130 protein-coding genes and 5 pseudogenes are annotated in these 112,096 nt (G+C 48.7%); 106 read left to right on the top strand and 29 right to left on the bottom strand.

Annotated features, from left to right (window positions below; translation table 11 throughout):
• Positions 1–476: 476 nt before the first annotated feature.
• The 4 genes from csf3 to csf5 are packed head-to-tail and all read right to left on the bottom strand — an operon-like array spanning position 477 to position 3,727.
• Entirely contained in the window at positions 477–1,175 is a 699-nt protein-coding gene (gene csf3 / locus L2744_RS03600) for a type IV CRISPR-associated protein Csf3 (RefSeq protein WP_161647192.1), read from the bottom strand.
• Positions 1,176–1,181: 6 nt separating this feature from the next.
• Positions 1,182–2,270 (bottom strand): type IV CRISPR-associated protein Csf2, encoded by a 1,089-nt coding sequence (gene csf2, locus L2744_RS03595; protein WP_248990694.1) that lies wholly within the window; start codon positions 2,268–2,270, stop codon positions 1,182–1,184.
• 18 nt (positions 2,271–2,288) lie between these two features.
• On the bottom strand, positions 2,289–3,035 hold the full coding sequence (csf1, locus tag L2744_RS03590) for a type IV CRISPR-associated protein Csf1 (protein WP_248990693.1): 747 nt from the start codon (positions 3,033–3,035) through the stop codon (positions 2,289–2,291).
• Positions 3,026–3,727 (bottom strand): type IV CRISPR-associated endonuclease Csf5, encoded by a 702-nt coding sequence (gene csf5, locus L2744_RS03585; RefSeq protein WP_193153293.1) that lies wholly within the window; start codon positions 3,725–3,727, stop codon positions 3,026–3,028. The genes csf1 and csf5 overlap by 10 nt, the downstream gene beginning before the upstream one ends.
• A gap of 78 nt (positions 3,728–3,805) precedes the next feature.
• On the opposite strand from csf5, the gene csf4 reads away from it, so the two are divergent.
• From csf4 to L2744_RS21695, 12 genes are all read left to right on the top strand, one after another.
• A complete protein-coding gene (gene csf4, locus L2744_RS03580; protein WP_248990692.1) occupies positions 3,806–6,286 on the top strand; it encodes a type IV CRISPR-associated DEAD/DEAH-box helicase Csf4 in 2,481 nt (826 codons plus the stop codon).
• A gap of 77 nt (positions 6,287–6,363) precedes the next feature.
• Positions 6,364–7,047, top strand: coding sequence for a nuclease-related domain-containing protein (locus L2744_RS03575; protein WP_248990691.1), 684 nt, complete (start codon positions 6,364–6,366; stop codon positions 7,045–7,047).
• Positions 7,048–7,198: 151 nt separating this feature from the next.
• The gene (locus L2744_RS03570) at positions 7,199–11,377 is read left to right on the top strand and encodes an RHS repeat-associated core domain-containing protein (RefSeq protein ID WP_376711931.1); all 4,179 of its coding nucleotides are present in this window, start codon (positions 7,199–7,201) and stop codon (positions 11,375–11,377) included.
• A 1-nt stretch (position 11,378) separates the two neighbouring features.
• Positions 11,379–11,729: a hypothetical protein gene (locus tag L2744_RS03565; protein WP_089140437.1), complete on the top strand. Its 351-nt coding sequence runs from the start codon at positions 11,379–11,381 to the stop codon at positions 11,727–11,729.
• A 112-nt stretch (positions 11,730–11,841) separates the two neighbouring features.
• On the top strand, positions 11,842–12,141 hold the full coding sequence (locus L2744_RS03560; RefSeq protein WP_248990690.1) for a hypothetical protein: 300 nt from the start codon (positions 11,842–11,844) through the stop codon (positions 12,139–12,141).
• Between the two features lie 60 nt (positions 12,142–12,201).
• Positions 12,202–12,585, top strand: coding sequence for a hypothetical protein (locus tag L2744_RS03555; protein ID WP_248990689.1), 384 nt, complete (start codon positions 12,202–12,204; stop codon positions 12,583–12,585).
• 63 nt (positions 12,586–12,648) lie between these two features.
• Positions 12,649–12,894 (top strand): hypothetical protein, encoded by a 246-nt coding sequence (locus L2744_RS03550; RefSeq protein WP_017086594.1) that lies wholly within the window; start codon positions 12,649–12,651, stop codon positions 12,892–12,894.
• Between the two features lie 65 nt (positions 12,895–12,959).
• On the top strand, positions 12,960–13,259 hold the full coding sequence (locus tag L2744_RS03545; protein ID WP_113847824.1) for a hypothetical protein: 300 nt from the start codon (positions 12,960–12,962) through the stop codon (positions 13,257–13,259).
• A 67-nt stretch (positions 13,260–13,326) separates the two neighbouring features.
• Complete coding sequence (locus L2744_RS03540) at positions 13,327–13,554, top strand: hypothetical protein (protein WP_114822847.1); 228 nt, start codon at positions 13,327–13,329, stop codon at positions 13,552–13,554.
• A gap of 351 nt (positions 13,555–13,905) precedes the next feature.
• On the top strand, positions 13,906–14,718 hold the full coding sequence (locus L2744_RS21760) for an RHS repeat-associated core domain-containing protein (protein ID WP_446539692.1): 813 nt from the start codon (positions 13,906–13,908) through the stop codon (positions 14,716–14,718).
• A gap of 1 nt (position 14,719) precedes the next feature.
• Positions 14,720–15,112 (top strand): hypothetical protein, encoded by a 393-nt coding sequence (locus L2744_RS03530; protein WP_164597220.1) that lies wholly within the window; start codon positions 14,720–14,722, stop codon positions 15,110–15,112.
• A 14-nt stretch (positions 15,113–15,126) separates the two neighbouring features.
• On the top strand, positions 15,127–16,011 hold the full coding sequence (locus L2744_RS21695) for an RHS repeat domain-containing protein (protein ID WP_376711930.1): 885 nt from the start codon (positions 15,127–15,129) through the stop codon (positions 16,009–16,011).
• Between the two features lie 766 nt (positions 16,012–16,777).
• Here L2744_RS21695 and L2744_RS03520 read toward each other — a convergent pair.
• From L2744_RS03520 to L2744_RS03495, 6 genes are read right to left on the bottom strand one after another with little or no spacing between them, the layout of a single operon-like run.
• The gene (locus L2744_RS03520; RefSeq protein ID WP_011787809.1) at positions 16,778–17,890 is read right to left on the bottom strand and encodes a 1-propanol dehydrogenase PduQ; all 1,113 of its coding nucleotides are present in this window, start codon (positions 17,888–17,890) and stop codon (positions 16,778–16,780) included.
• Positions 17,891–17,905: 15 nt separating this feature from the next.
• Positions 17,906–19,300, bottom strand: coding sequence for an aldehyde dehydrogenase family protein (locus tag L2744_RS03515; RefSeq protein ID WP_248990688.1), 1,395 nt, complete (start codon positions 19,298–19,300; stop codon positions 17,906–17,908).
• Positions 19,297–19,812, bottom strand: coding sequence for a heme-binding protein (locus L2744_RS03510; RefSeq protein WP_248990687.1), 516 nt, complete (start codon positions 19,810–19,812; stop codon positions 19,297–19,299). Before L2744_RS03510 ends, L2744_RS03515 begins: the two co-directional genes overlap by 4 nt.
• A gap of 32 nt (positions 19,813–19,844) precedes the next feature.
• Positions 19,845–20,123, bottom strand: coding sequence for a EutN/CcmL family microcompartment protein (locus L2744_RS03505; RefSeq protein ID WP_007372117.1), 279 nt, complete (start codon positions 20,121–20,123; stop codon positions 19,845–19,847).
• Between the two features lie 4 nt (positions 20,124–20,127).
• The gene (gene pduM / locus L2744_RS03500; RefSeq protein WP_248990686.1) at positions 20,128–20,607 is read right to left on the bottom strand and encodes a microcompartment protein PduM; all 480 of its coding nucleotides are present in this window, start codon (positions 20,605–20,607) and stop codon (positions 20,128–20,130) included.
• Positions 20,608–20,620: 13 nt separating this feature from the next.
• On the bottom strand, positions 20,621–21,256 hold the full coding sequence (locus tag L2744_RS03495) for a phosphate propanoyltransferase (RefSeq protein ID WP_011787814.1): 636 nt from the start codon (positions 21,254–21,256) through the stop codon (positions 20,621–20,623).
• Between the two features lie 719 nt (positions 21,257–21,975).
• Between L2744_RS03495 and L2744_RS03490 the strand changes: the two genes are divergently transcribed.
• Positions 21,976–22,428 (top strand): hypothetical protein, encoded by a 453-nt coding sequence (locus L2744_RS03490; RefSeq protein ID WP_248990685.1) that lies wholly within the window; start codon positions 21,976–21,978, stop codon positions 22,426–22,428.
• 15 nt (positions 22,429–22,443) lie between these two features.
• Here L2744_RS03490 and L2744_RS03485 read toward each other — a convergent pair whose 3' ends face one another.
• Positions 22,444–23,046: a hypothetical protein gene (locus L2744_RS03485; protein ID WP_021293852.1), complete on the bottom strand. Its 603-nt coding sequence runs from the start codon at positions 23,044–23,046 to the stop codon at positions 22,444–22,446.
• A gap of 258 nt (positions 23,047–23,304) precedes the next feature.
• On the opposite strand from L2744_RS03485, the gene L2744_RS03480 reads away from it, so the two are divergent.
• The 10 genes from L2744_RS03480 (at position 23,305) to L2744_RS03435 (ending at position 30,899) form a co-directional block, all read left to right on the top strand.
• Positions 23,305–23,586 (top strand): hypothetical protein, encoded by a 282-nt coding sequence (locus L2744_RS03480; protein ID WP_248990684.1) that lies wholly within the window; start codon positions 23,305–23,307, stop codon positions 23,584–23,586.
• Between the two features lie 18 nt (positions 23,587–23,604).
• Positions 23,605–23,886, top strand: a complete 282-nt coding sequence (locus L2744_RS03475) for a hypothetical protein (RefSeq protein ID WP_248990683.1) — start codon at positions 23,605–23,607, stop codon at positions 23,884–23,886.
• Between the two features lie 9 nt (positions 23,887–23,895).
• Entirely contained in the window at positions 23,896–24,426 is a 531-nt protein-coding gene (locus L2744_RS03470) for a protein-tyrosine phosphatase family protein (RefSeq protein ID WP_222134488.1), read from the top strand.
• 2 nt (positions 24,427–24,428) lie between these two features.
• On the top strand, positions 24,429–25,439 hold the full coding sequence (locus L2744_RS03465) for a tyrosine-type recombinase/integrase (protein ID WP_248990682.1): 1,011 nt from the start codon (positions 24,429–24,431) through the stop codon (positions 25,437–25,439).
• 4 nt (positions 25,440–25,443) lie between these two features.
• Positions 25,444–25,650 (top strand): hypothetical protein, encoded by a 207-nt coding sequence (locus tag L2744_RS03460; protein ID WP_376711929.1) that lies wholly within the window; start codon positions 25,444–25,446, stop codon positions 25,648–25,650.
• Positions 25,651–26,116: 466 nt separating this feature from the next.
• Positions 26,117–27,607, top strand: a complete 1,491-nt coding sequence (locus L2744_RS03455) for a SulP family inorganic anion transporter (RefSeq protein WP_248990681.1) — start codon at positions 26,117–26,119, stop codon at positions 27,605–27,607.
• Between the two features lie 34 nt (positions 27,608–27,641).
• Complete coding sequence (locus L2744_RS03450; RefSeq protein WP_248990680.1) at positions 27,642–28,496, top strand: universal stress protein; 855 nt, start codon at positions 27,642–27,644, stop codon at positions 28,494–28,496.
• A 90-nt stretch (positions 28,497–28,586) separates the two neighbouring features.
• Positions 28,587–28,919 (top strand): TraR/DksA family transcriptional regulator, encoded by a 333-nt coding sequence (locus L2744_RS03445; protein ID WP_011787803.1) that lies wholly within the window; start codon positions 28,587–28,589, stop codon positions 28,917–28,919.
• Between the two features lie 490 nt (positions 28,920–29,409).
• Complete coding sequence (locus tag L2744_RS03440; RefSeq protein ID WP_248990679.1) at positions 29,410–30,066, top strand: hypothetical protein; 657 nt, start codon at positions 29,410–29,412, stop codon at positions 30,064–30,066.
• Positions 30,067–30,068: 2 nt separating this feature from the next.
• Positions 30,069–30,899 carry a patatin-like phospholipase family protein gene (locus L2744_RS03435; RefSeq protein ID WP_248990678.1) on the top strand — a complete coding sequence of 277 codons (831 nt, stop codon included), beginning with the start codon at positions 30,069–30,071 and terminating at the stop codon, positions 30,897–30,899.
• Between the two features lie 110 nt (positions 30,900–31,009).
• On the opposite strand, the gene L2744_RS03430 is transcribed toward L2744_RS03435, so the two are convergent.
• Positions 31,010–31,588: a recombinase family protein gene (locus L2744_RS03430; RefSeq protein WP_248990677.1), complete on the bottom strand. Its 579-nt coding sequence runs from the start codon at positions 31,586–31,588 to the stop codon at positions 31,010–31,012.
• Between the two features lie 169 nt (positions 31,589–31,757).
• Between L2744_RS03430 and L2744_RS03425 the strand changes: the two genes are divergently transcribed.
• The 9 genes from L2744_RS03425 (at position 31,758) to L2744_RS03390 (ending at position 39,685) form a co-directional block, all read left to right on the top strand.
• Positions 31,758–32,018: a type II toxin-antitoxin system Phd/YefM family antitoxin gene (locus tag L2744_RS03425; RefSeq protein ID WP_011787805.1), complete on the top strand. Its 261-nt coding sequence runs from the start codon at positions 31,758–31,760 to the stop codon at positions 32,016–32,018.
• Positions 32,018–32,329, top strand: a complete 312-nt coding sequence (locus L2744_RS03420; RefSeq protein ID WP_011918375.1) for a type II toxin-antitoxin system RelE/ParE family toxin — start codon at positions 32,018–32,020, stop codon at positions 32,327–32,329. The genes L2744_RS03425 and L2744_RS03420 overlap by 1 nt, the downstream gene beginning before the upstream one ends.
• A gap of 23 nt (positions 32,330–32,352) precedes the next feature.
• Positions 32,353–35,433 carry a Tn3 family transposase gene (locus L2744_RS03415; protein ID WP_172690068.1) on the top strand — a complete coding sequence of 1,027 codons (3,081 nt, stop codon included), beginning with the start codon at positions 32,353–32,355 and terminating at the stop codon, positions 35,431–35,433.
• Positions 35,430–35,582, top strand: a complete 153-nt coding sequence (locus L2744_RS21690) for a hypothetical protein (protein ID WP_376711928.1) — start codon at positions 35,430–35,432, stop codon at positions 35,580–35,582. The genes L2744_RS03415 and L2744_RS21690 overlap by 4 nt, the downstream gene beginning before the upstream one ends.
• Positions 35,575–36,186: a 3'-5' exonuclease gene (locus L2744_RS03410; protein ID WP_376711927.1), complete on the top strand. Its 612-nt coding sequence runs from the start codon at positions 35,575–35,577 to the stop codon at positions 36,184–36,186. Before L2744_RS21690 ends, L2744_RS03410 begins: the two co-directional genes overlap by 8 nt.
• The gene (locus L2744_RS03405; protein WP_011872894.1) at positions 36,183–36,674 is read left to right on the top strand and encodes a hypothetical protein; all 492 of its coding nucleotides are present in this window, start codon (positions 36,183–36,185) and stop codon (positions 36,672–36,674) included. Before L2744_RS03410 ends, L2744_RS03405 begins: the two co-directional genes overlap by 4 nt.
• A 315-nt stretch (positions 36,675–36,989) precedes the next feature.
• Positions 36,990–37,865 carry a DNA replication terminus site-binding protein gene (locus tag L2744_RS03400; RefSeq protein ID WP_011872889.1) on the top strand — a complete coding sequence of 292 codons (876 nt, stop codon included), beginning with the start codon at positions 36,990–36,992 and terminating at the stop codon, positions 37,863–37,865.
• A 160-nt stretch (positions 37,866–38,025) separates the two neighbouring features.
• The gene (locus L2744_RS03395) at positions 38,026–39,066 is read left to right on the top strand and encodes a DNA-binding protein (RefSeq protein WP_011872842.1); all 1,041 of its coding nucleotides are present in this window, start codon (positions 38,026–38,028) and stop codon (positions 39,064–39,066) included.
• A 286-nt stretch (positions 39,067–39,352) separates the two neighbouring features.
• Positions 39,353–39,685: a DEAD/DEAH box helicase family protein gene (locus L2744_RS03390; RefSeq protein ID WP_376711926.1), complete on the top strand. Its 333-nt coding sequence runs from the start codon at positions 39,353–39,355 to the stop codon at positions 39,683–39,685.
• A gap of 14 nt (positions 39,686–39,699) precedes the next feature.
• Here L2744_RS03390 and L2744_RS03385 read toward each other — a convergent pair.
• The 3 genes and pseudogenes from L2744_RS03385 to L2744_RS03375 all read right to left on the bottom strand — a co-directional run.
• Positions 39,700–40,860 (bottom strand): annotated as a pseudogene (locus L2744_RS03385) (Tn3 family transposase); the annotation flags it as partial.
• Between the two features lie 21 nt (positions 40,861–40,881).
• Complete coding sequence (locus L2744_RS03380; RefSeq protein ID WP_010674210.1) at positions 40,882–42,495, bottom strand: IS1634-like element ISAs25 family transposase; 1,614 nt, start codon at positions 42,493–42,495, stop codon at positions 40,882–40,884.
• An 84-nt stretch (positions 42,496–42,579) separates the two neighbouring features.
• A pseudogene (locus tag L2744_RS03375) lies at positions 42,580–44,436 on the bottom strand (Tn3 family transposase); the annotation flags it as partial.
• 158 nt (positions 44,437–44,594) lie between these two features.
• On the opposite strand from L2744_RS03375, the gene L2744_RS03370 reads away from it, so the two are divergent.
• The 5 genes from L2744_RS03370 to L2744_RS03350 all read left to right on the top strand — a co-directional run bounded on the left by L2744_RS03370 (position 44,595) and on the right by L2744_RS03350 (position 48,903).
• A complete protein-coding gene (locus L2744_RS03370) occupies positions 44,595–45,176 on the top strand; it encodes a recombinase family protein (RefSeq protein WP_039187469.1) in 582 nt (193 codons plus the stop codon).
• A gap of 76 nt (positions 45,177–45,252) precedes the next feature.
• A complete protein-coding gene (locus L2744_RS03365; RefSeq protein WP_248990676.1) occupies positions 45,253–45,537 on the top strand; it encodes a hypothetical protein in 285 nt (94 codons plus the stop codon).
• Positions 45,538–45,596: 59 nt separating this feature from the next.
• Complete coding sequence (locus L2744_RS03360; RefSeq protein ID WP_248990675.1) at positions 45,597–46,544, top strand: IS5 family transposase; 948 nt, start codon at positions 45,597–45,599, stop codon at positions 46,542–46,544.
• A gap of 257 nt (positions 46,545–46,801) precedes the next feature.
• Entirely contained in the window at positions 46,802–47,956 is a 1,155-nt protein-coding gene (locus L2744_RS03355) for an iron-containing alcohol dehydrogenase (RefSeq protein WP_199524590.1), read from the top strand.
• A gap of 362 nt (positions 47,957–48,318) precedes the next feature.
• Complete coding sequence (locus L2744_RS03350) at positions 48,319–48,903, top strand: hypothetical protein (RefSeq protein ID WP_248990674.1); 585 nt, start codon at positions 48,319–48,321, stop codon at positions 48,901–48,903.
• On the opposite strand, the pseudogene L2744_RS03345 reads toward L2744_RS03350, so the two are convergent.
• From L2744_RS03345 to L2744_RS03335, 3 genes and pseudogenes are all read right to left on the bottom strand, one after another.
• Positions 48,838–49,173: pseudogene (locus L2744_RS03345) on the bottom strand (transposase); the annotation flags it as partial. The gene L2744_RS03350 and the pseudogene L2744_RS03345 overlap by 66 nt on opposite strands.
• A gap of 20 nt (positions 49,174–49,193) precedes the next feature.
• Positions 49,194–50,804, bottom strand: coding sequence for an IS1634 family transposase (locus L2744_RS03340; RefSeq protein ID WP_041154801.1), 1,611 nt, complete (start codon positions 50,802–50,804; stop codon positions 49,194–49,196).
• A 118-nt stretch (positions 50,805–50,922) separates the two neighbouring features.
• A pseudogene (locus L2744_RS03335) lies at positions 50,923–51,585 on the bottom strand (IS5-like element ISEc68 family transposase); the annotation flags it as partial.
• A 34-nt stretch (positions 51,586–51,619) separates the two neighbouring features.
• Here L2744_RS03335 and L2744_RS03330 point away from each other — a divergent pair.
• The 6 genes from L2744_RS03330 to L2744_RS03305 all read left to right on the top strand — a co-directional run bounded on the left by L2744_RS03330 (position 51,620) and on the right by L2744_RS03305 (position 61,994).
• The gene (locus L2744_RS03330; protein WP_248990673.1) at positions 51,620–52,300 is read left to right on the top strand and encodes an SIR2 family protein; all 681 of its coding nucleotides are present in this window, start codon (positions 51,620–51,622) and stop codon (positions 52,298–52,300) included.
• Entirely contained in the window at positions 52,297–54,360 is a 2,064-nt protein-coding gene (locus L2744_RS03325) for an ATP-binding protein (RefSeq protein ID WP_001084040.1), read from the top strand. The genes L2744_RS03330 and L2744_RS03325 overlap by 4 nt, the downstream gene beginning before the upstream one ends.
• 179 nt (positions 54,361–54,539) lie before the next feature.
• Positions 54,540–55,766: a UvrD-helicase domain-containing protein gene (locus L2744_RS03320; protein ID WP_376711925.1), complete on the top strand. Its 1,227-nt coding sequence runs from the start codon at positions 54,540–54,542 to the stop codon at positions 55,764–55,766.
• A gap of 134 nt (positions 55,767–55,900) precedes the next feature.
• Positions 55,901–56,917: a conjugal transfer protein TraF gene (gene traF, locus L2744_RS03315; RefSeq protein WP_369097539.1), complete on the top strand. Its 1,017-nt coding sequence runs from the start codon at positions 55,901–55,903 to the stop codon at positions 56,915–56,917.
• A gap of 1 nt (position 56,918) precedes the next feature.
• The gene (locus L2744_RS03310) at positions 56,919–58,352 is read left to right on the top strand and encodes a conjugal transfer protein TraH (protein ID WP_025887008.1); all 1,434 of its coding nucleotides are present in this window, start codon (positions 56,919–56,921) and stop codon (positions 58,350–58,352) included.
• Positions 58,353–58,364: 12 nt separating this feature from the next.
• Positions 58,365–61,994: a conjugal transfer protein TraG N-terminal domain-containing protein gene (locus L2744_RS03305; RefSeq protein WP_248990672.1), complete on the top strand. Its 3,630-nt coding sequence runs from the start codon at positions 58,365–58,367 to the stop codon at positions 61,992–61,994.
• 36 nt (positions 61,995–62,030) lie between these two features.
• Here L2744_RS03305 and L2744_RS03300 read toward each other — a convergent pair whose 3' ends face one another.
• On the bottom strand, positions 62,031–62,393 hold the full coding sequence (locus tag L2744_RS03300; RefSeq protein WP_248990671.1) for a permease: 363 nt from the start codon (positions 62,391–62,393) through the stop codon (positions 62,031–62,033).
• Positions 62,394–63,108: 715 nt separating this feature from the next.
• Here L2744_RS03300 and L2744_RS03295 point away from each other — a divergent pair.
• The 4 genes from L2744_RS03295 to L2744_RS03280 are packed head-to-tail and all read left to right on the top strand — an operon-like array spanning position 63,109 to position 65,080.
• Complete coding sequence (locus L2744_RS03295; protein ID WP_193142113.1) at positions 63,109–63,381, top strand: helix-turn-helix domain-containing protein; 273 nt, start codon at positions 63,109–63,111, stop codon at positions 63,379–63,381.
• Positions 63,381–63,914: a transglycosylase SLT domain-containing protein gene (locus L2744_RS03290; protein ID WP_000790610.1), complete on the top strand. Its 534-nt coding sequence runs from the start codon at positions 63,381–63,383 to the stop codon at positions 63,912–63,914. The genes L2744_RS03295 and L2744_RS03290 overlap by 1 nt, the downstream gene beginning before the upstream one ends.
• A gap of 9 nt (positions 63,915–63,923) precedes the next feature.
• The gene (locus L2744_RS03285) at positions 63,924–64,532 is read left to right on the top strand and encodes a flagellar transcriptional regulator FlhD (RefSeq protein WP_000891157.1); all 609 of its coding nucleotides are present in this window, start codon (positions 63,924–63,926) and stop codon (positions 64,530–64,532) included.
• Positions 64,529–65,080 carry a FlhC family transcriptional regulator gene (locus L2744_RS03280; RefSeq protein ID WP_001020646.1) on the top strand — a complete coding sequence of 184 codons (552 nt, stop codon included), beginning with the start codon at positions 64,529–64,531 and terminating at the stop codon, positions 65,078–65,080. Before L2744_RS03285 ends, L2744_RS03280 begins: the two co-directional genes overlap by 4 nt.
• A gap of 60 nt (positions 65,081–65,140) precedes the next feature.
• Here the strand turns inward: L2744_RS03280 and L2744_RS03275 are convergent, their stop codons facing one another.
• From L2744_RS03275 to L2744_RS03265, 3 genes are read right to left on the bottom strand one after another with little or no spacing between them, the layout of a single operon-like run.
• Positions 65,141–65,560, bottom strand: a complete 420-nt coding sequence (locus L2744_RS03275) for an H-NS family histone-like protein (protein ID WP_011872827.1) — start codon at positions 65,558–65,560, stop codon at positions 65,141–65,143.
• Between the two features lies 1 nt (position 65,561).
• Positions 65,562–65,855: a KPHS_p301480 family protein gene (locus L2744_RS03270; protein WP_011872872.1), complete on the bottom strand. Its 294-nt coding sequence runs from the start codon at positions 65,853–65,855 to the stop codon at positions 65,562–65,564.
• Between the two features lie 16 nt (positions 65,856–65,871).
• Entirely contained in the window at positions 65,872–66,855 is a 984-nt protein-coding gene (locus L2744_RS03265; protein ID WP_069370019.1) for a ParM/StbA family protein, read from the bottom strand.
• Between the two features lie 498 nt (positions 66,856–67,353).
• Here L2744_RS03265 and mobI point away from each other — a divergent pair, with 498 nt between their 5' ends.
• The 4 genes from mobI to L2744_RS03245 all read left to right on the top strand — a co-directional run bounded on the left by mobI (position 67,354) and on the right by L2744_RS03245 (position 70,221).
• Positions 67,354–67,893, top strand: coding sequence for a conjugative transfer protein MobI(A/C) (gene mobI / locus L2744_RS03260; protein ID WP_011872891.1), 540 nt, complete (start codon positions 67,354–67,356; stop codon positions 67,891–67,893).
• Between the two features lie 4 nt (positions 67,894–67,897).
• Positions 67,898–68,185, top strand: a complete 288-nt coding sequence (locus L2744_RS03255) for a hypothetical protein (RefSeq protein WP_069369945.1) — start codon at positions 67,898–67,900, stop codon at positions 68,183–68,185.
• 20 nt (positions 68,186–68,205) lie between these two features.
• Positions 68,206–69,270, top strand: coding sequence for a plasmid replication protein (locus L2744_RS03250; protein WP_376711924.1), 1,065 nt, complete (start codon positions 68,206–68,208; stop codon positions 69,268–69,270).
• A 786-nt stretch (positions 69,271–70,056) separates the two neighbouring features.
• On the top strand, positions 70,057–70,221 hold the full coding sequence (locus L2744_RS03245; protein ID WP_163768167.1) for a hypothetical protein: 165 nt from the start codon (positions 70,057–70,059) through the stop codon (positions 70,219–70,221).
• An 86-nt stretch (positions 70,222–70,307) separates the two neighbouring features.
• Here L2744_RS03245 and L2744_RS03240 read toward each other — a convergent pair whose 3' ends face one another.
• A complete protein-coding gene (locus L2744_RS03240) occupies positions 70,308–70,742 on the bottom strand; it encodes a hypothetical protein (RefSeq protein WP_248990669.1) in 435 nt (144 codons plus the stop codon).
• Between the two features lie 17 nt (positions 70,743–70,759).
• Complete coding sequence (locus tag L2744_RS03235) at positions 70,760–71,875, bottom strand: phosphoadenosine phosphosulfate reductase domain-containing protein (RefSeq protein WP_000946102.1); 1,116 nt, start codon at positions 71,873–71,875, stop codon at positions 70,760–70,762.
• A gap of 267 nt (positions 71,876–72,142) precedes the next feature.
• On the opposite strand from L2744_RS03235, the gene L2744_RS03230 reads away from it, so the two are divergent.
• From L2744_RS03230 to L2744_RS03145, 18 genes are all read left to right on the top strand, one after another.
• Positions 72,143–72,751 carry a hypothetical protein gene (locus L2744_RS03230; protein ID WP_000849071.1) on the top strand — a complete coding sequence of 203 codons (609 nt, stop codon included), beginning with the start codon at positions 72,143–72,145 and terminating at the stop codon, positions 72,749–72,751.
• A 4-nt stretch (positions 72,752–72,755) separates the two neighbouring features.
• Positions 72,756–73,271: a hypothetical protein gene (locus L2744_RS03225; protein WP_248990668.1), complete on the top strand. Its 516-nt coding sequence runs from the start codon at positions 72,756–72,758 to the stop codon at positions 73,269–73,271.
• 133 nt (positions 73,272–73,404) lie between these two features.
• Positions 73,405–73,692: a helix-turn-helix transcriptional regulator gene (locus L2744_RS03220; protein ID WP_151819877.1), complete on the top strand. Its 288-nt coding sequence runs from the start codon at positions 73,405–73,407 to the stop codon at positions 73,690–73,692.
• 8 nt (positions 73,693–73,700) lie between these two features.
• Positions 73,701–74,222, top strand: a complete 522-nt coding sequence (locus L2744_RS03215; protein ID WP_000805800.1) for a hypothetical protein — start codon at positions 73,701–73,703, stop codon at positions 74,220–74,222.
• A 96-nt stretch (positions 74,223–74,318) separates the two neighbouring features.
• Positions 74,319–74,792: a hypothetical protein gene (locus L2744_RS03210; protein WP_248990667.1), complete on the top strand. Its 474-nt coding sequence runs from the start codon at positions 74,319–74,321 to the stop codon at positions 74,790–74,792.
• A gap of 10 nt (positions 74,793–74,802) precedes the next feature.
• Positions 74,803–75,096 (top strand): hypothetical protein, encoded by a 294-nt coding sequence (locus L2744_RS03205; RefSeq protein WP_001370730.1) that lies wholly within the window; start codon positions 74,803–74,805, stop codon positions 75,094–75,096.
• A 4-nt stretch (positions 75,097–75,100) separates the two neighbouring features.
• Positions 75,101–75,955 (top strand): hypothetical protein, encoded by an 855-nt coding sequence (locus tag L2744_RS03200; protein WP_000539393.1) that lies wholly within the window; start codon positions 75,101–75,103, stop codon positions 75,953–75,955.
• Positions 75,955–76,914 carry a S49 family peptidase gene (locus L2744_RS03195; RefSeq protein ID WP_248990666.1) on the top strand — a complete coding sequence of 320 codons (960 nt, stop codon included), beginning with the start codon at positions 75,955–75,957 and terminating at the stop codon, positions 76,912–76,914. The genes L2744_RS03200 and L2744_RS03195 overlap by 1 nt, the downstream gene beginning before the upstream one ends.
• 15 nt (positions 76,915–76,929) lie before the next feature.
• Positions 76,930–77,790, top strand: coding sequence for a DsbA family protein (locus tag L2744_RS03190; protein WP_248990665.1), 861 nt, complete (start codon positions 76,930–76,932; stop codon positions 77,788–77,790).
• A gap of 33 nt (positions 77,791–77,823) precedes the next feature.
• On the top strand, positions 77,824–78,252 hold the full coding sequence (locus L2744_RS03185; RefSeq protein WP_248990664.1) for a hypothetical protein: 429 nt from the start codon (positions 77,824–77,826) through the stop codon (positions 78,250–78,252).
• Positions 78,253–78,308: 56 nt separating this feature from the next.
• On the top strand, positions 78,309–78,668 hold the full coding sequence (locus L2744_RS03180; protein WP_000422768.1) for a hypothetical protein: 360 nt from the start codon (positions 78,309–78,311) through the stop codon (positions 78,666–78,668).
• Positions 78,668–79,114 (top strand): Fe3+-siderophore ABC transporter permease, encoded by a 447-nt coding sequence (locus tag L2744_RS03175; protein ID WP_000919345.1) that lies wholly within the window; start codon positions 78,668–78,670, stop codon positions 79,112–79,114. Before L2744_RS03180 ends, L2744_RS03175 begins: the two co-directional genes overlap by 1 nt.
• Positions 79,111–79,629, top strand: coding sequence for a hypothetical protein (locus tag L2744_RS03170; RefSeq protein ID WP_011872844.1), 519 nt, complete (start codon positions 79,111–79,113; stop codon positions 79,627–79,629). Before L2744_RS03175 ends, L2744_RS03170 begins: the two co-directional genes overlap by 4 nt.
• A complete protein-coding gene (locus L2744_RS03165; RefSeq protein WP_020833601.1) occupies positions 79,629–79,859 on the top strand; it encodes a hypothetical protein in 231 nt (76 codons plus the stop codon). Before L2744_RS03170 ends, L2744_RS03165 begins: the two co-directional genes overlap by 1 nt.
• The gene (locus L2744_RS03160; protein WP_001167033.1) at positions 79,846–80,703 is read left to right on the top strand and encodes a hypothetical protein; all 858 of its coding nucleotides are present in this window, start codon (positions 79,846–79,848) and stop codon (positions 80,701–80,703) included. The genes L2744_RS03165 and L2744_RS03160 overlap by 14 nt, the downstream gene beginning before the upstream one ends.
• Positions 80,704–80,864: 161 nt before the next feature.
• The gene (locus tag L2744_RS03155) at positions 80,865–81,461 is read left to right on the top strand and encodes a thermonuclease family protein (RefSeq protein ID WP_345876144.1); all 597 of its coding nucleotides are present in this window, start codon (positions 80,865–80,867) and stop codon (positions 81,459–81,461) included.
• Positions 81,462–81,512: 51 nt separating this feature from the next.
• On the top strand, positions 81,513–81,791 hold the full coding sequence (locus L2744_RS03150) for an HU family DNA-binding protein (protein ID WP_474104330.1): 279 nt from the start codon (positions 81,513–81,515) through the stop codon (positions 81,789–81,791).
• A gap of 88 nt (positions 81,792–81,879) precedes the next feature.
• Positions 81,880–82,173, top strand: a complete 294-nt coding sequence (locus tag L2744_RS03145; RefSeq protein WP_001239997.1) for a chromosome segregation protein ParM — start codon at positions 81,880–81,882, stop codon at positions 82,171–82,173.
• 26 nt (positions 82,174–82,199) lie between these two features.
• Here L2744_RS03145 and proR read toward each other — a convergent pair whose 3' ends face one another.
• Together proR and L2744_RS03135 are read right to left on the bottom strand one after the other, a co-directional pair.
• Positions 82,200–82,502 (bottom strand): transcriptional regulator ProR, encoded by a 303-nt coding sequence (proR, locus tag L2744_RS03140; RefSeq protein WP_000124640.1) that lies wholly within the window; start codon positions 82,500–82,502, stop codon positions 82,200–82,202.
• A gap of 4 nt (positions 82,503–82,506) precedes the next feature.
• Positions 82,507–82,857, bottom strand: a complete 351-nt coding sequence (locus L2744_RS03135) for a type II toxin-antitoxin system RelE/ParE family toxin (RefSeq protein WP_000270043.1) — start codon at positions 82,855–82,857, stop codon at positions 82,507–82,509.
• Between the two features lie 162 nt (positions 82,858–83,019).
• Between L2744_RS03135 and L2744_RS03130 the strand changes: the two genes are divergently transcribed.
• From L2744_RS03130 to L2744_RS03115, 4 genes are all read left to right on the top strand, one after another.
• Positions 83,020–83,568: a transcriptional regulator gene (locus L2744_RS03130; RefSeq protein WP_001061574.1), complete on the top strand. Its 549-nt coding sequence runs from the start codon at positions 83,020–83,022 to the stop codon at positions 83,566–83,568.
• Between the two features lie 340 nt (positions 83,569–83,908).
• On the top strand, positions 83,909–84,103 hold the full coding sequence (locus tag L2744_RS03125; RefSeq protein WP_011872855.1) for a hypothetical protein: 195 nt from the start codon (positions 83,909–83,911) through the stop codon (positions 84,101–84,103).
• 12 nt (positions 84,104–84,115) lie between these two features.
• Positions 84,116–84,385: a hypothetical protein gene (locus L2744_RS03120; RefSeq protein ID WP_248990663.1), complete on the top strand. Its 270-nt coding sequence runs from the start codon at positions 84,116–84,118 to the stop codon at positions 84,383–84,385.
• A gap of 15 nt (positions 84,386–84,400) precedes the next feature.
• On the top strand, positions 84,401–85,024 hold the full coding sequence (locus tag L2744_RS03115) for a hypothetical protein (protein WP_011872848.1): 624 nt from the start codon (positions 84,401–84,403) through the stop codon (positions 85,022–85,024).
• Positions 85,025–85,038: 14 nt separating this feature from the next.
• Here the strand turns inward: L2744_RS03115 and L2744_RS03110 are convergent, their stop codons facing one another.
• Positions 85,039–85,374, bottom strand: coding sequence for a hypothetical protein (locus tag L2744_RS03110; protein WP_000683477.1), 336 nt, complete (start codon positions 85,372–85,374; stop codon positions 85,039–85,041).
• Positions 85,375–85,470: 96 nt separating this feature from the next.
• Here L2744_RS03110 and L2744_RS03105 point away from each other — a divergent pair, with 96 nt between their 5' ends.
• From L2744_RS03105 to L2744_RS03050, 12 genes are all read left to right on the top strand, one after another.
• A complete protein-coding gene (locus L2744_RS03105) occupies positions 85,471–85,959 on the top strand; it encodes a DUF1643 domain-containing protein (RefSeq protein WP_248990662.1) in 489 nt (162 codons plus the stop codon).
• A gap of 941 nt (positions 85,960–86,900) precedes the next feature.
• On the top strand, positions 86,901–87,374 hold the full coding sequence (locus L2744_RS03100) for a hypothetical protein (protein WP_376711923.1): 474 nt from the start codon (positions 86,901–86,903) through the stop codon (positions 87,372–87,374).
• 2 nt (positions 87,375–87,376) lie between these two features.
• Positions 87,377–87,922: a hypothetical protein gene (locus L2744_RS03095; RefSeq protein WP_000435225.1), complete on the top strand. Its 546-nt coding sequence runs from the start codon at positions 87,377–87,379 to the stop codon at positions 87,920–87,922.
• 116 nt (positions 87,923–88,038) lie between these two features.
• A complete protein-coding gene (locus L2744_RS03090; RefSeq protein ID WP_000268395.1) occupies positions 88,039–88,977 on the top strand; it encodes a ParB/RepB/Spo0J family partition protein in 939 nt (312 codons plus the stop codon).
• 446 nt (positions 88,978–89,423) lie between these two features.
• Complete coding sequence (locus tag L2744_RS03085; protein ID WP_248990661.1) at positions 89,424–89,891, top strand: NADAR family protein; 468 nt, start codon at positions 89,424–89,426, stop codon at positions 89,889–89,891.
• Between the two features lie 2 nt (positions 89,892–89,893).
• Entirely contained in the window at positions 89,894–90,256 is a 363-nt protein-coding gene (locus L2744_RS03080; RefSeq protein WP_001258027.1) for a hypothetical protein, read from the top strand.
• Positions 90,246–91,493, top strand: coding sequence for a DNA-methyltransferase (locus L2744_RS03075; protein ID WP_164457041.1), 1,248 nt, complete (start codon positions 90,246–90,248; stop codon positions 91,491–91,493). Before L2744_RS03080 ends, L2744_RS03075 begins: the two co-directional genes overlap by 11 nt.
• A gap of 13 nt (positions 91,494–91,506) precedes the next feature.
• A complete protein-coding gene (locus tag L2744_RS03070) occupies positions 91,507–91,956 on the top strand; it encodes a hypothetical protein (protein ID WP_000058870.1) in 450 nt (149 codons plus the stop codon).
• Between the two features lie 5 nt (positions 91,957–91,961).
• Positions 91,962–92,249, top strand: coding sequence for a hypothetical protein (locus tag L2744_RS03065; RefSeq protein WP_001694508.1), 288 nt, complete (start codon positions 91,962–91,964; stop codon positions 92,247–92,249).
• A 173-nt stretch (positions 92,250–92,422) separates the two neighbouring features.
• Positions 92,423–93,208, top strand: a complete 786-nt coding sequence (locus L2744_RS03060) for a ParA family protein (protein WP_001151304.1) — start codon at positions 92,423–92,425, stop codon at positions 93,206–93,208.
• A 3-nt stretch (positions 93,209–93,211) separates the two neighbouring features.
• On the top strand, positions 93,212–94,393 hold the full coding sequence (locus L2744_RS03055) for a ParB/RepB/Spo0J family partition protein (RefSeq protein WP_001207227.1): 1,182 nt from the start codon (positions 93,212–93,214) through the stop codon (positions 94,391–94,393).
• A gap of 48 nt (positions 94,394–94,441) precedes the next feature.
• The gene (locus L2744_RS03050; RefSeq protein WP_000703827.1) at positions 94,442–94,714 is read left to right on the top strand and encodes a helix-turn-helix domain-containing protein; all 273 of its coding nucleotides are present in this window, start codon (positions 94,442–94,444) and stop codon (positions 94,712–94,714) included.
• Positions 94,715–94,766: 52 nt separating this feature from the next.
• On the opposite strand, the gene L2744_RS03045 is transcribed toward L2744_RS03050, so the two are convergent.
• Entirely contained in the window at positions 94,767–95,402 is a 636-nt protein-coding gene (locus tag L2744_RS03045; protein WP_000074431.1) for an N-6 DNA methylase, read from the bottom strand.
• 94 nt (positions 95,403–95,496) lie between these two features.
• Between L2744_RS03045 and L2744_RS21685 the strand changes: the two genes are divergently transcribed.
• The 16 genes and pseudogenes from L2744_RS21685 (at position 95,497) to vctC (ending at position 104,858) form a co-directional block, all read left to right on the top strand.
• Positions 95,497–95,652, top strand: coding sequence for a hypothetical protein (locus L2744_RS21685; protein WP_011742537.1), 156 nt, complete (start codon positions 95,497–95,499; stop codon positions 95,650–95,652).
• A gap of 303 nt (positions 95,653–95,955) precedes the next feature.
• Entirely contained in the window at positions 95,956–96,333 is a 378-nt protein-coding gene (locus L2744_RS03035) for a hypothetical protein (RefSeq protein ID WP_001125904.1), read from the top strand.
• Positions 96,326–96,607 carry a hypothetical protein gene (locus tag L2744_RS03030; RefSeq protein ID WP_000044823.1) on the top strand — a complete coding sequence of 94 codons (282 nt, stop codon included), beginning with the start codon at positions 96,326–96,328 and terminating at the stop codon, positions 96,605–96,607. Before L2744_RS03035 ends, L2744_RS03030 begins: the two co-directional genes overlap by 8 nt.
• On the top strand, positions 96,582–97,256 hold the full coding sequence (locus L2744_RS03025) for a hypothetical protein (protein WP_000344149.1): 675 nt from the start codon (positions 96,582–96,584) through the stop codon (positions 97,254–97,256). Before L2744_RS03030 ends, L2744_RS03025 begins: the two co-directional genes overlap by 26 nt.
• The gene (locus tag L2744_RS03020; protein ID WP_000566442.1) at positions 97,249–97,755 is read left to right on the top strand and encodes a hypothetical protein; all 507 of its coding nucleotides are present in this window, start codon (positions 97,249–97,251) and stop codon (positions 97,753–97,755) included. Before L2744_RS03025 ends, L2744_RS03020 begins: the two co-directional genes overlap by 8 nt.
• Before the next feature lie 5 nt (positions 97,756–97,760).
• Positions 97,761–98,072 (top strand): hypothetical protein, encoded by a 312-nt coding sequence (locus L2744_RS03015; protein ID WP_002210541.1) that lies wholly within the window; start codon positions 97,761–97,763, stop codon positions 98,070–98,072.
• An 8-nt stretch (positions 98,073–98,080) separates the two neighbouring features.
• Positions 98,081–98,581 (top strand): hypothetical protein, encoded by a 501-nt coding sequence (locus L2744_RS03010; RefSeq protein ID WP_000647189.1) that lies wholly within the window; start codon positions 98,081–98,083, stop codon positions 98,579–98,581.
• Positions 98,582–98,584: 3 nt separating this feature from the next.
• Complete coding sequence (locus tag L2744_RS03005) at positions 98,585–100,012, top strand: DNA cytosine methyltransferase (protein ID WP_168993206.1); 1,428 nt, start codon at positions 98,585–98,587, stop codon at positions 100,010–100,012.
• Positions 100,012–100,668 carry a hypothetical protein gene (locus tag L2744_RS03000; protein ID WP_151819893.1) on the top strand — a complete coding sequence of 219 codons (657 nt, stop codon included), beginning with the start codon at positions 100,012–100,014 and terminating at the stop codon, positions 100,666–100,668. Before L2744_RS03005 ends, L2744_RS03000 begins: the two co-directional genes overlap by 1 nt.
• Positions 100,607–100,912: a hypothetical protein gene (locus L2744_RS02995; RefSeq protein WP_248990660.1), complete on the top strand. Its 306-nt coding sequence runs from the start codon at positions 100,607–100,609 to the stop codon at positions 100,910–100,912. The genes L2744_RS03000 and L2744_RS02995 overlap by 62 nt, the downstream gene beginning before the upstream one ends.
• A gap of 13 nt (positions 100,913–100,925) precedes the next feature.
• The gene (locus L2744_RS02990; protein WP_151819894.1) at positions 100,926–101,324 is read left to right on the top strand and encodes a hypothetical protein; all 399 of its coding nucleotides are present in this window, start codon (positions 100,926–100,928) and stop codon (positions 101,322–101,324) included.
• Between the two features lie 30 nt (positions 101,325–101,354).
• Positions 101,355–101,735 carry a hypothetical protein gene (locus L2744_RS02985; protein WP_248990659.1) on the top strand — a complete coding sequence of 127 codons (381 nt, stop codon included), beginning with the start codon at positions 101,355–101,357 and terminating at the stop codon, positions 101,733–101,735.
• 289 nt (positions 101,736–102,024) lie between these two features.
• The gene (locus L2744_RS02980) at positions 102,025–102,945 is read left to right on the top strand and encodes an IS5 family transposase (RefSeq protein WP_012196880.1); all 921 of its coding nucleotides are present in this window, start codon (positions 102,025–102,027) and stop codon (positions 102,943–102,945) included.
• A 53-nt stretch (positions 102,946–102,998) separates the two neighbouring features.
• Positions 102,999–103,148 (top strand): annotated as a pseudogene (locus L2744_RS02975) (iron chelate uptake ABC transporter family permease subunit); the annotation flags it as partial.
• Complete coding sequence (vctG, locus tag L2744_RS02970) at positions 103,138–104,094, top strand: iron chelate uptake ABC transporter permease subunit VctG (protein WP_248990658.1); 957 nt, start codon at positions 103,138–103,140, stop codon at positions 104,092–104,094. The pseudogene L2744_RS02975 and the gene vctG, both read left to right, overlap by 11 nt.
• Before the next feature lie 2 nt (positions 104,095–104,096).
• On the top strand, positions 104,097–104,858 hold the full coding sequence (vctC, locus tag L2744_RS02965; protein ID WP_020328205.1) for an iron chelate ABC transporter ATP-binding protein VctC: 762 nt from the start codon (positions 104,097–104,099) through the stop codon (positions 104,856–104,858).
• 7 nt (positions 104,859–104,865) lie between these two features.
• On the opposite strand, the gene L2744_RS02960 is transcribed toward vctC, so the two are convergent.
• The gene (locus tag L2744_RS02960; protein ID WP_248990657.1) at positions 104,866–105,879 is read right to left on the bottom strand and encodes an AraC family transcriptional regulator; all 1,014 of its coding nucleotides are present in this window, start codon (positions 105,877–105,879) and stop codon (positions 104,866–104,868) included.
• 98 nt (positions 105,880–105,977) lie between these two features.
• On the opposite strand from L2744_RS02960, the gene L2744_RS02955 reads away from it, so the two are divergent.
• The 5 genes from L2744_RS02955 to L2744_RS02935 all read left to right on the top strand — a co-directional run bounded on the left by L2744_RS02955 (position 105,978) and on the right by L2744_RS02935 (position 112,042).
• Entirely contained in the window at positions 105,978–107,969 is a 1,992-nt protein-coding gene (locus L2744_RS02955; protein ID WP_248990656.1) for a TonB-dependent siderophore receptor, read from the top strand.
• Positions 107,970–108,011: 42 nt separating this feature from the next.
• On the top strand, positions 108,012–108,314 hold the full coding sequence (locus L2744_RS02950; RefSeq protein WP_032079807.1) for a DUF2218 domain-containing protein: 303 nt from the start codon (positions 108,012–108,014) through the stop codon (positions 108,312–108,314).
• A 274-nt stretch (positions 108,315–108,588) separates the two neighbouring features.
• Positions 108,589–109,779: an acetate/propionate family kinase gene (locus L2744_RS02945; protein WP_172558258.1), complete on the top strand. Its 1,191-nt coding sequence runs from the start codon at positions 108,589–108,591 to the stop codon at positions 109,777–109,779.
• Between the two features lie 592 nt (positions 109,780–110,371).
• On the top strand, positions 110,372–110,623 hold the full coding sequence (locus L2744_RS02940; protein WP_248990655.1) for a hypothetical protein: 252 nt from the start codon (positions 110,372–110,374) through the stop codon (positions 110,621–110,623).
• A gap of 498 nt (positions 110,624–111,121) precedes the next feature.
• Entirely contained in the window at positions 111,122–112,042 is a 921-nt protein-coding gene (locus tag L2744_RS02935) for an IS5 family transposase (RefSeq protein WP_005398056.1), read from the top strand.
• Positions 112,043–112,096 lie beyond the last annotated feature (54 nt).

The raw sequence follows: 112,096 nt of genomic DNA, 5'->3' as shown, positions 1-112,096 counted from the left end.
GGCAGACTCAGGATTCATGCAGCTCAGTGCCTGGGAGGAACTTCAACCCCCTTACAAGCGGGGCAGACAGACAAGAGCTTGTGAAGGACTACATGGCTCTCCTTCAACCCCCGAACAAGCGGGGCAGACCCAGCACCTGCGTCATGGCACAGGCCGCGTTCTCCTTCAACCCCCGTACAAGCGGGGCAGACGTTAAATGGTGTCAGCCAGATCCTGCGGACTACCTTTAATCCCCGAACAAGCGGGGCGGACTAATATGCTGTTTTTATATAGCGGCCAGCTGCCCTTCAACCCCCGCTGGTGCGGGGCGGACAAATTTCCTTCACCAATCAAACTCAATGCTCATCTTTAACCCCCGCTGTAGCGGGGCTGACAGCAAATGAGAAAACATATTGTAAAAGAGCAAGGCAACTTACATTAAAAAACAGATGACCCCTAAACAGTTAAAGTAAGGCCATCTGTTTTTATATGTGCGTTTAAATGAAATCAGGAATAAACGCAGTCTGCATCAAAGTCTTGTCGAAATATGGAGGCTTGGTTGTGGCAAAGACCTCCACGTCAGCATCGAGTAACTTAAATGGTTTGACCCGCAGCATCCATTTTTCAAGGGCCATTTGGTCACTTTCGATGATGACATCCACTATTTTCCCATGACCTTGACGACGACGAGGGCCAATGTGAGTGATGAGCCCAGACTCTTTGAGGTAATAACTGATCTGGTCTTTATCCCCGACAATATAGCCTACTAACTCATCGACTCTCGCAGTACGGTAAAAGCCGAGAAGATTGCGCTGGCTACCTCGTAACGTGTCGATCTTGATCGCGTGAGACATTCTCTCCAATTCGCCGCGTTTGCGTCCTGACTGTATGAAGCCGCCTTTAGCGGCTTCTGCATAGGCGTCTTCGTCAATGCGCTGCGTGTAGTGACGAGAGCTGCGTTCAAACACGTTGTTTGGGGTGATGGCGGATGCCTTCCAGCACCAGTCACCATCCTGCTCGTACTTTTCGATGGGAAGTTCCTCGGCCAATGAGGATATGGGTTGAGGATCAAACTCCAGTTCTGGCAAACGCTCTTGTGTGACGGCATAAGCAATCAAAGCGTCCAGGTGTATCGGGTTAGAGGGCATGACCATCATGCCCCCGAGTTTAAAGGTGACTTTTAACGGCTCCATCATGTCACCTTATGCCTTTACCAGGTTGGTGAAGTAGCTGACGATCTCATCGCGCTCAACTGCTTCGATCTCAGATTTGCAGGCCGCCACATGGGATTTGATGTCATCAGCCATATTGGCAAGCGTGAATTTCCCCTCAGTGTAGAGAGCTTCACTGGTATAGCTTTCAAAGATCTCAAAGCGGTCAGAGTCGATGCGGATGGCGTCAATCTTGAAGCGTCCAAAATTGGTTCGGCCCCAGCCACCGACATAGTTGCGGTTCACCCAGGCTTCAAGGGCCAACAGAAGGGCACCAAACTGTGCTTTCGTAACAGTGGAATCGAAATCAACTCGGAAGTGCATCTTAACGCCCGTCTTGATGGTCTCAAAACCGAGCATGTTGGCGACAGATGTTTTTTTAACGACTTCATTCCCTTCCGAGCTTTTTGCCGCTTTACGTTGCTTGCTGTTTTCTGCATTGCCAGAGAGGTACTCAGATACAGCTTCGGTGCCGTTTTCAATGGCATCAAGCAATTCAAAGGTGACATTACCGCGTTCAAAGTCGTCAACCTTAGTGAACCAGCGTTTTTCGATCAACTGCCAGCCTTCTATGATCTTCTGGGTTTCTTTCCCATCTTCTTTAACGGTGTAGTGGAGGCTGTCCAGAACCTCATCCACCATCCCTTTGGGGGCGACAATTTCATTTGTCTCGACAGTGCAATGGAGAATAGGGGTGATGTCCGATACGCTATAGCGGCTGCGTAATGTCCGAGCCCCACCACCGAACAAGCCCATGTAAACATGCTGTGCGGAACGAGTCAGCTCTTCGACGCTATTCATGGATTTATCCGGCTGAGCCGATGCGGAACCCGTTTGCAAGCCAATAAACACGTTTGCAGGGATAGTCTCTCCTCGTCCACGCAAGGAGTCGATGATCAACTGACCGATGCTACGACGGAACTGGCCTCGGAGGCCGTTACCGAGATAACAAGGAACTTGCTGACCAAACACAGACTTCTTCTGCGTCAGAGATACCCCTTTTAATTCTTTCGATTCATTTTCAGGATAAGCGACATACCAGGGAGAGGTAGTAGTCAAAACGATATTGATGCTGTTCATTCGATGTGTCTCCAGGTGTTATAGCAAAATTGGTTCAGGTTTTTTTATATCGTCAGCGAGGCAAAAATCGAGCGCCCATGCCTCATCAGCAGTCAGTTCGTCCAGCACTTTGAACTCTGCGTCATGCTTCCCTTCTTGGCGTAGCAACAAGGCCCACCATGCCCACTCACTTTGTCTTGAGCGAGCAGACTTCATATCGCTAAAAGTAAAGGGGGAGGCGTTCTCCTTGACTTTGTTTTTTTTGCCGATGATTTCCGAAATATCACAAGTGTGTATGGACTTGACCGCGTTCACTGCGTCCATTAAGCGCGAATGGCGTATAGCGACGCGATCATCACCAAGCTGGATCTGGAACCGTCTGTTGTTTAGGTTTATGGGCGAGCGCCATACAACGTGCTGCTGCTTGCTAACTCCTATCACCATCGCAAAAGGAGGCTCTGGCGGGTTGATTAGGAAAAAGCCGCGATCAACCTTTTTGGCAAACGGGTAAATGGCTTGCGGTGTGATAACAACACTGGATAGCTGCATTTGGAAGCGGCCATCGGCCATGATAGAGGCGCAGCCAACACAACGGTATGGTGCTGACATGTCAGCCAAATCATTTTGATTGGTAAAGGTTTTGGTTAACACCATCTCGTCACAGGCATCACCAGCTTTGATGGCACCTCCGCAGATACCGCAGTGTGAGTCATGGTCTGCATGAGTGCTGCTGACCATATTGATGGGGTGATACTTGGCAATCATTTGCGAAACTGTCAGAGGCATGATTGAAATACCCCCTTTTTGTTTTGCTTGAAAATGAGGCCGTGGCCGCGAGATGTCATGCCGCCCATTTGCCAAATACCTTGGAGATCAATATTGGCAATAAACTGAGCGTGCATCATGTGCATCCACTTCTTGTTCTGGTTTTGGAATTGGGTTTCCAGCCCAAGATCACGTACAGAAGCGAATTGAAGTTGAAGGTCCTGGTCATCCGGAAGAGCTGTAAGAACTCCTTCCTTAACCGCTTGTGCCAACATGCTTTTGAATAGCACGGTCAGACGACCTTCCTCACCGAGCGCCTTCCGATGCTCCTTTTTGTCGATACAACGCGACACGAGATAAACGTTAGGCTCCTGAGTAACAAAAGCCTTCTTCTCGAATTGCAGAATTTGCACCTTCGGCATTAAGCCGTTGAGCATTGAAAACAACTTGGGTGTTTGTATGGCCTGGAGCACCGGATACATAAGGTCCTTGATGTCTTCCTCGCTCCGTTCACTGACAAAGCCGACGAACCCTTTACCACCAACAAACCTGTAGGCAGGCTTTTCATTTAAGGGTTTGCCGTTTTCGTCATAGTGAAAAAAACGATGGCAGTTCTCCTGACCGTTCAGGACTTTCGCAGTGGCCTCCCGCAGCTCGTTGGGGCCAATGCTTATGCCTCTTGGGAGGCATAGTTTGAGCATGTATTGGTTCACCGCTGGTGCTCCTCTTTTCTTGACTTATAAAGAGCGTATCAGTAAGATTTTACCAAGTCAACTCGTAGAGGAAAGATTATGGCGAAGGTTAAGATTCCGCAGCAGCTCGCCCAAGCGCTATTGCCTGACAACACAGCAGACATCCTTAGCAAGGATGATCAAAAAAAAGTCGCAGATGTTGCGAAGAAAATCATCGTCGATGCGATAGAGAGGGGACTCGGGCCGAAGATGGATGCCCAGAGCGATGAGGGGAGTGTCGCATTCCACTACAACCTGACGTTCCCCCAGCAAGTCAGCGCCAAAATAAGAACGCTGATGCGAGAGCATAAACAGCCTGAGGGGCTACTGCTTTTTTATATTTTGAGCGCTGGGATCGAAAAGGAGCTCTACGTCAATCACCAGCTTACCTCGGAAGAAAGTGAGCACATGATGGACGTCTATCTGAATCCCCTTGCGATGAGGCCAAGAAAGGAGCAGCTCATCTTGGCGGATGCGATAAATGACACCCTCGCCAAAGGGGGCATCGGCATGGTCGAAGGTGGAACAGGGATAGGTAAGACGCTGACCATCCTTGCCAGTGCTAATCAGATCGCCGCTGCAAAAGGGCAGCGCTCTGTTATCGCAACAAACACCATAAGCAACATCCAGCAGATGGCTAAGACCTATGAGCGACTGGTGGCGGCTGGTGTGGAGATGGTTCCGCTTAGGGTTGTGTTGGGAAGAAACAGCTTCGTGAGTGTGGACAAACTGCGCCGGTATCTGGCCGATGACGAGATCCCTCAAGAAGTCCTCCATGCTGTCGAACGATGGATGCAAACCGGCCTGCTTCAAGAGCGTGAAATCGACGCCGCTCCCGCATATTTGCTTGATGAGCTGGTCAGCCTTTTCCCCAATGCTGCTACGTCTGAGGTCGTGCTGGGGGTGGACGCATCGAGCGAAGACCCAGGGTATCTGGCCTATAAAAGTCAGTTCGTGCGAGAAGATGTTTACCCTGAAATCGTGCTCTGTACCCACGCAATGCTTGCCATAGATGCTAAAACTCGACGCATCAGGATCGCACAGAGCGAGCATGACTTGACCGACGAGTTGAAGGCTACCAAGCGGGATATATCATCTCGAATCGAGGCGCTGGGTAAGGCGACGGATGAGGCCAAGCGCATCTTGAAAGAAGACATAGACGAGCTACAAAGAAGAGAAGACCTTCTATCCAAGGAGGTGTACCAGAACAATGACATTGGTTTGTTGCCTATGTATCAGTTCCTCTTTGTCGATGAAGCGCATCTTCTTGAGGAAACCGCGTCCCGAATGATCAGTGACAACCTCTCGTTCCGGTCTTTCATCAAAGAACTGGAGTCCCATAGTAACGCGGGGATCATTCCAGCCGGGAAGATGAAGGACATAAAAAAGGAGGCCAGCATCATCATCAATGCGGATGATCAAGATAAAGAAGCTGGTAAGGTATCCCTGACTCCTGGGGTTGAGTATTTCCATGCGTTAAGCCGTATTGTCAACCTCGTTAAGTCAACCAAGAACTACCGGAAATTACCTGGTTCCTTGAAGGCCCAGATCAGAACGCTTCAATATGCGATTGATAAGGCTGACTCACCTCACTACCACTTTGGGCTGACATTCTCCCCAGTGAAACGGTATCCGCAAATCATCTCTGGTGAGATCAATACCCAGCCTTATATGCGAACAATTTGGCAGCAGGTTTCTGCGGCCATCTGTATCAGTGCGACATTGTATTTCCCTAAAATGGGGGGGTTCACATGCAGTTACTTCGCAAACAACTTGTTTATCCCCGAACGTCGGCTCAAAACCTATACGCCTATCACTCCGCCGTGGCTGAAAAGCAATGTTCATGAAATTTGTCTGCCTCCTTTGGCCCTCGAACAAGCTGAACGTTTTGTTCCGGTAGGACGAAAGCAGAGCGATGAAACCACTGAGAGCCGAGAGAAAATGCACAGCGCCTGGCTGGATAACATTGCTGAGCAAATCGTGATAGCTCACGGCCAGGGTGAGGGGGGGACGCTGGTCCTGATGACATCATTTGCCGATGTGAGAGGCGTTTACGACAGGTTAGGGGGGCTCAATAACCCAATAGTCAAAGCTGACGGGAACGTTACGACAGAAGCGCAGAAGGTTGCCTACCTGAATGCTCTGAAAGCTGGTGAAAAGCCGTTATGGCTTGCATTGGGCGGCGCATGGACCGGCCTTGACATCAACGGCAAGCATATTGGGCTGAGCGATGAGGAAATCGCAGAGAAAGATAATGTGATCGCCACGCTCATCATTCCGAAGCTGCCTTTCGGCCTGAACCGTTCATTGTCTTACCACGCACGTCTGGCTCGCTCCCGCAAGCAAGGGGCAATGGAAGTCATGGAAACGGTTATCCGCTTCAAACAAGGCCTTGGACGCCTGATCCGCTTGGAGAACCAGCCTAAAAACCGTCGCATACTGGTTTTGGATGGCAGGCTGAGGATGCCGGAGTACAAGGGCTTTCTGGGGCCAATTATGCGGGTGATCGAATCCTATCCCAGGGTAAGGCCAATTTACTGAGATACGTATAAACAAAATGGCTCTAAACAAGGGCCATTTTGGTTCTATGAGAACAAAATAACTTTGAGAGGTAACTGATGCCTGAAAACTTCATTTCCCAGCTCTTTGGGGGCGTTCTGGCTTCATTGATAAGCCAACCTTTAATCTGGCTGCTTTTCGCGGTGGCGGTCGCTGCGTCTTTTCTAAGAATGTTTTCACGAAACATCAAGGGGCGGTTCGGAGAGTGGGCGTTATCAAAAATACTGCACAACCGATGTGGGCAGGAGTGCGTTGTTTTGGATGATGTCACACTGGTGGTTTCAGAAGGGGATACAACGCAGGTAGACCACATTGTCATTGCTCCAACCGGAATATTTGTCGTCGAGACAAAGTTCTATAAAGGCCGGATTTATGGCAAGGAATCGGATAAGCAGTGGACCCAGAAAATCTTCAAGAGCACCTATAAGTTCCAGAATCCGTTTCGTCAGAACTACAAGCATGTGAAGGCTATCGAGGCTCTTCTTCCTAACGTCGGGTTGGCAAACATTCATTCCTTGGTTGTCATGCTCGGGGAATGTGAGTGGGCAAGCAAAGAACAACCAGCAGCTCTCTTCACTTCCGGGTGGAAAGCGGCGGACTACATTAACGACATGATTGCCAGTGGACAGAAGGTGCTCGATGTCGAAGAGGCCTCTGCGAGGCTCCAGAGTCTCAGGCTTCAACGTGGTTTGAGGACTAACCGAGCTCACATTGAGAATCTGCGACGGAACAACGAAGTCTAACAACGCAACCCTGCAACCCTGCAACCATACTTTGCACCATCAGCGCAAACATAGCTTTGCTGCTCTTCATTCCCTAAAAGGGCAGAAACACAGTCGCTGAAAACGACCCACCTACCTGAAAATGGCTCCAGTGCAACAACTGGAGCTGTTTATGAGATCGAGACCTACCCTTTCACTGATGCGAAATCTGCGGTCATTGGCCGTGGTGGTGCTCGCAACCTTGCCGTGCATCGCTTTTGCACAATGGCGGGTTGTGGCCGTGAGCACCGAAGTAGATGCAATGCGCTTCAACACCATCATGGACGCGCATTCCTTCATGAAGAGCTACCGCATTGAAGAGGAGAAGGGGTACGGAGAGTTCGTCAGCGAAAAGCTGTATCCGGTCGAGGGATATGGTGATGGCCGCTACACCTCCAGGATCTGCTTCAAGTACGTTGGCGGGACCGCAAGCTATGACCCTGAAACCTGTACTGGTGGAGCATACTGGCGGTCAACCTACATCTTGCCGGGCGAGATGGACAATACGCCATTCCTTGACCGTGACCTCGGTTTACCATCAACAGCCATGTGTGTGGGGAACCCTATCCATCTCGGCACCGGCAACAAGTTCCAGGCTGAGCTGGATTATCAAAGCGGCGGTTCAGACCCGCTCACTTTCACCAGGTACTACAACAGCCATCTTCCGGATGAAGAGATCGGCGGCTGGCGGCATACCTACTCGCGGAGCGTCGAGGTCAACGCCTCGAAGTACGGTGAGAACATGGTTGTCCTGCACCGACCAGAAGGGCAGGAGCTCGCCTTCTACGAAACATCCTCTGGATGGGTGCCAACATGGAAAACCGATGACGCCTTAGCCAAAGAGGCTACCGGCTGGCGCTACACACAATCTGACGGGGTAGTTGAGGCCTATGATGAAACCGGACGACTGACCGGCATCGAGAAGCCCAACGGCAATCACATCACCCTGAGCTATCTGAACGGAGAGCTCTCCTCGATCACTGACGGCTTTGGCCGCACCCTCCAGTTCCAGTATCAGGATGGCCGCATGGTCAGTGTCACCGATCCTGCTGGAGGCAGTATTCAGTACCAGTACAACAGCGCTGGCAAGCTGGCGGAAGTGATCTACCAGGACAATACGACTCGCAGCTATCTCTACGATGACCCGAACGCACCTGGTTTGCTCTCTGGGCTGGTGGACGAGAACGGCAACCGTTTCGCCACATGGGGATATGATGCTCAGGGGAGGGCGGTTCTAAGCGAACACGCCGGAGGCGCAGAGAAGACTCAGGTAAGCTACAACGCTGACGGAAGCGTCTCTGTCACCAATGCCCTCGGCCACGTTCAGCGATACACCTACAGTCGCCACAATGGGATGCTCAAGCCTGATGTGGTTGAGGGTGCGCCGTGTACTGGCTTTGTGGGCGGCAAGGAAACCTACGTCTACGACAGCAAAGGCCTCGTCTCCAGCATTACTGACCGCGCTGGGCAGAAGCGCACGTTCACCCATAACGACCGGGGATTGGAAACCACCCAGATAGACCAGGACGGGGGCAAGGTTACGACCGACTGGCTTCCTTCCAAGTCGCTCCCGGCAAAAATCACAGAACCAACAAGGATCACTGAGCTCACCTACGACACTCATCTCCGGGTGATAAGCCGCAAGGTCACTGATCGCAGCTCGGGCGCTTCCCGGACATGGACCTACACCTATGCCCCTGCTGGTACAGGAAAGCCCAGCCTGTTGGCCTCGATTGATGGTCCGCGCACCGACGTCAGCGATGTGACGACATTTGACTACGATGACCAGGGCAACCTGATCCGGACAACGAACGCACTGGGGCAGGTGACGCAGTTTGGCGACTACGACGCGAACGGTCGCGCCGGGACCATTCAGGGGGTCAACGGTGTAACTCAGACCCTCACCTATGACGCCAGAGGAAGGCTTGTCAGCTCCACTGGTCCAGAAGGCACCACGACCTACAACTATGATGCTGTGGGGCTTCTGAGTTCGCTAACCAAGCCAAATGGTGCAACTGTCAGCTATGAATACGACGCTGCCCACCGGCTGGTAGCGGAAACAGATGGACAGGGCAACCGGCGCGAGCTTGAACTCAATGACCTCGGGAACCCAGTAGAAGAGCGTCTGCTCGATGCGCTGGGCCAGACCCGTTGGATAGAGCACCGGATCTTCAACGAAATAGGCTGGCTCTCCAGTGTCTCCGACGCCTATAGCAATCAGTCATCGTTTTCCTACGATGTGGTGGCAAACCTGATACAGGAGACCAGTCCATCTGGTAACGCGCACTCCTACAAGTACGACGGCTTCCACCACCGGACGCAAACGACCGACCCCCTTGGGAAGGTCACGCAGGTACTCTACAAAGATACCGGCGATGTTTACCGCGTCTCAGACCCTCGTTCGCGCCTGACCTACTACAGCTACAACGGCTTTGGAGAAGTGACTCAAGTCCGGAGCCCGGACACCGGCACCACCGACATTACCTATGACGAAGCCGGTAACGTGGCAACGCGCAAGACGGCCAAGGGGCAAACCACAAGCTACAGCTATGACGCGCTGAACCGGATCATCGAAACCTCCACCGATGTCGCTGGCGAATCGCCAATTCTGTACGGGTATGACGAAGCAACCTCACCATACGGCATAGGCCGCTTGACCTCAGTCGATGATGGCAACGGTGTCCGGAGATTTGGCTACACCCCCGAAGGATGGCTGGCTTACGAAACCTGGGAAACCCACGGGCAGAGCCTGACTACCCAGTACCAATACGATGGTGCAGGCCTCGTCACGAAGATCACGTATCCCAGTGGCCGTGAGGTCTCCTACACCCGTGACTCAGCCGGTGACGTCATCGAGGTGACAACGACACAAGCAGGCACCACAACAAACCTGGCAAGCCAGATTGAGCGAGCGCCCTTTGGCCCCGTCACCAGTATGGTCAGAGGGAACGGCATTTCAGAAAGCCGCACTCTGGATCTCGATTACCGTGTCACCGGCATCGACGCTGCTAGGGTGCATTCGCTGGTCTATCGGTACACGCCAGACTCGTTGATTTCAGCCATAGACGACAATCTCAGCTCATCAGTCAATCAGTCACTCGGTTATGACGCGGTTGGCCGCATCACCTCTGCTGAGGGGCTCTATGGCGTTTTGGGCTATGGCTATGACGCCACCGGCAACAGGACCTCGATCACGACCGATGGCCTGAGCCAAAGCTACACCATCAACTACATGAACAACTGGCTGGTGAAGGCCGGGCAAACCTCCAGAAGCTATGACGCCAATGGCAACCTGACGAAGCAGGGGGCGGATACCTTCACCTATGACAGCCAGAACCGGCTGGTGGCCGCAACGGTCGCGGGAGTGACTGTAAGCTACACATACAACCACCTGGATCAGCGTGTAACCAAGACCCTAAACGGGCATACCCGGCTGCTGGTTTACGACCTGGCAGGAAACCTCATCGAGGAGCTGGACGCGGCCACTGGAGACGTGCTGGCGGAGTATGTCTGGCTCGATGGGACACCCTTGGGCTTTGTTCAGTCAGGACAGACCTACCAAGTCCACGTCGATCACCTGGGCACCCCGAAGGCGCTGACCGATGCAAGCGGCCAAGTGGTTTGGAAGGCGAGCTACAGCCCCTTTGGTAAAGCCAGCATCACCACCCAGGGGCCGACCTTCAACTTGCGGTTCCCAGGACAGTATTACGACGCGGAGACCGGGCTCCATTACAACTGGCATCGCTACTATGACCCAGCACTTGGCCGTTACTTACAATCAGACCGCCTTGGCCTGTTCGATGGGGTGGATACCTATGGGTATGTTCGCGCAAACCCTTTAAGGCTAATTGATCCTACTGGGGAATATGGGCTCGCGGGTGCGGCCTATGGACTGATCTCTGGGGGAATAGGTGGCTACATTTCAGGTGGGTGGCAAGGCGCATTAGCTGGAGCTGGCACTGGTGCATTAGTTGGTTTCGTTAATATATTTGGAGCACACTCTGCCGGAGCGGCGGCTGGTGCGGGTATAGCCAGCCTGCTTGGTCAAAGTGCTGGTCTATATGTTTCAGGAAAGGATGTTACTGATTACTGTAATTATGATTTTTCCGCTGTGGCTGGAGCTGCGCTGGGAGGGGCTTTAGGAGGACCTCTAGGAAGTACAATAGGGCGTTATATTAGCCCTTATCGCTTTACAATCATTGGACGTCCATTAAGTTCATCAGGGATAAATAAAATTCCGGGAAATACTGTTGGCTCTGTGGTTGAAGGTGTTACCGTTGGCTCGGGTGAATTATTTGGTAAGGGGTTTTAATATGATGTGGATTGTTACGGCCATGTACTTTGTTGTTGTATCAGGTCTTTTATTAGTAGGGTTCGTTGTTTATGGGAAAACTCTATTTTTCCTGGGTAGGTCCGGTGCCTTTGCTAAATATGTGGGGGGGGGTATTGTTTACGTGTTGTTTGCGTGTGTATTGGTTGCACCGTTATTTATTGCCCCCGTGTTTATCAATGGGTGGCGTGAAGCTTTTAATTCTAATGTGGTTTATGCAGTTTATTTTATGGTGCTTTTTGTTTTAGCAGCATTGCCGGGTGGGCTGTATTTCAAAAAGAATTTCTTATCTCGTCTGAGAAGGCTTGGCTACTTTAAGAAAAGGCAGTATTGAGAACGGCTTGAAATATTGCCACCAGCGGTTAAGCCTGCTGGTGGCGTAGATGTGCTCTATGTTTACGGCCTCGATGGCGAGTTATTGGCCGATGTAGCTCTGGGGACTGTTTATGGAAATCAATAGTTGGTTCGATTTTATTATATACACAATTTATTTTTTTGGGGTGGTGGTGATTATCCTACCTGTAGGGGCTATTTTTCTTTGGTTAACATTGAAGAACCTAATAAAAATGAGAACCCCGAGATACGAAATAAAGCACTACAAGTATTTCTCTGCAAGAAATAGATTTGAAGTGTGCGTTGCAGGTATTTTTTCTGTGGTTTTTTCTGTTTGGTATCTGTTTTTTGCCAAAGGTGGAAATCTGTTTCTTTATCCGTCAGAGGTAATGAGATTTTTTTCAGGCGGCTGATAGTGTGGATCAGGCTCTGGCGTTGGCCCAGCCGACGTCAGCGGCCAAGTGGTTTGGAAGGTGAGCTACAGCCCCTTTGGCAAAGCAAGCATCACCACCCAGGGGCCAACCTTCAACCTGCGGTTCTCCAAGGTAAATGTGAGCCCAACAAATACAAAACACCATTGGAGTATTTCTATGACCAGTAAAATTAAACATCACTGTAGAGTATGCGGTCTTTTCCACGAAGATCCACCTTGGGGCGAAGATGATAAAACACCTACATACGAAATATGTTCATGCTGTGGAGTGGAGTTCGGTTATGGCGATACCACGCTCGAAAATGTACGAGCTCTAAGAGGCGGCTGGCTCTCTAGTGGATGCGAATGGTTAGAGCCTAGTGATAAACCCAAAAATTGGGATGCGGAAGAACAAATCAAGATGATTCCTGAACATTTTAAGTAAGTGAACCCTGCTGGCGTTGGGCATTTCAACGCCAGCAGCCAAAAGGTTTGGAAGGCGATTTTGATGAAAACTTATAAACGTTGGATGTGGTTTTTGGGAACTATTTACTTCCCGTTCTTATTTGGATCTGTGTTGATAGGGTGGGTTGTGGGCTATGGCGGTCAAAAATTGGCATTGATTTTAGGATTGCATCAAACGAACCAGCAAAATGAAATGGTGTTTTGGGGTTTTTTGGCGATAGGTGCCGTGATTGGGGTAATAGGTTCAACTATGTCCTTAATCGAGTTCTGCCGAAGTAAACGGCGGTAAGAAATGATGCGGAAAATTTCAAGCCAGCTTAAACGTAGGAATAGGGATGGAAGGAGGTACAGCTTTTGGAAATCAATAACTGGGTAGATTTCTTTCTTTATACAGCCTACTTCACTGGAGTTGTTGTGATTCTTATCCCTCTTGGGGTTAATTTTATTTACGTAGGAATCGCAGGGGTAATAAAGCATAAGAAGATAAAGTATGACAAAGGAACTGACATTCATCGTATTGGTAGAAATGTTTTTGAGATTGTTGGCGTAGGAGTCTTTGCTATATCTTTCTCTGTATGGTTTCTGTTCTTCGATAAAGGGGGGCACCTATTCCATTACCCAGCGGAAGTGATGAGGTTCTTCTCCGGAACATAAAGCGGGTGATGCTGGTGCCGGTTGTGGCTGACCGATGCCAGCGGCCAAGTGGTTTTGAGAGGTATTTATGCAAAACCTGACAAAGATTGAAAGGGTGCAGCGAACGTTAATGAACATAGGATTAGCTGTATTGGTAAGTGCGTTCATTATGGGGGCGGTAGATTACTTTCTACTAAAAGAAAAAATAATCCTGTATGTAAAAATAGGGGCGTTTTTAGGGGTGGCATTGACCATTTCCAGCATAATTCTTGTTGTTGTAGGTAGTTTTCATGACAAGGGGAATGGCAACAAGTGAGTTGCACCTGATAATGCTGGCGTTGGCCCCGCCGATGCCAGCGGTACTCCATGAAGCTATATGGACCCGGAAGGAGGGTTCTCGTGGGAACGGAGAGTAAATATGACATACAAAGCAGAACTTTCTATTTATTTGGTTGGAATTCCGCTCATAGGGATCGCGACAGGAGCGTTATCTTACGCTGCATATAGACTGCTTGGAAAACCAGAATCAGAGTTTGTGCTTCTAATGATGCTATCGGTGTGGGGTATAACATGCTTTGCATTAGGAGTACACGAGTCCATTAAGAGCATCCGGCAAAGAAAGGCGATCAAGTCGTTTAGAAAAAACAATGCCGATAACACTAAATAAATGGTGAGGCGTCAGGAAAGAAAATTATATCACCTGGGCACCCCGAAGGCGCTGACCGACGCCAGCGTCCAAGTGGTTTGGAAGGCGAGCTACAGCCCCTTTGGCAAAGCCAGCATCACCACCCAGGGGCTGACTTTCAACCTGCGGTTCCCAGGGCAGTATTTCGACGCGGAGACAGGACTCCATTACAACTGGCGACGCTACTACGACCCGAACACCGGGCGGTACATCACCAGTGACCCTCTCGGCCTGTTTGATGGGGTAAACACCTACGGGTATGTGCATGGAAACCCTATGTCCAATACCGACCCGACAGGAGAGTTTGCTTGGGGATTGGTTTTTGCTGGAGCGGATCTGGCGTGGCAGCTTTATCAAAATGGCGGCAACTTTAAATGTGTAAATTGGGTTGACGTAGGTTTGTCGGCCTTGGGTGGAGGGTTGTTTAGTAAAGCATTTAGAAAATTACCAGGAAAAGAGTGGTCTCACTGGATTCCAGATAGATACATCAGAAAATTTAGTGTAAGTGGCAAAACCACAAACAAGCATTATAGGCCAAATGTCGATAAATATTTGGGCGGTTTCGTTAAGTCAAGATTTAACGGAAATTTTGTTTCAAAGGAAACACACGCTTTGACCGATGCTTACCGCTACAAATTTATGAGTAGAACATGGAAAGCATCTAACCCTATGATGAATACAGTTTCCCAACAAGTGCTTAGAACTCCTGGGTGGATTCCTGGTAGTGGATTAATTGGGGGTCGCATCTATGATGGTGTAACTTCTGACAACAGTAATTGTGGATGTGGAGAATAAAATGCAAATCAGACATCTTTTCAACTGGCTTTTCCCAAAATATACAGCGTTTGAAGTAAGCCTTTTTGGCGAAATGAAACGAGTGTTAGGCAAGAAAAATGGAGGCATTCTCCAGTCGCAAATAAGAGAGATAAATTATGTTCAAAGGCATCGAGGTGATGAGGAAATATGTTTTTATAAAATCTCAGGATTGAGTGTTGATATGAGCAGAAAAGATAAATTCGCGTCTCGGGGAGAAGAGAGGTTGTGCCGATTAAAAGGTTTTGCTGACGGAGTGACATTTGAAGTTGACGTATGGGTTGTTGATGGAAATTTATTCTCTCTTGAGTTTGATAAAGAGGTGAGGGAACTACGCAAAAATGCAGTTTTGTGGCTAGAAAAGGTTGCAGAATAGCGTGAACAGGAGACGTGCTGGCGGAATACATCTGGCTCGGCGGCACTCCTCTGGCCTTTGTGCAATCAGGACAGACCTATCACGTCCACGTTGACCACCTTGGCACCCCGAAGGCGCTGACCGATGCAAGCGGCCAAGTGGTTTGGAAGGCGAGCTACAGCCCGTTCGGTAAGGCCAGCGTCACCACCCAAGGGCCAGCCTTCAACCTGCGGTTCCCAGGGCAGTATTACGACGCGGAGACCGGGCTTCACTACAACTGGCGGCGTTACTACGACCCAGCGACTGGGCGGTACATTACCAGCGACCCGATTGGGCTGGCTGGTGGGATTAACACTTATGCCTATGTAGAAAACAACCCATATTCTCTATTCGACCTTACTGGGGAATGCCCGTGGTGTGCTGGTGCCATCTACGGAGGCCTATCAGGTGCTGTTGGTGGTTATATCACAGGAGGATGGATGGGAGCGCTAAAAGGTGGACTTGTAGGTGCAGCCGTGGGTGTATTTAGCCCCTTTGGAAGCGGTGTGTTAGGCATTATGGCTAATAACGCCTCTGCAAGTTACTTAGGCCAGGTAATCGGAAACACCGAAAGGATCTACAACAGCAAATCATCCTGTACAACAAAGGAAAGTCCTTTTGAAAATATAAATTATTCTGCCGTAATAGGGGCATCTATAGGTGGTGCGTTTACTGCGGGTAAGTTAGGTAATTTATTGATGCGTCCTTACATACCTCGAAACATTATAGGAAAACCGCTTGATTATCCGGGATTCTCCTTAGCACCGACAAATGCCTTGGGAGCTGTTGGGGAAGGAGTTGGGGCAGCAGCAGGAGAAACTTTTGCGCCTTGGTATGGCGATCTTTGGAAAAAATTTATAAGCGATCTCAGGAGTGAATAGATAATGATAGTAAAATCTTTGGCTATAAGGCTGACAGCGGTAGGGGTAATTATTTCGTGGGGTATCGCGCTTTCTATTTTAGTGCTTGGCCTTTTTTACGAGCTGGGATTAACCAGCGTTACCAACGATACAATTTATATTTTTGTTCAGTGTTTGTTGTTTGCTTCGATACCAACCGCAGTAATGTCTTTGATTATAAGATGCACTTCATGTGGCTCAACTTACTTCCATCGAGCTAGGGGAGATAAAAAATTATTTTCATCCAAGATTAATATCGTCATTGGTGTGATTTTCTCAAAGAATCTAAAGTGCCCGAACTGCGGATCTAGTGTTAAGAATAAGCAGAAGTAATGAGGTTCTTCTCCGGACATAAGGAGGGTGATGCTGGTGCCGGTTGTGGCTAACCGACACCAGCGGCCAAGTGGTTTTGAGAGGCATTTATGCGGAACCTGACAAAGGTTGAAAGGGTGCAGCGAACGTTAATGAACATAGGATTAGCTGTATTAGTAAGTGCGTTCATTATGGGGGCGGTAGATTACTTTCTACTAAAAGAAAAGTATTAATTTCTTGATCTGAGTCATTTTCATTGAATGACCATCATTTGGTTGGATTGATTTAAAGGGGATTATTCTGTAATGGTAATCCAGTATCCAGGAAACGGATATGATTTATATAACATGTTCGGGGGATTGAAAATTAAAAAAGAAGCCGGAAAAAATCACGTAACTTAACAGTTTTTTCCGGCTTAAATTTTCTGATCCTGACTCTATATAATCGCTCTAAGAATAGCACGTATATCCGTATCCGATACGGTTACCGGATTGGTGGATAGACAGGCATCTTGTAAAGCGGCTGTAATCATGGCATTTTCAGCAGTCGTTACCTGTTCGCGAGTGATGTTTAATGCGCTAAGGTTGTCTGCGACATTAACCTGCTTCATGAGATTGTGCAGATGGGTGATTAGACTCGCGACACAATACTCATCCGCCGACTGGAAGTTTGCCAGGCCACACAGTTTACTTAACCGTGCATATTTTGCACGAACGGCTAAATCACGACTGTTGAACCGGATCACGTGGCACAGCAACAGCGCGTTGGCAAGTCCATGGGGTATGTGCAGTTGACCACCCAGTTGATGAGCAATGGCATGGTTCATTCCCAGCCCGGCCTGGCTGAAGGCGATACCGGCCAGCGTGGAAGCATTATGCATCCGGGTTCGAGCTTCCAGTTCATTACCGTCCCGATATACGACGGGCAGGAAACTGATGACCAGTTGTGCTGCTTTTTCTGCCAGTGCATCAGTAAAGTCCGTTGCGCCTTTGGCCACATATGCCTCAAGTGCATGCGTCAGTACGTCAAGCCCGGTATTGGCTGTTACTGCCGGTGGTACGCTTAGCACCAGTCGCGGTTCAAGAAGCGCTATATCAGGGTAAAGACTGTCATCAAACAACGGGTATTTTATTCTGCTGGCCGGATCGCTGATAACACTGGCGCTGGTGACTTCAGAACCCGTACCACTGGTAGTGGGGATTGCAACGAAGTTCTCAACCATAATGCCAAGCTTGCGGCCAAAGAAAATTATCGCCTTTGCTGAATCCAGTGCCGACCCACCGCCGAAACCGATCACTACATCCGGCTGTATCGCACTCATAGCCTCAATACCAGCCGCCACTGTAGCGACAGGCGGATCGGGGATGATATCGCTAAACAGACCGACAGTGTTGTCCTCGTGGATATTGTCGGTGACCATTTTCAGATTGGGGCTGCCAGCCAGAAAACCATCGCAGACAATCCAGATCTTTTTACCGTGGAGCGTTCTGAGCCAGGTTAAACTGTCGGCTCCGCTATATACCCGCGTTTTTACCGTGAACAGGGACATCTTCACATCCTCCACTTAGCGGATGGAAAATCCATTGGTCAGCACACAACGGCGTTTACGGGCGAAGCTCCGTGCTGATGTTGTCCCTTCGCCAGTGGGTGTCGCAATAGTAAGGGTGGTAAAACCCTCGGCACCTATGCCCAGTCCGGCATAGGAAGGGCCATTTTTCACAAATATTGAAGTCTGCATGGTCTTCGCAGCCAGGTTCAGACGGGAAACATTCTGCGAATGCATTATGGCTGTATGGTGCTGATCGTTTTCCACTTTCAGCGCCAGTGCCAGCCCTGTCTCAAAATCCCTGACCCGCACAACAGGCAGAACCGGCATCAATTGTTCGACCATCACCAGCGGATCGTCCTGCTCCACTTCCACAATAATCAGTCGCGGTGCCGTTGATGTGTTCAGATCAGCAGCCTGCAGGATCACTGCCGGGCTTTTGCCTACCAGTTTCTTGTTTGCTTCTCCTTTGTCATTGATAACGACCTGGCGCAGTCTGGCAATATCACCGGGTGTTTTTACCAGAAAGGCATCGTTTTTCTGCATATTTTCTACGAGGCGATCGGCGATGCTATCGACCACGATGACGCATTTTTCGGCGGTGCAAAGGACGTTATGATCGAAAGAGGCACCATCAACGATATCTTTGGCAGCTTTGACCGGACAGGCAGTTTCATCCACCAGTACAGGGGGGTTACCTGGGCCGGCACCGATAACTTTTTTACCGGTTTTCATGGCCATATTGACAATTGCCGGGCCGCCTGTAACCACAAGCAGAGCAATGCGCGGATCTGACATCATTTCGCGAGTGGCGTCAAAGGTGGGCTCTGCGACGGTGGTAACCAGATTCCGGATCCCGCTTACCCGATAAATGATGTCTTCGATTTTTTCAATAAGCCACAAAGATACCTTCTTTGCGCCAGGATGGGGGCTGAAGTAGACAGCATTACCAGCGGCCAGCATACTGATGGTGTTGTTAATGATAGTTGCGGTCGGATTGGTGCTGGGGGCGATAGCGCCAATGACTCCGAAGGGAGATAGTTCGAATAAAACCATGCCACCATCACCAGTCAGGGCGCTTGTGGTCAAATCCTCAATCCCCGGAGTATTATTCAGTGCCGCAGTGTTTTTACTGATTTTGTCGGGTGCATTACCCATGCCGGTTTCTTCTGCGGCGCGTTCGGACATCTCTTTGATCCAGGGTGCCAGCTCTTCCTTCAGGGCTGTAATGATCCTGGTTCGAAGTGCCAGAGGTTCTGCCATGTATTTTTTATAGGCATCGTAGCTGGCAGTGATAGCATCTTCCACACGAGCGAAGATAGTGTGCTGAATGTTTCCAGGGGCAGTAGCGGTCCCTTTCAGATTATCAGCAAGAATATTGCGGTTCATATTCTCCAGTTCAGTGGTATTCATTTTTGACTCCCTGATTTAAGGCTGTCGACAGCCCGTAATGCAATAAGATGATTTTTTTCAGCGGATGCGCCGCTAATTCCGACCCCACCGATCACTTTTCCCGCACAATTCACGACACAACCTCCGCGGGAGGTATCAATCCCGCCAATGACGTTATGTGGTGTGGGGTCAATGATCTGTTTATTATCTTTAGCGAAACGTACCGCGGCTTCGGCCGCAAGCTCGGCGACAGCAATATCTTCTGCCGATGCACCCGGCATGCGGTAAGTCAGAACACATTCGCCTTTTTCGTCACACAAGGTGATAACTACCATGGCGCTTTGCTGCCACGCCTCCGCCAGAACAGTAACAGTATCGATAATGTTTTTCAACTGCTCTGAACTGAAAATGTGCTTACTGAAGTTTTCCGATGGCGAAAGTGACTGAGGGTACTGGCGGATAACTTCGCCGACGGCCTCCTCCAGCAATATGCGATGCTCTCTGATAAGGGATGCTATATCCTGTTCTGGCATAGCTCTGTTTCTCCTGTAACAGCCGACCGAGGCTAAAACCGATCGATGGTATCGACGATGCCGACGATGGCCAGATCAATGGCCTGATTTGGTTCCGGAAAGATCTTTCTGGCTGAAGAGCCACGGCTGACCAGAACCAGCTCTCCTTCGCCTGCTCCCATAGAATCCACAGCAACCTCCTGGGTGTTTTCCTGGAAATGCGGTGTGGAGCCGTCCAGATTAACTAAAGTAACGACCATCAATTTTTTACCTGTCAGGGATGCAGATTTTTGCGTCGACACCACTGACCCTACGACTTTCGCCAGTTGCATTGCGTTACTCCTGCCATATTAGTTTGATGTTCTGTCTTTCCATTACTTCCCGAGCGAGGGCGGTAATCAGCGTCTGCTTTTCCAGTAAAACCCAGCAATCGCGCCAGTGAATAACGCTGGCATAGCTGAGGCCAGCTGCAGCTGCCAGTTTCACCGGTGTACTCATATGGTCAGTGAGTGTGACCGGAAGGCGGCGTAACTCTCGCAGTGGCAGTGCGGTCAGTAATTGCTGGTGGATCTGAAGGTGTAACCTTACGCCATATGCCCATGCTTCCAGGACAGTCGACACTGCCGGGTGGTGGTGATCATAGGCAACCAGACTCTGAATAAAAGCCAGATCAGGTAAGGGCAATATCAGTTGTGCATTATGCAAATAAACCGTTTTTGATAAGCCTGCCGCCAGCTCGGCCTGGGTCACCCGTAAACTCCGGCTTTCCCTTCCCTGTAAAAGTGTAATGACCCTTGAGACGATCATGTCCAGCATAGGCACACCTGCATTAGCGTTTTGTCAGGAGAAGTCTTGCCACTGCCTGGCCTCCATCAATACCGGCAGCATTCGCTTCATCAGTATCAATATGCATTTCAAGACGCATATCCTCAGCAACCCGGATACAGACATCATCAAAAATCAGTTTTCGATCGGTGCCCTCAATCCCGACTTTCACCGTTTCTCCTTGTGTTACGCCAAATATCGCAGCGTCCAGTGGCGACATGTGAATATGTCTGCGAGCGATGATTACTCCCTCGGTGAGATTAATTTCTCCGGCCTCGCTTTTGAGTGTGACAGAGACACTTCCGGTCAGATCACCTGACAGGCGGAGTGGCGCCGTCAGGCCAATTTGCCTGGCATCGGTGTACGAGATTTCCACCTGTGTTTGTCCCCGCAACGGCCCCAGTATCCGTACGTTTTTCAACTGACCTCTTGGACCGATTAAGGAAACGGTCTGCTCTGCCGCAAATTGCCCGGGCTGACCAAGGGGCTTTTTAATTTTCAGAGTCTGTCCGGGAAACAGACTCTGGTAATCTTTTGCCGACAAATGAACATGCCGGTTTGATATACCCAGCGGAATCGTTCGTTGCCGCATCTGCGCAATTACCTGACCGGTCAGTTTTGTGATCAGATCGTGATCCATTGATTTACCTCAATACCGATTTCTGATTGTGAATACATCTACTGCGTGGCTGGCCCTTATGTCGCGGACATGAAGGATCTCCACAGATTTTGCATGTCACCAGTAATTTTGCTGATATGGCGACAGCCTGTTTTGTTTCACCTGTCTGTTGGCTACCCGCATCTGCAGTTTCATCATCAGGTTTTTCCTGATAATGAAACTGATGCAGAGATATTCCGGGTTTAACCTGCTGCGCAACGGCAACGGATCTCGCTGACGCTGTCGGAATATCGAGGTCAGTAGCGCATTGGCAAAATCATATACAATATTGTCAAGTATATCGTGGGCGTTTCTCATTTTTTTACCTGGCAATAAAAGTTGTAATCCGTTAGTTATTCTTGGTTTTTCACAAAGATAAATCCATTACATTCGTGACTATATCATATGAAAATTATACTCTTTTTAAAATCGTTGTAAATTGTGCTACATCACATTTTCTTGCCTGAGCTTTAAAGATAACCCTGTATGTGAAAATAGGTGCGTTTTTAGGGGTGGCATTGACCATTTCTAGCATAATTCTTGTTGTTGTAGGTAGTTTTCATGACAAGGGAAATGGCAACAAGTGAGTGGCACCTGATAATGCTGGTGTTGGTCCTGAGAGATACTTTTGGAAATCAATAGTATTATAATTGGTACAAATGAGTTGTAGCTCCATATTTTAAAAGGGGAATTTCAGAGAAATGAAGAATAAGAAGGTAATAACTTTGATAATGGCCGTAGCCGCATCTGGCTCGTCAGTCTACGCCGCGACATTACCGACCAGTGAGGTGGACGCATACATACTTGCGATGAACACCATGTCACCGATCACTGCTAAGTACACCATCCAGTATAAGCAAGCGGTTGAGCAAAAATGCAATACGGCCCTGAGTGTTGAGCAGCTCAACTCAAAGGCATTCACCAATGTTGTCCAGGCAATGGTGAGTAGTGAGACCGTCGATAGAATGGGGCTGGATGCTGCTGGTGGATCACTCCAGGATACCCTGTCTGTGATCGGCAAGAACGTCAAATGCAGTGACCTGAACGCGCCATTTAAAGCACTCCTGGATGATAAAGACTTCACCCGAAAGCATCAGCACCTATCGAAGGTTTTGCATACGTGGGATGAGGTGGTTTCGCAGAGCAAACCTTGAATAATAAAAAGGAGCCTAACTGGCTCCTTTTTTAATGGGGATGATGTTACGTTCGTGGACGTTATTTTCACTCGGGATATGTAACGTTGAAAAAGGCGTACCGACAAGAGAGTGGTCACATAGCTCTCCATAATAGATAAGCGACAAAATCTCTTGCTCGTTGATTTTTCCCACCTTAAAAAGGTAATTGATAATTGCTGTATCCAGTAGGTCGTGACACCCATTAAGCAGGTCCACGATATTGGCCGCAGCTTCATTTTCCTCTCCGTCATCTCGACCAGCTAATACCGATTCAACCCAAGCCTCAAGGCTAGGGTGTCCCTCAGCGAGTTGTATTTGACGGCACTCGTTCTCGATCAACCCTGTGATTGCTTCGTTGAGCGTTCCGCCATAAGTCGGCATGTTGAGAACGACTCCAAATCCGGGGATTTCTTTTTGGATTGGCTTCGCATCCTTGGGAGCTGATTTAAGCCACAGGAAAAACCAGATCCCAGAGCTTATGTCTTCCGGCTTGACTTGGTTGGCCGCAAGGAATTTGGAAACCTCGTTACAGATGATGCCATCTGGCGCGGCCATCTCGTAAATACCCGCCATCAGATCTTCAAGGCTCTTATACATATTATTTCTCGCACCTGCACATTATGTATCCACTATCGCTGTTAAGCCGATCCCTCGCAAGTATGTTCCAGCGCGACATTATACCGTTTTGTCGTAACCTGTAAAATTATCGTATTACCGTAATTATGATAATTACAGTAAATAATCGTAAAGTCTGCGTGGTTTATTCTACTTATTAAAATGTATCTTTGAAAAAGTAGGATTTTTGGAATAGGATAGGTGGTGCCGAGTACCCACTTTTTACAAGGAGCGCGATCAGTGATTTTTGACGTAAGAGCTACCTTCGAGGTGGCACTCCAGACGGACATCCACCTGGTACTTATCGATCTGGATCAGGGAGCCTCAGTTACGAACGATGCTGATGCAGTGGTCGCCTGGTTGGCCGCAAACCTCGAAGGTGGAATTGGAAAACGTAAGGTGTACTACCGGGACACCGATGGACGCTTTGATGAGCTCAAGGTTAATGCCGGTGCTTTTGCCGGATTTGCACCTTGTAGCGAAGGCCAGCAGACCGCCTTGGCTGGGATGCTCGACCAGTAACCCTGAGTGGAGAACCTGATGTTAAACAAAAACAAATTTGAAAAGGTGTTGGCGAGAGTCATCAACAAGAACAGCAACCGATGCTCTGTGTGCAAAAAGCCGTTTACTGGGCCTTGCCACACATTTGGTGGGTTGGATGCAGACAGCAAGGTGCAGAACGTCGGTCAGTGCTGCCGAAGCAACATAGTTGACCTGAGGCATGGTGGAGTCTATACCACTGCTCCGGTCGGTACTGATGAAGGTGAGCGCCAGGCCCGTGAGCTTATGGCTTCTCATCCTTGTGCTCGTCGCATGATGTAGGAAATCCCGATGAAAAAAGTCACCTTTATCAGCCAGTCAGAGGCCGAAAGGCTGGAGCCCGTTGCCGGTGCGGCCATGATCTCCATAACTGACCCAGACAAGTCCCCTGCCTCTCTCGGACCGTGGGAGCAGTTGTACCGCGATAGCTTCTATGATGGCGGCTATTCCGAGAACACTATCCACACCATGAAGGCAGCGTTCCGGATGAATTACGCCTCCTACATTGACTCATCACAGGCTGAAAAGCTGTCCACCTTCCTGGATGGATTGGTTGGTAGCGGTATCGATCAGATCTTCGTTCATTGCTATTACGGAGAATCCAGAAGTGGCGCGGTAGCACTGTACCTCCAGAACAAACATGGATTTACTCCGAATAAGCCGATCACCAAGCCCAACCGGACAGTTTACGAATTGCTGTGCAATCCAACCAAGTTTGAATCGTTGATACAAAGCTATGAAACGCAACATATAGAGAAGGAGGTGCCTCTTCACCTCAAGATATGGGACTTGCTTCTCGTTGCGGTCGGGCTCAGGAGGTAACTTTGCACGACACGAACAACGACAAAGATGAGCTAGTTTCACATGCGAAAGTAAATGTTCCGGCAGAACAAACCATTCGCGGTGAACTGTTGCCGTCATCGAGCTCGCTCCGGAACATCCAGGACAACCCTGCCGTCGCCTATCTGGTGAGCCTCGGGTCAAAGCGAAGCAGGCAGACCATGAGTTCATTCCTCAACATTGTCGCCAAGATGATCGGGTTTCAGAACCTTCGTGACTGTGCATGGAGCTCAATGAGGCGGCACCACATATTGGCGGTGCTGGAAATGCTGGGGGATGCAGGGAAGGCACCGGCAACGATCAACACCTACCTTTCAGCGCTCAAAGGGGTGGCTCATGAAGCCTGGACGATGAAGCAAATTGATACGGACAGCTACCAGCACATTAAGCAAGTCCGTTCAGTACGAGGATCTCGACTCCCAAAAGGGCGCGCACTTGAACGCCATGAGATTCGCAGCCTCTTTTTCACATGTGAAAGTGATTCAAGCGCCAAAGGGCTTCGGGATGCGGCCATTCTCGGGGTGCTCCTCGGGTGTGGCTTGCGCCGTTCGGAAATCGTTGCGCTGGACATGGGAAGCATGATCTACAAGGACCGCGCTCTCAAGGTCCTTGGCAAGGGCAACAAAGAGAGAATGGCGTATGTGCCTGGTGGCGCATGGAAAAGACTGGATAAGTGGGTTGAAGAGGTTCGAGGAACGCATGAAGGGCCTTTATTCCCGAGGATCAGGCGGTTTGATGATGTGACTGGAGAGCGGATGTCGGATCAGGCCATCTACCACATCTTGGAGACCAGAAGAGTAGAAGCCGGTCTGGAGAAGTTTGCGCCCCATGACCTGCGACGCACCTTTGCCTCCTCGATGCTGGATAACGGTGAGGATATTGTGACCGTGAAGGACGCAATGGGCCACTCAAGCATTGCAACTACCCAGAAATATGACAGGCGCGGCGATGAGCGCTTGAAGAGAGCAAGCCAACGCCTCGATATAGCGGATTAACAGCATGAATGATGAAGAACTCGAACTTGCCAGAGCCGAAGCCATGAAAGCCGATAGGTGCTTTTCAAAAGGACGGCTCAGGGACGAATTTCGGATGAAGCCTAAGCCAGGAGTAGAGCCAGTTTCGTTCTACAAAAACGGGTATGGCGGCCAATTTGGAGTGTACCGGATAGCAGATTGGCTAAATTTGCCCAACGCGCCGAAAATGTAAAGTTAGCTTTATAACTAAGCTCTTGAGCTAAATTAAGCCACTGTTTTTTTTGTTTTTAATGTGGAATTTATCTGGTTACGCTCATTAACACTGAATTTAAGTCGTTACAGCTTACCGGATCATAGTTAATCTGATTTTGGTCCTTTGACTTTCAACGACCTGAACGGTATCCTTACCTAACTCTATATTGTGTTTCTGTATATAGCCAAAAATCAAAATTTTACTCATTTTACCTGTTGTAAGGATAATTTCTGTAATGAGCTTTAAGCCGCATTAGTTTAACCCCCTTCATTTTGGATCGCTCAGATCCGTTCGTAGTATCTACCCTTCGGTAGCTTTTGTTGTACCTCCATAAATCTAATATTGATTCGTCACGTTGACGATAAAAGCTCTTGTCTTTGCACGTCTGTGTATATGGCTAGCGTTAGCTTTTGTTATTGATTTAATTTTAATCAGAGTGAGTAACATGATACAAACCATAAAAAAAGAGTGGTTCTCCAATATACGCGGAGATCTGTTAGCCGGTATTGTAGTAGCGCTGGCGTTAATCCCTGAGGCGATTGCTTTTTCTATTATTGCAGGTGTCGATCCTAAGGTCGGCCTGTATGCTTCATTCTGTATCGCAGTGGTCATCGCGTTTACCGGTGGCCGTCCTGGCATGATCTCTGCCGCAACGGGTGCTATGGCGCTGTTGATGGTGACCTTAGTGAAGGAACATGGCCTCGAGTATTTACTTGCGGCAACCCTCTTAACCGGTGTTCTGCAAATTGCTGCGGGTTACTTAAAACTCGGCAGCTTGATGCGGTTTGTGTCCCGCTCTGTGGTGACGGGCTTTGTGAATGCGCTAGCGATCCTTATCTTTATGGCTCAATTGCCTGAGCTTACCGATGTGACTTGGCATGTGTATGCGATGACGGCAGCTGGCCTTGGTATCATTTACTTGTTCCCACTCATTCCTGTGATTGGTAAATCTTTACCTTCACCGTTAGTCTGTATCATAGCGTTAACTGTGTTTGCGGTTTATATGGGTGTCGATATCCGTACGGTTGGCGATATGGGGCAACTACCTGATACTTTGCCTATTTTCCTCTGGCCTGAAGTGCCCTTGACCCTTGAAACCCTGATGATCATCTTCCCTTACTCGGCCGGCCTTGCCGTGGTGGGTTTGTTAGAATCCATGATGACCGCCACCATAGTTGATGATTTAACCGATACCCAAAGCGATAAGAACCGCGAGTGTAAGGGCCAAGGTATTGCTAATATTGGCGCGGGTTTAATGGGTGGTATGGCAGGTTGTGCCATGATTGGTCAGTCGATCATCAACATTAAATCTGGCGGTCGCGGACGTTTATCATCCTTCGCCGCAGGTGTTTATCTATTGGTGATGGTGGTGTTTTTAGGTGAATGGTTAAAACTTATTCCGATGGCGGCACTGGTTGCTGTGATGATCATGGTGGCTATCGGTACATTCTCTTGGGATTCCATTCGTAACCTTAAGCATCACCCTATGTCGACCAACTTTGTGATGGTGGCGACGGTTGTGGTGGTGGTCGCTACCCATAACCTAGCGATTGGGGTATTTGTAGGGGTATTACTCGCGTCTCTGTTTTTTGCTAATAAAGTGGGCCGTTTTATGGTGGTTAAGAGTGCAACGACTGCTGTCGACACGGGTCGCCATTATCAGGTTATTGGGCAAGTCTTTTTTGCCTCGGCAGATAAGTTCAGTAATTCATTCGATTTTAGGGAAGTGGTTGATAAAGTGACTATCGACTTATCTCAAGCGCATTTTTGGGATATTACGGCGGTATCGGCGCTGGACAAGGTAGTGATTAAATTCCGCCGTGAGGGGACTGAAGTAGAGTTGATTGGCCTAAATGAAGCCAGTGCCACCATAGTCGATAAATTTGGGGTGCATGATAAGCCAGAAGAAGTCGAAAAAATGATGTCTGGTCACTAAGCCATTAGCAACACAACAAAAAAGGAATAAAACGATGACAAATGTGATTGCCTGTATTGACGGTTCAAATGTGACACCTGCCGTATGTGATGCCAGTGGCTGGGCTGCAAATCAACTTGATGCGCCAGTGACGTTATTGCATGTATTAGACAAGTCTGCATATCCAACAGAGTCAAATCTGTCGGGAAATATCGGTCTCGGGACGCGGGAGCACTTACTCAGTGAAATGGTTGAGCTTGAAGAACGCCGTGGCAAACTGGCTCTTGAGCAGGGCAAATATATGTTGCAAGACGCGCGAACTCGCCTTGCAGAGAAAAAGCCTTCTGTCGTGGTTGAAACCTTGCAGCGCCATGGCGACTTGGTTGAAACCTTGTTAGAACAAGAATGCAAGGCCAGACTGGTAGTGATGGGACGTCAAGGTGAGCAACATCAAGATCAGTCTCAGTCCATTGGCAGCCACCTTGAAAGTGTGATCCGCACACTCAAACAACCTATTTTAGTGGTGATGGCAGAATTTCAAACGCCAAAGCGATTTATGATCGCCTATGATGGCAGCCTAACGGCGAAAAAAGCGCTTAATCGCGTTGCTAGTAGCCCGCTACTCATGGGGCTTGAGTGTCATTTGGTCATGGTGTCTGACAACAAATCACACGCTACGGCTGAATTAACCTTAGTCGCAGATGTTCTCCACGAAGCAAACTTCAACGTGGTCACAGCAGCCTGCCAAGGGGAGGTGCAAACCGCACTTTCAGCCTATCAAGCCGAGCATCAGATTGACCTTATGGTGATGGGAGCCTACGGCCATTCGCGGATAAGGGAGTTCTTTGTGGGGAGCAATACCACAAGGATGATCAGTAAAAGCCATATCCCATTATTATTATTGCGCTAACAGCTATTGATATTGCACTAATCAGTATCTAAGACGCTGATTAGTGCATAGTAATAGAGATAGGTTCTGATGCTTAAGTTTGGAGGTGAAATGAACGAGCAGCTAAAGCAACAACTGCATTTACAGTTACAGCAAATGCTGGAAAGTTTGTTAGCGCAGATTGCAGCACAAACGAGTGATGTGCAAGTTGTCGAACTTGATCAATCACGGCTCGGACGCCTTTCACGTATAGATGCATTGCAAGGACAGCAAATGGAATTAGAAACGGCGAGACGCAAGCAGCATCAGTTACAAGTTATTGAAGGTGCATTATTACGCATAAATAGCGATGAATATGGCAGCTGTTTTGTCTGTGGTGAAGATATCGATTTGAATCGGCTTATGTTTGATCCTACCGTGACTCGCTGCATTAACTGTTCATAGAAATATTAATGTTAGGCTAAGACACTTTAGTTCAGTGCAATGGAATTATGTGATGCGTTAATTGTTGTATTAATATATTCAGAGGCCTGCATTTTATTTACTAAAGATTTGGCATCATCCGTTATTCAGAAATATGTAAAATAGTGTTAATTCAAGAGGAGACTAAAAATATTGACGATTTTTTTATGTTTCAATAAAAACAGAACTTTTCATGATATTATTTTTTTTGTGTAAATTCAGCTGAGGCACTTTGATGCATAAGTCATGTTGTTTACATATTATCAAATGGTGATATAATTAATCATCATAAATCAACGTGAGTATATTTAAGCCAATGTAAACTACCGCCATATCAGCTCAGAACCTCTGAGTATTAACTTATTTCGATTATTAGTGAAATAAGTGATGCTGGTATGCGTGCACTTGAATTTTACCATTTCACTTATCTTCATTAGATATTTAATAGCTTTTATTTTATTAAAGGGTATCGATGAACGAACAGGATATAGAGCTTTACCACTATATGTTAAATATAGAGCTTAAGCGATTTCTTAATAAAATTACTTTCCCAAACAGAAGTAATAATAAATTCAGCGACTTTATAATTAAGGAATTCAAAAGGTTAAGGCGTGAAAGAAAAATATCTCTATCAGGGTTAAAGCATTTTTATAATGCATTTTCACCTGATAAAAATGGGTTTGAAGTCCGTTGGAATCAAAGGCTGAATCGTTATCGAGACATTTATCATCACAACTCAAAATTGCACGGTCAAACACCATTTGAGCGTTTGAATGGTTTTCTTTTAGACTTGGTACGTTACCAATTTGTAATTAAAACTGAGCATGAAGATGAGATTGAATTTAGTGCATCAGAATCTCCAAATGTTTTATCGTTAGGTTTTGTTGGCATTCATAAAGACCAAATGCACAATTTACTATTTAAAAGGAAAGAAATAATATTAACCTATTATATTGGTGACAGTGGTACAAAAGGTGAGTCTATATTGCTCTATCTTCTTCAGAACTATGGATTTAATATCGTTTTAGAACAACAACGGTCTCAAATAAGACTCGCACATGGTATATTTGCTTACGTATTCATTGAATCGTTTCATGAAAATCTCAGTTATTGTGTGGGAGGACATTGAAAATGGGAGATAAAATAAAAGCATTAGTTGTCGAAGGTGGAGCCATGCGTGGCATTTTTGCGGCAGGAGTACTTGATACTTTAATCGCTTACAATTACTACGATTTTGATTTCAGTGTTGGTGTTTCAGCAGGTTCAACGAATTTAGTGGGATATTTAAATAAGCGATTAGGTCGGAGTGAGAAAATAATTAAACATTATGCTACCAGCGATAACTTCATCAACTTAACGCGTTTTTTCAAAGGTGGACACTTATGTGATGTGGAATGGTTATGGCGTGAGTCTTATCATAGTGAACCGCTGAATAACCACCTTTTCATTCCTCTTTGGGTGGTCACAACGAGTGTAATATCAGGTAAAGCTCACTACTATAAGATGATTGACCAAAATCTCAACCATGCGGCTATTATTGCTTCTTGTGCCATTCCACTGGCCTATCGTGACTACCCTATTGTAGACAATATACCAATGACAGATGGTGGAATTGCTGATTCAATTCCGGTTGAATTTGCTTATAGGCAAGGAGCAAGAGACATAACAGTCGTGTTATCAAGGCCATATGGATATCGAAAAAAATCAGCACATACGTTACGCTGGCTAACATCTCTCGCTAAAAGATACCCTGCACTGTATCAAGCAATGCTTAATCGTCATATACATTATAATCGTACATTGGCTTTTATTGATTCTCCACCTATTGGCTGCAAAATTCGCGTAATATACCCACCTAAGTCTTTCCCTGTAGGTCGATTTACCCGATCACAAGAAAAACTTGACCTCGGATATCGGCAAGGTTTAAAAGCAGGAATGCGCTTTTTAGATAAGGGAAATTAATCATACTTTGATGTTGCGTTAATACAGTAAGGCTAATTTGAAACGTCAATACATATAATGTCAGTATCAATCACGTTTTGTCTTTCCATCACCTTGTAACGCTTCAACATCTATCGAGTAGGGGAAACAATTGATTGTTTAACTGAATTAATTGCCCGATAAATAGTAGCTTCTCCAAGGTGATACTCCTTTGCAAGCTGACCAATAGTGGCCCCCTCAGCTCTTTTATCATAAATCGCTTGTTTTAAGGTGTCTGTCAGTTTTACAGGTCTACCAAATTTAACGCCATTTTCATGTGCTTTTACAATACCTTCAGCTTGTCTCTCTGTCCGCAAGTCATTTTCAAACTCAGCAATAGCAGCCAACATATTGAACATGAGTCTCCCAGTCGAAGTGCTCGTATCAATATTCTGATCGATAACGAGCAAATCAATGCCTTCTCTTTGAAAACGCGAAGCAATCTGGGCTAAGTGGACGACTGAGCGAGCAAGACGATCGAGTCGGGTTACCACTAGGGTATCCCCTTCACGTAAATAACTCATGCAAGATTGAAATTCAGACCGTTCAGCCGTCCTCCCACTGCGTTTTTCTTGATATATCTTATTGCACTCAGCTCTATGTAATTTTCTGAGTTGCACTTCTAAGCTTTGACCCGTGGAACTCACTCGAGCATAACCAACTTTGGACATAAATTACCATATCTCTTTAAAGGTTTTGATAATGCACTTATGATAGTAGTTTTGATAGGTAATAACCAGAGCTATCAAATAGTATACTTTTTGATAAGGTGCATTTTTGACTTTTATCGCCCAACTGGTGTAAATTGAGCGAATCGAACGATTCGTTTAAAGGTGATAAATGAACACTCTTTCAGCCAATGAAGCAAAAATTCACTTTGGAGATTTGTTGCTCAAAGCTCAACAAGCTCCAATCCAAATTAATAAAAATGGCAAGCCTGTGGCCGTTGTTATTTCAGCTGATGCATACCAAAGTATCGAGACACTAAAATTACATTTGCTTCAATCCAAAGCGGTGAAAGCCATAACTGACATCAAAATGGGCAATTTGGTTGATGGTAATACCTTTTTTGATGAGCTGGCCGCAGGGCAGTATGACTAATGCCGGTAACTTATCATTTAACGCCCGATGCACAATCTGATCTGATAGGTATTCACCGCTTTACGTTAGCCCAATGGGGAACGACTCAGTCGAAGACCTATTTATCAGGACTTAGACAAACGATTCAACTGCTGGCTGAAACACCCACCCTTGGGAAAAATAGACCCGAGGTACGCATGAATGTGTTTAGCTTCCCTTATTCAAGTCATGTCATCTATTACATCCAACATGAGCATCAATTCGTTGTATTTGGGATCTTACATAAAAGTATGGTTCCACTTGCACATCTCGCGGAGCGGGAAATTATTTGATGTAGTGAAATAGGGAGGGCACCATGAAAAATGATGTTCGGCGGCTATCTATTTTGTCAACTGATGAAATAGATGAACTGTTTGGATTACCTCATTTCTCAGATGATGATCGTCGATTATATTTTGACTTAAGTGCTAAAGAGCGCGAGCTATTCGACAATACCCGAACGTTTTCTGTGGCAGCCCATTTAGTATTGCAACTGGGCTATTTCAAAGCCAAACGGCAGTTTTTCAGTTATGAACAAGAATCGTCAGTACTAAATGACTTGGATTACATTGCCGCGCTGTACTTTCCCACCAAAACGCTTTCAAGACTGAAAAGTCCCTCAAGACCGATTAGGGCTGAACAACAACGAGCAATTCTTGATTTATTCCAGTATAAACAATGTGATAATGAGGTAAAAGTTGATTTGGAAGATAAAGCACAGCGGGTTGCGATGTTATCGACACAACCTATCTTTATCTTTCGTGAATTAACCCAATACTTAGCATTACACCGTATTGTCATGCCCAGTTATCGGTATATGCAAGAGATGATTGGTAGAGTGGTGGCTTATGAACGCACCCGTATTGCTCGATTACTTAGCACTTGCATGACTTCACTTATCGATCAGCAATTAGCGGCTTTGCTTCGGGCTGAGTCAGGAGTATTTCGCGTCAGCGCATTAAAACATGAAGCTAAAGATTTCAGTTATAAAGAATTGCGACATGAAGTCGCACGGCGGCAGTTTTTCCAGCCTCTACATGAGTTTGCCAAGCAGTTCCTCATAACAGCGGGGATCTCCAATGAAAGCGGCAAGTATTATGCTTCTATGGTTAAGTTTTATACCACTTATAAACTTCAACGCATGAAAAAAGAGACTGCTCAGTTATATCTGCTGTTTTTTGCTTTTCATCGGTTTCAGCAAATTAATGACAACTTAATTGAAGCATTGCTCCATTGGGTCGATCAATACGAGAAACAGGCCAAGCGTGCCGCTGAAGAAGCAATGAATAATGCGGTTACCAATGCAGCGAAAAATTTACAGGCTGCGGGTCATGTATTGAGCCTGTTTACGGATGACACCATCACCGATGACACACCTTTTTCCATTATTAAAGAAAAAGCCTATGCATTGCTTGAACAAGAGAGATTCCCATTAGTTGCTGATTACTTACGCAATATTGCTTTCGACAAAACGGCATTTGAATGGTCACATTACACAAAATTATCCGCCACATTCAAACGTAACTTAAGGCAACTTTTTACTGATCTGGATTTTGCCGGACGTGTAGAAGACTCTCCTTTGCTTGAAGCTATCGCGTTTTTACAAAACTTATTGCGCACAGAAAAATCACCAAGGCAAACTGACCCTAATTCATTTCCGACTGAGATTATTCCTAAAGGTTTACGCCGATATTTGTTTAGTAAAGAGGGCAAAACATTTAAAACGCTTGATGTAGATCGCTATGAGTTTTTGGTCTATCGCCTACTACGCAACTCACTGGAAGCGGGTGATGTGTACGTTAAACATAGTAATGAATTTCGCCGCTTTGAAGATGACTTAATAAGCGATCTTAGATGGCAGGATAAAGAACGAGTATTGCAAGATATTGGTGCACCCATTTTATTGGCCCCTATCCAAGATACTCTGGCTGTATTTCATACTATGCTAGCAGCACGTTATAGTGCGATTAACCAACATATTTCTGATGGGGTCAACAAACATATTAAAGTAATTGGGGCTGCCGAAAAGCGTCGTTGGAAGCTGCTTTATCCGAGCAGTGATGAATCCGTTAATAGCGATTTTTACAGCCAGTTACCAGGAATTGGTATTGCGGATCTACTGTGGTTTGTTGCGGGTAATACTGGATTTTTAAATGCATTTACCCATGTATTAGATCGTTATGTAAAGCATGAAGCTGATCCCCGTGAAATTTTCGCCTGTATTGTTGCGATGGGAACAAACATGGGGTTAGCAAAAATGGCTGAGGTTTCAGGCCTTAGCTCAGCATCAATGGCGGGGACATCAAGAAATTATCTACGCTTGGAGACATTACGAGCGGCTAATGATGCGATTAGTAATGCGACCAGCCAGCTACCCGCATTTCATCTCTATGATATTCAGGACACACTTCATTCAAGTAGCGATGGTCAGCGGATAGAAACGCAAATTAACACCCTTAACGCTCGATATTCTCCCAAGTATTTTGGTTTACAGAAAGGTGTCAGCGCCTACACGTTGGTTGCAAATCATGTTCCTATAAATGCAAAGATTATTGGGACTCACGAACATGAAAGCCATTACGTTTTCGATTTATTGCATAACAATACCTCTGATATAAAGCCAGAACGGCATTCCACTGACACCCATGGCACCAATCAGGTTAATTTTTGGATTTTGCATGCATTTGGATATCATTTTGCACCTCGTTATCGTGATTTGCATAAGAAAATGGATACGTTAGTCGGCTCACAACATCCCAATGAGTGTGGTGACTGGCTAATAAAGCCTGCCCGAAAAACCAACGATGAATTGATTGAACGTGAATGGCCCAATATTCAACGGATCATGGCATCGCTAGCTCAAAAAGATGTTACTCAAGCCACGATTGTTCGCAAACTCTCGAGCTATTCGCGTCAGAATCAGACCAAGAAAGCATTATGGGAGTTGGAAAACATATGCCGAACGCTATACATTCTCGACTTTGTCGACGATGTTGGCTTACGTCAATGTGTACAAAAAGCATTAAATCGTGGCGAAGCCTATCATCGTCTTAGACGAGCAGTTGCATTTGTTAACGGTGGAAAATTCAGAGTAAAAACAGAAGAGGAGCAGCAAATATGGAATGAATGCTCTCGGCTCATCACCAACGCGGTCATTTACTACAACACAGCGCTGCTATCTCGTGTCTATGAACAGAAGCAAACAGTAGGAGATCAAAATGCACTGGCTCAGCTTCACAGTATTTCGCCCGTTGCATGGCAGCACATCAATATGTATGGCAATTTTGAGTTTAGTCCATCAACCTCAAAAATAGATATCGATGCATTGGTTGCTCGATATGCTGAACCAGAATATTGGAAGCAAGCGCTGATTGAGAACGAGAATTCAAGTGAGTGATTTTAGAATTTAAAGCTAACTTTACATTTTTGGCGCGTTGGGCAAATTTAGCCAGATTGCCAACCAATGCGGAGAAGGGGCTGTTCACCGGCATCACAAAAGCAAATACGGGCGCAATCCATCCTTTCGGTCAAGGCAAGAATGCGTAGCAATCTAGCAAAGGCCTCTGTCTTGGCACAAAGGTGGGTCGCTCTGGAACCTCTGGTACTCGATACCGAGACGACCGGACTTGGTGAAAGAGACCAGGTGATCGAGCTGGCTGTTACAGACATCAGAGGCGCTGTTCTCCTCTGCACCAGATTGCGGCCAACCGTGGAAATTGACCCTCAGGCAATGGGTGTTCATGGTATCAACGAGGCAGAGCTGTCGAATGAGCCTACGTGGAATCAAGTTGCGCCAGCTCTCGCCCGGCTTTTGTCGGGCCGTCATCTGGTGATATTTAACTCCAGTTTCGACAGCAGGATGTTGAGGCAAACAGCCAGTGCATTTGGAGACCAACTCTCTTGGTGGCAAGAGCAGAACTGTCTATGCGCGATGAAGCTGGCGGCTGATGCCTTTGGCTCAACCAACCGGCACGGCACAATCTCACTTGCTGATGCCACCTGCGAGGCTGGTGTGAGCTGGAAAGGTCGAGCCCATTCAGCAGCGACCGACGCTATTGCCACCGCCGACCTGGTGACAGAGATAGCCAAAGTCCAACGTGACCTCGTGGTCCAGCTCCAGGAGCTTCAAAGCAAAGGTAATTTGGAATGACAGAACAATCCTACGGCGATAGCATCAAATTTTTCTCAGACTGGCAGAAGGACCCCGCGAAACGCACCGGCCTGAATGTGCAACACACGCTAACCAGAGGTGAGTATCCTACGGTCAGCATCGAGATTGCGCCGATCAGGGCTTCGGGGTCCAGCCCAGACTGGAAAAGCAAGATCACGGTGCAGCTCACTCGTGGCGAACTGACGGCGTTTTGCAGCGTTCTCTTTGGCTTGCGTAGCAAGGCTGAGGGTTCCTATCACGGGGACTCGAAGAATAAGAGCTTTGCGGTTTACAACAACGGCAAGGCCGGTGTTGCGATCATCCTGAGCGAGCGAGGAAACCAGCTCCAGAATTTCATCAATGATGACGACCGTATGGAGCTCGCAGTCTTCGCAGTTCGCCAGCTCTCCAACGCATGGAAAGTTACCCCTTCTGATGCCATCGCGCTGCTGCGTCAATCAGCGTGGATGGACCGCAATCTGTCCTAATCGCACATACCAAGGCACCCTAGAAATAGTCCCAACACCACAAACTTAGACCATCATGCAAAGTGGGGTATAGAGGGTGCCAGCCCCACCCCCGCAGTCCCCCTCGGCCACATTTCTGGCTTGCCCCGCGCTTTTCTTCTTTCTCTCTTTTTCTCTCTCTTTCTCAATCTAATCTCACACACGAAGGTCAAACAGGACACCCGCCGACGCGAAGCGGAGGCGTATTCTTGCCCTCCCCCTCGTTGCATGATGGTCTAAAGCTGTCTACTATGTAACCAATGATCTGTTAGAACAAACCCACACATAGGCGGCAACATGGCTAAAAACTTCATATCAGAACAATTCTCGGCCATGTGCCGCGACTTAACGAACCTGTCCTCCCTTATCAAACGACTACCGCCACGGTACGCAAAAGTTGCGGCCATCCCTCCTACCAGAAAAGGAATGGAGAACGAGCCCGTCAACAAGATTGTCGTAACTGAACAAACTGGCCGTGAAGCTCTTGAACTGGCAGCGCACAGCTACAGAGATCTTCACATCAACCCAGACTATTCGCAGAAGTCTGCCAGGCGCACCGTGGGGGTACTCTGGTTCTCCCCTTCCAGGATTGGTGTAGCTGACGAAATTGCGGCGACGGTTGAACGCATCAACGCGGCCAAAGCTGGTATCGAGGAGTTCATTATCTCGACGTACCCCACCAGGCAAGAAAGGTTTGAAGCACTTCGAGCGGACTGCCCTGGCGTCATGACTCTCCACCTTTACAGACAAATTCGGTGCTATACCAATGGCGACATCGACTCTATCCGCTTCACCTGGCAACGGAAGGACTCCTTGAAGAAGCCCGTAAAAGAGGAGCTTTTGCAACGCATCAGAGAGGAGCTGGAGCGATCTGGGCCAGACTATCAACTTCCCCTGGAGCAGCTTATCCAGAAGATCGCCAGCACCCCGGAGCCTTATCTCCGGGAACGAAGGGAAGTAAAGGTTCAGCCGGTGGCAAACGTCATGGCCGCAGGGGTACTCAAAACCGTTACCGCGCCAATGCCTCTGATCGTGCTCCAGGACAAGGAGGTTCAGCTCAAATTGCTTCGTAGCTTTGACGCCTCAGAACAACGCAAAACCCGATCTGATAAAGCGGCATCGGAAATCCTTGGCACCTTCGGTGGAGTCACCATCGAATCCTTCCCTGGATGAACCAGCGTGACCACGTAACAAGGCTCTTCCGCAGGCGGAAGGGCTTTGTACCACCCAAACAATTCCAATCGACAGCAGCATGATATATAATTATGATAATTACCGTATTACCGTATTACCGTAATTATCATAAACATTACAAATTAAAAGGAACGTTCTCATGGCAAGAAAATTGGTTGAGTTTGACGATGTAGCGGCTGCGGCCCAGAAGCTCAAGGACGCCGGTAAACGCCCAACGGTCATCGCTATCAGAGACATCATTGGCAAGGGGAGCTTTACCACCATTTCAACGTATCTCAAACAGTGGTCAGAGGAACACTCCCTCGATGAGGAGCCGGTAGAGGTAGTCCTTCCAGAATCGGTTATGAGTGATGCTGAGCTCTTCCTACAGAAGATCTATACGGTAGCCAAAGCAAGCGCCGATGAGCAGCTTGAGCGCGAGCGTGAACTGCTACGACAGAAAGAGCTTGAGTACCAGGAAGATATGCAGCAAGCCGTGGACATGGCAAATGATGCCACCGAACGGGCTGAACTACTGGAAGAACAACTTGAAGCTCTCACCAACAAAAAAACAGAGCTCGATGCGGCCCTTGGTAAGGCAGAAAACTCGCTATCCCTCAAGTCTGCGGAGCTAGAACGCTCACTGGCTGACATTGATAAGTTGGAAAAGCGGATCGTTGAGTTGGAAGGCAAGCTGGAGGCGAAAGCCGCAGATCTGACCCGAGCACAGGATCACCTGGAGCAAGCTGAAAGCGAAAATCGCTCTTTGAGCCAAAAATTGGCAACTACAGAGGGTGAGTTGGAAGTGCAAAAAGGCAAGAGTATAGAGCAGACAGAAAAGCTCCGAGCCGCTCAGGAACAAAATACATCGTTGAAAGAGCAGCTCGAAAATGTACAGGCCAAACTGGCCCAATCACAGGACTCCCTTGCCACAGCCAAAGCTCATGGCGAATCCGCTGAACGAGAGTGCCAGCGCCTATCTGGAGAGGTAGAAAAGCTGGACGCCAAATTATCCAGCGCCGAAGCAGAAGCTCGCGCTCTTGTTCAAGACAAAGGCATGATGGCTGGTCAGTTGCAGGAAAAAGACCAGCAGGCCAAGAGCCTCGAACAAAGACTCAATGATGCACTGACCAAAATTTCTGGGTTGGAGCAAGAGCTCGTTAAAGCTGGTAAGGGAGGGAAAAAGAAAGAGGAAAACTGATGGCGCGAAAGGCTAAATATTCAGAAGAGTGGCGACACAGAGCTGCGGCTCTTCAAACCAAGATTGAGGAGGCTATGACACTAGCCGCCTCATCTATTGGCGACTATCGCTGGTTACACCGTCTCCATAGTTGGGTTACGGAGGTGGCTCAAGGTAAAGCCCCAGACTGGTGGACAGATCTGGATTGTGAAGTATCCCTCCCCCGAGAAGAAAAGCGGATCAGCACGTTCCTCTCGACACAAAAGAAGCGCATCACTCTCCAGATGTGTTTGTCGTAGGGGGCATCATGAAACAACTTCCTCCTGACACACCAGAACAATCACTGATCACTCAGTACAAAGGGCCTCGCCTTGTCGTTAAGGCCTACGCTGGAACGGGTAAAACCACGACACTGGTGAAGTACGCCCACAACAACCTCGATTCACGTATCCTCTACTTGGCATACAACCGGGCTATCCGCGATGAGGCAAGAGAAAAGTTTCCTGCAAACGTAGACTGCAAAACGTCCCACCAGCTTGCCTACGCAACTATAGGACGGGGCTACCAGCACAAACTCTCCGGCAACCTAAGGCTCACCGATATTGCCCAAGCGGTGAATACGGGGTTTGAGGGCCAATGATGTAAAAAACCACGCTAAGGAGGTAATTCATTGTTTAAATTGAGATTTAACGGCCTCAATTCCCCCTTCATAATATCCTCCGGTAGTGTGAACGTATAATGTCCCAGCATGTTGATATGACCATGCATCAGAGGCGAAAGCCGCGCGATATGTTCATCTTCTGGCCCTTCCCCAGTGCTACGCAGGTGCGACAAGGCTTCCTGCATATAAAGCGTATTCCACAGCACCACTGCGTTTGTCACCAGACCCAGCGCACCCAACTGATCTTCCTGCCCCTCGCGGTAACGTTTTCTGATCTCACCACGCTGACCGTAGCAAATGGCTCTTGCCACGGCATGGCGACCTTCGCCCCGGTTAAGCTGTGTTAGGATCCTGCGGCGATAGTCCTCATCATCAATATAGTTGAGAAGATACAGTGTCTTGTTAACTCTTCCGACCTCCATTATTGCCTGAGCAAGCCCTGACGGTCGGGTACTTCTCAATAGCGATCGAATGAGTTCTGACGCATGAATTGTGCCCAGCTTCAGCGAACCTGCAACCCGCATCATCTCATCCCAGTGGCTTTCGATTTTAGAAAGGTCAACACAACCCCGAGCCAGTTCGTCCAACGCCCCGTAATTCGCTGCTTTGTCAGCCCGCCAGAACACCGCCTCACCAGCATCCGCCAGACGAGGTGAAAATTGGTATCCCAGTAGCCAGAACAAGCCAAAGATAATGTCACTGGTACCTGCTGTGTCCGTCATGATTTCAACCGGGTTTAGTCCCGTTTGTTGCTCAAGTAGTCCCTCCAGCACAAAAATGGAATCCCGCAGCGTTCCAGGGATCACTATGCCATGAAAACCCGAATATTGGTCAGAGACAAAGTTGTACCAGGTAATGCCACGCCCTGAACCAAAGTATTTTCTGTTGGGGCCAGAATTCACCGTTTTCACTGGTGTGACAAAACGCATACCATCAGCGGAGGCCACCTCACCGCCACCCCAGTATCCTGCCAACGCTAACGAGGACTGAAAATCAACCAGCCGCGCATTGGCGCTGACCAGCGTTTCTGCTCGGATGTAGTTCTGTTTCACCCAGCTCAGGCGATGGCGGGTCAGTGCAGGGATATTGTGCTTGATCAGCGGCTCATGTCCGATATTGCAGGCCTCAGCCAGCATCACCGCACACAGGCTTATATCCGACATTCCGCACCTGATTTAGGAATAAATTTGCCGATAGCGCTCACCCAATACCTCCAAAATGATCTGCTGGTCTCCTGTTAGCTCCGTTACTTGTGGCGGAGCTTCTCCCAGTCGATATTCATGGATGCCACCAAAGCGCAAAAAGATCCAACGGGCCGTCGGCTGCTGGGTCGGTTTCTTTTTCATATCCGCCACACTGCGATTCTGCTCCACTAATCCCTGCCGGATCCGGTGCTCCAACGCTGCGTAAATCATCAGGCTACAGGTCATCACCATGAGCAACGCTTCAATCCGCTCCGGCTTTTTCAGGTACAGTGAGGAGGTTAAAAACTCCGGGCTCTTGAGAAAACGAAAGCCCCGTTCGACATTCTGCTGCGCTTTATAGGTGGCCAAAAGTTCGGCCATGGTCAGCGTATCGCTGTGGTCATTGGTCGCCAGGATGAACACCCCGGTCTGGTTGCGGGCCTCTTCAACGCAAGCCAGGCTAGTTGCCGCCAACCCAGTGATTTGAAACTGATGGCCAATTGGCTCTTCGCCACGCTTGGGTCTGCCACGTCCTGTATAAACGGGTTCACCTACCACTTCGGCATCCAGTTGCAGCAGCATCAAGCTGGCGGTAAAACAGCTCAACTCAGCTTGGGCATCCGCCTCACAAGCAAAGCGTCGGGCACACAATTTGGCGAAGGCTTTGAGCTCGCGGGTACTGTCTTTGAGCAGGTTTTTGGCCAATGTCTGCTGCTCGCGGTGGCTGGCTTGTTCGCTGCGCACCAGCAACCAACGTTGCGCGACCCCGGCATAATTCGCGTGTTGCCAACGGCCATGATAGCCATTGCCCAGAGCGGTCAGCGGTTGTGCACCTATGGTTGCCACGGCCTGCTTTGCCTCATTGAGAGTGACGGGCACCCGGGTCACAAATAGTTGCTGCTGTTGCGCCAGTAATTGCAAGGTATCGGCGCAGTACAGTGCGGCATCGCCGACCAGATAACGGCACTCCTGCGCGGCCTTGAGACTGCTCAAATGGCGACGAACGGTCTGGGCAAAGGCTTTGGTGTCATTACTATTGCCGCTCAGGGCCTGCATATAGACAGGTAGGCCGGCCTGATTTTCACAGATGAGCTCAAGGATCACTTGATTCAGCTCTGGCCGGTGATCACGACTATAACCACGCACCAGTTGCAGCTTACCGACCAGATCCCCATCGGCACAGTCATAGGCGCCATCGACGTGGAAGCTGGTAATATCGAGGTGCACTGCGGTGCTTTTGAGCCCCAGCCGCTCGACAACTTGCGCCGCCATCACCTGATACAAGGCGCTGACATCGGCCTCAAAGAGGGCATCGAGACAGCGACCGAGCACATCATCATTGAGGTCATCAGCACAGATCCCGGGGCCAATCAGGCGCTCAACCGGCTTGTTAGCGAAGAATTGCGGGAACATGTGCAGGGTGCTGCTGTGAAAGCCGAGGCCGTTCACTATCATGGCGACCAAGGCTTCACCATGTGAGACCTTGAAAGGCGGGGTTTTGGGGAGCAAGGCATCGATCATGCGGGCAATGCCCAGTTCCTGGCAGAGTGCGGCGACCAAACCAAGGTGATCGAGGTTACGGATCGAGATAGCGGGTGCGGCCATGATGATCTACCTGCAAAAGAGAGTAATAGATCAGAACGGCCGATCGCCGTCAAGCACTGAAAATAGCAAAATCAGGTGCGGAATGACGGTTATATGCAGATCCTGCGCGCGGGCACCTGACTCGCTGACATGGCTGAATTCACGGGTGAAACCCGTTCTGGCGTCAATCTCAAGCAACAGTTCTGTCAGGTCAACGGGTGGGAGCAATTGTCTGACTCGGCTGCTCAGTCGTATCAGCGCCGGTGGCTCATCCAATTTATCCAGGCTGCTGATGGTCAGCGAAGGATGTTTACCTTCATTGCAGATGTCTACGGCGGTATTGCGGTCAAAACGTGATGCCACCGTTTTCCAGGTTTCATCCAACCGTGCTGCCAATTGCACCGATGCTTTACTGCCATTGGTGGGGTGACCCAATGCCCGGCACACTGGAACCCGCTGCGCCTGCCATTCCTCCCCCTGAAGAAGTTTTTGGCGCGGATCACCCCAACGATCGCTGTTTTCCAACCAGATGTCACGACGGCGTAGCGCATCCTGAAGTCGCTCCAGCAGACACAACGAGTAACCCGCTCGCTGTATCCGACCTTCAGCATCGTACACCAGGCGTTTCCAAGGGCCTGAAATGATATGCTCAGGTGCATCGTCCAGGATCCGTTTTTTCGAGCCGTTTAGCTCTGCCAGGTAATGGATGGCCGCGAGGGTATGTTCACCGTCTGGGGCCGCCCGGAAGTGCAGATCGCGCAGTAGTGCGGGCAAAAAACGCCTTACCCGTCCGTACTGCTCCACCATTTCATCCTGAAAGTTTGTATCCTGGGGGCGGGCCAGTTCATTCACTTTTTCCACTGACTCTGCCAGTCTGGCGACAGGTACACTGCTGAATATGGTCTTTCGCAGCAAATCATCACCAGTATCTTCATCAAGTAAAAGTGCACATGCCCGCGCCAGCAACAACGCCGCACGGTCAAGATCCTTGAGCGTCCTAAGTCGCTTTTTCTGCCCGGTTTTCTTCGCCTCCCTGGTAATATTGAGGATCAGCATATCCAGCACGTCAACGGCCTCGTCCAGCGCCGAGATTTCTTGCGCTTTCACGAACGCGGTAAGGATAGCCAGCCGCCGTTCTTCTGGCATTCTGCTGATATATTTCACCGATGCCATTCCGGCATAGCGTGCCAGGTTGCGGAGCTGTATGGCAGGCAGCCCAGTGAAATTCAGGCAGGAAAATTCCAGGCTGCGCAGGCGAGTGTAACGTTCAAGTGCTTCAGTGAATGCGGGGCCGCTGATAGTGACAGGGCCTCTTTTTAGGTGCTCCATCACTGAGAGTCGCTGTCCTTCGGGGATTTCAAGTAACCCAGCCAGTTGTGCGGCCTGCCAACGGTTTGGCAGCGCGGCCAATTTTCGCCATAAGCGGCGGGTCGCACGCTCACGGATTTCACCAATGACCCTCGTAAGGGTGGATGCGGCTGGCAACAACACTTTATTTTGAAGCAACCACGCGGTGGCAAAATCGAACATCAGTCCGGGGCGTTCATTACTGAGCCATGCACGAGTATACAGCAATCGCTTCAGTCTGAACGACCACGGGAAATCACCGAAATCATGATAGCTGTAGTGCTGCCTGATAAGCCCGTGGTGCTCCCAACGTGTATTTTCCCTTTGAGCATAGCGGGAGATGATCTCTGGATAGCGGATGTTAAGTTGCCTTGCGACATAAAACTGGACACCGGGCGGTATTTGCATGAGATCGGGCAAGAAGGTTCCCAGAAAGCGGGCGGTTGTGAGTTGAAGGGCAATCCCCAACCGGTTATGCCTGCCCCTACGTAGGTTGATGAAAGTAAGGTCTCGCTCATCAAGATGAAAATACCGTGCCAGTTGGATCTCGTTTGGCTCTGCGGCATAACGCCCGTAGTTCTGTGTCTGTTTGTCGGTCAGAAAATCAGCAGCCATCACGCATCCTTTCATTATTTATTGATCCGTATTATTTTGGCGGTATCAGATATTATAAATTTTGAGACCAATGAAAACTGCCCTAAACATGAGTATCAAAAATCGTGATTTATGCCTTATGATACTACGCAGTATCAATATCGATTTATGAGACCAAAATGGCATTATTAGGGTATGCAAGAGTATCAACCAGCCATCAGAAACTGACGAGCCAGGTTACTGAGCTCAACACAGCGGGAGTGAGGGATGATCGAGTGTTTACTGACATGATGTCGGGAGCAACTGATGAGCGCGAAGGGCTACAGCGACTCCTTGCCAGAGCGGAGAAAGATGACATTATTCTCTGTACAAAAATGGATCGTCTTGGACGTAATACCGCAGATATGATTCGCATCGTGGATACTTGCTATAAAAAAGGCATCGCTATTCGCTTTCTTGAGAACGGCCTTAGTACTGAAGGCACTATGGGAAAAATGGTCATCCAGATACTAGCTGCTGTTGCCGAAGCGGAACGTGAAAGGATCTTGGAACGAACTAACGATGGACGGCAGGCAGCTATGATTAAGGGCGTCAAATTCGGAAGAAAACCTCATAGAAAGGCTGAATTAGCTAATGAATTGATCAATAAGGACGTACAAGTAAAAGAGGTAATGGAAAAAACGGGTATATCACGGGCGACGTATTTTAGGCTGAAAAGAAAAACGGTTACTAACAATATTAATCTTTCCAATAATAAATAAGAAAGATGAGCATTCTTAAAAACCTGAACGGCTTCTATTTAGCAATATTTAAACTCGAAAAAAGGATGTATTCAAATTGAGTCAATATTTAAAGCTTGGCGATGACCAGTCTCCGGTTCAGTTGGACCCACACAGCGAAGTTGGTGCATTTAAAGTCGTTGGACACTGCGCATGGGCAAAACCAGAAGATAAAATCACTCCTGACTTTTTGCGTTCAAGAGTAGAACCTTGGTTAACTGCACTTTTTCAGTCTGAACACTTAAATATACTTATTGGCGCCGGCCTTAGTTCGGCTATCCAAGAGTCAGCGACCGGCACCAAACCTCAAGGTATGGGATGGATTAAAGGAGCCTCTGAATAACTCCCCACTTTTTGCGATATTAGCCGCATCGACCATTTTTTAGCCCAGCGAGCCGAATCATGAGCCAGTTGACTTTTGCCGAAGCAGAATACCAGAACAAAAAGCGTAAGACGCGTCGTGAGATTTTCTTGGAAAAAATGGATGCCATTATTCCTTGGAAGCGCTTGGAGAATCGCGCCGCTAAGCATTACCCAAAAGGTGAAATGGGGCGTCCCCCTTATCCGCTCAGTGTGATGCTGCGAGTGCACTGTTTGCAGTTGTTCTACAACCTTAGCGATCCGGCTCTGGAAGATTCGCTGTATGAAATTGAATCAATGCGCCGCTTTGCAGGATTGCGTTTATCAGACAATATTCCTGATGAAACAACAATTTTAAACTTCCGTCACTTCCTTGAAAAGCACGGGCTGGGCAAGCTATTTCTGAAGGAAATTAACAAGCACTTGCAGCATCAAGGCTTGCTGTTTCGCGAAGGCACCATTGTGGATGCCAGCATTATTTCCGCACCGAGCTCAACGAAAAATCAAAGCCGCAAGCGCGACCCAGAAATGCATTCCAGCAAGAAAGGCAACCAATGGCACTTTGGCATGAAGATGCATATCGGCGTGGATGATGTCACAGGTATGATTCATAGCGTGGAAAGTACGGCTGCCAATGTGCACGACGTAACCATGACTGCAAGCCTTCTACATGGCGAAGAAAAGCGTGTATTTGGTGATGCTGGATACCTAGGTGTTGAAAAACGCAGGGAAAACAAAGAGCGCAAAAATCTTGCCTGGCTGATCAGTGCTCGAATCAGTAAGCGTAAAACCATGACCGAAAATGAGCAGGAAATTGAAAAAATGAAAGCCAAGCTACGCGCTAAAGTTGAGCATCCGTTTCGCTACATCAAGTGCGTATTTGGCTATAACAAAGTTCGTTACAAAGGGCTTGATAAAAACCATAACCGTTTGTGCCTGCTGGCGGGGCTAACGAACCTCATGATCGGTAGGAAATACTTGCTGGCTTAGGGTTAGTGCGCCCTTAATCCGCCAAAACGGCGAATTAAGGGCTAAAAGAGGTGGTTTTACCTCGAAAACGGCCAAGATAGTTGACGCCGAACAAGTTTTCGAGTGATTTTCTGAAAAGCTCAATAATAAGCTGAGATTTTCAGAGGTTCCTTGAGCCGCATCAACACGCCTAGCATAAGTATGGGCTATAGTAATAATTCAATACCCAGACCGTAGCGGTTAACTCAAGGCTACGGCACATCAGGAAGGAGTTAAATATGAGCCAGAGTGCAAGTTTTTTCATGCCGAGCGTGTCGTTATTTGGTGCTAATGTGCTAACTGAGTTGGCCGCGCGCGTAGTGTCATTGGGCGGTACAAAGCCATTGATCGTGACAGATAAAGGTATGACTCAGTTGGGCTACACCAAACAAGTGACTGATTTGCTTGATCAAGCAGATATTGCTTATGTTGTGTTTGACGAAACCATCCCTAACCCGACTGACAAAAACGTTGAAGAAGGCGTTGATGCATACAAAAAAGGTCAGTGCGATATGCTGATCTCCTTAGGTGGTGGTAGTGCACATGACTGCTGTAAAGGCGTGGGTCTAGTGGTTTCCAATGGTGGTGTGATTGCCGATTATGAAGGTGTTGATCAGTCAAAATGCAGCCTGCCACCCTATATTGCGATCAATACCACTGCGGGTACAGCCAGTGAAATCACACGCTTTACGATTATTACCAATACCTCGAACCACGTAAAAATGGCGATCGTTGATTGGCGTGTAACACCTGATTTAGCCATTAATGATCCACTGTTGATGATTAAAATGCCGCCTTCGTTAACCGCTGCGACAGGTATGGATGCACTCACTCATGCGGTAGAAGCCTATGTTTCGACTGCTGCTAATCCAATTACCGATGCGGTGGCTTTACAGGCGATTCGTTTAATTTCTCGATATCTGCGCGTGGCAGTAGCACGGGCTGATGATTTAGAAGCACGTGATCGTATGGCTTATGCACAATACTTAGCCGGTATGGCGTTTAATAACGCAAGCTTGGGGCATGTGCATGCCATGTCGCATCAGCTAGGTGGTATGTATGACTTGCCGCACGGTGTGTGTAACGCCTTGCTACTGCCGCATGTGTGTGAAGCTAACTTGATGGCAGCGCAAGAGCGTTACGCTGATATTGCTGAGGCTTTAGGTGAAAATATTGATGGTTTGGCTGTGCGTGAAGCAGCAAAAATGGCAATTGTCGCCATTCGTTGCTTGTCCGCTGATGTTGGTATTCCGAGCAATCTGACTGAGTTGGGTGTAAAGGACGAAGATATCGAGACTATGGTTAAGCATGCGCAGCAAGACGTTTGTGCGGCAACCAATCCACGTCGTTTGAATGATAAAGAAGTGGCTGCGATTTTCCGTGCTGCAATGTAAGTGTTATCAGCTGTAAAGGTAGACCACAACGACGCCTCGCCTTAAACAGCGGGGCGTTTTGTGTTTGGGGTGTGATCTTTTTTTGTTGGCGATAATGCTATTGAGTTTAGGGAGCCTCTGAATAACGTTGCCGAGGGCGCTAACACAAGGCAAAAACGCACGAAAAAGCGCAGTTTACACATAGTAAATGAGCATTTTGAGTACGTTTTTAACGCGGTGGTAGCTACGCAGGTAGTTATTCAGAGGCTTCTAAAGATCTCAAAGTTTGTAAGGCTGAAATAGACAGTTATGTAGCTAAAACAGCAGACGCCTCAGGAAGGGGAAAGGGTAATATTGAAGATCAGATTCGTTCAATTAATGAGTTGATTAAAGGACTAGAGATTTTAACGGTACAAAACCTACCGGTTCCACCATCTCCACCAGGTGCTCCCTCATATCGAAATTTAAAAAGTGAGTTAGTAGAGTTAAATAATGAGCTAACAAGGTGTCTGAAATTATTTTCAGACTCAGTTAGTTATGGTGAAAAATTAATTCGTGATGCAAACAACGATTTAAAAACAGAAACATTTAATTATTTAGTAAGTTTTTTGATGAGTTTTTCAAGTCGAACAGCAACTAGGGATCGATTACATATTTTTACGACAAATTACGACAGGATAATTGAAACGGGCGCTGAAATAGCAGGTCTTCGTTTAATTGACAGATTTGTCGGTACTATAGCACCAATTTTTAGGGAAGCTGCGATTAAGTGGTCCGCAGCTCCCGATATGACGCCCCAAACCGTCCTTTATCGACGTCCTGTGGCTCAATTTTCCAATTTTCAGCCCAAAATCGTCTCTTCGTGGCTGATTTTGGCCCTGTTTCAGGCCAATTTCCTCATTTCAGGTAGATCTCGCCTGTGCCCGTATCAATTGGTCAACTCGAACCAGGTTCGCCAGGGTGAATAACATCGCCAGTTGACTGTCATTTTTAGCCAGCCCCTTGTACCTGGCTTTGACGAAACCAAACTGACATTTTACTATCCGAAATGGATGCTCAACCTTCGCTCGGATACTCGCTTTCAGGTATTCGTAACGGATGGCCAGCTTGTTCTTGCGCGGGTGTTGCTTCAATGCATTCACTTTGCCGGGACGCTTGGCGATAAGCCAGTCTGCGCTGACATCGCTGAGCTCATCGCGCTTTTCGGCCCCCTGATAACCAGCATCGGCTGAGATAAATCCGACATTCCGCAGCTAATTTAGGAATAAACTACCTCATAGAGTCTACCGAGTAATTTGAGTAGTTGTGTTTGGTGCTCTTGAAGTCCAGTGATGAACCGATGGCCGTTAATCTCTAACGTATCAATGCCTTCGAACTGCAAGAAGACCCAACGTGCCGTCGGTTTTGCTGTCGTCTTGTTCTTTACCATACTTGGGAAGAACGCTTCGGTTTGTGCGAGTTGCTCTCTGATTTTGTGTTCTAAACTGGCGTAAACAAGCAAGCTCAACGTCATTATCATTAGCAACGCTTCAATGCGCTCAGGCTTTTTCAAAAAGATGGAAGAGGTTAAAAACTCAGGGCTTTTTAGAAAGCGGAAGCCACGCTCGACTTTTTGTTGCGATTTGTAATGAGCTAGCAGAGCTGCCATGGTGAGTGCTTCATTGTCGGTGTCATTCGTCGCGAGGATAAACATGCCTACTTTGAGCCTAGCCAGTTTTACTTTTTCTAGGTCGGTGAAGGGAGCGGCCTCGATAAAGTATTGGTATCCTGTCGGTGCTTCATCTGTCTTTGGGCGCCCCGAATGAGAGTAAGTCGGCAGTTTGATGAGAGTGCCTTGTTCAAACCCTAGTAAGTCACATTGTTTCTTGAAATCGTTAAACGCGAGTTCTGCGTCAACTTCACAAGCGAATGGTTTTTTACTTAGCTTTCTCAACGCTTTGATTTCTTTTGCTATATTTGCCTCTAAGTTCTTGAAGAAAGTGATTTCTTCCCGCTTGGTGGCTTGTTCACTGTGAACGAGCAACCAACGTTGATTGACCTTTCCGTAATCCGAGTTTATCCAACACCCTGAGTAGCCATGATCGATAGCGCTCAATTGCTCTGGCTCTAGCGCAAGCAGTGCTTGTTTTGCGAGCTTGATGGTCATCGGTACACGGGTAATGAACTTTTGATTTTGCTCATCTAGCGAGGAGATGCTTTCTTCGGTGTACAAGGCAGCATCAGCGATAAAATAACGACTATTTTGCGCGGCTTTTAGGCAATGTATGTGTCTTTTAGTGACTTCAGCGAATGCCTTGGCATCATTGGTGTTGCCACTCAGTGCTTGCATGTAAACAGGAATACCTGCTTGGTTTTCACAGATGAGTTCAAGCACCACTTGGTTAAGCTCTGGCCTATGATCCCGACTGTAGCCTCGTACAAGCTTGATCACGTTGGTGTTTTCATCTTGTGCATACTCACCATCAACGTGAAAGCTGGTGATATCAAGATGAACTGAATCCGTCGTCAAGCCCAGTTTATCAACAACACGCTCAGCAATAACCTGATAGAGCGCAGAGACATCGGCTTCGTATAGAGCATCTAAGGTGCGCCCTAGTACATCATCAGTAAGATGGTGTGCTTCAATCTCCTTGGCGAGTAGCTTAGACACAGGCTTGGTCTTAAAAAAGTCCGAGAACATGTGCAGTGTTCTGCTATGAAAGCCAAGTCCATTTAGGAGCATGGCCAATACCGCGTCACCATGAGAAACATTGTGGTCAGAATATTTTGGGATAACGGCATCTATCATCCGTGGCAGGCCAATTTCGTGACAAAAGGCGGCAATGAGACCAAGGTGATCTAAGCGTTTAATAACAGGATGGGTAGACATATTTTGAGACCGTCAAATAGCAGCAATAGATCAAAACTGTCGATCGCGGTCAAGATGGTGCCGTGGTTTTTATGAAAAACTGATCGCCAGATCACGCTATTTAAATTCTGGAATTAGCTGCGGAATGACGGATAAATTCTTCATCGCCATGCAGTAACTTGCCAACCTGATTGAGGTCGTGCTCGTTAGCCGCCGTGGTCACCAGACTGTGGGTCAGGCCACTTTTGGCGTCCACGCCAATGTGCGCTTTCATGCCGAAGTACCACTGGTTACCTTTCTTGGTCTGGTGCATGTCTTCATCACGGCTGTTGTGTTTGTTTTTGGTAGAGCTGGGGGCTTGAATGATGGTGGCATCCACCAAGGTGCCCTGGGTCATTAGAACGCCACACTCTGCTAGCCAGTGATTAACGGTACTGAAGATTTTGCGGGCCAGTTCATGCTGCTCCAGCAAATGCCGGAAATTCATGATGGTAGTGCGGTCTGGAATGGCTTTATCCAGTGACAGGCGAGCAAATTGGCGCATGGAGGCGATTTCATAGAGGGCATCTTCCATGGCCTCATCGCTCAGGTTGTACCATTGCTGCATGCAGTGAATACGCAGCATGGTTTCCAGCGGATAGGGCCTGCGACCATTACCGGCCTTGGGATACACAGGCTCGATAACGCCAAGTAATTTGTCCCAGGGAAGCAAGTCATCCATTCTGCCAAGGAAAACTTCTTTGCGGGTCTGGCGGCGTTTACTGGAAAACTCACTGTCGGCAAAAGTCAGTTGCTGGCTCATCCGGTTACTCATTCTGGGTTCAGGTTACAACACGATGATCTCACATCTCGGACTTATTCGCACCTTCCTTAGATCTTCTCGGTTAGAAGTGGATTATCATTACAACCCACCAGGGATTCGGGGTGAACCAAGATATTTGGAGGGTGTGGCGCGATTTACTAAATTACATGGTTCATTGGACTGGTATGCTACTGAAGGGGCTATAAGGCGTTTTGGATTGCCATTTGGAGCCAGTTCGGTTGAACCCTTTTTACAGGTGGAAACTACCGGAACTGCAAATTATCAACAATTAATGATTTATCCAAATTCAGTTAAAGACCGTGAAACATCTGAATATCCTTATGTTGAGCTATTTAGGGATTTAGCATCTGCAACATGTCGTCCTAATAGCACCTTGGTAACATATGGTTATAGTTTTGGCGATGAGCATATAAATCGGGTTATTATTGACATGTTGACAATACCCTCAACGCATATAGTAATAATTGCATACGGTGATCCACTTGGTAGAATCATGCGTTTTATAAACGATAGTGGAAGAAAAGCTCAAATATCTTTATTGCTTGGTGATCACTTTGGAGATATAAAGAAATTAGTAGATTTTTATCTTCCTAAAGCCGCGATAGACAGATCATCAATTCGTATGGCGGAGCTATTGAAGTCAAGAGGTTTGTATCGTGCAACTACCTCAAATAATAGTGGGGATTCCGAATGAACTCATTTCCCATTGAACAAGGTGAGCAACTCAGGGTAGGTACTGTAGATTTTGTTTCACCCAATGAAATTAGAGCACTATTAGATATCGATTCACCTGATGCTGTCGCTTTGAATGCAGGCACACCTAGAAATTTTCCTAGAGTAAACAGCTATGTATTAGTCTCATGTGATAATGGTTACTTAGTTGGGCAAATAGAGTGGCTTGCAGTTGAGCATTCACCTTATCCTAAACAAAGAGATATTCAAGATTTTGGTCTAGTAAACCTACCATTTCCTCGAAAAAAAATAAGTTTAAATCCAGTCGGAACTCTTAAACGCTTTTCCAAAGATGGTACTGATTATTTTAAATTTCAACGCGGCTCTGAATCATTTCCTTCTATTGGTTCAGCTATTTTACTACCAACAGATTTACAGCTTAGATCAATTGTCGAGTCTGGTGATAATAGACGAATAGTTATTGGGCAAAGTCCACTTGCTAACAATGCTAATGTAGCCGTAGACCCTGATAGATTATTTGGTCGTCATATAGCAGTACTTGGTAATACTGGTAGTGGTAAGTCTTGTTCTGTCGCAGGATTAATCCAATGGTCACTCGAAGCTGCAATGGAGTCAGAAGTAAAACCAAACGCCAGATTTATTATATTAGACCCCAATGGCGAGTATGTACGTGCTTTGGGACCAACTACAAAATTTAAAGGCAGAATTTTTAAAGTCGAAGCTGGGGAAAATGAGCATCAACTCCAAGTGCCATCTTGGTTTTGGAATAGCTCGGAATGGGCATCATTTACGCAAGCGAGTCCTAAAGCCCAACTTCCTTTACTAAAGCGTTCTCTAAGGGCAATGAGAAACGAAGATTTTGAACTTGAAACAACCTCAAATATAGAAATAAAACGTTTTCTAGGGAATGTTCTCATAACCTTAAAACATGATAAAAGTTCAGGGAAACCCTTTGGAGCTTGGGGGCCTGCAAAAGGCTTTAACGAGATAATGGGTAAATGGATTGAAAGCTTTGAAGGATACAGAGATAAACTTGGAAATAACAACTTAACGAATGTAATCACAATAATGTCTAAATATAGACAAGATAGGAATGTACAGTACGCAACCATGCAAGCGACCGTGCCTGAAATAGATAGCATTATCGAGAGTGTTACCTCTGCATTTAGAGAGTTCGGAGGGTTTGAGAAAGAGTTACTACCAAAGAATGAAGATATACCGTTACCATTTGATGGTAATAACCTGGTTGCCTATTTAGAAGCTCTTGCTCAAGAAAATGGCAGTGAACAATATGTTGAATATTTGGTTGCCAGAATACGCACCATGCTCTCAGATACAAGGATGAGATCTGTTACTAATGATGCTGATAATCGGATTGACTTAGCTAAATGGTTAGAGAAATATCTTGGTACCGATTGTTCAAGAGATGATAACAGTTGTATTTCTATAATAGATCTATCTCTAGTTCCAAGCGAAATTACTCACATTGTTACTGCTGTGATTTCAAGGATTATTTTTGAATCATTGCAACGCTATAGAAGACTATATAATAAATCTTTACCTACGGTACTTGTAGCTGAAGAAGCACATACATTTATTAAACGGTATCGTGATGACTCTGAAAATCAGGATGTCGCAGCTGTTTGCTGCCAAGTGTTTGAGAAAATTGCACGAGAAGGCAGAAAATTTGGTCTTGGGATGGTGGTTTCCTCGCAACGACCATCAGAATTATCACCTACAGTTTTATCTCAATGTAATACTTTTCTTCTGCATCGAATTAGTAATGACAAAGATCAGGAGCAAGTTCATAAAATGGTACCTGATAATTTGCGAGGATTACTCCGTGAGTTGCCTTCACTGCCATCCCAACATGCAATACTGATGGGCTGGGCATCTGAGCTTCCTGTCCTGGTTAAAATGAAAAATTTGACGAAAGATCAGCAACCCCATTCTGATGACCCTGACTTCTGGGATGTTTGGACAAGAAAGTATGCTGATGGGAAATTGGTCGAGAGAACTGTCGATTGGGGAGCTGTTGTAAAGGAATGGCAACAAAAGTGATCTGCGGCAGAAAATGAAAGCGGGAGGGCAGATCGGAATTGAAGGAACTTTATGTCATCAATCTACTTGGTGTTGCGTTCCGTTGTCCCTCAGCCCCACCATGACGACTGAAGTGGCTGTAAACGCAGTACCTATCAATTTCAATATAAACAATGAACTAACGCTGTTAGCGTGGTTTTTTGCATCATTGGCCCTCAAACCCCAATACCAAGAACTGGACGTTTGCCAAAGATATTCTCGATACGCTCAACGCCTTTATGTGCAGTGCAGACATGCGGATTCTTTATACGCATTTTGCTCGCGCCGATACGGGTAAAGTGCTTACGTCCAAACAGGAGAGATACCAAATCCAGGTGGTCGAAGGTGCTGAGCTCATATGGAAACGGATGACAAACGTTCAAGATCCGTTCCCGACCGTACACGACTGCTACCTCAAACAGTATCAGCTCGGGATGCCGAATCTGTCTCGCCGGTACACCACCATTCTTTTTGATGAGGCACAAGACGCTAACCCCGTAACAAGTAGCATCGTCCTACAGCAGAACTGCAAGGTAATCCTGGTTGGAGATCGCCACCAGCAGATCTATAGGTTCAGAGGCGCAAACAACGCCCTTGATAGCAAAGAGCTCATGAACGCCGACCAACTCTATCTCACTCATAGCTTCCGCTTTGGCCCTAACGTTTCCCTGGTGGCAAACGCCCTTCTTGAACTCAAAGGTGAAACACGACCTGTTGTTGGCCGGGGACCAGCAGATCAGGTAGTCATGTTTTTACCAGGTGATGTGGGCCATCGCGCAATACTTCACCGAACTGTCATGGGGGTTATAGAGACGGCGCTCTCTGCGACCGAATCCGGAGCGCAGGTTTTCTGGGTCGGTGGAATCGACGCTTACCAGATCAATGAGCTCCAGGATTTGTACTGGTTTTCGATGGCAGAGCCAGACCGGGTAAAGAATAAGAAACTGCTTGATGAGTATGAAGACTACTTCGAGTATCAAGAAGTAGCGAAAGCGACCAAAGACCCTGAGATGATGAGGGCTGTCAAGATCATAAACAGCTACGATGAAATCCCTGAGCGACTCACTACTCTACGACGCAATACAGTCAAAGAAGAGTTTGGGGCTGACATTACGGTCTCAACAGCTCATCGGTGCAAGGGGCTGGAGTGGGACTTTGTTCAGCTCTATGACGACTTTCCGGATGTCCTGGACCCAGAGCTCGACCCAATGGCCCGTGACGATGAAATAAACCTGCTCTACGTCGCATCCACCAGAGCGATGCGAATCCTCGCTTTGAACAGCGCCGTCGAGATGGTTATCCGCTACATCACCCAAAAACGCATGGTGGAGAAGCAGATGAAGATGGCCGCAGAAGCGACAGAAGTTGAAGAGGACACAACCAAATAGTTTGGTCAATTCTTTCACATGTGAAAGTTGACAAATAAAACGCTCTAAGCGCCCTAAATGGGCGCTTACACCTGCCTAATTTCACGCCTCCCGCCTCTACCATATCGAGCATGGGAAAATACGTGCGTGAGACTATGAAAAAATCACCTTTGAATTTACTGCTCCTCGCAGCGCTCACGCTGGGGGCATCACACCAGGCTTGGGCTCAAGATGGCACAAGACCTGGTTTCTATGAGCGAAAAGAAGAGGGTTGGTTCTGGTACAAGGAAGAGCCCAAAGAGCCAGAGAAAAAACCTGAAAAACCCAAACCAAAGCCTGTGGCAGAAGCGAAGCCTACACAGCCTAAACCTGCTGCTCCACTACCGAGCGGCCCAGAAATGTTCTCAGCGGAATGGTTCCGGGAAAACTTACCCAAGTACAAAGACCTAGCTTGGAACAATCCTACCGTCGAAAACGTCAAGATGTTTCTCTATTTGCAGCGATTTGCGATAGATCGCTCTGAGCAGTTTTCCGATGCTACTGAGTTGGCAGTTGTGGGAGATCCATTCCTGGATGAGATTACTCGACGTCCTGCGGCCACGTTTGCCTCACAACAGGTTGACCGTGACGCTGGTAACGCCAAAAACATGCTACTCAAAAGCGTAGCTGACCGTGTAGGGATATTCTTCTTCTACAAGTCCGACGATGACTACAGTGACTTACAAGCACCACTCATCAAGATGTTGGAACAAGGAGAAGGTTTCTCAATCATTCCAGTTTCTATGGACGGCAAACCTCTCCCTAGTGGGATTTTTCCCCATTACAAGACTGATGAAGGTCATGCCAAACAACTTGGCATCGTAACTTTTCCAGCGGTTTATCTCGCCTCTCCAGACGGCCAGTTCGCACCTATAGGACAAGGACCAATGTCTCTTCCTGAGTTGAATCACAGGATTTTGGTCGCAGCAAAACGCAACGGCTGGGTCACAGACGAAGAGTTCAACCGTACACGCCCGGTACTCAACCTAGAAAACAACATAGCCGAACGCTTGGCCTCACCAGAACTGGGGGCTGATCTCAAACAATTATCTCAAGCGAGCGGTGACAAAGACAACTTTGTGCCACCGGAACAACTCATGAAGTACATCCGCGACAAATTACAGGAGAACTAAGATGGTCACGCACAAGACAATAAAAAGGAGCCTGCTTGCCGTGAGTGTGGCGGCCAGTATCTTCATAGCACCAACAGGGGCGATAGCCGCTAACGGCCTTCAGTCTCAGATGGACAAACTCTTCAATGAAATGAGCAACACAACACCACCTGGCGTTTATGAAAGCCAACGGCGTGGTGTTTTAGCTGGTGGCCGGTTCACTGCTAAGACCCGAATCTTCGATGAAAACCTTGTTAGCTTTGCCCCTCCATCGTGGAAAGCCGGTTGTGGTGGTGTGGACCTGTTCGGCGGTTCGCTTTCCTTCATTAATGCGGACCAAATTGTCCAGCTCCTACGAGCTGTCGCAGCCAACGCCAAAGGCTATGCCTTCCAGCTCGCTCTCGACAACGTTTTTCCGGACGGAGCAAAATGGATAGAGAACTTCCAGAAGAAAGTACAAGCGCTCAACCAACATCTGGGTAACTCCTGCCAGCTCGCTCAAGGTTTCGTGAATGACCTAACCAGTGGCATGGATCTTAAACACAAAACTGATGCTTCTATCACCGCGACAACTTCCGGCCTGTATGAAGACTTCTTCGGGTCTAAACAGGAAACTAGCGGTAAGAGCCCTCTGGAAGAACTGAAAGCCAACAAGCCTGACGAATACAACAAGATGATTGGAAATATCGTCTGGAAGCAACTCAAGAGCAACAACGCCAACACTTGGTTCCAGTACGGGGATAACACCCTACTTGAAGCGATCATGTCTTTAACTGGCACAGTCATCATTGGTGATTTAGTAAACGACCCTAACTCAACCGGATCAGGTGCGAAAACCACCCCTCTGACAACCCTGCCAGGTAACAAGATCACCTTGTCAGACCTCATTTCAGGTGGCTCTGTTGACATCTATTCCTGTGATTCTGACACGACCAACTGCCTGAGTGCTGGCACCAGCAATAAAACCGTCGTGCTCAAAGGTATTAAGAACCAGATCACCGACATGCTGCTGGGAACCAGCTCTACACCTGGCGTCATCTACAAATACGCAACGAACTCTGGGACCTTAACTGACCCAGAAAAGGCCTTTGTCTCTAACCTCCCTGGGGGAATTGGCACTATCGTTCGTAACTTGTCTGTCCTTTCACAAGACGGCGCAAACCTATTCGCAACAGAGTCATCAGGAGCGATAGCCCTAACCATGATGTATAGCTTCTCGGAAGAGTTCTTCCGTGCAGCTCGTATTGCGATGGCTAATAGCAAATCGCCTTACAAAAAAGAGGCTCTGGAGCTTCTCGCGCAATCGCAACAGCAAATCCGTGCTGAATACACAATCCTGTCCTCTCAATACGGCGATCTAGCAAGCCAGATTGAGAAATATAACAACCTACTGGACAACATCCGCAAGCAAAAATACATGCTGGCAACTTTGTCCAATCCTCCTAGCACGAACTAAGGAGCAATTGGAATGGGAGCTTTTTCAATCCACTCTATCGGTGACTCTGCTTTTCTGGAGCAAATCCTAATTGCAGTATCAATGATCACCGGCACCGGAGACTTCGAGAAGATGGTCAGTATTGGCCTACTTCTTGGGTTCTTGATGATCTGCATTCAATCCGTTTTTCAAGGTGCAAAACAAATCAATCTCCAGCAAGTTCTGGTTGGTTGGATTCTATATGCCTGTTTCTTCGGCCCGACAACAACGGTGACTATCGAGGACGCATACACAGGACAAGTTAGAGTCGTTGCCAATGTACCTATTGGTGTAGGCTTCGCTGGCGGCGTCATATCAAACGTGGGATACACCATCACCAATTTATTTGAAACCGGATATGGTGTAATCGTACCGAATGTCACTGAAAGTCATTTTTCCGAAACACTGAAATTGCTGAATGATGTAAGAAGGCGAGCCTATGACACTGGAGTGTTTACCGCGCTCAATTCAGCGAATGGCGGTGGCTACGTTGATGTTAGACGCTCTTGGAATAACTACATCCGAGAATGCACGTTAACTAAAGTCGATCTCAACCTGATGTCCCTTGATGAGTTAATGAACCGTTCTACCGATTCTGCTTTGAGGTTCAATTCACAGCTCTACGGAACTCGGCTTTATTTGTCCACCTCAAACCCTGATGGTGCAGACTACACATGCACTGATGGATGGGTGGCTATTAGCACCGCGACCGCAAACCTAAGCAGCCCTGTTGTTGTTGATGCTCTAAACAATCTTCTGGGCATTGACACATCCACTGGCGATAACGCCATAACTAAGCTAACTGACTCCCTTCAAGCGATGGGGGCGACTACCACTTTATCCATCGACTACCTGAAAGCCGCCGTTCTTGAGCCCCTATATTACGAAGCCGCAGCAGGACGCTATCAGGATCTCCAGGACTACGGTTCCGCGTTGATGATTAACCAAGCTATTCAACAACGAAACACGCAATGGGCCGCAGAGCAGTCTATGTTTATGACCGTCGTCCGCCCGATGCTGACGTTCTTTGAGGGCTTCATCTACGCCATCACCCCGATTATTGCTTTTATTATCGTGATGGGCAGCTTTGGCCTACAGTTAGCCGGTAAATATGTGCAAACCATCCTCTGGATTCAGTTATGGATGCCAGTCCTCTCAATTATCAATCTGTTTGTTCATACCGCAGCGTCAAATGAGATGTCTAGCCTCAGTGCTAGTGGTCTCAACTCCATGTACGCGCTGTCTTCAACTGGAGATGTGCTACAACACTGGATAGCAACCGGTGGCATGTTAGCTGCGGCCACTCCGGTGATTTCGCTGTTTATCGTCACAGGTAGCACCTATGCCTTCACCAGCTTGGCATCGAGAATCAGTGGTTCTGACCACGTTGACGAAAAGATGCAAACGCCGGATCTGCTCAAGCAGGGTCCGGTTATGCAAAGCCAGCCAGCGTACAATCACAACCAGTTCAGTGGAGCAATGGCAAATGGCGCAGAAAGCATGATCAGCACGTTTTCGCTTGGCTCCACGTTGGCGTCAGGAGTAAGTTCTGCACAGGCTTTACAAAGTCAGAAATCAGAGGCGTTCCAAAGCACCCTGGGGCGAGGATTCTCAGATGGTGTAAGTCAAGAACAGGCGTATTCTCGGCTTTCCAATATAGGTCGTAACGTCTCGTCCCAGAACTCAGCGCAAAGTCAGTTGGTTAATCAACAAGCCAAGAATTTCATGGATAAGTTCCAAGTTGATGACAGCCACTCAGATGCTGTAAAGGGTGCCTTTGCCATGCAAGCGATGGGCACTCTTGATGTAGATGAAGCCGCATCAATGCTTATGCCGATGGTTGGTAAAGCTAGAGCGGCTATGAAAGCCGCTGCTGGTATTAAGTCTAGTAGCACTTCGCTAGTACCTGTGGCTGGGGCTGAGAAGAAAAAAGGTGGCAACGACGACGACAGCGGGGATCTTTTCGATATTGAGGCTCAAGCCAAAGGCTCAACAGAATCATCCGCCCAAGACTCATCAAGCTGGTCTGCAAGTGATGTATCTCAATTTATGAAGGGCGTGGGCTTCTCTCAAACTGATAGCCAGGCGTTAACTAATCAACTAGCTCAAGGATTCAGTCGTTCTGGGGGAGAATCATTTAAACAGGCATGGGGAGATACCTTATCTCAAAATTTATCTAAATCTGCGTCAGAACTCGTTTCTGCATCAGATTCCTTTACCACTATGAGTCAACTTCAAAGTCAAATGGGCTCAATGACCAATACAGATTTTAAAACTCTTGGCGGTGCTGTAGCCCAAACTCCTGAGGCTATGAATCAACTTAACGATTACTTCCGTAGTGCCGCGCCACAATCGGTAAAAGATGAAGCGGCATCCTTACAACAAAGATACCAGGCATACGGCATGTCTCCTCAAGTTGCTCAAGCGGCAGCACGAATGACAGCAATGACCAACTCTAAAAACTACGAGCCAGGTAAAGAGCTTGGAGGGTATCAAGCTGCACTTCAAGCTATTAACACCGCTTCGGGTAGAAACAGTGCATTTAGTGGTGACGCTTATAGCCAACAGGGATTGAGTGGTCCAAATGTCTCAGGCGTAACCGGGCAGGTTCAAGGGGCGGTGGGAAGTGGTCCGAATATTGCCCCTGGGTTCCGTGATAATGTTTCGGGCACTGCTGGTACAGATCCTGCGACAGAAGCTGGGCAATTACCAACAAATAGTCCTATTGTACAAAACGAAAACGCAACTGGGCTAACAGCTCTCAACGATAAAGCTCAGCAAACAGAAAGGGCCGTATCAGCTCCAGAACTGAAAAAAGCTCAAGATAACTTAATGAACTCACTCCCTGATATGTCTTGGAGCGCGTCAGGATGGGGGGCTTGGGATAACTCATCTGACTGGATAGGACGAAGAGCAGAACAAGCCGGTGGAGCCCTTGTCGCAGGGAGTCAAGCTGGTGCCGATGCGTTTTCAAAAGCAATGGATCAAATGAGAACCATGACCCCTGAGCAGCGGGACCAATTCATAGCAGCCACTCAACGCGGCGATCAAGCTGTCCAAGAAGAATTTGGCTGGGCCGGTGATGCGTTGGTTGGAATGGCTAAACTTGGGCGCAATGTCATGGGAGCTGCTGCAAGTGGATATGACGCAGCGAAAGAATGGCTTACAGGAAAATCTGACTTGTCAGAAGCGGCCAAAGGGATGAACCTTGAAGAGCGAGGTGCTTTCTATGCGGCAGCTCTTGCCTCTGCCTCAGAAGCTGGTAGCGGTGCTGCGCAGCAGTTTATGAACCAATACGGTGATGAGTACAAAGAGACGATGCAGTCTATTGCTCAAAGCCGTTATGGGCTGACAGATTCACAAGCCGCTGTTTATGCTGAGTCCTTTGATACAAATGAAGGACGCATGAACCAAGCTGTTCAGAACTTAAAAATGGAATATGCAGAGAGAAATCCAGATGGTTCACCGATGATGCAAGGGGGCCAGCCAGTCTTATCTCAGCAAAACGAGGAGTTTACAGACAAGCTGGTTAACGTCTTGCAGAACTCAACGGGAGCAGGAGATCGCTCGGGTAGCTATTTGACTGCTATCAGGGGGTACAACATCGCAAATCAGCGGTTCTAAAAATTAACCAAAGAATAAGGGGGCTATCATGCCCCCTTATTCGTCTCCAGCACCAATATGATAGCGCTGGTCAAAGTCATAGGAATTTTGAAGTCCACCAGCGCGTTTCTTTCTTCGCCGAGTATGCGGAGCCTCTTTATATGCTAACCGAGCGGCGCGGATAAACCATGTCACCCCAAAAAGAGCGCCGACCAGCAAAGCAACTTGCCACTGGAAGTAGGCTATCCCTCCCCAAAAGATAACAGCAGCCCAAAGACTTCTGTGAACTAGGAATAGGAAGCGAGCCCCCCAAACGGCAAATGGTGCCAGTGCCACACCAAGCCCCCAAGGCGTATCAGTCATCATGGCTATTCCAAGAAGCACCATTCCCAACAGCAGAATATTGACTACATATTTCATACCAATCTCCTTACTCTTTACCTCCAGTTTACCACGGCATCAAAAAATGCAACTGTGAAATTTTTGACTAATTGTTGTTGAATAAGTATTCCTTTAGCAAATTTTATGATTAGAATTTGCCCACTAACTTTCACATGTGAAAGTTAGACCTTACGGAATAAGGCATTTGTTGACAAAGCATTACATAGTTGAACATGTCAAACAGATCGCATACACTATGGAATAGGCCATTGCTAACGCTTTGGTCCCCATCTGCAACACCGCAGAGTTCTCTTTCCCAAAAATCTCTTTCTGTAAACACCTTCATTCTTGTGTGGTTAGGGCGTGCCTTTGCTTACCCTACCCTCCTCAGCTCTTGCTGTATTCGCAATTTCAGCCCTCGCTGTATCCCTAAAATCACTTATACCTTAACGCTATTAATTATCTCAAAATAACGCACTTCCAGTGCGCTATTTTCGCCATTCCTTTGGCGCACTTTCTATTTCAATCAAAAAAAATTCTGTATCCCATTGATTCCTAACAGTATTGTAACTTTGTTCCGTCAGTACAAAGTTAAGTGTATGTTTTTAAAGGTTTTTTATTGTTGACAGCATCAATATTTGGGCTTATAAGAGCGCAAAATATGTCAGTTTGTGACAATAGAAGAACTCTAAAAGCGTTCATTGAATAACGCACTTTTTGTATGGGTAACAACGCAGTTTAAGGGTGGCAAACAATGGATAAATGCCCAGTGATAGACATCCCAAGCGACCCAGAGAAGAAACGTGAGTGGATCAAGTACAAACTCAAGATCCAGGGACTTTCTCTGGCCGCATTGGGCAGAAAACACAAAACATCTCGGCAGGTGGTGTCTACGGCACTCTACAAGCCCAGTCCACGCTGGGAACATGAGATAGCGACAGCTTTGGGTATGAAGCCGTCTGAGATTTGGCCGGAGCGGTATGACGAAGAACACGAAATACCCCTCAGACATAAGGAGGCAAGCTGATGAAGAACAAAGCCAAGGCGCTGGTTCTGTCTGCGGCTCTCCTGTCATCAACAGCGAATGCTATTGACCTGAGCGGAACCATCTTCGACAAAGCGGCGAAAGCATATAACCTCGACCCTCTTCTAGTGTATTCGGTCGCATTGGCCGAATCTGCATCAGGGAGAGGTAATGGCTCTATAAGTCCTTGGCCTTGGACGCTTCGCGTTCCTGGGCTTCCTTTCTATGCCAAGTCGGAAGATCAGGCAAAGGCTAAGCTCGCAGAGTTTCAGCAGCAGTACGGTCGTGCCATTGATGTCGGGTTCATGCAAGTGAGCATCCGCTGGAATGGTCATAGAGTTTCTTCTCCAGCAGATCTTCTCGACCCAGAGACCAATGTCATGGTTGGGGCAGAGGTGCTATCAGAAGCCATTCAGTCATCTCCAAATGACTTGGAGCTTGGCGTTGGCCGCTATCACGCCTGGGAAGACGAAATCCGAGCCAGAAACTATGGTAGCCGAGTCTTGGCTATCTATCGCAACCTTCGTGATTTGTGAGGGGGCGGAATGTTGGAACTGGATATTATTGGTGCGTGGGATGCAAGAGCCGTCAACCTCGATCAAGAAGAAGCTGATAGAAACGTCTACGAGTTCGATCTGACATTGTGGAACCTGCTATCCACTCTGGCAAAAGAACGTCCAGATGATGCGGCCTCACAATTTTCTTTGGGCATGGACACCGTTCAAAAGCTGTCACTGGCAACACCTTCCCAATTGGAAGCTCTGGCGTCTGGCGTTTTGATCTCTTTCAAGCTCGAAACAGCAGAGCAGAACATCATCACGCGACTCTCTGGCGACTACGACCCGGTAGTTTTCATCAACCATAGTGTTGATGAATTTGATGCTGCCTACTGGTTGCTATTTAACCGCGTCGCATCGAGAGACCCGGAGATGGCAAAGGAAGTTTTCGGGGTTTCGAGAGAGCTTGCGGAGCTGGTGGCTAAGGCAACAGACAGCCAGTTGCGCCACATGTCTGGAACAACGGTTACGCATTTTACGCTTCGTTTTGCTCCGAGCATCATTGAAGAAATTCTCGATGACAGCCGGGAAGAGTTAACACACCCGGTATTGAAAAAACTGCAACAGTCTCTACAGGGACGTGGGAGGTGGAGATGAACATTGGCAACTCTGGTACATTGGGTCGCTGGGTTACAGCTCGACACATGGCCCTTGCTGGGTACATCACAAAAATCATCATGATCGAGACGGGCCTAACCTACAAACAGGTCAGACGGCTTTACCAGGATCTGGAGAGAGACGGATATACTCTGGAACGAAAATCCAGAACCTTCCGTGGTGGTGCGACACTGATTCATAGTCACACATCCAAGATACAGGCCTCTCTTCTAATGCAGCTCTACTTCAACATTGGTGGAGAAGCCGTGTTGCGGTCTGTGAACATCAAAGCCTTGAACAAGGCATTTAGAATGTATCACGCAATCCGCAAAGAAGTGCCCGGAATGAAAGGTGCTCGATGGGCTCCGTTTGATATTACTGATGCCTGGTGTCTTGCTTCGGAGTTGAGAAGTGGGGACGCAATGCTGGAGGTGTGCGACAACTGCAAGTGTACGTACTTCACCTCTGTTAATCAAAGAACCTGCGTTGAATGTCCGTTCTGCAAAGAACAAGGAAGGCATGGTGGTGGGGAGAAAGAGTGTGCTTGAGTAGACTATGACATTTCGGACCAGAAGATGAGCGCCCAAACTTTGCGGCGCTCATTTTTTTTACTTCTTCTGTGGGATACGGTAGCGCTCCAGCTCGACAGCTCCCAACCCCTTGAAAGCATCCGGGCGACGTCCTTGCCCACTCCACGAAACTCCGTCTTTTGAATATTTAGCATTATCAGGTTCTGATTTGCTCGTGAACATTTCGTTGAGCAAGCCGATGTCCACACCGCAGGATTCCATGTCGCTCATTATTCGCTCGGCCTGAGCTCGCTTTTCTTTTTCTTCTTCTTCTCGCTTTTTGTACTCTTCCTCCAGTTCATTGAGAACGCCCTTCATTCTGTCAATGATCTCCCGAACTTCATCTAACGGGAGCCCTCGCAACAGGGTGCGAATGCGGCTTTTACGCTTTAACTCTGCGATTATTAACTCTCTACGTTCAGCCGCTGATAGCGTAGAGAACTCCTCGTGGTCTTTCATGTCATACGGAGCCCATCAGTTTTCCTTTAAGTGAATCACGTTGAGAGTTCAGTTTTGCGTCAGCCTGCACTGGCGGATTTTGATGCTGTGCAGGTTGACTCTCTGAACCCTGTTGCTCAAAAGACCCAATGTTGCCAGAAAATCGAAGAGAATAAAGACCCAATAGAGCAAGGGCGCGGAGCCGATCACTACGCGCCTTATGCTGCATCTGGGACAGTTCACGATAGAGCTCCGGAAAGGCTTGCTCCGATATGTTCAGATTAGATATTTTTCCATCCCATTTGCTACCAGCCACAACGACCTCCTATCTATCAGCCGCAGAACCAGAAGCCCCTGGCATTGGATGCCACGGATTCGTTGGGCAGTACAATCCTGCTCTTAGGGAAAAGCTCCCTGGCCGCATCTTGGTAAGCCTCGGCACCGCCACCAGCCAGCAGAACTACGTCAGCATCCATCCCGTCCTCACGCATTGACTTCCGCATAGGGATCAAGGCGTTTTGAGCGACTTTGGTTGAGGCTTTCTTGAAGTAGTCTTTGATCGATACCTTTTCGCCGTAGAGGAAGATTTCGGCCTTACCGGCACGAATAGCTTTCTCGATCTTCTCGATGCCAGGGGCACCGCCGTGGTCTTCCTGAATTAGCCGATCCGTTTCCTGTAGCAACACCGACATCGCCTTGAGGCTGGTGCCAGATGAATGATAGCGGACCTCTCCCTCTTCAAGAGCTACCCAGTCTACAGAGAAGAACCCAGGGTCAATTACAACGGTTTTTCCTCCCTGGATAATCTCCAGGAGGTCTTCATCTTTGGTTGAACTGACAACATCCATGTAAGCACCGGCAGGTTGAGGTACAACCACGACAGACTTAACCGCCACCGATCGTTTTGGCGTGATCTGGTGCTCGCCCTCAAGTCGAGCTTTCAACGCCTCTCTGCGCTCTACTTCCATGTACTGACTAACAGGCAGGCCAGTCACCAGCACATCAATCTCCTTCTGCTCGGACATCAGGAGTGCAGCGTAGAAAAGAGCCTTGTATGGATTGGTCGAAGGATAGTCGCCGTGAAGCTCACGCTCCCAACCTTGCAATCGGTCAGGCTCGACGCCTGCAACCCATTTCTCTCCATCAATCACAACCTGAATGCTGGACCCTGCACCGCCAGTTAACTGTTGTGGCATCAGTTCCAGTGGACCTGCCCCCACCGGCATGACGACTGTGCGAGCTTCCTCACCTTTATGCCCCATTGCCATTTTCAGGTTGGAGTAACCAATATCCAAACCCAGAACAAATTGACTCATGAAATCCTCCAAAGATTGCTTTTTGATTGCTTTTTGATTGCTTGCCGCGTGTTGGATAGAGAATAAGGCTAAAGGCGGGGACAAATGGCCTGTGTAATTGCCCAAAAGGGGCATTTAGATTGCTTTTCGGTGGTTTTTTGATCGTTGAACAAGGAAACCTATGGGAACGCTGCACGGATAGGTTCACATAAACAGACCTTACCCCTACATCGAGAACCGCTTTCCCTCCAGCACCGAGAGACGGCGGTAAAGAGGCAATTGGAATCTTTGGTGCTATGTCCAATATATCTGGAATCTTTATTTATAGATTCACATTGAAAGAGGAGGTGAAAGAATAAGGGCGTCAAGATTCCAGATAGATAGAGGGAAATTTGACAAATTCCAAGGATGGGTTAGCCTAGAGACAGAACTAGATTCCAGTAGTGGAATAATCAGCTTTAAATTCCAGATAGATAGTTATGTGGATAGGAATTGGATAGGAATTGGGAGGGTTTTGAGGTGAGTCTACCAACGGAGCGATGGCTAGATCTGCTAGATCCGAAGCTCGAAGAAGAACGATCCGAGATAACAGAGGATCTGCTAGAGGCAGAGGGACGTGAGTTTGTTGCAGAGGTACGGAGCAAACTGGATCACGCCTTAGCGGTTCTTGCTGTCGAGGCGCAGCAGGAAGCGGACATGTACTGGAACGCGCACAAATCGGCGCGTGAAGAAGCATCAGAGGACGAACAAGGGCGTGTCGGTACACGGGTTCGCATTCTAGGCGTATCACTCGTTGCAGAGTGGTATCGCAACAGATTTGTCGAACAGGTTCCCGGACAAAAGAAAAGGGTTCTATCGACACATATCAAGAAGGGTCGGGGTCATGCCTATAGCATGTCGCACTTCAAGAAAGAGCCTGCCTGGGCACAAGAGTTGATCCAGCAAGTTGAAACCAGGTATGCCGTGTTAAGACAACGCGCCACTGCCTTAGCAAAAATTCGCCGGGCGCTAAACGAGTACGAGCGCCAGCTAAACAAGACACATAGCGACGAGGTGTGACAACATGACAGCATCTGTAGCGGCCACTGAAATGGCGAAACTGGGGAAATGTGAAGCGATGATCAAGAAAGTCGCCAGCCATCCTCGCCCTGCCCTGTCAAAGCGCCCACAATCGCTACAGGGGACAGATAGCACTCTTCGGGGTGAGTTCGCCCATTTCCGGTATGAAGCGGCAGCCCTGCGCTTCATGAGCAGCACTGCGGGGGCTAAGCGTCGCATCTACCAGCTAGTGTTTTCAGCAACGGTAGCAGCGGGAGTTTTGACACTGCTGGCGGCATGGACCACCAGCTAGAAAGTATCGACGGAACAATCATGAGCAAGAGAACCAAAGACAAAGACCTGGAGAAACTCGACGTAATCAAAGACTCGCCGCAAATGAGCCTGTTTGAGATTATTGAATCTCCGGGCAAGAAAGACGACTACTCCAACACCATCGAGATCTACGATGCGCTGCCTAAGTACATTTGGGACCAAAAGCGTGAGCATGAAGATTTGTCCAACGCTGTAGTGACGCGACAATGCTCCATCAGAGGCCAGCAGTTCACGGTGAAGGTGAAGCCAGCCATCATCGAGAAGGATGACGGAAGAACCGTGCTGATCTACGCGGGACAGCGAGAGGAAATCCTTGAGGATGCTCTACGCAAGCTCGCAGTGAACGGGAAAGGCCATATCATCGAGGGCAAGGCTGGAGTCATGTTCACTCTGTACGAACTCCAGAAAGAGCTCTCGAAGATGGGTCACGGGTACAACCTGAACGAAATCAAGGAAGCAATCCAGGTTTGTCGTGGCGCAACACTTGAATGTATCAGTGATGACGGTGAAGCCTTCATCAGCTCCAGCTTCTTCCCGATGGTGGGACTGACCACCAGAGGTGAGTTTCGCAAGAAAGGCGGGAACGCCAGGTGCTATGTGCAGTTCAACCCGCTGGTAAACGAATCGATCATGAATCTGTCGTTTCGTCAATACAACTACAAAATCGGAATGCAAATCCGCTCCCCTCTTGCACGGTACATCTACAAGCGAATGAGCCACTACTGGACTCAAGCATCACCAGATTCGCCGTACACGCCATCGCTTATCAGCTTCCTGACCCAGAGCCCTCGTGAATTGAGCCCACGGATGCCGGAGAACGTCAGAGCCATGAAGCTCGCTCTGGAGGCCCTCATCAAACAAGAGGTCGTAAGCGACTACGACGCGAACCAGATCAAGGATGGCCGCAGAGTCATCGACGTGCGGTACGTCATAAGGCCTCATGAGAACTTCGTGAAGCAGGTGATGGCGTCCAACAAGCGTAAGCAGCAGACAGAGCTACGGGCCATCAAGCACGGCATGATCGACCACGACATCATTGATGAACCCCAGCGTAAGGGGAGATAGCCACCAGAATCTCCCATCCCCCCAGGGAAAAGAAAGATAGGCGCGTCAGCGCCTTTTTTTATGCCCGAAGAAAGCGCACAAGGTACGCCCACCAGGCAGGACCTGAAACGGAATGCCTCCGCATATGGGGGAACTGCACGGATAGAGCGAACGTGACCCCAGATGCAGCGTGGGCTGGGGCTCTATATATGGGATCGTTGCACGGTAGTCGCAAGCTGATTCTCAGTATCGTGCAAGCGTAAGCCACGACGAAGGATAAGTGCCATGCTGCTCCGGTGGTTCCCGTAGAGTGGTTCCCGTAAGGTATTGATAGTTAAAGGGTGAGGATGTGGGGGACCTGCACGTTATGAGATTTGATATGTGGGTACGTTGCACGGAAGCAGGTTCTGAACCTCTCGATATATGGGAACTCTGCACGATTGACGAAGCAGAACAAAGATTGACAGATCAGGACAAACCTAAAAAGGCAGTCAAAATGACTCTAATAGTCCATAAAGTGATCACGCGCACACAAAAAGAGGCCAAAAGTTATCCACATCTCCTGTGCATAAACGGGGTTTTGGTATATGGGAACGCTGCACGATCACATGTGGGTACGTTGCACGGTGCAAAAAACGACCAAAATTGACATGTAGGTACGTTGCACGTTCAGAAAATTGTATATGGGCCGACTGCACGTATGACCTTAGACATGTGGGAACACTGCACGAACACCAGATCTGATATGTGGGAACGCTGCACGAAAGCTCTGTTTTGTAAGGATTTTGTGGAAAAAAGAGGGGTTCCGTGTGGATAACAGTGGATAAGATCCAAGGGTATGTGGGGACGTTGCACGGCAACCTATGGGAACGCTGCACGGCAACCTATGGGTTCGTTGCACGGAATAAATATAAAAACACCAGCAATATCAATGTGTTGAGTGGTGATTTAGAACGCCTAACCTGTCTTTAACCGTTTTTAATCCTTTATACAAAGATCTAAAGATCTTTATATTTATCCTTTTGATCGCTGAACAAAAAATAATCAACACTGTTTTTTTAGAAAAAAGTCTCGTATGCAAGGCCGAACAGGACGAGTATCACCAACAAGATAAGCATCGACAGCACAAAGTAACCAGACTCGTACATCACAACTTTGATCACAGAAACGACGCTGATCGATCTTCCAGAGATCCTTCCGATGATCCACTGAAACGCAACGAACGAACCAAGCCCACAGATCAGCACCACCGCTACGGAGACAAGTGCATGTTCCCTCAGGACAGACTCACTCAGGAAACCATACTGCATCCCCATCAATACAAGCCTGCCAATGCCAAACCCCAGGCCCAATGCAACAGCTCCACGAACCAGCACGACCTTCAACGACTGGAGCCATGTCAGTTCAAGATTCATCCCCTTACGGGAAGACCGACGCACCAGCACCATAGATATGCCCAACCCCAAAAACACCAAAAAAACAAAATCCAACATTGCCACCTCTGCACAAATCAATCAGAACCACAGGCCTCTCGGCCAAATGCGCCACCAGGGAGAACCCACTTCTGCCCCTCCGGCACAAAAATCGGGAGCGTGTAATCTTCTCTGGATACCTGCTCCAATGCCTCAACATCACTAATCTGTATCGGCGCAACAGCAGAACCTAAATCTATTACGTCGATTTTTTTTCTTGATACCGTCACACCAAAGGTTTGTTCATACTGAGCAATTTTCCCAGCTCGTTCAGGCCAGTAGTGACGGATCGTGGACCAGATACGCTGTGAGTTGTAGATGCAGGTCATACACGACGACCGGCTCCAGCCAAGGCGATAAGGGACTGGGGCCAGGATGCGGTGACGCTCGATTACTTCCCATACCTCCTCCTCAGTCCAATGAAGAACGGGCCTCCAGGCATCAACTAACCGTGCAGTCTTCCCATATCTTCTGTCACAGGCATGAGCCTCAAGCTGGTTGTACTTGGATCTGTTTGCACTTTCCTCCCGGCGCTCACCAGTGATGAAAAGGATCTTCTTCCCCTTGAAGCGCTCCTGGTTATTAAGAGCTCTGCGGCCAACATCGATCTTCAAGGCTGATGAGCACCACCTTGTTTGGAGTGATGGCGATTGCTGAGGGAAACGAAGGCGCGTACCAGGCTTAGAGCGCTTATGGTCTCTAGGCAGCACCAGAAGCCCCTCAGGCGTCTCTACACGATGGGGGTGGCTATAGGCATTGTCTTTGAGCATTTCGCCCTCAAAGCCGCCCTCAAGCCACGAGAAGTACATTGGGATACCCAGTTCTTCCCCGAGCTGACGACAGTAATCACGCATGAAGGCCCAATCCATCAACGAACTGCCTTCCTGACCATCAACATCATGGTGCCAGAACTCCACCTTTGACTTATCAACACCCATGTCCACCAGCCGCAAGTACGCAGCAATCGAGTCTTTGCCTCCAGACAGGCAAACAATGATGTGATCGTACAAACTCAGGTCCACATCCGGAGCGGAGAAGTACGTTGTTCTATCGTCACAACGCTGACTGGAAGATATGCCGGTAAGAACCGACTCCAGTGATGGCAACACCACCTGGTCATCGAACAAATCTCCTTGGTTTTCTCGTCTCAACATAAGTCGCTCTTTTTTCTTTACTGGGTTGTTTTTATGATTTACAGTATTATAAAATGATACTGTGAAAAGTAAAGTTTTCAGAACGACTAATCACTCAGGAGAACTTGATAAGCACCAGAAAGCAATCTAAAGGTGGTTTTTCGGTGAGGTTAGTTCAGGGGCAACCTGCCGCTGCTGATTGGAAATCATCAAGAAGTGGCTTTTTGGTGGGGTTACGGTTTGAAGGGGTGAGTATGTGGGAACGTTGCACGGTTAAAGGGGCCGCACATGAAAACGATAAAGCGGTTCATCGTATGGGTGAATTACGGTCTTGAGGGTTGGAGCATTTTCGGATCGAGCGATGACTGGGATGAAGCTGTATCCATCCGTTCGGAAGCGATAGACGAATGCAATATTGACGAGGAAGACATCATCTTGGCAGAAAACAAAAACGAGCTGGTGGTAAAACCTGCGGCCAAGCAAATGACGGAGTGGCACCGGGAACTGGAAGCCGTCCTTATGACCTTGGATGACTGCCAGATGGAATGTGACGGTATGACATGGGCAGTAAGCCACCTACTCAATGAAGCGGGTGTACCTCATGACTGCATGTATGGCTTTGTGCGAAACGAACAGACCAAGGACATCGTGACACCGCATTTCTGGGTTGTCCTGGATGATGGGTGGCTGGTGGATCTGAGGCTACGCATGTGGCTTGGCGATCACGACAACATTCCTCACGGGGTATTCCATCCCGATAACGAGCCAGGACTTTTCTACAAGGGAGACCCGGTTCAAAACCATAAAGGGATGAGACTGGGCAAAGCCGTCCTGGACATCATGACCGACGGAAAACTTTCACATGTGAAAGTTCCTGAACGACAAGACGGAGAGTAATAGCGTGGAATTTGATTACGACAAGTCAGTATCAAACGCACATCTTGAGGCCGCAGGCTGGGGTATGGATGCCTTTAACCACTCCAACCCATTTGAGAGTCATGTCATCTATGTGCGTGACTACCGCAACGATCACATCCGCCTGTTCACCATCAAGCAGGCTGACTTCGACACGATAAAGCTGCCGCTTCACCTTACCTCCGACATGCTGGCTTCGGTGATCGCTGAGTTCGTATCGAGGGCAGCAAAAGGGAAGTTGAATACGAAGGAGTCCGACACGCTGGCTCCTGCCTTGGTTGGCTATGCCAAATCAACAGAAACCTACCGGAGCTGGCGGAGAGTGTCTGGAGCAACAGAGCGATTGCATATGGTCATCAATATCTACGCGGGTTCTGGATTGCTGAGACCTTTCATCGCTCGGGCTCCTGAGACCGTCCTGACGACCCAAGAGCTACTGGTCTTCTCATCACAGGTTAAGAGCATGGATGTATCCAATCATCCAGAGTGGTTTAGGGGCTAAAAAGTGTCCAATAAACTTTCACATGTGAAAGTTTTATGTTGGTGGAGGTGCCCGATTTGGGCATGAGGGAGTGGTGTTAGATTAAGCCGTTAAAGATAGCCTAGGCACCCTATTTAAGCAAAAAGGCAAGAAAATGTTGGATGCAGAAAAAATGTTAGAAGAAGTTGCTGCTGAGGTGGCGGAGCTCAAAAAGATGCTGGAGCAGCTAACCAAGGGGGTAATACCTAAAGAAGAAATTCAGTTGTTGACTATCAAGGAACTGACAGAACTTCTTCAAATATCGCACGTAACGCTCAATCGGTTGGTTAAGTTAGGTGACTTCCCGCAACCGGTTCGGATTAAAGGAGCTGGTGAGAGTGCTAGAACCGTTCGTTTCAGGGCTGTAGAAGTGCTCGACTGGATAAAGCTAAATCAGCAGTGAGGTGACGTGTGAAGCCTGTTCTCTGGATATTCGTCCTGATCATCGCCCCTTTCGTCATTGCGAAAGTGGACCAGTGGCGCAAACGCGGCATTGGAGACACCTGGGCGTGGTGGAAATCAGAGAACATGCCTTATGAGCTGCGCTCGGCCACTCTGTTTTTGTCCGAACAGGACATATCAACCACACAGCCGGTGCCCATGCACGGCAGGGTTGATCAGGTGTACCAAACCAAGAATGGGGTTCTCATTCCTTTGGACACCAAGCTGCGCCAGGTAAACCACATCTATGAGTCGGACATTATCCAGCTCTCGGTTTACCGGGTAATTCTGTCACACAAGTACAAGGCACCCGTTGCCAAGTACGGCTATGTCCGAACCGTTGTTGAGACAGCGGACGGGGATAGAGTCCGTTACATCAAGACAAACCTTCTCAGCGAAAAAGAAGTGGTCAAGCTGTGGCACCGCTATCAGTCCATCCGTTCTGGTCAGGTAAAAACCTCCTGTTCCTGTGGCGGAAAGTTTCACATGTGAAAGTTCTGGATTGAATCAGGGTTGCCCGAATTGGGCAGCTAGGCGGGGTTGCATTTTTGAAAAGTCCTGTACGCTGGTTGGTATAGGAGGTGAATAGTGGCCCAGCTTAAACATAACCACTTCGTCATGTTGGGGTCCTTGGTAGCGACGGTCGTAGCCGCCGCCAATGGCTTGAGTTTTCTCACCCTTATGGCTGGTGGAATGACCCTTCTCCAGTTCATGGCTTGGAAGCAACAAGATGCTGTTCGGAGCCGGTTTAAAGCTGCGAAGGATGCGTTTGAAGCGTTGAACGTCATTGCGTTCGACAAGCACTGGGTAGGTTCAACCGCGACGGTGGCCAAAGTGTCGAACATGATCACTCCGCCCGAACGACTGGATAAGCCCTGGGCGGTGCAAGTTCTGGCCGTGACCAAAGGTGGGACGTGGTTCGCGGTGGATCTGCAAGTGACCGGCACTGACAAGGTTCAGATGCTTAGCCTCCACCAGCTTAGTGAAAAGGCGGCAAAGACCATGCTGGCCTTCGACCTCGAAGTGTATGAGAAATTTTTCGGAAAACCTGATGTTGCATGAGGACAATGTGATGGAAAAAGTCAAAAGCGTAGATGCCGTGGAGTTCACGGCAGCAGATAAGAAGGCGATGACCCATGCGGCATACGCCCAGTGTTTCTTCATTCTGGCCCAAGTGATGGCATTCCCTTCCCTGGGGGTGGCTGGCGCTATGGTTGCTGCTCTGTGCGGCATGATGCCGTGGTTGACCAAGTTCGCCAAAGAGGCTCCATCGAAAGCCTTTGGCATGGTGATGGCTTCACTCTGCCTTGCCCCTGTGTACGGGAAACTCTGTGAGCTGGTGGTCCACGCGATTCAGGGAGCTTGAGCTTATGGGGGTAGTACGAGTTCCCTACCTCTTGGCTGAGCTGAAAGAACGCGGATGTGCTGATGAATCTGCTCTGGCGCAGGTTATGCAGCCTGGATGCCGAATTGGAGAGGAAGACCTGCGGAAGTTGGCCGCAAATTTAGGGCTTGAAGTGTCCGAGCTGGCACCAGCGCCAGAGAACGCGGCCAACACCCGGTTCAAAGCAAAGCTGAGAGGAGGTTTGGCCTCCTTTCTTTTTGAGTACGACGGCTGTTTCCGACATGCAGAAGGCTCCAGCCATGCAGAAATGTTGGGTATCGAGCAAGAAGACGACATAGGTCTTCCGAGTCGAGCTGCTGACGCCATGCTCCTGGAGAAGACGCTTTACCAGGTAATCGCTCGGGCTAAGTACATGCTCGGCAAAATCGACAGCAAGTTTGTCAGGTCAGAACAAGCAATCGAGTTCCGTGAGCAACTTGCTCCTGGGATCTTCAAACCAGGTTACAGAGGTTTCCGATTCAAGGAGGCTGCCGCTGGTGATTTGCCTACTGTCATGATTGACGGTCGGAAGTTCAACTGCGTTGCCAGCATAGCCAGAGCACATGGACTTGATCCGGTAACGGTGCGTAGGCGCATTGCGGACACCGGGAAGGCCGCAGACAAACTCTCCAATGATGAGTGGAAGCTCATCCTCGCCAAGAAAAAAGGTAAAGGGAAACCCTTCACCTATCTGGACAGGACCTACAGCAACATTGCTCAGTTCTGTCGTGAGCATCAGCTCAACACCAACCTTGTTTACCAGAAAGTCAAAGACCGGGCTGATAGCGCTGATGAAGAGTTCTGGGGACAGATAATCGAAACATGCAAAAGGAAAAACTAATGGCAGAAAACAAAGAGATCCCCTGGGAGAAAGAACTCATTGAGAAGTACATGTTCACCCTGCATAAAGAGCAGGTGAAAGACCGGCGCTGGCGGACCATGTTGCGTGTGCTTCGCGCATCGGGTTTCGTGTTTCTCATGATCGGCTTCATCATTTTGGCATCTAATCCGGGTGGGATGCCGTGGCAAAGCGCCAAGGCAGGAGCCCCTCACACCGCGTATATCAACATCCGTGGTGAAATTGCTGCTGGCACCCTGGCCGATGCTGATCACCTTATCCCGTCCATCCAAGCTGCATTCGACAACCCGAACTCACAAGCTATCGTGCTTCGCATAAACAGCCCTGGCGGTAGCCCGGTTCAAGCAGGACGGATTTATGACGAAGTGAAGGCGCAGCGAGCCCTTCATCCGGAGAAAAAGGTCTACGCCATCATTGATGACATCGGTGCCTCTGGCGGTTACTACATCGCCTCTGCTGCGGATGAAATCTATGCTGACCGCGCCAGTCTTGTCGGTTCTATCGGTGTCATCAGCTCGGGGTTTGGATTCACCGGCTTGATGGACAAGCTCGGCATCGAGCGCCGGGCTATCACTTCCGGAGAGCACAAAGCGCTTCTCGACCCATTCTCCCCTCTTACCTCTGACATAAAGAAATTCTGGGAGGGCGTTCTATCGAAAACCCACCAGCAGTTCATCGAACGAGTGAAGGCTGGGCGGGGTGATCGACTGAAAGACGACCCAGAGGTGTTTTCTGGATTGCTCTGGAACGGGGAGCAGGCCAAAGACATTGGGCTGATTGATGGCCTGGGTAGTTTGAACTCCGTGGCGCGAGACGTCATCCACCAGAGCAATTTGGTGGACTACACACCAACCGAAGACATCATCCGGCGACTGACCCAACGAGCGAAGCTCGAAGCCAGTTCCTTCGTGCAAGAACTCAGCGCTGTGAAAGTTTACTGATAGGAGCAGTTTGATATGACAGAACAAAGTACCAAATCACTACGTCTCGGGGTTGTTGCCGCCATTCTTTTGGGGCTCGTAGGAACCGGGTTCGGGATCTACCAGTTCGTGAAAGAGAAGGATCTGGCGCAAGAGATCGCCAACGTGAAGTCTACGGTCAACCAGGTGAAGGATGCCGAAGGCGTCACCTTCAAAAGCAAGGCAGAGTTTGAAGCTGCTGTGGCCGAAAGCATCAACAAGTTTGTCGCGCAGAAACAACAATCCGACATCGATCAGAAGTATGCCCAGTTCGAGGCAGCACCTGAGAAGGTCGAAGAAGGCAAACACATCTACGGGGACCTTGGTGCTCGGTTCACGCTGGTGGAGTTCTCCGATATGGAGTGCCCATTCTGCAAGCGATTCCACGACACACCCAAACAAATTGTGGATGCCAGCAAAGGCAATGTGAATTGGCAGTGGAAGCACATGCCTCTCGATTTCCATAACCCGGCAGCTCACAAGGAAGCTCTGGCCGCTGAATGTATTGCTGAGCAGAAGGGCAACCGTGGCTTCTGGGTCTTCGTTAACGACATTTTCCAACATACCCAGGGGAATGGTGGCGGTGTTGCTGACCTGGCCTCTGTTGTCACTGGTGTTGGTGCTGATCTGGATGCGTTCCGGGAGTGCCTCGGCTCAGGAAAGTACGAAGACAAGGTTGAAGCTGACATCCAGAAAGCCAAGAGCTATGGCGTCAACGGGACGCCAGCCACTTTTGTAGTGGACAACCATACCGGCAAGAGCCAGCTTCTCGGCGGCGCTCAACCGGCACAAGCCATCATGGCCGTGATGCGAAAAATGATGATTGAGTCGCAACAAGACGACTCCGCGAACCAATAAAAACTTTCACATGTGAAAGTGGAGTGAGAACTGATGATCAAGATTACAACTAAATTGGGATGCCTTCTGGCGGGGCTGCTTGTCCTGTCGGCTTGCTCAAGCGTCCCTCAGCCAAACAACGAATACACGAAGGCCTTGGATGATACCAAACAGGTATGCGCTGCCTGTGCCCTGGTTGGTAATGACCTGCTGGTTGCCCTCAACAAGTCATGCGATACACCCATGACCCCCGAGACTCTTACAAGCGTCATGAACAGTAACCCGATGTTTGCCGCCATGATGGCAATTAACTCCATAGGTGGAACCGACTTCTATCAGGTTTACCGTGATGCGGCCATAGACACCCTGCGGTGCAATGAGATGGACAGTTGGCCTGATCGGACCAAGGTGCGTTTCCAGCAGCCCGACATGCAAAAGGCGCTGGCCTTGAGGGTTTCTGCCAGACAGCAGAAGGCAAATTAACTTTCACATGTGAAAGTCAGGCTCTCCGGGGCCTGATTTCACTATGAGGTGAATCTATGGAGTTACAAGAAGCAAAAGAGGCTCTCGATAGCCTTCATCCACACAAGGCCTCAGCGCCTTTGAGGCTTGTCATCCACCAGCCAGGTGGGATTGGTGGAACCCCTACTGTGGGGGTGAAAGCTATTCACGCAGGCTTTGACTGGGACAGCAACACCATCCTGATCTATCCGGAAGAGCAGCTCACCCGGTTGACGCCGGATGAGGTCGCCGCCATCACGAAGTCAGTATCGAAAGGACAGTCCTGGCATTCATATCAGCAGTTCAAGAAGTATCGGGAGCAGTTGGCCGAAGCCACGGAAGAAATTAATAGGCTCAGGGCTGAGCTGGGCAGGTATCAGAATAACGGGAGGGGGTAATGCTAAAACGCGGAATAATCAATCTCGCTGCTAGTTACATCATTGTTGATGCCCTACTCCGGAATGCAGCAATTTGGATCTTTGGCTTGTCCTTCTCCGTTGGTGGCACTTACGTCACTGGCGAGGCCAGTACATGGGTCGTTTACCTAGCCACTTCTGGTGCAATGACACTCTGTTCTGTCGTAACAGCCTACCTGCTCGTGACCTATCACCGATGGGGGCTGATGACGGCCAGGGTCTGGTTGTTATTGAGTGCCTGCCTAAACGGCTATGCCGTCTACTTGAGTAGCCACAACATCCAGTTGGTGGTGGCACTGCTTTCCAGCCTGTTTATTGCTTTGTGGATGCTCAAGACCCTTGAGCAACCAGCAGTGAAGGGGACGTACAAGGTAATCGCTGATCTTCACCGTCAGCTATGGGGAATGTTGAAGGGGCAAACACAATGACGACGAATACTCAAAACGCGAACGCCAACCAGGTTCGGTCTTTACGCGACATGCTTGTCCCCGCCCTGTTGTTCTATGTGGTGATGACGGCCATGTTTGTGGGTCTTGACGCATTCATGGATAAACCCACCAGCATGAACCTGCCATTTATGCCGTTCCTTGTCTCGATGGTGAGTTTTACCAGTGACGCACGTCGAGCGTGGGACTGGCGAAACGGGACCAAGGTTGTAGCCGTATTGACTGCGGTAGCCATGCTGTTGGCATTCATCTATCAGCTCGCGGTCGGAGAGATGAATCTCTTAGGGGTTGGTATATACCCGGCCACAGCCATCCTTCTGTTGGCAATCACCTGGGTGATTCGCGCTATCGGAAAGACAGCACCTTTCCAGTTCCTGGGGAGACACCTGGCGCGGTTTGGTGCATCGAAGTGGGTCCAGCGTACCGCCGCAGTCATTGTGCTCGCGGGAGGCCTTGCCATCACTGTCTATGCCTACTGGCTTAACCACGGGAGCTGATGATGATCATTGCAACGAAGAACGGCTTGCTGGTGGCCGCAGAACTAATCAGGGAAGAGGCCGGGTACTGGCTACTACAGCCTCGTGACCAAAAGACGCCGGTCAGGGTGAATAAGCAGGATGACAATAAACGCGCTTTCACGCATATGGGAGACGCCCTTCGCTGGGCCGGTGATCCTGAGCTTGCAAAGCAATTCGATGCCGAAGGGGAAGAACATGCAAATTCGTGACTACATGACAAAGTTGTTTGACGCATTTGGTGATGTGGAGGAAGTCACCCGAGAAATGCTTCTGGAGCAGGCGGAGCTCATTCATACGATCAGCGATAAGTGTCAGAGCACAGGCCTGTTTCTGGATAGTCAGGTTCGTTTCAACCAGTTCGTTCAAGAGATTGAGGCTGACGACAAGGTAGAGGATCGGTTGCTTCATGCTTGGTGCTGGGTAATGGACCGAATAGTGAAGGCTCCAACATCCTTTCACATGGATGGGGCTGTGATTTTGACAATGCCTCTGGTCGCCAGATACCTGCCACCGGTTGAACGGGAGCCGGAAACCATCGTGGTGAATCTCGATGAGGACTACAAGGCTCCTGTAGGCAACCAAACGCTCTGCGAGCTCGTTATGGAACGGAGGCATTGGCCGCAAGGTGCAACCTGTGCGACCCAAGAAGCGGACGGGGGAGTCCTCTACTGGGACGCCCCGGTTGATGTGGTAGAGGAAGGCAGAAAGGTCGCCGGTAAGCACGGCATGATGGCCGAGATCGGATTGAAACATCAGGTTGATGCCTGGTATGCAGATATGGACGAAACACGGCTCGCAACCGATTGGAACACCGCCGTCATTACGCCTCACTGCTTGCTGCTTTCCTATCTGGATGTGCTTCAAAAGAACAAAGTTCCCTTTGATGAAGGTGTGCAGCTCGCTGCCGAATGGGTGAAGCAACTTGGCGGGGAATTTCGTGAAGACACTGAGGAAGCGCCGGAAGCTGAGGCTACAGTGCTTTCCCTGGGGAGAGCCACGGCTCATTGCTTTAAACCCTATCCGGACACAAAAAATTTCTATTACGAGGCCTAAGCCTCACCCAAACAGGAGGATCAACATGCGATACCAGGTATTTAAAACGAAGGAAGGGGGCCAGCCGGTGTTTACGGCACCGTGGTACTGGTTGGCCTCTGCCATTGCTCAGTGGTCATCTCTTAACTGGGATGCCTGTCGAATCGTAGACAGCAAGGTGGATGAAACAAGGCTCTGTTGGGCCAAGGCTCTACCGGCTGGGAAAAACAAGTAATTTGGATGGAGTGATTATGAGGTTAGGTTTTGTGAAAAATACGGGGGTTTCAGCGTTCCTGGTAGCCATGCTGGTGGTGGCCCCTCAGGTATGGGCAGAAACCTTTACTGCGAAGGTTGTGGGGGTGTCTGACGGTGATACGGTCAAGGTCCTGACTGAACAAAGCTGTGACTCCGGGAAAGATTGCCGGAGCGGCAAAGTCCAGTACCGGGTAAGGCTGGCGGAAATCGACACCCCAGAGAAGAAACAACCCTACGGCTCAAAGGCGAAACAGGCGTTGTCCGATCTGGTGTTTGGTCGAATGATTAAAGTCGAGCAAATCGACAAAGACCGTTATGGCCGTCTGGTCGCCAACCTTTATGTCGATGGCAAATGGGTCAATGCCGAAATGGTCCGTTCTGGGAGTGCGTGGGTGTACCGGCAGTACGCCAAAACACCGGAGCTGTTCAAGCTGGAGGCCGAAGCCAAAGCCGATAAGCGAGGTCTCTGGGCATTACCGGAATCGGAGAGAACTCCCCCTTGGGAGTGGCGAAGAAAGCACTAACCACACCCCAGAGTATGCAGGTGTAAACAGTAACCAAGAAAACAAACAGGAATAACGATGAACAAAAGTGAACTGATTATGAAAGTGGCCGAAGACGCTGACATTAGCAAAGCAAAGGCCGAAGCTGCGGTAAATGCGCTGATCAACTCAGTGACAGAGGAGCTTAAAGCGGGTGGGACAGTAGCGCTAACTGGGTTTGGTACTTTCCACGTTAAGGAACGCGCAGCGCGAACCGGGCGGAATCCCCAGACTGGAGAGAACATCCAGATCGCGGCGGCCAACATTCCTGGGTTCAAAGCTGGTAAGGGGTTGAAAGACTCCGTGAACTAGATCTTAATCATGCGACACATGAATAAGGTTTACATAAGGCTCCTTTCGTGGGAGCCTTATTCATATTAGACATGAATAAGGGGAAGGGATGAGATTGTCGTCAACTCAAAAGGACGTTTTGTTCATTCTATACGCAATTGAGGCCGGTGGAAAAGCCGAGCCTGTACCAGGTGTAAAAATACTGGAGATGATCAACTCAGCTCGCCAGAGCGGTATTCATGGAACGAACTTCCGAACGTCATGCCACACGCTGGTGGAGAACGGCCTGTTGAACAAGTACCGGAATGCTTCTCTAAAGCTGGCCTTTAGGCTGACCGACGATGGCAGGGAACGTGCAGGAGAGATATACCGAAAACGGCTGGAAGAAGAGCAAGAGAAGTAATACGCCCCATAACGGGGCGTATCGAGTTAAACGGCAAAGCCGTAGTGGGTGCCGTCCGGAAGTTCAACATCGAGGCGTAGCTTGCCACCGGAGGCCTCAACGTACCGCTTAATGGACGACAGCTTGAGATCTCGTCCAGGTTTTTCCATCTCGGAGACTGTCGGCTGTCTCACACCCAGAGATGCAGCAATTTCCCCCTGGGTAAGGTTCATGCGATCACGAAGCTCTGCCAAGTGGATGTTCAGTAACATCTCAGTGGCCGCTTTCTGTGCTTTGGCAACAACCTCAGGCTTTTCTGTTGCCAGCATTTGGTCAAGAGTTCTTGCCATAACGTCACTCCTTCTTCAATTTATCCAAGTGCGCCGCAAACTCACGGTCTGCAATTGGGATCATTACTTCATAAAACCTTTTCTCGTCCCCGGTCTTGTTACCGGCGCAGAGAAGAATCCCCTTACGCTTTGGATCGAACGCAAAGAACGCTCTGATAGGATCTCCTTTGCTTTGGACCCGAAGCTCTTTCATGTTGCTGTAGGATGAACCGTTAACAGTATCCGCGTATGGCCTCGACAGCATGGGGCCTCTATCTCGCAGCACCATCATCGAAGCCAGCACGTTTGCTCTATCGGTATCATCCAGAGCATCGAACCACTCATCAAAGGTGTCGGTTGTCTCGATGACCCACATGATTTCTCCTTACTTAATATAGGCGCAATCCTATATAGATTCAAACCTATAATCAAGAAAAATCGGCGGCGATGGGGGCCGAAATGTCGGTGAGTAGTCATGTGACTAAAATAGGGGGTAGAATAAGCCTCGATATAGTCATGTGACTAAAAGGTGTCCTGAATGAACAACCTGCCCCTACTGCTCGATGCAAGAGAAGCTATTGACTACTACCACCAGCATCCAGGCATGACTGATGCAGAAAAGGCCTATGTGGTCGCGTTCCTAAGCGGAGAGGGGCGTTCAAACAGTCAGATCAGAGAGGATCTGGGTATTGAGAAGGTCTATACGGTTACACACCTGAAACGCGCCGGTACGCTATCGGAGGAAGAGCTAACACTCTGGCTCAGAAATCCACGCAAAATCACCCTGGGGCATGTGAGGGCCGTGGCTAAGTTACCTTTCAGCAAGAGAGAAAAGCTCCTGAGGGATCTCCTGCATACCAGGACACCGGTTCATAAATTTGAGGCGATAGCGAAGGGCAAAGAAGTGGACAGGGATGCAGACATTAAGCGCCTGGAGACCCTGATGAGCGATGCTACGGGTAGGCCTATCAAAGTTCGCTATAACCCCGCGAAGCGCTCCGGGGAACTGACGCTGGGATTCTTCACGCTCGATGACCTGGATGACGTGTGCAAGGCTTTGGGGTTTGATCCAAGCGAGCAGATGTAAACCAGAAAACTTTCACATGTGAAAGTCTTGCAAGGTGTCTTTTTATTGTTTACAGTATCATAAAGTGAATCTGTAAAGGTGCGCGATGAATGTGCTTCCAACGAAAAGCTGGCCTTGGGCGTTATAACTCAACCAGACCTGAGTGGCTGGTGGCGTACCGAAACGCAAGATGTATGAGAAGCTCAGGTAAAGAACCTGATGCTTCTCTTTCCGGGATAGCTTGGAAGGCGCAACTCATTGTTGCCCATGAAAGAGGCAGAATTGACAGCCTGGCTGTCCCTTTGGATGCCAGATTGATAGCAAAGAACCTCATCGACGAGATCCTTGCTGAGGAGAACTGATGGACGAAAAAATTACCTACGAAGAAATGCTTGAACAACTCGACCAAAAAGGCATCCGCGTCACCAACGGGGCGAGACGGCTTTATGTCGCGTTGAACAACGGAGTCAAAGCTGAGGTGCTGGGTAACTGCGGTCCAGCCACAATCAGCTTGGTTGACGGGATGATTGTTGTGGAAGAACAAACTATCCATTAATAAGGAAAAGGTATGTCCGTAAAAACAGGGCATTTTTGCCCCCATTGTGAAGAGTGCGAGCTGGTGATTGATTGGGATGAAGGGGGAGACATTCCCAATGGACCTGGTTCTTTCCATTCTCCGGGAGGATTCGTTGTCAGGTGTCCAGGTTCTACCAATGGCGAGTGCAATGGGCCTGATATTACGGGTAAGTGCGAGACGGAAGACGAAGCTCTTAAATTTACAGAAGAATGCCTGAATGATTGGAAGCCTTATTTGGTTAATTTAGCCACAAAAGAATAGAGGGGTGAAATCAACATGGATTCAAGAAAAAAGATAGCTATAAAAACTGGTGTCAACTGGTCAGCTATTGCTCAGTTAGTAACGGAAAACGCACTAGAAAAGGCAAGACGGGAGATTAAACCTGATATAACCACTCACAGTTTGGAAGGCAAGCGTCGGAGCGGAGTACACCAGGGCGTTTGGGAAGTTGTTGCCAAGTTGCTTCCACTTAATCAAGCGTGTGCTGAACAAGTTGCAAGGAACCTGAATCCCGAACCGCAGTTTATTCACGAATTTGATTGGGAGGGATTAGAGGAGCACTTTAATTCGTTGAAGAACGCTAAAGCCTGGGTAAAAGGAGTCACTCAAAAAGGCCATTCTCCACTTGAATCTCTAGTGCCTTGCGGATTGGATCAAAATGTTAAAGGCAAACTCGGTGATAAAGTGGAGGCCGATGTCTGGGCGCAGGGGAGAGACTACGGTATTGCTGAGGCTCTGCTGGAGGGATACCTATTAGATGCGAAATGCACTTATGAAGTCATGTCCTCCGACTTGTACGTTCCTCAAAAGAGTATCCATCCACTGACGATAGCCAAAGCCAACCTGAGCGATAGTGGAATGAGCGGCTTTAAGTCGTTTCTAGGTGAGGAAGAGAAATAACCGTGGAGCCACTCTTAGCTAAAGCATTCGCCGGTTTTAAAGTCGTAGCTGTAAGTGCCCATCAGATTGGCTTTTCGGCTTTTCTTGCCATTGGTGTTTGCTGGCGCTTTAGGGGTCGCAAGTACGCCATAGAACAGGATACCAACAAGTGCCGCTTGCCACGCGAAAACAGCAACCAGAATCCAAAAAGCAGCAGCCAGAACCGGCAGTTTGTGCAGAAGGTTGAGCACCGGCTTGGCCCAAATCACTGCCGGGATAGCCAGCACTGCGTAACCCCAGTTGGTGGCCTCAAGCATAGCCAGGCCAAGAACAACAACAGCCATCAGCGCGATATTCAGTACATGTTTCATGGTCATCTCTCCTTTTCAACTTACACTTTTATCCTATCACAGCATTAAAAAATGCAACTGTGAAAGGGCGTTTTTCATTCAAAAAGAGGTGACACTTTGAGTGCAATTATCAGCAAGTGCGGCATGTACAGATACCGTCTGGAAAGGGATGTGCAACCCGAAGGCCTTGTGTTCGGTTATTTTGGTGTAAACGGCTCTACGGCCACGGCCACCGAGGACGATCACACGGTCAGAAAGTGGATAGGGTTTACCAAGGTCAACGGAGGGAGGCGATTCATAGTCGGTAATGCTTTTGCTTTTCGGGCGACCGACGTTCGAGAGCTGGCTACGATGGTTGATCCAGTGGGACCTGAAAATGAAATCCACTTGGAAAGGATTATTCGGGATGCTGATGTCTTGGTGCCCTGCTGGGGGAGCCGAACTAAGCTGCCTAAGTCTTTGTATGTTCATTTGGACAGGCTTTTAGAGCAGCTCGTTGCATCTGGGAAGCCGGTATTGGCATTTGGCGTGACTGGTTCGGGGGACCCGAAGCACCCGCTAATGCTTGGATATTCGACAAAACTTGTGCCTTGGGGAGGAAAATAATTATGTCGCTAGTGCCGGCATTCGTCGCTTGGAAGCTGGCCCAAGACAACCACTAAAGGAAAATCACTCCGGAAGGGCGACTATGGTCGCTTTCTTTTTAATGTTTACAGCATCACATAATGATACTATGATGTTGTTAATTTAATTGGGGAGGCGCTTATGCTCACTGCGAAATGTATAGGGTGCGGATGCACCGATGATCACGCTTGTGTTGAAAACGGTCAACCGTGTCACTGGCTTCGCGTGAATAGAGTGGAAGGTATCGGGGTCTGCTCTTCGTGCCCGGATGCTCTCAATCAATTCGCATCGACCAGCCAGGAACAAGCAACTGGACAGGATGACTACCGGAACAGTCCAGAATGGAAGGATTTTTCATCACGCATTGGTAATGCACTATGCGGGGGCCGGAGCAAAGCAAAGTAAGGTAAAATGTTTGAGAGTATTTAAGTGTCACACTAAGTATTAAAGTCTCATACCAAGTATTAAAGAATCATACTGAACTGAAGGACATAGGCGATGAATTCAAGACAAAAGGTTGCTGCAAAAATACGTGCTGAACGAAAAGAGCTGCGGGAACTACGAGAAGCGGTCGTCATGGCTCACGCATCTTGTACTGCGAACTACGTCCAGAGTGATACAGAAATGAGGCGGAGAGCTGGTAACAGGCTTGCTAAAGCGATTAATAAGTCTGAGTGGTGCCGTAAGGTTTTGGGGCTTTTCCCCGCAGAGAGTAATTAACATCAAGGTTAATTTAACATTGATGTTAACTGCTTCTCTAACCGAGAGTATGACTCATTAATACTTGAAAAAAGGCTGGGTGGGTGACAAGCAACGAATTGGTATGAAACTATATTTCTGCTGGCTAAATTCCAACTATTAAAAACTAAGGGGTTAGGTGCAATTCAGTATGGATCTTTAATCCATTCCCACAGGTTGTTGCTATGTTCCTCTCGCTAACAGCTTTAGTCGCTGGGGTCTGGATGGCGTACCTTCATTCCCGATTTTTGATGGCGGTGACTCCAGTAGTTATCTCTGTGCTAATGGCGACCCTCGCCATGAAAATGTTTGAGCCGAGACTCTTTGTTTCTGCCAGCGAAAAAGGCTGGTTCCCTTTGTCATTGTTCGTCTCGATACCGTTTTACTTCTACTTGAGTTACTTGCTTGAGATAGAGGAGAAGAGACGTACATTCCGGGCCAATGTGATTGGGTTTTTGCGTGGAGTTTCGGAAGAGATCCGTCGTTCAACCAGAGAGCATAGAGATCAAGGTGAGATAAGACACGGTGGAACAGAGCTGGGGAGTATTGACGAACTACAAAGGGGCGAGGCCAAAGAGCCAGAAGTCATCAGCTCTACATCGGACCAGAAAGAACAAGGCACTCCCAAGCGAGACAAGAGAAAAATCATTCTGGACTGAACATGGAACAAATCAGAAAAGGCTTAACCCTCGAATACGCAAAAGAGAAGCGTGAGAAGCTCTTGGCGGAGCTCAAATCAGATGAACACTACAGCCAGACTGAAACAGTAGCCTATGGGCACCACGACCCGCTCAGCGTTCCTGTGGCAGCCTGCGATAGTTGTCATGGCCGGGCGCAAATGCAGAAGGTTATAGGTCCTCCTGTGCGCTGGAATATGGTCTGCCTGGGTTGTGGGAAGGCGATCCAGCAAATCCAGAAACGACCGTGGCAAGCAGCAATGGCGTGGAACCAAATTAACTTGGGAACACAGGACTACAGACAACTGCCCCTCTTTGGACTTGGGAGTCTGTCTCCTGAATCAGCAAGACAGAGAATGGTGGGAATACGCAGAAACCTGGAGCTGAGAAAGAGCCTCGCCGGTATCGAGAGGACGATAGCCCACAAGGAAGGTCAACGCCCACCAGGGAAAGAGTACCAGCAACGACTGGAAGCATATCTGCAATGGGCCATGCTGGCGCTGAGGTTGCTCAAAGTCAAAGCAAGTTAGTGGTGAGAAGGAAGAGAGAACCCGGTACTGTAAAGCGCCGGGTTTTTTATGCCGCCCTGTTTACAGTATCAAAAAGTGATGCTATAAAGTGAGCAAGTCACAAGGAGAACCAACGAATGGCTGTTATCAACTCACTCCGCGCTCTCAAAGGCGTAACCGCCCCCGAAGAACTGAAAAAAGGGGATGGATTCACTATCTCTCCTCAGCTTCTGCTGGAGGAAGAAGGGTTTAACACCCGTGGCGCTTTCTGCGAGAACTACTACGAGCGCCCGGACATCAAAGCTGGTATTCGAGTGCTGGCCGATGCTTACAAGCGTGGCGACTATGTTCCGCCGATCATCGTCAAAGTTATCGACGGAAAGGTGTATGTCCGTGAAGGTCATCGCCGTCGCCGCGCCATCCTGCTTGCTATCGAGGAAGGTGCCGACATCCAGTTCGTGCAGGTCGTAGAGCACAAGGGCGATGAAGCCGAACAGAGCCTTCTGATCGCCACCAGCAACGATGGGCTCCCTCTTTCTCCACTTGAGCGAGCCGTGATCTACGCTCGGCTTGCAAACTGGGGGTGGAGCGACCAGATGATTGCCCAACGTGTTGGCCGCTCGGCTGAGCACGTTCGTATCGCCCGTGCCCTTCTGGAGATGCCTCTGGAACTGAAACGGATGATTCAGGAAGGCTCTGTGGCTGCCACCTACGCTCAGGAGCTCTACAACGAGCACGGCACCAACGCTGTTGAGATCCTGAAAAAGGCGCAGGAAGAACAGGCCAATGGCAATGACGGCAAGAAGGCCCCGAAAAAACTGACCAAAAAGTCTGTCGAGAAAGGTCCCCGCCTGGGCAAAAAGGTGGTTGAAGCCATGCACCGAGGCGTGAGCTCTATTACCAGTCGTCTGGACAACATCAAGCCGAACGATGACGGTGAAACGTTCACCCTTACCCTGAGCCGGGAAGATGTTGATGCGTTTCAGGAGCTGAAAGCCAAGCTGGCGGAGCTGGAGCCCAAAACTGACGAGTCCAATGAAGACCAGCAAGAGCTGGATTTGGCGGGTAATCAGTAATGGGGCGCTGTACTGTTGAGGATGCCATCCAGTTGCTGGAAGGGGGAACCATTGTTGCGGTCGTACCGGCGTCATCCGGACCAGATACGCTGGTGGTTTCCTCTATCAGGCTTGAATCCGGACTGACAGTACAGTTTTCCCCTCCAGCGGCAGCCAGTGTCAGTGTTCAGCTCGCGGAGATCGATGATGAACAGTGACAAGAAATCGTCTGAACTAGCCAGACTGAGGCGTCAGCATCAGCTAGTTTGCTCTGTCATCGCAGCCTTGCTCATCTGTGCAGGTATATATGGGACCGTTGCACGTTTGGGCTTCATCCTGATGGCGCCATTGTTTGTTATCGCCTTAGGTGTGTTAGTCGATGCGTTCCTGCCAAGGGTAAGTTGGTTCTTCTGTGTGCGGGACGTGAGAGACATATTTGGGTGGCGAAAGCGACAGGATAAGCAGCAATGATTGATGTAGGTGTGGAGCCTTACGAAAGATTAAGCAACTTCCATCCTTACCATTTTTTATTCAGGGGGGTGGAGTGTGGCTCTATGGAGGGGTTACTTCAATCCTTGAAGTTTCCATTACCTGAGAAACAAATGAAGGTTGCAAAGCTCGTTGGCCTTAAAGCAAAGCGAGTCGGTAAGAAAAAGAAATGGTTTATCGACCATAAACTTTATTGGCAAGGAGAACCAATTTGCCGTTTCAGCGAAGAATACAAGTTGTTTCTCCTAGAGGCGTTCACAGCGTTATTTGAACAGTCTGAACAATTTAGAACAGAACTGCTAAAGACCGGAACTGAGCAGCTAATACATTCCGTTGGAAAGAAGTCTGAGAAGTTTACTGTGCTAACAGAGGATGAGTTTGTTTCAATTCTTAGTGAATTGAGAGAGCGAGTTACTGGCACTGTATTTGTGAAACAGGAAGGGTAATTGTGAGAAGTGTTTTTGTATGGTTGAAGGCCGGGGCAATACTGGCTTTCCTATTCATCGGTATTGCTGGTGCTGTCAACCGGGTCTATTGGGTTAACAGCCAAGGTTTGAGCCAGGGGTCGATGTCATCCACATGGGTTAAAGAAAAGTTTGGCCTAGACCTTGGTGCAATGTGCCGTTATGACAAACCCCAGCATGTCGAGTTCAAAGTCCTTCCTGATCAGACAATCCAGTTCCGCTGCTCATGGTTTGAAGGTGGCGGATTAACCTGGTGGCCTTTCTACACCGAGCATGATGTAAAGAGCGCCGAGGCGACCTCTGTGCTCAATGACATCTTCCAGGGTACGGAGGGGCATGATGAGTAGCCAGCTAGAACTTTTTCATGTCCAAGAGGCGTATGCCAAGGCCGATAAGCCGCTATCGAATGAGGAGCTCTACGATTCAGTGGCAGAGCTCGCTGGAATCCCGAAAAGCGCTCTGAATGAACAAAGTGAAATTGGCAAGGCAAAGGTCAAGCGGAGCAAGCTGAAAAGACAGATACGCTGGTATCAGCAAACCCTCAAGTCGATGAACCTTCTCCAGAAGGTGGACGGCGAGCGGGGTGTCTGGGAGCTCTCAAGCAAAACCAAGAAGGGCCTGCATGAAGCGCTTGGTGGCATTCGACTTGTCGCCTATTCAACAAATCTTGGGCTGGCGGTGTGGTCAAACAACAAGAGCTTTTTCTCTGACCTCGATGAGCCGGTGCATCTGTGTGTGACATCTCCGCCGTTTCCGCTCCGAATACAGCGTGGCTATGGAAACGTTGATGAAGCCAAATGGGTGGATTTCATAACCCAGGCACTCGAACCGATAGTCAAGAACCTGGTGCCAGGAGGAAGCGTTGTCCTGAATGTCAGCAATGACATATTCGAGGCCAAGAGCCCCTCCAGATCTCTCTATGTTGAAAGAATGGTGCTGGCGCTCCATGATCGGCTCGGGCTGTCTCTCATGGATAGATGGCCGTGGATCAACCTGTCAAAACCACCAAGTCCAACCCACTGGGCTTGTGTGAACCGTTACCAGTTGTGTGCCGGGTGGGAGCCTGTTTATTGGTTCACCAACGACCCTGACAGGGTGCGTTCTGACAACAGAAGGGTCCTGATCCCTCATACAGAGAAACATCAGAAGCTGATGGCTCAAGGGGGGGATAACCGAGTGGTCAGTTATGGTGACGGGGCATATCGACTGAGAGGGAACGCATTCTCTAACGTCACGGAAGGACGGATACCGAAAAACGTTATCCAGCGCGGCCACCGTTGTGCGGATACGCTGGAGCTTCGGAGAATCGCTAGAGAACTGGGATTGCCACCGCACCCGGCAATGTTCCCAACAGACATACCTGAGATGGCTATCCGCTTTCTGACGGAAGAGGGCGACCTTGTTGTTGATCCGTTCAGTGGGTCGAATAAGAGCGGGTTGGCCGCAGAAAGGAATAACCGGCGCTGGATCGCCTGTGACATCATTCTTGAGTACATTCGTACCCAGGCGGAAATGTTCACCGGCTTTGATGGATTTTGGATTAACCCAGCCATAGCAACAGTGGGCGGGGGAGCGTTGAATTAAGAGAACAATACCTATGAGTTTAAGTTTTATCGCAAGAGTCTTGCGCCAATTGGCAATTATGTTTGTCCTCTCCGTGCTTATTGTGGCCGGATATATCTACTATGCCGGTAAACAGCATCAGCAGGCAGCAATCAACTTTTGGGGTGAGCAATACCAGCCTGATGCCATCTCGACGCAAATTGATTGGGGGTTTATCGGTAACTGGGTTATTCCTCGCGGGGGGCCAATTATTTCTCCGGGCATTGCTGGAGTGTGTCCCAATACACCACTTCCCGTTGTGCCTCTTAAAATTGGTCCTGATGGCCGGGGTTACGTTCTCTGTGGTATTGGAAGTGAGGCTGTCTCTACCAGCTTTGATGTCAATGACATCCAGGATGAAGAAATACGAAACACATTAAAAACGATGTTTGAGGAAGAATTTGAAAAAACAGTTAAGGGGGATAAATGGACGCTAAAGAACTGAACCACATGATAGCTGAGGCCTACAGCCGGGATTTGCAAAAGCCTGAGCTGGTATCGTTCAAAGAGGTGAGTCGCTGGGGGCGTAAGTACGGTTTCCCCGTCGTATGCACTCTGGCCGATGAAAGTGAAGAAAAGCAGATCCACTGGGCTGCCAGTTTGCTCATTCAAGTAGCCGGTACTTGGCCGCGAGAAGATATGCCGGAATTGCTCACACCGGAACGGGGCTCCGCGCTGTTCAACGATGCGATGCAGTTATTGGCGAATGGGCTTGGAGCAGCAAATCAATTGCGCTGACAGCACAAACCTTGTCAATAAGCGGCCTTCATGGCCGTTTTTTTGTTTAAAGTTTGTTTTAACAGAACCATAATTAGATATTGCAGTATCATTTTATGATCGCTACAATCTTTCACATGTGAAAGTTTGGGGGTGGTCTTGATCACCTGCGAGAAACCAAAATAGAGGTGGGTATGGCAAAAGTAATCAGCTTCGCCAACCAGAAAGGCGGAGTGGGTAAGAGTACCCTCTGTATCCAGCAGGCCTTTTATCTGGCGTTACAGAAGAAAAAGAAAGTGCTGGTCTTGGATATGGATGGTCAGGGGAACACGTCCTCTCGACTGGCCCCCAGACGAGAGCTTGAGGATGGTGACTACGAGCCCATCCTCACAGGAACCAAAACCGCAGAGCTGTTCGCTTACGAGCTGGACGGCATTGAGGTCATGCACTGCCCTTGCGGTGCAGACCTCATTCATACGCCGAAAAACGACCCGGATCTGTTTGAGATGGAGGCTGTGCCTCTTGACCAGGCCATGAATCCGGCTCGCCATTTGGCTGAGCTGTTTGAGAACTACGACTACGTGCTGATTGATTGTCCGCCTAGCCTCGGCAGAAAGCTGGTGGCAGCGTTGGTGATGTCTACCCATGTGGCATGTCCAGTAAAGCTCTCTGGCTTCGCTGTGGACGGCGTAGAAGGTCTCCTGAACACGATTATTGGTGTGCGCGAGGCGTACAACCAAGATTTGGAGATCCTGGGCATCGTGATCAACGACATGGACCGCTCTGTCAATCACGACAAAGCCCTCAAGTCGCTGGAGAACACAGTTCCGGATCTGTTGTTTGAGAACAAAATTATGCACCGGCCTCCGCTCGATACGGCGACGACTGATGGCATCCCTGTCTGGGAGCTTCGCTATGGACATGTCGCGGCCAAAGAAGTTGAGGCGGTGTTGGAAGAACTATTAGAGAAGGTGGGCTAAGCGATGGCATTGAACAATTTAAAAGGCCTGTCCGAACTTGCTAAAGCCGCCAAAGGCAAGAAAGGCAAAGAGGTTCTTACCGTACCTGTTGACGACGTTGTATCCAAGGTCCAGGTTCGTAAGCGCTTCCGTAACATTGAAGAGCTGGCGGCAACCTTGCTGACCGAAGGGCAGCAGTCTCCGATCATCGTGTTCCCGAAGAACGAAGAAGGCAAGTTCGTCATCCAAAAAGGGGAGCGGCGTTGGAGAGCGTGTAAACACGCTGGTATCGAGACCATTGACTTGGTGGTGAATGATAAGGTCCAGAACAACTTGGACGAGACTGCTGGTGAGCTGATCGAAAACATCCAGCGGGATGACTTGACTCCGGTAGAGATTGCCGAGGCGTTAAACCTGTTTATTGAAGAAGGTTGGAAGCAAAAGGATATTGCTGATCGGCTCGGTAAGAATATCACTTTCGTATCTACGCATCTGTCGTTGCTCAAGCTACCTGACTGTGTGCGTGAGTTATACGATAATGAAGTATGTTCTGATACAGAGACCTTGAATAACCTTCGTCTCTTGTTCGATCTGAATGAAGAAAGATGTCGCGCCGTCTGCGCGGTGGCTATGTCTGACGGGATTACTCGTAAACAAAGCCGTGAGCTGCTGAATGATGCCAAACGTATCAAAGACGAAATGGAAAAAGGCCCACTGACTGGCTCCCACCAGAATGATGAGCTTGGCGCTGGCAACACCGACGAGCAATCCCTCAACTCGGGTGGGGATGGTACGTCGGAACAAACCGGGAATGACGACCTGAACCTTGCCCAGGAGGAACTGGAAGGGGGTAAAAATTCCAATGGTCAGGACGATGATGACGAAGACCCTTTGCGTGATGAAGAGGGTGAGCACAAAGATCCTGTCAAGCAGCCAGATAACAGCGGCAAGGACAAAGATGAAGAAGGCGGTGATGCTCTTCCTCCTCTGCCGAAGGACAAGGAATGGAAGAACGTCCGGGCTGACAGTTTGATTTTTGCTGTCAACGTTAACCTGGATGGCGAGACCAAACGTGGAGTCATCATGACCGACCGTGTTGCTCTGGTTCCGTCTACTGTCTGGGTTAAAACGCTCGATGGCGAAGGCAAGGAAAAGCATGTTCATGTGCCTGTGTCAGACATTGAACTCCTGAGTGTCGAAGGCTAATAAAGGAGGCCCAGCCAGAGAGGTTGGGCCTGTCAAGAACAGGTGAATATGAAGATCTCACAGGACATGAAAAGAAAATTTGCTTTGGTGAATGCCCTGTCTAAAACGGAGAAGCCAAGTCTCCAAGACCTTCACAAGGCAACAAATATTCCTGAATCAACGATCAAGAGACAGTTGTCTGCCCTGCGTGACGAGTTCGGAATGAATATCTTGTTCGTCAGGGAGTCTACCGGCGAACGAGGTGCCACCGGCTACTACATGCTGACAGACTGGGGGATCTTAGACAGGTCTTCGTTCTTGAACCGGTACGGAAAACTGTAAGGTGCCATAGAGCAGCGCATTGAATGCAAAACCCGCCAATCGGCGGGTTTTTTTATGCTGCCACGGTAGCGGCGGTTGCTGGAGGTTTTTCGGCGTAGTAGGCGATGTTCTTGGTTCGTCTGCTAAGGGTGTCTATGCCGACGATACTCAGCGTTTTGGGAGTGGTATTGCGGGACTCGAAATAATGGAATAGCTGGATCATGCAGCACTTCACCATCAACGGATCGATGTCTTCCAGGTAGATTGAGGCTTCTCTCAATGCTTCGGGACCGTGGTTCTCGATCAGGTTTTCCATCCAGTGAATGGCGTTGATGCCAGAACCACAGCAGGGCTCATAAAAGTCTGCCGAAGACTGTGAGCCAACAATGAGTGACATCAAGCGGCCAATCTCTGGAGGAGTGGGGAAGTAATTGGTGCCCTTCTTGTGGAAGCCAGACATGCTTAGGACGTAACCCAAAACATCGCTGGTGGGGTCGCGCTTAATGGCGGCAGACAGGACGTGAGAGAGCTCGAAGGCGACCGGCTGAAGTTCTTCCGGGATCTCCTCCTTGGCTGGGTATAGGCCAGTCTGCAAGTATGCCCACTGGTCAATAAAGGCCTCAACAAACCGAGATGTGCCCATTCTGTATCGGGACTGCTCGATGAGAGATAAAGCCTTGGATGTAAGTTGCTGTGTTTCTGGTGACATAAGCGCTCCAGTTTGTTCTGACGAAACATTCAAGAGGTAGAAACGAAGAACCCCGCCGAAGCGAGGTTCTTTGCTTTCCTGCCTGATCGCCTTAATGCCGAAGCAAAGACGTCTTGATAAAGTCGGGGCAACCGGACATTTCCCGGTCGATGAAGTCCTGACGTTTCGCCAGCGGCCATTTCATGAACGCCGCGAGCGGGATGCGCTTATTCGTGTTAGTATTGCCTTGCAGCATAACAAAGCTCCTTAATTGCTTGATTGTGTTGTAAGGGCTGCAACGAAGGTCGAAGAGCGATGCGGCCCTTATTTATGATTATTACAGCATCATAAAATAATATCAAGAGACAATAAAACGATACCAAGAAACAAAACTTTCACATGTGAAAGTCTCCCCGCTGTCCACCTCGCACACTCCAAACGCCCAAATAACTTGTCTATCTGCCCAAAATGGGCGCGTAAGCGTCCGATAGAAAGTAATTGTTAGTGAGATATTGACTACACGGAATATGGCTATATCATAGAATCATAAAATGATGCTGTAAAAGTGATATGTATGCCAAAGCAAGCAAATCATCTCCGTTTGAAGAAACCTTGCGCCAACTGTCCATTCCGGAAGGAGGGCGCTATCGAGCTGGCCCCTGGGCGATTAGAAGGCATCATCAACGACATCGTTGAAAACGACATGACGACGTTTCATTGCCACAAGACCGTGCATTCAAAGTCAGGTGGTGAATGGGATGAAGAGGGTAACTATGCACCTTCGGGACAAGAGTCGATGTGTGCCGGTGCTGCGGCTTACTTGATGAAAATAGGCAGGCCGACAGTGGCTATGCGAATTGCCTTTGCGTTTGGTGATGCAAAGGTGTCCGACTGGGACGAAGCTCAAGAGCTGGTTGTCGAGCCTTTGGTACAAGGGGACCGAAATGAGTAAGCGATATGCGGTAGTGCCGCATCCGAAACTGAAACGAGAGTACAAAGGTCGGCTGGTCAGAACTACTCGGGTACTAAAAAACGGCTGGGGGTTGATCCCTCTAGGGGCTGTGGCAACGGTCACGCATCAGTCTCCCAAGGGATCAGAACTGACCTTTGAACCATGCGACTGCTGCGGCCTGAAAGCCATTATCAGTCATGTAAGCATGGACTCCATTGAATTTATCGAACCGATTACTGAGGAAGAAGATGGACGAGAACAAGCTCAACATTGAAACGGTCGATGGGCACAACGAGCTGGTAGTCAGCTTTTTGTCCAGAATGGTAAGCCTGAGTGACGAGGAAAAGCAGACAGTATTGTCCTGCCTTCCGGACACCGGCAAACAAACAATCACCCAGCTCTATGAGGCGCTGCGTTCTCAAGGGCACCAGGATCTTGCAGAGAAAGTCGAACCATACCTCCAGCAGGGGGTGTTTGGGCCGATCTTCGATAACGCCAAGTCCAAGGTGTTCGTTCGGGACGAAGCGCCTTTTTTCCTCATGGATGAAAATCCTTTGAACTGGGATGACGCTAAAGCATTCAATCGCCTACGTATGAGTACGACCTGTGTTCTTGGCCGTGGCGGCTGGACTATCGGTGAGCGCTTTGATGACCGCTTTGATACCGAGGTGGGTGGAACACAGCTTATCGTCACCCAGTCACTCAACGAAAAAGGTGAGATTGAAGGAGGACTTCCTACCTCGATGTCGCTGAATGACTTTGCTGAGTTCCCTAAACAGCCAAGGCCTCCTCAAATAGTCGATTACCAGGAAGACAAGCGATACACGCTTGAGGAAGCGGAAGCTATCCCTGAGCTCGCACCAGTGGTTCAGCGTCTGAAAGAGCGCATCGAAGAGTATGAGGAGAGAAGAGCCCATGATTGACCTGACATGCCGCCTCTGTGCTGGTTCCGGTGTTTATGACTTTTCCCCTTCCAAAGAAACCTGCGGTATGTGCCAAGGGCATGGGAAATTTGCTGACGCCAAAGCAATGCTGGTGGCTGCCATCGAGCTGGCAAAGAAGCAACGCGAGCCTGTCATTGAAGTGGTAATGGGGTTGGTGCTCCAGGGTGTGGATGTTAGAGGGAAGGAGCCTGGAGAGCGGTTCAAGGCTGCTCAGGCCTTTAACGCCCCAGGGCACAACCTATTACGATACGGGTGGGATGCTTGGGAGCTCTATGCCCTCCATGAGGGTGTAAGTCCAGAACTTGCATCGCTTGGCCGAAGTGTGATGCGCGAGTGGCATAGCCATTCATGGGGCCGGTTCAGTGGAGAGGTAGGCTTTAACGCCGCCGAGATCATGATCAAACAGGCCAAAGACAACCCAGAAAAAGCAGAAGAGCGCTGGGCGTTCCTGCTTAGTGAAGAATGGATGGTGGAGTAATTGTCGTGACAGAACAAACCAATAAGAAATTGATGCTGGATGAGTCTCCAGATATGCCCCTGCAATTCAAGTGGAGAAAGTTTGGTGGTGCGATTTTTACTGCCACACAAACAATGGAGCACGTCAAGGAAGGACGTAAGCTCGGGCCGACTCCAGCAGGGATGCTACCTCAAGAAGTGTGGCTGAACCGCCTGATCGCTATGGAAGAAACCCTGCCACGAGGGAAGTTTTTTGACAGATTCCGCCGCCGCGACAAAAACGAGCAGTATGACTTGGCCGCCGATCATCTCCGTCTTGTCGGACAGAAAAAGCGATAGGGGGATAGATGAAAGCCCAGGCATACCCACCATCAGTCATTCGTAAAGGCGCTGTGTTGTACGCAGCCCTTTATTACATCTCTGATGATGATAAAGCAAAGGTCGAGGTTACAGAGTGGATAGTTCGCTCTATTCAGAAACGACGCAACTCAACCAGCGATCAACGCTATGTCAATCTTGCCCAAAAGTTAGATGGGATTACGTGGGGGAAAAGGTCACGGAAGAATGGGGACTTTGGTTGGTTGCCATCTATACCGAGCTGGTGCTTGAAGCAGTTCCGGGAAGGTGGCGAATTGCCTTTTGGCGTTTATACGACGCGACTGGCCGCTCTCAAGTTTGCGAAAGTCAGCTTGCAGGAAGAGGTCCAATATTGCGAGGCCGAGCTGAAAAAGCCTCAGACAGAAGAGGATACTCAGGAACTCCAAGAGGAGCTGGCGGAGAACCAGAGACTTCTGAAAGCTGCTGGAGCAATGGTGAAGCGCGAGCAAAACAAGAAGAAAAGAGGTTGACCAATGTTACCGATCGTCTCCCCCTCCGTAGTAACCAAACAACTTGCGTTCAATCGAGTAGGCGATAAACGCAAGGTTAGGGTTTCGTCCAACTTTTTGGATGTTATGGGGTTCAAGCCAGGTATGGGCATCGCCGTTGAGCCAGGGGAGGGGATGGGCGGTTTTTCGGTGATCCCGGCGACCGATGAACTACAGACACACCAGGTTTATCAGCGCCGGTATCAACCAAAGAGTCGCTCCAACAACCCGCTGGAAACCGTTATTGAGTTTTCTGGACAAGGGCTCATAGATAAGTGCTTCCCTCGCTATACAGAGCGTTTCCACGTCGAAATGCGAAAAGGCCGAGTAGTCTTCACTCCTGTCGCAAACAGAGCCTTTGCCATTGCTGATCGGTTCAGAAAAACCAGCCCTTTCCGTGCCTTTGTGGCATTGACTGGCGGGGTAGACATTCATGTTATGGAAGCGCTTGGCTGGAAGGCTGAGATTGTTTTGGAGCATCGTCCAGTTGAAGCCAGAGACAGAGCATCCGGGCGGAACCTGAGTGAAGTACATGCGCTCAATACGCTGGTGAACAGCTCCCCGCGTATCCTGCTTAATGAAGACATTCATCACCTGGAGCTGGATCGCCTTGGAGCCTTGCTGGCGGAGTGCCCACCAATTGGTTTGGCCCATTACTCGTTGGGGTGTGATGACCACTCAAACGCCAAAAGTCCAAGGGACAAAGAGCGTTCTCTTGAAGATCTCTCCACCATGCTCGACATGGTTTACCCGGCACTAAAACAGATCGAGGTCGTGAACCCTGCCGTCGTGCTGGTGGAAAACGTCCCGAACTTCAAAGCATCCGGAGCCGGGGCGATGATGGGAACGACACTGCGGCGGATGGGGTACTTCCTCACTGAGATGGTCTTGAACGGTCTGGATTTCGGCGCTTACCAGGGGCGAGAACGCTATTACATGGTGGCGTCGGTCTTCCCTGGGTTCGTTCCACCGAAACCTGAGCAGAGAGCTGGTGGACGATTGTGGCCGGTGATCGAGAAGCACCTCGGGGATTGTGCTGACGTCACAGCGTTGAAGTCAATTCAGGCCAGAGAGTCAACTTCTCGCAGGATGCCTGCGTTCTTGACGAGAGAAAGCACCAGTTGCCCGACCATCCTCAAGTCTCAGGATCGTGGGGTAAAGGATGCAGTGTACATCCAAGACGGTGGCCGCATTTACAAGCCATCGGTCGATCTGGTTCAGGAGTTGATGTCGATACCTGATAGCTTTGATGTTTCGTGGATGGCAAAAGAACAAGCGACAGAAACGCTTGGGCAGAGTGTGGATTACAGATTGCATTCAGCGGTCATGGCCGCAGTTCGGGATCACCTGAATGTGAATTGCGGTCGCCATACCGTGGTGCAGCACGGTATCAGAAGTAAGGAAGGTAGATAATGGCAGTCATTTACTACGGCGAAGGAACCCATGACGCCGGTTTCGTCGGGTTCCGTGTCGCACGAACAGTTGGGGTGGCGGATGATTACCGGCAAGAATACTTCTCCTTGAGAGAGTATTCCTACGCAACAGCTCACCGGCTGGCCTACAGCTTGGACCGAAAGTGGGAAGCTGAGGCAGAAGAGGTGAAGCGTCAGAATAAGACTTGTAAGCGGCGTCGCAACTCCGGGCCAAACATCATTGCTGAGGGGCTGAGGGCTTATATCAGCATCGAGAACCGGAGCCGGATGGGGGTGAAGAGAACCTACTTCGCGCCTTGTTTTCTCGTCACAAAGCCAGGCTACGGCAATGGGGATATTGCTTTCAGGATTTCCACTCATGGCTACGCAGAAGCCTACGAAAAGGCGGTGGAAAAATATTGTGAGATCCATGATTTGACGGATGAGCAGTATGTTGAGTTGCTTGACCGTATGCCGAGTACAGAGGTGTTCACTGGATACCTGCTGAATGCTCTTTTAATGCGCGGCCATCGCGCCACAAAAGCGGAGATATTGAGTAAGCTGGGTGCTGCGAAGAATGAAGAGGACATCACCAATGGCAAAGGGAAAAGCGGCCAGAACAGAGTGCGTTGCCCAGAGTATCGGTGGGCGCAATAACAGCGCCACCAGCTTTTGGGATCGTATTTTAACAGTTGAGGAGACGGCCTCGCTCATTGGTGTCAGGATCTCTGAGCTCAAAGACGCGATTGCTCGTGGCGAACGGCGGACGACAACTCGGAAGTCAGCTATGACTTTGATGTCATCCCTGGAGGCCTATTTAGGTTTGGGAGTCTTGCATTATCCGGCGGTTATTGCCGTGGAAATTCGGATGTTCAAACCATGTTTTAAAGAAATGTACTAACCGAGGGAAAATTGTGAAAAAAATCATAATGGCGTTAGCAACTATTATGCTTCTTTCGGGGTGTGATAATCATCAAGACGGTATGATAACCACCCATGATGCGTATCGTATGAGCCAAGAGCTTTTCCCTACCCCTATTCGTGAGAAGCTAAAGACAATACTGGAGGATTCTAAAACCTTTGGTATGACCGAATATCAAGAGTTAGATTTGGCTATACAAAAAAATTGCGATGGAACTGATTACACATGGCGCGATTACGCAAGTTTACTGCCGACGAAAATCATAGCTTTTGTCATTCCTGGTTGGAATAGCTTTGCTGTTATGAGCAGTCCTGAGATATTGCTCGTTAGACAGATTGATGCGGCAAACACCTGCGTTTTCAATCCATTGACCAAGTACATCGAAGAATGAGTGTTTAGAGTCGTTAAAGGAGGAAAATTCATGACCGTACCGTTATGGGAGGCACAGAGAATGCTTCATAAAGAAGGCGAGCAAGCAATTAGATTCTCTGTCCACAAATACAACCCTTACAATAATGAGCGTAAAACCACTCTCGAAGAGGCGGTCCGATGCCTTGCGTTTCAGTCTCGCTTTGCTGGAACGCACTCATTTGTCGATAGCGAAACCAAAGAGCCGATGCACTTACAAATTGATATAGCATCAAAAACAGATGTTCCTATGCTTGGCATGTTCCTGTCAGTCTACATTTCGGATGGAAAAGAAAAGTACCTGTCTCAATTTATTGTAAGCGAATCAAGGTCGCACTACTTTTTCCTAGATTTTAGCTTGGCAGCAGCTAAAGCCAAATCCATAGAAGTATAAAGGAAGGTGAAATCTGGGGCGGAATTATGTTTTTTGATAACAAAGTAGAATCTCACTCGCTTGTAATTGGAGCCAGCGGGAAGGGTAAATCGGTCTTTTCCGAACAAGATGGGATTTGGTGTGGACAAGATAGATCGGCAAAGTTGGCTCGTTAAATTCAGGCGAGCGAAGTGTCAGGACACTTTAGACACAATGCGGGATGCGGCCATTGGCTTTGTTGCTTAAATCGATGGAACTAAATCAAGAAGCTACGATCTGATCGGCTACACCCATTAATCGTCGTAGCCTCATGCCTAAACCTCGTTACAAAACAACTAACTGGACGCAGTACAACAAAGCCTTAATAAACCGTGGTTCTCTGACCTTTTGGATTGATGAGGAAGCGATAGCCGAGTGGAAGCAAAACAAACAAGGCAAGCGCGGCAGACCTCGCCAATTCAGCGACTTAGCCATTACTACTGCACTGATGGTGAAACGCATATTCTCTATGCCGTTGAGAGCACTGCAAGGATTTCTAGACTCGGTATTTAAGCTGGCTAACATCCCGCTAGTTTGTCCCCACTACACCTGTATAAGCCGTCGAGCTAAGGAAGTTGAGGTTTCATTTAAAACTAAAACCAGAGGTGCGATACAACACCTAGCCATTGATGCCACTGGCCTCAAGGTTTATGGCGAAGGCGAATGGAAGGTCAAGAAGCATGGTACTGACGGGAAGCGTAGGGTTTGGCGTAAGCTGCATATCGCAGTAGATACTAGCACCCACGAAATAGTCGCAGCAGAGCTGAGCTTATCTAACGTAACCGATGCCGAAGTACTTCCCAACTTGCTTAAGCAGACACGTCGTAAAATCATTGAGATATCAGGCGATGGTGCTTATGACACAAGGAATTGCCATGATGCCATACGGCTCAAGCGAGCTGTTCCGCTCATTCCGCCACGAGAAGGGGCAGCCTTCTGGGAACGAGGACATCCTCGCAACTTAGCAGTGGGTTGCCAGAAGCTCTACGGCTCTAACAAGAAATGGAAAAAGCGGTATGGTTATCATAAGCGCTCGCTCTCAGAGACAGCAATGTATCGGGTAAAACAGTTGTTAGGTGGGAAATTAAGCTTGAGGGACTACAACGCTCAAGTTGGTGAGACTTACGCTATGATCAAAGCGCTGAACAAGCTTACAGGGCTAGGTATGCCTGAAACTCAGTATGTTGTTTAAGAACTGAACAACATGGGGCTACCATGTCTTCTCATCGAATTAAGCAACAAAGCCTTTTCGGCGCGTTATTGGTGCTGCTGTGCGACCTGATTGGCCGCGTGATTATCTTCCCGTATGAAGTTCCGATTTCTATGATCATCAGTATTTTTGGTGGCGTGGCGTTTATTGCGCTGATTCTGCGAGGCCAGCGCCATGCACGATAAACTCAAACTCAAACTCACACTGCTGATTGTGCTGGCGATGGTGTTTGCCGCTGCATTCATCGGTGTCGGCCTGACGCCGGACAACTATCAGTATTTCTTGTCGCGCCGCGTGCCGAAAGTGCTGGCGATTGTGCTGGCGAGTATTGCGATTGCGCAGTCGTCGCTGGCATTTCAAACCATCACCCACAACCGCATCCTCACACCGAGCATCATGGGTTTTGATTCCTTGTATCTGTTTGTACAGGTGGGGATTGTGGCGCTGTTTGGCGGCCTGAGCAGCTTTGCGATGAATGCCTACCTCAACTTCTCGTTGTCGGTTGCGGCGATGCTGGGCTTTTCAACTGTGCTGTTTACGTTCTATTTCAGCAAAGAGAAGCGCAACCTGATTGCGTTGTTGCTGCTGGGTGTGATTCTGGGGCAGTTGTTCTCCAACATCGCATCTTTCCTCATCATGTTGATGGACCCGAACGATTTTGCGTCGGTGCAGGCGAATATGTTTGCCAGCTTCAACAACGTCAAAGTCAGCCTGGTTTATTTTGTTGCGCCATTACTACTGCTGGTCGCGTATCTGCTGTTTCGCATGCACCGCGTGCTGGATGTGTTTTGGTTGGACAACGATAACGCCGTCAGTCTCGGGGTAGATGTGCGTAAAACTACGCGTAATGTGTTGATGTTGAGCGCAGTGCTGATCTCGATTTCCACCGCACTGATTGGTCCGATCATGTTCTTTGGCATTCTGGTCACCAACCTGACGCGCGAATGGTTTAAATCCTATCAGCATCGCGTGCTGCTGATTGCCTGTTCGGCGATGTCGGTGTTTGCGCTGCTGGCAGGGCAGTGGATCGTAGAAAAAGTGTTCCAATTTGGCACCACACTCAGCGTCATCATCAACTTTGTTGGTGGCATCTATTTCCTTTCTCTTCTGATTCGTAACAAAGTGGTCTAGCAATGATTCAACTCGATAAACTGACGAAAATATTTGGGCAACAAGCGGTGGTGAAAGACGCCAGTGCTGAGTTCGAAAAAGGTAAGGTCACGTCAATCATCGGGCCCAACGGCGCGGGTAAAAGTACGCTGCTCTCAATGGCGAGCCGACTGGTGAATCGCGATGAAGGTAAAGTGTGGATCGACAGCAAAGAGCTGGTGGATTGGGACACCAAAGCACTGGCGAAAAAGTTGTCGGTGCTGCGTCAGGCCAACACGCTGACGATGCGTTTCACTGTACGAGAGCTGGTTTCATTCGGCCGTTTTCCTTATTCGCAGGGCAAACTGGATGCGCGTGATCAGCAAGTGATCGACCAGTCGATTGAGTATCTCGATCTGCAGAGCATTCAGAACAAGTATCTGGATGAGCTAAGTGGCGGTCAGCGTCAGTTGGCGTTCATTGCCATGGTGATTGCCCAAGATACCGACTATGTGTTTCTGGATGAGCCGCTGAATAACCTCGACATCAAACACTCGTTGCAAATCATGGCGACGATTCAACGCTTGGCGCACGAGCTCAATAAAGCGGTGGTCGTGGTGATTCACGACATCAACTTTGCGTCGTGCTATTCCGATTGCATTATTGCGCTGAAGAAAGGCAAAGTGGTGGCGACGGGCAGTGTGGAAGAGGTGATACGGGAAGAGGTTTTGGGCGATATCTACGAAACGCCGTTCCGCGTGCTTGAGATTGAAGGCAAGCGCATGTGTTTGTATCACACGCACTGATGCCCGATTAATCCGATTGTTTTGCCATAAAAGCCTGCGGTGATTGACCAAAGGCTTTTTTAAATGCCGCGGTAAAATTGGACGGGTGATGATAACCCGCTTCATACGCCGCTTCAGTAATGGTGACGTAGCCACGCTCCAACTGCTGGCGCGCGTTATTGAGGCGTCGCTGGCGCACATAGTTCGCCACCGTCATGCCCATCTGCTGCTTGAATTTGCGTTGCAGATTTGATGTGCTCATTGCCATTTGCTGCGCCAGTGCATCGAGCGATAACTCCTCGTAAAGATGCTGATCGAGAAAATGCACGATCTGTCCCATTTGCGAACAGTAACTGCGAGCCTCGCTGGTCGTTTGTTCATGATTGAGTGGCTCAAGTTGTTCAACCGTTTTGAGCACCAAATCAATCGCGGCGTGCTCAAGGTGCAAGGTTTCTAACAGAGTCTGCGGTTTGGGTGTTGCCAGTATTCGGCGTACGCCGCTCACCATCTCTTCACTTAATGTCAGATGGCAAAACGCTTTGTCTTGCTGGATAAACTGCGTTAGCGGGCAGGGCTTGTGAATGCGTTTACTCAGCCACGCCTGATCCAGAATGATGTTGAGTTTAACGACGTGATTGTCCTTTTGCAGACGGCGGCGAAAGCTCGCTGGCTGAGTGAAATTGACAATTACGCCCTGAGCCTGTTTACCCGCCTCTAAATTAAACTCCAAATCGTCATAGCCAAAAATCAAACTGCCTTCAAGCAGCAACGTAATGATGACCGATGCAGGCGTCGTAGCGACCACATTGGAGTTCGTCAGCTCGTGGCTTATTCCGCCATGCAGCATAAATGCGCCTTCGTTGGCGTAGTTGATGTAAGATCCTTCCGCCAGTGCGGCCGCCTGTCGCTGGCCGTGGCTAATAATAATCTGCTTATCATCCTGCTGCAGTTTTCGGGTCATCGTGACCTTTTTCGGAATCATTTCCTGACGTTGACTGAGTGACATACGGTTATTTCTCATAAGCGTTATGCGATTTTGCATAACCTATTCATCTTCTCATTCTGAGTGCGTCACTCTACCATACTTGCGAATTATTATCATTTGTATTTTCATAACTAAAATATAAGGAATGTAAGAAAATGCGTTCTATTCACAAGTCAGTGGTATGTTTGGCGATCAGTGCGGCGCTGAGCAATATGGCTTTTGCCCAGCAAGAAGAGACTCAGACCGACAATGTTGTGGTGTGGGGAACCAAAGTGTCCAGTAGCTCAGAATCTCTGGGTACGGATGATTTGTCAGTCAAGCAGGCTGACCATATGTCCGACCTGCTGCGTGATATTCTTGGTGTGGATGTCGGCGGCACACATTCAGTCAACCAGCGTATCAACATTCGTGGTCTGAACGAAACGGACCTGGATATTCGTCTTGATGGTGCTTCACAACACGCCAACATGTTCCACCACATCGGCAACCTGACTCTTAACCCAGACATTCTGAAATCGGCCGATATTCAGGTTGGTAACAACTCGGTGACGCAAAGTGGTCTTGGCGGTGCGGTGTATTTTGAAACCAAGAACGCGAAAGATCTGCTGCGCGGTGACGAACAATTCGGTGTACGCGTTTTTGGCGGCTACAACTCGAACGCCAGCGAGCAAGGTTCGGTAACCGTTTATGGTCAGCTGAGCGACGATGTTGATGCCATGTTGTACGCACAAGGCATTGCTCGTGACAATTTTGAAGACGGCAATGGCGATGAAACCTTTGGCGTTAAGGGCGATACCTACAACATTCTGGGTAAAGTGGGCTATGAACCTGCGGCCGGCCACCGTTTCCAGCTAGCTTATGACCTGTATCGCGATGAAGGTGATTACAGCCCGCGCCCGGACATGAACGGTTCAGCGAACACCAACCTGACTGCTGATGACCTGCTGCCAACCAAATACAACCGTGACACTGTCACTGCGTCATACAAACTGACCAAAGAGAAACACAGCGGTACGGTAACGCTGTACAGCAGCGAAACCGAAATCGAACGTGACGAAAGCAAAGTGACCGGTCGTTGGCCGCGTCCGAAAGATACCAATACGGCGACCAACCGTAACGTGGGTCTGAACGCGAAGTTCCAGTCGGATTACCAATTGCTGAACCTGGACAACCGCGTGGTCTACGGTGCCGATGTCGTCGATCAAACCAGTAAGAGCTCTTACGCCGGTTCGTCTTACATGGATGAATCTCGCCTGTCGAACGCTATTTTTGCTGAGAACACCCTGTCACTGACCGAGAGCTGGAACATTACCGCTGGTCTGCGTTACGACGACGTGAAGCGCAAAGCGGTGAATGAAACCAACAACTTCGATGACGTGACCTGGTCTCTGGGCACCGAATGGGCAGTGAATTCAGACTGGACGCTGTTTGCCAATGCTCGCTCGCTGTTTAAAGCGCCTGAGCTGTTGGAAACCTTCGTGATGTATCAACAGACATCTTATTTGGCGGATGACATCAAAGCAGAAACCGGTCTGAACACTCAGGGTGGTGTACGCTTTGACAAGCGCATTGATGATCACTTTGTGGCTGCGAACCTGACGGTATTCCGCACCGAAATCGACGATTACATCATGCAAACCTGGGATAGCGCGGTAGACGGCTATCGCTTTGAAAATACAGGTGATGTAGTGATTAAAGGTTTTGAAGTGAGTGCGACCTACGCATACCAAGCGTTCAGCTCTCGCCTGTCTTACTCACGTTCAGACACCGAAGACAAATCAACCGGCGGTCCGATGCTGGATGCCAACGGCCGCAGCGCCGACATGGGCGACAGCATTGCTCTGAACCTGGGCTATCACGCGGATTCAATCGATACCTTGTTTGGCTGGACGTCAATCGTGGTGCTGGATGAAACCAATGTGGAAGAGAACAGCGATAAGAAAGAAGGGTATGACACGCACAACCTGTATGCGCAGTGGATGCCTTACGCCGTGCCTGACCTGACGGTAACCTTCGGTATCGACAACATCTTTGATGAACTGTACGTATCACACGCATCACGCACTGGCGCGAATGCCCGCGCAGGTGCCATGGATGATTACGAACCGGGTCGCAGCTTCAAGATTTCCGCATCTTACCAGTTCTAACCCTTTTGCCCGCTGCGAGGCGGGCAACATCAAGGATATTTTATGCAATACCAATCTAAAGCCGAATTACGTTCTGAACATGTCGCCAAATACCTTGTCACCTTGTGTCGTCACTTTGCCCGTAAAGTGCCGGCCAGCTGGGATGAAGTACAAGGCCGCGTGGAATTTCCATCCGGTGTGACAACGCTTTCACTCGATGATGAACAGCAGTGCCTGATCTTCGTCTGCCAGAGTGACAGTGCCGAGAAAGTCGCCGTGCAGCAGTCGATCATCAATGAACACATTGTCATGTTCGCGCGTCGTGAACCGATCACACTCGACTGGAATGAGATTCTGGTTGCATAAAATACAAAATATTATTCATAACAACATCAGCTAAGCTAGGCAACAAGGGCTCCTTCAGCAATGACGGAGCTTTTTTTATTCACTGAACTGTGATTGATAGAAATATTTCCAACCTCAAAAAAAATCAATCATTGTCAAAGATCAACAAAAAAACGTTTCCATCACATAAAAGACTAAAACAAAGTTGAAAGATTCAAAAATTATTGAATAATGGGAGTCTGTAAATGGAGAAGCGCAGGCTTCGAACTCTCAGTCGGAAACAGGATACAACCCCATGTCGAACTCGTATGTGTTGGTCATCAACTCAGGTAGCTCCTCACTTAAATTCGCAGTCATTGATTCAAAGAGCGGTGATGCTTTGGTGTCGGGTCTTGGCGAATGTTTTGGTTTGCCGGAAGCGGTCATCAGCTGGAAATATCAGGGTCAGAAAACCGAAGAAGCGATTCCTGCTGGCGGGAACCATCACAAATACGCAGTCAACCGCGTGGTGGCACTGCTTGAAACGCTGGGCCTAAGTTCTAAGTTTGTCGCTGTGGGTCACCGTATCGTTGCAGGTGGCGAAACCTTTAAAGAAACGGTTCGTGTGAATGAGTCTGTGATTGCTGACGTTGAAAGTCTTGCTGAACTGGCACCTCTGCACAACAAAGCCAATGCGGCGGGTATGCGCGCTGCGATGGAAGCATTCCCGAATCTGCCTCAATTTGCTGTTTTCGACACGGCTTTCCACCAAACCATGCCAGAGAAAGCGTTCGTTTACGCGCTGCCATACGAGCTGTACCAAGAGCACAAAGTTCGTCGTTATGGCGCACACGGCACAAGCCACTACTACGTGAGCCGTGAAGCTGCGAAAGCCATCAACAAACCCGTTGAAGAAAGCAACTTCATTACTGTTCACCTTGGTAACGGCGCGTCGGTCAGTGCCATTAAAAATGGTCAATGTATCGACACCAGCATGGGCTTAACACCGCTTGCTGGCCTGATGATGGGCACACGTTGTGGTGATTTGGACCCAAGCGTGATTGAATTCTTGTTCCGCAAAGGCTGGAAACAAGAAGAACTGTTTGAAATGCTGAACAAAAAATCAGGTTTCCTCGGCGTGTCTGGCATCACCAGCGATGCTCGTGGCGTGCTGGAAGCGATGGACAACGGCAACCCACGTGCCAAACTGGCGTTTGATATCTTTACTTACCGCGTGGCCAAATACATCGGTTCATACATGGTCGCGATTGGTGAAGAAGTGGATGCCATTGTGTTCACCGGTGGTATTGGTGAAAACTCACTGCCAATTCGCAGTGAAATCCTGAAGTATCTAAAAGTATTTGGCTACCAAGAAGACGAAGCTGGCAATGCGGCAGCGCGCTTTGGTCAGTCAGGTACTGTGACGACAGCCGAGTCTAAACTGGCGATGGTGATTCCAACCAATGAAGAATTCGTGATTGCTCAACAATCAGTCGCGATGTTGTAATCGTTTAGTTTGCTCCACACTCTGACGATGCTTAAGCGAACCTTCGGGTTCGCTTTTTTTATTCTTGATTCTGGATAGACCAACGTAAGGTAAGCACGTGGCGACACATCGATTACTCACTACATCGGCTTCTGCAACTCATTTTTGTTGCCCTAAGATAGCGAGGTTAGTGTTGGCTTGGTTATGCCCCAAAGCGAGTTGACCCATTGTCTGTGGCGCAGTCAAACCCAGACTTTCTCGCCTAGGAGTTTTCATCCAATTTACTTAAATTTTGCAATTCTTTGAAATGCCTAAAAGCTGGACCGGCATACAGTCATATTGAAATCATGACGATCACATCCCAACTTCGTGCGTGTTTTCACATTTCAATATGAGAAAATTTTATTAAAATCATGCAATTATAAAACCTATGGGGTAGATAATAGGTTTGGGAAACGCACATGCGCGTTTTTCCAGATGGTGAATTTAGCAAAATGCTGATAAGTTCATTACATACAAATAGTTAACTGTGCGCGTTTTCACTGGTCCAACAAGGTAAACGCGCATGCGCACGAATAAAATGTTATGTGACTGATTAAATAAGATTTTTTAAATGAACAAAACTATAACTAAAGCGCACGTTCAAAGCGTACTAGATAGTGCGCAGGCTTTACCCATGAATGAAGCGCTAAGCTACCTAACTAATGAGCTCTACGATGAGAACGAAATTGCTTGGGAGCACTTTGACACAATGCTAGAAATGTACAAAGAGAATCGGGCGAGCCTTACTGCAGAGTATATTTGCGTAAACTTTCTGTTGGGCTGTGGTGAAAGTGAAGAACTGAAAAATTCTTGGGTCGATTAAATATCTAATTTGAATATCCTATTTCTTGAGTAGTGGAGCAGCGAGGAACCTCAGCCACATAACAAAGCGTTTAAGACAGATTCGCAACGCGGGGCACTTTTGGTATTAGTCAGCTTTTGTGTTTACGGTACAATGGGTTAAGTTCGGTGGTCGTGTTGCTCACTACTTAACGCGGCGTTATAGGGCTTACGTAAAATTATACTTCGACTATGAATTAGAGATAAATAGGGACATATGAAAGACCGTATGAGTGTAAAAAAATGCTTTGATTCGGTGTTTAAAGCTACTAGGGAATGTATAGCTATAGGGCTGTGGATTAGTGTTTTCGTTGAAGTGTTTGTAACGGATATTGGCGATGTTGTAGTTGCTTCTTACCCACGTGCGCAGTTCTTATTCGACTTCTCCTTGCTAATTGTACTGGCTTTGTTGCGTAATTCGATGGAACTAAATCTGGAAGTTACGATCTGATCAGCTACACCCATCAATCGTCGTAGCCTCATGCCTAAACCTCGTTACAAAACAACTAACTGGAAGCAGTACAATAAAGCCTTAATCAACCGTGGCTCTCTGACCTTTTGGATTGATGAGGAAGCGATAGCCGAGTGGAAGCAAAACAAACAAGGCAAGCGTGGTAGGCCTCGCCGATTCAGCGACTTAGCCATTACTACCGCACTGATGGTGAAACGCGTTTTCTCTATGCCATTGAGAGCGCTGCAAGGTTTTCTAGACTCAGTGTTTAAGCTGGCTAACATCCCGCTTGTTTGCCCACACTACACCTGTATAAGCCGCCGAGCCAAGGAAGTTGAGGTTTCATTTAAAACCAAAACCAGAGGTGCAATACAACATCTGGCCATTGATGCCACTGGCCTCAAGGTTTATGGTGAAGGTGAATGGAAGGTCAAGAAGCATGGTACTGATGGGAAGCGCAGAGTCTGGCGTAAACTGCATATCGCAGTAGATACAAGCACCCACGAAATAGTCGCAGCAGAGCTGAGCTTATCTAATGTAACCGATGCCGAAGTGCTCCCCAACTTACTCAAGCAGACACGTCGTAAAATCATTGAGATATCAGGCGATGGTGCTTATGACACGAGGAATTGCCATGACGCCATACGAATCAAGCGAGCGATTCCGCTTATCCCGCCACGAGAAGGGGCAGCCTTCTGGGAGCAAGGACACCCTCGCAATTTAGCAGTTAGTTGTCAGAAGCTCTACGGCTCCAACCAGAAGTGGAAAAAGCGTTATGGCTATCATAAACGCTCGCTATCAGAGACAGCAATGTATCGAGTGAAACAGTTGTTAGGTGGGAAATTAAGCCTGAGGAACTACAACGCTCAAGTTGGTGAGACTTACGCTATGATCAAAGCGCTGAACAAGCTTACAGGGCTTGGTATGCCTGAAACTCAGTATATCGTTTAAGAATTAAGCACGATGGGGTAGGCATGGCTTCTCTCTGAATTAAGCAACAAAGCC

Source organism: Shewanella profunda (assembly GCF_023283765.1).
Lineage (GTDB): Bacteria > Pseudomonadota > Gammaproteobacteria > Enterobacterales > Shewanellaceae > Shewanella > Shewanella profunda.
This window is presented reverse-complemented; position numbering and strand designations above follow the sequence as displayed.

Bases quoted from the DNA above. Each gene is read 5' to 3' on its own strand.
- L2744_RS03305 (WP_248990672.1), top strand. From the start codon at position 58,365: ATGGGAGCTTTTTCAATCCACTCTATCGGTGACTCTGCTTTTCTGGAG.
- L2744_RS03070 (WP_000058870.1), top strand. From the start codon at position 91,507: ATGAGTTTAAGTTTTATCGCAAGAGTCTTGCGCCAATTGGCAATTATG.
- L2744_RS03005 (WP_168993206.1), top strand. From the start codon at position 98,585: ATGTTACCGATCGTCTCCCCCTCCGTAGTAACCAAACAACTTGCGTTC.
- L2744_RS03395 (WP_011872842.1), top strand. From the start codon at position 38,026: ATGGCAAGAAAATTGGTTGAGTTTGACGATGTAGCGGCTGCGGCCCAG.
- L2744_RS03485 (WP_021293852.1), bottom strand. From the start codon at position 23,046: ATGTATAAGAGCCTTGAAGATCTGATGGCGGGTATTTACGAGATGGCC.
- L2744_RS03565 (WP_089140437.1), top strand. From the start codon at position 11,379: ATGATGTGGATTGTTACGGCCATGTACTTTGTTGTTGTATCAGGTCTT.
- L2744_RS02950 (WP_032079807.1), top strand. From the start codon at position 108,012: ATGCAATACCAATCTAAAGCCGAATTACGTTCTGAACATGTCGCCAAA.
- L2744_RS03185 (WP_248990664.1), top strand. From the start codon at position 77,824: ATGATCAAGATTACAACTAAATTGGGATGCCTTCTGGCGGGGCTGCTT.
- L2744_RS03060 (WP_001151304.1), top strand. From the start codon at position 92,423: ATGGCAAAAGTAATCAGCTTCGCCAACCAGAAAGGCGGAGTGGGTAAG.
- L2744_RS02980 (WP_012196880.1), top strand. From the start codon at position 102,025: ATGCCTAAACCTCGTTACAAAACAACTAACTGGACGCAGTACAACAAA.
- L2744_RS03515 (WP_248990688.1), bottom strand. From the start codon at position 19,300: ATGAATACCACTGAACTGGAGAATATGAACCGCAATATTCTTGCTGAT.
- L2744_RS03450 (WP_248990680.1), top strand. From the start codon at position 27,642: ATGACAAATGTGATTGCCTGTATTGACGGTTCAAATGTGACACCTGCC.
- L2744_RS03085 (WP_248990661.1), top strand. From the start codon at position 89,424: ATGATTGATGTAGGTGTGGAGCCTTACGAAAGATTAAGCAACTTCCAT.
- L2744_RS03115 (WP_011872848.1), top strand. From the start codon at position 84,401: ATGGATTCAAGAAAAAAGATAGCTATAAAAACTGGTGTCAACTGGTCA.
- L2744_RS03065 (WP_001694508.1), top strand. From the start codon at position 91,962: ATGATAGCTGAGGCCTACAGCCGGGATTTGCAAAAGCCTGAGCTGGTA.
- csf1 (WP_248990693.1), bottom strand. From the start codon at position 3,035: ATGCCTCTGACAGTTTCGCAAATGATTGCCAAGTATCACCCCATCAAT.
- L2744_RS03370 (WP_039187469.1), top strand. From the start codon at position 44,595: ATGGCATTATTAGGGTATGCAAGAGTATCAACCAGCCATCAGAAACTG.
- L2744_RS02940 (WP_248990655.1), top strand. From the start codon at position 110,372: ATGAACAAAACTATAACTAAAGCGCACGTTCAAAGCGTACTAGATAGT.
- L2744_RS21685 (WP_011742537.1), top strand. From the start codon at position 95,497: ATGCCGAAGCAAAGACGTCTTGATAAAGTCGGGGCAACCGGACATTTC.
- L2744_RS03415 (WP_172690068.1), top strand. From the start codon at position 32,353: ATGAAAAATGATGTTCGGCGGCTATCTATTTTGTCAACTGATGAAATA.
- pduM (WP_248990686.1), bottom strand. From the start codon at position 20,607: ATGCTGGACATGATCGTCTCAAGGGTCATTACACTTTTACAGGGAAGG.
- L2744_RS03490 (WP_248990685.1), top strand. From the start codon at position 21,976: ATGAAGAATAAGAAGGTAATAACTTTGATAATGGCCGTAGCCGCATCT.
- L2744_RS03560 (WP_248990690.1), top strand. From the start codon at position 11,842: ATGGAAATCAATAGTTGGTTCGATTTTATTATATACACAATTTATTTT.
- L2744_RS03030 (WP_000044823.1), top strand. From the start codon at position 96,326: ATGAGTAAGCGATATGCGGTAGTGCCGCATCCGAAACTGAAACGAGAG.
- proR (WP_000124640.1), bottom strand. From the start codon at position 82,502: ATGGCAAGAACTCTTGACCAAATGCTGGCAACAGAAAAGCCTGAGGTT.
- L2744_RS03540 (WP_114822847.1), top strand. From the start codon at position 13,327: ATGCAAAACCTGACAAAGATTGAAAGGGTGCAGCGAACGTTAATGAAC.
- traF (WP_369097539.1), top strand. From the start codon at position 55,901: ATGAAAAAATCACCTTTGAATTTACTGCTCCTCGCAGCGCTCACGCTG.
- vctG (WP_248990658.1), top strand. From the start codon at position 103,138: ATGCACGATAAACTCAAACTCAAACTCACACTGCTGATTGTGCTGGCG.
- L2744_RS03110 (WP_000683477.1), bottom strand. From the start codon at position 85,374: ATGAAACATGTACTGAATATCGCGCTGATGGCTGTTGTTGTTCTTGGC.
- L2744_RS03550 (WP_017086594.1), top strand. From the start codon at position 12,649: ATGAAAACTTATAAACGTTGGATGTGGTTTTTGGGAACTATTTACTTC.
- L2744_RS03340 (WP_041154801.1), bottom strand. From the start codon at position 50,804: ATGTCTACCCATCCTGTTATTAAACGCTTAGATCACCTTGGTCTCATT.
- L2744_RS03510 (WP_248990687.1), bottom strand. From the start codon at position 19,812: ATGCCAGAACAGGATATAGCATCCCTTATCAGAGAGCATCGCATATTG.
- L2744_RS03575 (WP_248990691.1), top strand. From the start codon at position 6,364: ATGCCTGAAAACTTCATTTCCCAGCTCTTTGGGGGCGTTCTGGCTTCA.
- L2744_RS03125 (WP_011872855.1), top strand. From the start codon at position 83,909: ATGGACGAAAAAATTACCTACGAAGAAATGCTTGAACAACTCGACCAA.
- L2744_RS03310 (WP_025887008.1), top strand. From the start codon at position 56,919: ATGGTCACGCACAAGACAATAAAAAGGAGCCTGCTTGCCGTGAGTGTG.
- L2744_RS03250 (WP_376711924.1), top strand. From the start codon at position 68,206: ATGAGCAAGAGAACCAAAGACAAAGACCTGGAGAAACTCGACGTAATC.
- L2744_RS02935 (WP_005398056.1), top strand. From the start codon at position 111,122: ATGCCTAAACCTCGTTACAAAACAACTAACTGGAAGCAGTACAATAAA.
- L2744_RS03255 (WP_069369945.1), top strand. From the start codon at position 67,898: ATGACAGCATCTGTAGCGGCCACTGAAATGGCGAAACTGGGGAAATGT.
- vctC (WP_020328205.1), top strand. From the start codon at position 104,097: ATGATTCAACTCGATAAACTGACGAAAATATTTGGGCAACAAGCGGTG.
- L2744_RS03130 (WP_001061574.1), top strand. From the start codon at position 83,020: ATGAACAACCTGCCCCTACTGCTCGATGCAAGAGAAGCTATTGACTAC.
- L2744_RS03420 (WP_011918375.1), top strand. From the start codon at position 32,018: ATGCCGGTAACTTATCATTTAACGCCCGATGCACAATCTGATCTGATA.
- L2744_RS03400 (WP_011872889.1), top strand. From the start codon at position 36,990: ATGGCTAAAAACTTCATATCAGAACAATTCTCGGCCATGTGCCGCGAC.
- L2744_RS03460 (WP_376711929.1), top strand. From the start codon at position 25,444: ATGAATGATGAAGAACTCGAACTTGCCAGAGCCGAAGCCATGAAAGCC.
- L2744_RS03205 (WP_001370730.1), top strand. From the start codon at position 74,803: ATGGAAAAAGTCAAAAGCGTAGATGCCGTGGAGTTCACGGCAGCAGAT.
- L2744_RS03190 (WP_248990665.1), top strand. From the start codon at position 76,930: ATGACAGAACAAAGTACCAAATCACTACGTCTCGGGGTTGTTGCCGCC.
- L2744_RS03120 (WP_248990663.1), top strand. From the start codon at position 84,116: ATGTCCGTAAAAACAGGGCATTTTTGCCCCCATTGTGAAGAGTGCGAG.
- L2744_RS03265 (WP_069370019.1), bottom strand. From the start codon at position 66,855: ATGAGTCAATTTGTTCTGGGTTTGGATATTGGTTACTCCAACCTGAAA.
- L2744_RS03095 (WP_000435225.1), top strand. From the start codon at position 87,377: ATGGAACAAATCAGAAAAGGCTTAACCCTCGAATACGCAAAAGAGAAG.
- L2744_RS03300 (WP_248990671.1), bottom strand. From the start codon at position 62,393: ATGAAATATGTAGTCAATATTCTGCTGTTGGGAATGGTGCTTCTTGGA.
- L2744_RS03325 (WP_001084040.1), top strand. From the start codon at position 52,297: ATGAACTCATTTCCCATTGAACAAGGTGAGCAACTCAGGGTAGGTACT.
- L2744_RS03275 (WP_011872827.1), bottom strand. From the start codon at position 65,560: ATGAAAGACCACGAGGAGTTCTCTACGCTATCAGCGGCTGAACGTAGA.
- csf3 (WP_161647192.1), bottom strand. From the start codon at position 1,175: ATGATGGAGCCGTTAAAAGTCACCTTTAAACTCGGGGGCATGATGGTC.
- L2744_RS21760 (WP_446539692.1), top strand. From the start codon at position 13,906: ATGGTGAGGCGTCAGGAAAGAAAATTATATCACCTGGGCACCCCGAAG.
- L2744_RS03405 (WP_011872894.1), top strand. From the start codon at position 36,183: ATGACAGAACAATCCTACGGCGATAGCATCAAATTTTTCTCAGACTGG.
- L2744_RS03010 (WP_000647189.1), top strand. From the start codon at position 98,081: ATGAAAGCCCAGGCATACCCACCATCAGTCATTCGTAAAGGCGCTGTG.
- L2744_RS03020 (WP_000566442.1), top strand. From the start codon at position 97,249: ATGATTGACCTGACATGCCGCCTCTGTGCTGGTTCCGGTGTTTATGAC.
- L2744_RS03050 (WP_000703827.1), top strand. From the start codon at position 94,442: ATGAAGATCTCACAGGACATGAAAAGAAAATTTGCTTTGGTGAATGCC.
- L2744_RS03175 (WP_000919345.1), top strand. From the start codon at position 78,668: ATGCTAAAACGCGGAATAATCAATCTCGCTGCTAGTTACATCATTGTT.
- L2744_RS03425 (WP_011787805.1), top strand. From the start codon at position 31,758: ATGAACACTCTTTCAGCCAATGAAGCAAAAATTCACTTTGGAGATTTG.
- L2744_RS03235 (WP_000946102.1), bottom strand. From the start codon at position 71,875: ATGTTGAGACGAGAAAACCAAGGAGATTTGTTCGATGACCAGGTGGTG.
- L2744_RS02955 (WP_248990656.1), top strand. From the start codon at position 105,978: ATGCGTTCTATTCACAAGTCAGTGGTATGTTTGGCGATCAGTGCGGCG.
- L2744_RS03440 (WP_248990679.1), top strand. From the start codon at position 29,410: ATGAACGAACAGGATATAGAGCTTTACCACTATATGTTAAATATAGAG.
- L2744_RS03170 (WP_011872844.1), top strand. From the start codon at position 79,111: ATGACGACGAATACTCAAAACGCGAACGCCAACCAGGTTCGGTCTTTA.
- L2744_RS03290 (WP_000790610.1), top strand. From the start codon at position 63,381: ATGAAGAACAAAGCCAAGGCGCTGGTTCTGTCTGCGGCTCTCCTGTCA.
- L2744_RS03160 (WP_001167033.1), top strand. From the start codon at position 79,846: ATGCAAATTCGTGACTACATGACAAAGTTGTTTGACGCATTTGGTGAT.
- L2744_RS03230 (WP_000849071.1), top strand. From the start codon at position 72,143: ATGAAAACGATAAAGCGGTTCATCGTATGGGTGAATTACGGTCTTGAG.
- L2744_RS03145 (WP_001239997.1), top strand. From the start codon at position 81,880: ATGAGATTGTCGTCAACTCAAAAGGACGTTTTGTTCATTCTATACGCA.
- L2744_RS03435 (WP_248990678.1), top strand. From the start codon at position 30,069: ATGGGAGATAAAATAAAAGCATTAGTTGTCGAAGGTGGAGCCATGCGT.
- L2744_RS03295 (WP_193142113.1), top strand. From the start codon at position 63,109: ATGGATAAATGCCCAGTGATAGACATCCCAAGCGACCCAGAGAAGAAA.
- L2744_RS03165 (WP_020833601.1), top strand. From the start codon at position 79,629: ATGATGATCATTGCAACGAAGAACGGCTTGCTGGTGGCCGCAGAACTA.
- csf4 (WP_248990692.1), top strand. From the start codon at position 3,806: ATGGCGAAGGTTAAGATTCCGCAGCAGCTCGCCCAAGCGCTATTGCCT.
- L2744_RS03075 (WP_164457041.1), top strand. From the start codon at position 90,246: ATGATGAGTAGCCAGCTAGAACTTTTTCATGTCCAAGAGGCGTATGCC.
- L2744_RS03135 (WP_000270043.1), bottom strand. From the start codon at position 82,857: ATGTGGGTCATCGAGACAACCGACACCTTTGATGAGTGGTTCGATGCT.
- L2744_RS03220 (WP_151819877.1), top strand. From the start codon at position 73,405: ATGTTGGATGCAGAAAAAATGTTAGAAGAAGTTGCTGCTGAGGTGGCG.
- L2744_RS03495 (WP_011787814.1), bottom strand. From the start codon at position 21,256: ATGGATCACGATCTGATCACAAAACTGACCGGTCAGGTAATTGCGCAG.
- L2744_RS03155 (WP_345876144.1), top strand. From the start codon at position 80,865: ATGAAACAAGGCTCTGTTGGGCCAAGGCTCTACCGGCTGGGAAAAACA.
- L2744_RS03035 (WP_001125904.1), top strand. From the start codon at position 95,956: ATGCCAAAGCAAGCAAATCATCTCCGTTTGAAGAAACCTTGCGCCAAC.
- L2744_RS03570 (WP_376711931.1), top strand. From the start codon at position 7,199: ATGAGATCGAGACCTACCCTTTCACTGATGCGAAATCTGCGGTCATTG.
- L2744_RS02985 (WP_248990659.1), top strand. From the start codon at position 101,355: ATGACCGTACCGTTATGGGAGGCACAGAGAATGCTTCATAAAGAAGGC.
- L2744_RS03180 (WP_000422768.1), top strand. From the start codon at position 78,309: ATGGAGTTACAAGAAGCAAAAGAGGCTCTCGATAGCCTTCATCCACAC.
- L2744_RS03025 (WP_000344149.1), top strand. From the start codon at position 96,582: ATGGACGAGAACAAGCTCAACATTGAAACGGTCGATGGGCACAACGAG.
- L2744_RS03470 (WP_222134488.1), top strand. From the start codon at position 23,896: ATGAAAAAAGTCACCTTTATCAGCCAGTCAGAGGCCGAAAGGCTGGAG.
- L2744_RS02960 (WP_248990657.1), bottom strand. From the start codon at position 105,879: ATGCAAAATCGCATAACGCTTATGAGAAATAACCGTATGTCACTCAGT.
- L2744_RS03090 (WP_000268395.1), top strand. From the start codon at position 88,039: ATGGCTGTTATCAACTCACTCCGCGCTCTCAAAGGCGTAACCGCCCCC.
- L2744_RS02945 (WP_172558258.1), top strand. From the start codon at position 108,589: ATGTCGAACTCGTATGTGTTGGTCATCAACTCAGGTAGCTCCTCACTT.
- L2744_RS03455 (WP_248990681.1), top strand. From the start codon at position 26,117: ATGATACAAACCATAAAAAAAGAGTGGTTCTCCAATATACGCGGAGAT.
- L2744_RS03045 (WP_000074431.1), bottom strand. From the start codon at position 95,402: ATGTCACCAGAAACACAGCAACTTACATCCAAGGCTTTATCTCTCATC.
- L2744_RS03430 (WP_248990677.1), bottom strand. From the start codon at position 31,588: ATGTCCAAAGTTGGTTATGCTCGAGTGAGTTCCACGGGTCAAAGCTTA.
- L2744_RS03360 (WP_248990675.1), top strand. From the start codon at position 45,597: ATGAGCCAGTTGACTTTTGCCGAAGCAGAATACCAGAACAAAAAGCGT.
- L2744_RS03100 (WP_376711923.1), top strand. From the start codon at position 86,901: ATGTTCCTCTCGCTAACAGCTTTAGTCGCTGGGGTCTGGATGGCGTAC.
- L2744_RS03355 (WP_199524590.1), top strand. From the start codon at position 46,802: ATGAGCCAGAGTGCAAGTTTTTTCATGCCGAGCGTGTCGTTATTTGGT.
- L2744_RS03240 (WP_248990669.1), bottom strand. From the start codon at position 70,742: ATGTTGGATTTTGTTTTTTTGGTGTTTTTGGGGTTGGGCATATCTATG.
- L2744_RS03055 (WP_001207227.1), top strand. From the start codon at position 93,212: ATGGCATTGAACAATTTAAAAGGCCTGTCCGAACTTGCTAAAGCCGCC.
- L2744_RS03505 (WP_007372117.1), bottom strand. From the start codon at position 20,123: ATGCAACTGGCGAAAGTCGTAGGGTCAGTGGTGTCGACGCAAAAATCT.
- L2744_RS03390 (WP_376711926.1), top strand. From the start codon at position 39,353: ATGAAACAACTTCCTCCTGACACACCAGAACAATCACTGATCACTCAG.
- L2744_RS03410 (WP_376711927.1), top strand. From the start codon at position 35,575: ATGCGTAGCAATCTAGCAAAGGCCTCTGTCTTGGCACAAAGGTGGGTC.
- L2744_RS03285 (WP_000891157.1), top strand. From the start codon at position 63,924: ATGTTGGAACTGGATATTATTGGTGCGTGGGATGCAAGAGCCGTCAAC.
- L2744_RS03445 (WP_011787803.1), top strand. From the start codon at position 28,587: ATGAACGAGCAGCTAAAGCAACAACTGCATTTACAGTTACAGCAAATG.
- L2744_RS03195 (WP_248990666.1), top strand. From the start codon at position 75,955: ATGGCAGAAAACAAAGAGATCCCCTGGGAGAAAGAACTCATTGAGAAG.
- L2744_RS03280 (WP_001020646.1), top strand. From the start codon at position 64,529: ATGAACATTGGCAACTCTGGTACATTGGGTCGCTGGGTTACAGCTCGA.
- L2744_RS03530 (WP_164597220.1), top strand. From the start codon at position 14,720: ATGCAAATCAGACATCTTTTCAACTGGCTTTTCCCAAAATATACAGCG.
- L2744_RS03200 (WP_000539393.1), top strand. From the start codon at position 75,101: ATGGGGGTAGTACGAGTTCCCTACCTCTTGGCTGAGCTGAAAGAACGC.
- L2744_RS03520 (WP_011787809.1), bottom strand. From the start codon at position 17,890: ATGTCCCTGTTCACGGTAAAAACGCGGGTATATAGCGGAGCCGACAGT.
- L2744_RS03000 (WP_151819893.1), top strand. From the start codon at position 100,012: ATGGCAGTCATTTACTACGGCGAAGGAACCCATGACGCCGGTTTCGTC.
- csf2 (WP_248990694.1), bottom strand. From the start codon at position 2,270: ATGAACAGCATCAATATCGTTTTGACTACTACCTCTCCCTGGTATGTC.
- L2744_RS03380 (WP_010674210.1), bottom strand. From the start codon at position 42,495: ATGGCCGCACCCGCTATCTCGATCCGTAACCTCGATCACCTTGGTTTG.
- L2744_RS02995 (WP_248990660.1), top strand. From the start codon at position 100,607: ATGGCAAAGGGAAAAGCGGCCAGAACAGAGTGCGTTGCCCAGAGTATC.
- L2744_RS03330 (WP_248990673.1), top strand. From the start codon at position 51,620: ATGATCTCACATCTCGGACTTATTCGCACCTTCCTTAGATCTTCTCGG.
- L2744_RS03475 (WP_248990683.1), top strand. From the start codon at position 23,605: ATGTTAAACAAAAACAAATTTGAAAAGGTGTTGGCGAGAGTCATCAAC.